At 65.1% G+C, this 115,343-nt stretch carries 95 protein-coding genes and 2 pseudogenes (2 of these 97 running past the window's edge); 40 read left to right on the top strand and 57 right to left on the bottom strand.

Going from position 1 to position 115,343, the window contains the following annotated elements:
* Both FXN65_RS02255 and rarD read left to right on the top strand, forming a co-directional pair.
* A protein-coding gene (locus FXN65_RS02255; RefSeq protein WP_151131468.1) for a serine/threonine protein kinase crosses the window boundary here: on the top strand, window positions 1–855 show its 3' portion. It extends 120 nt beyond the left edge of the window; 855 of the gene's 975 nt are visible here — the last part of the coding sequence; the start codon falls outside the window, past its left edge; the stop codon is at window positions 853–855.
* A gap of 277 nt (window positions 856–1,132) precedes the next feature.
* A complete protein-coding gene (gene rarD / locus FXN65_RS02250) occupies window positions 1,133–2,020 on the top strand; it encodes an EamA family transporter RarD (protein WP_151131467.1) in 888 nt (295 codons plus the stop codon).
* 103 nt (window positions 2,021–2,123) lie between these two features.
* On the opposite strand, the gene FXN65_RS02245 is transcribed toward rarD, so the two are convergent.
* Both FXN65_RS02245 and FXN65_RS02240 read right to left on the bottom strand, forming a co-directional pair.
* Window positions 2,124–2,642 (bottom strand): glycine cleavage system protein R, encoded by a 519-nt coding sequence (locus FXN65_RS02245; protein ID WP_151131466.1) that lies wholly within the window; start codon window positions 2,640–2,642, stop codon window positions 2,124–2,126.
* Between the two features lie 37 nt (window positions 2,643–2,679).
* Entirely contained in the window at window positions 2,680–3,126 is a 447-nt protein-coding gene (locus FXN65_RS02240; RefSeq protein ID WP_151131465.1) for a GNAT family N-acetyltransferase, read from the bottom strand.
* A gap of 307 nt (window positions 3,127–3,433) precedes the next feature.
* Between FXN65_RS02240 and FXN65_RS02235 the strand changes: the two genes are divergently transcribed.
* Together FXN65_RS02235 and FXN65_RS02230 are read left to right on the top strand one after the other, a co-directional pair.
* Entirely contained in the window at window positions 3,434–5,611 is a 2,178-nt protein-coding gene (locus FXN65_RS02235) for a malate synthase G (protein ID WP_151131464.1), read from the top strand.
* Window positions 5,612–5,951: 340 nt separating this feature from the next.
* Window positions 5,952–7,472, top strand: coding sequence for an NCS1 family nucleobase:cation symporter-1 (locus tag FXN65_RS02230; protein ID WP_151131463.1), 1,521 nt, complete (start codon window positions 5,952–5,954; stop codon window positions 7,470–7,472).
* Window positions 7,473–7,619: 147 nt separating this feature from the next.
* Here the strand turns inward: FXN65_RS02230 and FXN65_RS02225 are convergent.
* A pseudogene (locus FXN65_RS02225) lies at window positions 7,620–8,051 on the bottom strand (response regulator); the annotation flags it as partial.
* Window positions 8,052–8,300: 249 nt separating this feature from the next.
* Here FXN65_RS02225 and FXN65_RS02220 point away from each other — a divergent pair.
* The 4 genes from FXN65_RS02220 to FXN65_RS02205 all read left to right on the top strand — a co-directional run bounded on the left by FXN65_RS02220 (window position 8,301) and on the right by FXN65_RS02205 (window position 12,785).
* On the top strand, window positions 8,301–10,235 hold the full coding sequence (locus FXN65_RS02220; RefSeq protein WP_151131461.1) for a putative nucleotidyltransferase substrate binding domain-containing protein: 1,935 nt from the start codon (window positions 8,301–8,303) through the stop codon (window positions 10,233–10,235).
* Window positions 10,232–10,936 carry a 3'-5' exonuclease gene (locus tag FXN65_RS02215; RefSeq protein WP_151131460.1) on the top strand — a complete coding sequence of 235 codons (705 nt, stop codon included), beginning with the start codon at window positions 10,232–10,234 and terminating at the stop codon, window positions 10,934–10,936. Before FXN65_RS02220 ends, FXN65_RS02215 begins: the two co-directional genes overlap by 4 nt.
* Before the next feature lie 97 nt (window positions 10,937–11,033).
* Window positions 11,034–11,984 carry a Vgb family protein gene (locus FXN65_RS02210; RefSeq protein WP_151131459.1) on the top strand — a complete coding sequence of 317 codons (951 nt, stop codon included), beginning with the start codon at window positions 11,034–11,036 and terminating at the stop codon, window positions 11,982–11,984.
* 177 nt (window positions 11,985–12,161) lie between these two features.
* Window positions 12,162–12,785, top strand: coding sequence for a glutathione S-transferase family protein (locus tag FXN65_RS02205; protein WP_151131458.1), 624 nt, complete (start codon window positions 12,162–12,164; stop codon window positions 12,783–12,785).
* A 98-nt stretch (window positions 12,786–12,883) separates the two neighbouring features.
* Here the strand turns inward: FXN65_RS02205 and FXN65_RS02200 are convergent, their stop codons facing one another.
* From FXN65_RS02200 to rloA2, 6 genes are all read right to left on the bottom strand, one after another.
* Window positions 12,884–13,201, bottom strand: coding sequence for a hypothetical protein (locus FXN65_RS02200; RefSeq protein ID WP_151131457.1), 318 nt, complete (start codon window positions 13,199–13,201; stop codon window positions 12,884–12,886).
* Between the two features lie 12 nt (window positions 13,202–13,213).
* Window positions 13,214–14,563 carry a cell envelope integrity protein CreD gene (gene creD, locus FXN65_RS02195; protein ID WP_151131456.1) on the bottom strand — a complete coding sequence of 450 codons (1,350 nt, stop codon included), beginning with the start codon at window positions 14,561–14,563 and terminating at the stop codon, window positions 13,214–13,216.
* A gap of 120 nt (window positions 14,564–14,683) precedes the next feature.
* Window positions 14,684–15,118, bottom strand: coding sequence for a CBS domain-containing protein (locus tag FXN65_RS02190; RefSeq protein WP_151131455.1), 435 nt, complete (start codon window positions 15,116–15,118; stop codon window positions 14,684–14,686).
* 186 nt (window positions 15,119–15,304) lie between these two features.
* Window positions 15,305–16,735 (bottom strand): two-component system sensor histidine kinase CreC, encoded by a 1,431-nt coding sequence (gene creC, locus FXN65_RS02185; protein ID WP_151131454.1) that lies wholly within the window; start codon window positions 16,733–16,735, stop codon window positions 15,305–15,307.
* Window positions 16,735–17,421 carry a two-component system response regulator CreB gene (gene creB / locus FXN65_RS02180; RefSeq protein ID WP_151131453.1) on the bottom strand — a complete coding sequence of 229 codons (687 nt, stop codon included), beginning with the start codon at window positions 17,419–17,421 and terminating at the stop codon, window positions 16,735–16,737. Before creB ends, creC begins: the two co-directional genes overlap by 1 nt.
* A gap of 58 nt (window positions 17,422–17,479) precedes the next feature.
* Window positions 17,480–17,992, bottom strand: a complete 513-nt coding sequence (gene rloA2, locus FXN65_RS02175; protein WP_151131452.1) for a retropepsin-like aspartic peptidase RloA2 — start codon at window positions 17,990–17,992, stop codon at window positions 17,480–17,482.
* A gap of 190 nt (window positions 17,993–18,182) precedes the next feature.
* Between rloA2 and FXN65_RS02170 the strand changes: the two genes are divergently transcribed.
* Window positions 18,183–19,076, top strand: coding sequence for an acyltransferase (locus FXN65_RS02170; RefSeq protein ID WP_151131451.1), 894 nt, complete (start codon window positions 18,183–18,185; stop codon window positions 19,074–19,076).
* 22 nt (window positions 19,077–19,098) lie between these two features.
* On the opposite strand, the gene FXN65_RS02165 is transcribed toward FXN65_RS02170, so the two are convergent.
* The 8 genes from FXN65_RS02165 to glyA all read right to left on the bottom strand — a co-directional run bounded on the left by FXN65_RS02165 (window position 19,099) and on the right by glyA (window position 28,954).
* Window positions 19,099–19,731 (bottom strand): DUF2780 domain-containing protein, encoded by a 633-nt coding sequence (locus tag FXN65_RS02165; RefSeq protein ID WP_151131450.1) that lies wholly within the window; start codon window positions 19,729–19,731, stop codon window positions 19,099–19,101.
* Between the two features lie 353 nt (window positions 19,732–20,084).
* Window positions 20,085–21,284, bottom strand: coding sequence for a formaldehyde dehydrogenase, glutathione-independent (fdhA, locus tag FXN65_RS02160; RefSeq protein WP_151131449.1), 1,200 nt, complete (start codon window positions 21,282–21,284; stop codon window positions 20,085–20,087).
* Window positions 21,285–21,467: 183 nt separating this feature from the next.
* Window positions 21,468–22,331, bottom strand: a complete 864-nt coding sequence (gene purU / locus FXN65_RS02155; protein WP_151131448.1) for a formyltetrahydrofolate deformylase — start codon at window positions 22,329–22,331, stop codon at window positions 21,468–21,470.
* A 129-nt stretch (window positions 22,332–22,460) separates the two neighbouring features.
* Complete coding sequence (locus FXN65_RS02150; RefSeq protein ID WP_151131447.1) at window positions 22,461–23,090, bottom strand: sarcosine oxidase subunit gamma; 630 nt, start codon at window positions 23,088–23,090, stop codon at window positions 22,461–22,463.
* Entirely contained in the window at window positions 23,083–26,100 is a 3,018-nt protein-coding gene (locus tag FXN65_RS02145; RefSeq protein WP_151131446.1) for a sarcosine oxidase subunit alpha, read from the bottom strand. The genes FXN65_RS02150 and FXN65_RS02145 overlap by 8 nt, the downstream gene beginning before the upstream one ends.
* A complete protein-coding gene (locus tag FXN65_RS02140) occupies window positions 26,097–26,423 on the bottom strand; it encodes a sarcosine oxidase subunit delta (protein ID WP_044871165.1) in 327 nt (108 codons plus the stop codon). Before FXN65_RS02140 ends, FXN65_RS02145 begins: the two co-directional genes overlap by 4 nt.
* Before the next feature lie 11 nt (window positions 26,424–26,434).
* The gene (locus FXN65_RS02135) at window positions 26,435–27,685 is read right to left on the bottom strand and encodes a sarcosine oxidase subunit beta (RefSeq protein WP_151131445.1); all 1,251 of its coding nucleotides are present in this window, start codon (window positions 27,683–27,685) and stop codon (window positions 26,435–26,437) included.
* A 15-nt stretch (window positions 27,686–27,700) separates the two neighbouring features.
* Complete coding sequence (glyA, locus tag FXN65_RS02130) at window positions 27,701–28,954, bottom strand: serine hydroxymethyltransferase (RefSeq protein WP_151131444.1); 1,254 nt, start codon at window positions 28,952–28,954, stop codon at window positions 27,701–27,703.
* 380 nt (window positions 28,955–29,334) lie between these two features.
* Between glyA and FXN65_RS02125 the strand changes: the two genes are divergently transcribed.
* Window positions 29,335–30,354: a GlxA family transcriptional regulator gene (locus tag FXN65_RS02125; RefSeq protein WP_244620705.1), complete on the top strand. Its 1,020-nt coding sequence runs from the start codon at window positions 29,335–29,337 to the stop codon at window positions 30,352–30,354.
* Window positions 30,355–30,499: 145 nt separating this feature from the next.
* On the opposite strand, the gene FXN65_RS02120 is transcribed toward FXN65_RS02125, so the two are convergent.
* The 6 genes and pseudogenes from FXN65_RS02120 to FXN65_RS02095 form a co-directional block, all read right to left on the bottom strand.
* A complete protein-coding gene (locus tag FXN65_RS02120; RefSeq protein ID WP_151131443.1) occupies window positions 30,500–31,894 on the bottom strand; it encodes a purine-cytosine permease family protein in 1,395 nt (464 codons plus the stop codon).
* Between the two features lie 87 nt (window positions 31,895–31,981).
* Complete coding sequence (locus tag FXN65_RS02115; protein WP_151131442.1) at window positions 31,982–32,764, bottom strand: creatininase; 783 nt, start codon at window positions 32,762–32,764, stop codon at window positions 31,982–31,984.
* A gap of 115 nt (window positions 32,765–32,879) precedes the next feature.
* Complete coding sequence (locus FXN65_RS02110) at window positions 32,880–34,223, bottom strand: MFS transporter (protein ID WP_151131441.1); 1,344 nt, start codon at window positions 34,221–34,223, stop codon at window positions 32,880–32,882.
* Window positions 34,224–34,497: 274 nt separating this feature from the next.
* Window positions 34,498–35,709, bottom strand: coding sequence for a M24 family metallopeptidase (locus tag FXN65_RS02105; RefSeq protein ID WP_151131440.1), 1,212 nt, complete (start codon window positions 35,707–35,709; stop codon window positions 34,498–34,500).
* Window positions 35,710–36,180: 471 nt separating this feature from the next.
* Window positions 36,181–36,948, bottom strand: a pseudogene (locus tag FXN65_RS02100) (GlxA family transcriptional regulator); the annotation flags it as partial.
* A 4-nt stretch (window positions 36,949–36,952) separates the two neighbouring features.
* Window positions 36,953–38,329 carry an L-serine ammonia-lyase gene (locus FXN65_RS02095; RefSeq protein WP_151131438.1) on the bottom strand — a complete coding sequence of 459 codons (1,377 nt, stop codon included), beginning with the start codon at window positions 38,327–38,329 and terminating at the stop codon, window positions 36,953–36,955.
* 510 nt (window positions 38,330–38,839) lie between these two features.
* Between FXN65_RS02095 and FXN65_RS02090 the strand changes: the two genes are divergently transcribed.
* Both FXN65_RS02090 and FXN65_RS02085 read left to right on the top strand, forming a co-directional pair.
* Entirely contained in the window at window positions 38,840–39,742 is a 903-nt protein-coding gene (locus tag FXN65_RS02090) for an alpha/beta fold hydrolase (protein WP_151131437.1), read from the top strand.
* Between the two features lies 1 nt (window position 39,743).
* Entirely contained in the window at window positions 39,744–40,163 is a 420-nt protein-coding gene (locus FXN65_RS02085) for an acyl-CoA thioesterase (RefSeq protein WP_151131436.1), read from the top strand.
* Between the two features lie 101 nt (window positions 40,164–40,264).
* Here FXN65_RS02085 and FXN65_RS02080 read toward each other — a convergent pair whose 3' ends face one another.
* A complete protein-coding gene (locus tag FXN65_RS02080; RefSeq protein ID WP_151131435.1) occupies window positions 40,265–40,567 on the bottom strand; it encodes a hypothetical protein in 303 nt (100 codons plus the stop codon).
* Window positions 40,568–40,760: 193 nt separating this feature from the next.
* Between FXN65_RS02080 and FXN65_RS02075 the strand changes: the two genes are divergently transcribed.
* Window positions 40,761–41,801, top strand: a complete 1,041-nt coding sequence (locus FXN65_RS02075; protein ID WP_151131434.1) for a threonine aldolase family protein — start codon at window positions 40,761–40,763, stop codon at window positions 41,799–41,801.
* A gap of 885 nt (window positions 41,802–42,686) precedes the next feature.
* Complete coding sequence (gene fusA, locus FXN65_RS02070; protein WP_151131433.1) at window positions 42,687–44,732, top strand: elongation factor G; 2,046 nt, start codon at window positions 42,687–42,689, stop codon at window positions 44,730–44,732.
* A gap of 144 nt (window positions 44,733–44,876) precedes the next feature.
* On the opposite strand, the gene gstA is transcribed toward fusA, so the two are convergent.
* Window positions 44,877–45,482: a glutathione transferase GstA gene (gstA, locus tag FXN65_RS02065; RefSeq protein WP_151131432.1), complete on the bottom strand. Its 606-nt coding sequence runs from the start codon at window positions 45,480–45,482 to the stop codon at window positions 44,877–44,879.
* 290 nt (window positions 45,483–45,772) lie between these two features.
* Window positions 45,773–46,876, bottom strand: a complete 1,104-nt coding sequence (gene gbcB, locus FXN65_RS02060) for a glycine-betaine demethylase subunit GbcB (RefSeq protein WP_151131431.1) — start codon at window positions 46,874–46,876, stop codon at window positions 45,773–45,775.
* 363 nt (window positions 46,877–47,239) lie between these two features.
* On the opposite strand from gbcB, the gene gbcA reads away from it, so the two are divergent.
* Together gbcA and FXN65_RS02045 are read left to right on the top strand one after the other, a co-directional pair.
* Window positions 47,240–48,529 carry a glycine-betaine demethylase subunit GbcA gene (gbcA, locus tag FXN65_RS02050; RefSeq protein ID WP_151131430.1) on the top strand — a complete coding sequence of 430 codons (1,290 nt, stop codon included), beginning with the start codon at window positions 47,240–47,242 and terminating at the stop codon, window positions 48,527–48,529.
* 494 nt (window positions 48,530–49,023) lie between these two features.
* Window positions 49,024–49,338 (top strand): hypothetical protein, encoded by a 315-nt coding sequence (locus tag FXN65_RS02045; protein WP_151131429.1) that lies wholly within the window; start codon window positions 49,024–49,026, stop codon window positions 49,336–49,338.
* A gap of 26 nt (window positions 49,339–49,364) precedes the next feature.
* Here FXN65_RS02045 and FXN65_RS02040 read toward each other — a convergent pair whose 3' ends face one another.
* The 5 genes from FXN65_RS02040 to FXN65_RS02020 form a co-directional block, all read right to left on the bottom strand.
* On the bottom strand, window positions 49,365–50,540 hold the full coding sequence (locus tag FXN65_RS02040; RefSeq protein ID WP_178119262.1) for a fimbrial protein: 1,176 nt from the start codon (window positions 50,538–50,540) through the stop codon (window positions 49,365–49,367).
* A 365-nt stretch (window positions 50,541–50,905) separates the two neighbouring features.
* Entirely contained in the window at window positions 50,906–53,548 is a 2,643-nt protein-coding gene (locus FXN65_RS02035) for a fimbria/pilus outer membrane usher protein (protein WP_151131427.1), read from the bottom strand.
* A gap of 84 nt (window positions 53,549–53,632) precedes the next feature.
* On the bottom strand, window positions 53,633–54,328 hold the full coding sequence (locus tag FXN65_RS02030) for a fimbrial biogenesis chaperone (protein WP_151131426.1): 696 nt from the start codon (window positions 54,326–54,328) through the stop codon (window positions 53,633–53,635).
* Window positions 54,329–54,421: 93 nt separating this feature from the next.
* The gene (locus FXN65_RS02025; RefSeq protein ID WP_151131425.1) at window positions 54,422–54,952 is read right to left on the bottom strand and encodes a fimbrial protein; all 531 of its coding nucleotides are present in this window, start codon (window positions 54,950–54,952) and stop codon (window positions 54,422–54,424) included.
* 299 nt (window positions 54,953–55,251) lie between these two features.
* Window positions 55,252–55,887: a response regulator transcription factor gene (locus tag FXN65_RS02020; RefSeq protein ID WP_151131424.1), complete on the bottom strand. Its 636-nt coding sequence runs from the start codon at window positions 55,885–55,887 to the stop codon at window positions 55,252–55,254.
* A gap of 168 nt (window positions 55,888–56,055) precedes the next feature.
* Between FXN65_RS02020 and FXN65_RS02015 the strand changes: the two genes are divergently transcribed.
* The gene (locus FXN65_RS02015) at window positions 56,056–57,252 is read left to right on the top strand and encodes an EAL domain-containing response regulator (protein ID WP_151131423.1); all 1,197 of its coding nucleotides are present in this window, start codon (window positions 56,056–56,058) and stop codon (window positions 57,250–57,252) included.
* On the opposite strand, the gene FXN65_RS02010 is transcribed toward FXN65_RS02015, so the two are convergent.
* Window positions 57,246–60,860, bottom strand: coding sequence for a transporter substrate-binding domain-containing protein (locus FXN65_RS02010; RefSeq protein WP_151131422.1), 3,615 nt, complete (start codon window positions 60,858–60,860; stop codon window positions 57,246–57,248). The two genes, FXN65_RS02015 and FXN65_RS02010, sit on opposite strands and share 7 nt — an antisense overlap.
* Before the next feature lie 509 nt (window positions 60,861–61,369).
* Here FXN65_RS02010 and FXN65_RS02005 point away from each other — a divergent pair.
* Window positions 61,370–62,002, top strand: coding sequence for a response regulator transcription factor (locus FXN65_RS02005; protein ID WP_151131421.1), 633 nt, complete (start codon window positions 61,370–61,372; stop codon window positions 62,000–62,002).
* 28 nt (window positions 62,003–62,030) lie between these two features.
* Here FXN65_RS02005 and FXN65_RS02000 read toward each other — a convergent pair whose 3' ends face one another.
* The 4 genes from FXN65_RS02000 to choX form a co-directional block, all read right to left on the bottom strand.
* Entirely contained in the window at window positions 62,031–62,510 is a 480-nt protein-coding gene (locus FXN65_RS02000) for a thioesterase family protein (RefSeq protein ID WP_178119261.1), read from the bottom strand.
* Between the two features lie 100 nt (window positions 62,511–62,610).
* Entirely contained in the window at window positions 62,611–63,576 is a 966-nt protein-coding gene (locus FXN65_RS01995) for an L-carnitine dehydrogenase (RefSeq protein WP_151131420.1), read from the bottom strand.
* A 107-nt stretch (window positions 63,577–63,683) separates the two neighbouring features.
* A complete protein-coding gene (locus FXN65_RS01990) occupies window positions 63,684–64,571 on the bottom strand; it encodes a BKACE family enzyme (RefSeq protein WP_151131419.1) in 888 nt (295 codons plus the stop codon).
* Window positions 64,572–64,644: 73 nt separating this feature from the next.
* The gene (choX, locus tag FXN65_RS01985) at window positions 64,645–65,583 is read right to left on the bottom strand and encodes a choline ABC transporter substrate-binding protein (RefSeq protein ID WP_151131418.1); all 939 of its coding nucleotides are present in this window, start codon (window positions 65,581–65,583) and stop codon (window positions 64,645–64,647) included.
* Window positions 65,584–65,820: 237 nt separating this feature from the next.
* On the opposite strand from choX, the gene FXN65_RS01980 reads away from it, so the two are divergent.
* The gene (locus FXN65_RS01980; protein ID WP_151131417.1) at window positions 65,821–66,783 is read left to right on the top strand and encodes a GlxA family transcriptional regulator; all 963 of its coding nucleotides are present in this window, start codon (window positions 65,821–65,823) and stop codon (window positions 66,781–66,783) included.
* A gap of 280 nt (window positions 66,784–67,063) precedes the next feature.
* Here the strand turns inward: FXN65_RS01980 and FXN65_RS01975 are convergent, their stop codons facing one another.
* From FXN65_RS01975 to FXN65_RS01960, 4 genes are read right to left on the bottom strand one after another with little or no spacing between them, the layout of a single operon-like run.
* Window positions 67,064–67,285: a formate dehydrogenase subunit delta gene (locus FXN65_RS01975; RefSeq protein WP_077520446.1), complete on the bottom strand. Its 222-nt coding sequence runs from the start codon at window positions 67,283–67,285 to the stop codon at window positions 67,064–67,066.
* Entirely contained in the window at window positions 67,282–70,158 is a 2,877-nt protein-coding gene (gene fdhF, locus FXN65_RS01970; protein ID WP_151131416.1) for a formate dehydrogenase subunit alpha, read from the bottom strand. Before fdhF ends, FXN65_RS01975 begins: the two co-directional genes overlap by 4 nt.
* Window positions 70,155–71,714 carry a formate dehydrogenase beta subunit gene (locus FXN65_RS01965; RefSeq protein ID WP_151131415.1) on the bottom strand — a complete coding sequence of 520 codons (1,560 nt, stop codon included), beginning with the start codon at window positions 71,712–71,714 and terminating at the stop codon, window positions 70,155–70,157. The genes fdhF and FXN65_RS01965 overlap by 4 nt, the downstream gene beginning before the upstream one ends.
* A complete protein-coding gene (locus tag FXN65_RS01960) occupies window positions 71,708–72,190 on the bottom strand; it encodes a formate dehydrogenase subunit gamma (RefSeq protein ID WP_151131414.1) in 483 nt (160 codons plus the stop codon). Before FXN65_RS01960 ends, FXN65_RS01965 begins: the two co-directional genes overlap by 7 nt.
* Window positions 72,191–72,786: 596 nt before the next feature.
* On the opposite strand from FXN65_RS01960, the gene FXN65_RS01950 reads away from it, so the two are divergent.
* The 7 genes from FXN65_RS01950 (at window position 72,787) to FXN65_RS01920 (ending at window position 81,067) form a co-directional block, all read left to right on the top strand.
* Entirely contained in the window at window positions 72,787–73,764 is a 978-nt protein-coding gene (locus FXN65_RS01950) for a dipeptidase (protein WP_151131412.1), read from the top strand.
* 160 nt (window positions 73,765–73,924) lie between these two features.
* The gene (locus FXN65_RS01945; RefSeq protein WP_151131411.1) at window positions 73,925–74,461 is read left to right on the top strand and encodes a 4-vinyl reductase; all 537 of its coding nucleotides are present in this window, start codon (window positions 73,925–73,927) and stop codon (window positions 74,459–74,461) included.
* Window positions 74,462–74,479: 18 nt separating this feature from the next.
* Window positions 74,480–76,540 (top strand): dimethylglycine demethylation protein DgcA, encoded by a 2,061-nt coding sequence (gene dgcA, locus FXN65_RS01940; protein WP_151131410.1) that lies wholly within the window; start codon window positions 74,480–74,482, stop codon window positions 76,538–76,540.
* Between the two features lie 167 nt (window positions 76,541–76,707).
* Window positions 76,708–78,666: a dimethylglycine demethylation protein DgcB gene (gene dgcB / locus FXN65_RS01935; protein WP_151131409.1), complete on the top strand. Its 1,959-nt coding sequence runs from the start codon at window positions 76,708–76,710 to the stop codon at window positions 78,664–78,666.
* A gap of 121 nt (window positions 78,667–78,787) precedes the next feature.
* Complete coding sequence (gene etfA, locus FXN65_RS01930) at window positions 78,788–80,020, top strand: electron transfer flavoprotein subunit alpha (protein WP_151131408.1); 1,233 nt, start codon at window positions 78,788–78,790, stop codon at window positions 80,018–80,020.
* The gene (etfB, locus tag FXN65_RS01925) at window positions 80,010–80,789 is read left to right on the top strand and encodes an electron transfer flavoprotein subunit beta (RefSeq protein WP_151131407.1); all 780 of its coding nucleotides are present in this window, start codon (window positions 80,010–80,012) and stop codon (window positions 80,787–80,789) included. Before etfA ends, etfB begins: the two co-directional genes overlap by 11 nt.
* A 32-nt stretch (window positions 80,790–80,821) precedes the next feature.
* Window positions 80,822–81,067 carry a hypothetical protein gene (locus tag FXN65_RS01920; protein WP_077520421.1) on the top strand — a complete coding sequence of 82 codons (246 nt, stop codon included), beginning with the start codon at window positions 80,822–80,824 and terminating at the stop codon, window positions 81,065–81,067.
* 119 nt (window positions 81,068–81,186) lie between these two features.
* On the opposite strand, the gene gbdR is transcribed toward FXN65_RS01920, so the two are convergent.
* Window positions 81,187–82,290 (bottom strand): choline metabolism transcriptional regulator GbdR, encoded by a 1,104-nt coding sequence (gene gbdR / locus FXN65_RS01915; RefSeq protein WP_151131406.1) that lies wholly within the window; start codon window positions 82,288–82,290, stop codon window positions 81,187–81,189.
* A gap of 390 nt (window positions 82,291–82,680) precedes the next feature.
* Window positions 82,681–84,057, bottom strand: coding sequence for an L-serine ammonia-lyase (locus tag FXN65_RS01910; protein ID WP_151131405.1), 1,377 nt, complete (start codon window positions 84,055–84,057; stop codon window positions 82,681–82,683).
* Window positions 84,058–84,474: 417 nt separating this feature from the next.
* Here FXN65_RS01910 and FXN65_RS01905 point away from each other — a divergent pair, with 417 nt between their 5' ends.
* From FXN65_RS01905 to betI (FXN65_RS01880), 6 genes are all read left to right on the top strand, one after another.
* Complete coding sequence (locus FXN65_RS01905) at window positions 84,475–85,431, top strand: choline ABC transporter substrate-binding protein (RefSeq protein WP_151131404.1); 957 nt, start codon at window positions 84,475–84,477, stop codon at window positions 85,429–85,431.
* A gap of 415 nt (window positions 85,432–85,846) precedes the next feature.
* Entirely contained in the window at window positions 85,847–87,043 is a 1,197-nt protein-coding gene (locus FXN65_RS01900; RefSeq protein WP_151131403.1) for a quaternary amine ABC transporter ATP-binding protein, read from the top strand.
* A gap of 2 nt (window positions 87,044–87,045) precedes the next feature.
* Window positions 87,046–87,933 carry an ABC transporter permease gene (locus tag FXN65_RS01895; RefSeq protein WP_151131402.1) on the top strand — a complete coding sequence of 296 codons (888 nt, stop codon included), beginning with the start codon at window positions 87,046–87,048 and terminating at the stop codon, window positions 87,931–87,933.
* A gap of 34 nt (window positions 87,934–87,967) precedes the next feature.
* Window positions 87,968–88,912, top strand: a complete 945-nt coding sequence (locus FXN65_RS01890; RefSeq protein ID WP_151131401.1) for a choline ABC transporter substrate-binding protein — start codon at window positions 87,968–87,970, stop codon at window positions 88,910–88,912.
* A 154-nt stretch (window positions 88,913–89,066) separates the two neighbouring features.
* Window positions 89,067–89,924: a glycine betaine ABC transporter substrate-binding protein gene (locus tag FXN65_RS01885; protein WP_151131400.1), complete on the top strand. Its 858-nt coding sequence runs from the start codon at window positions 89,067–89,069 to the stop codon at window positions 89,922–89,924.
* A gap of 164 nt (window positions 89,925–90,088) precedes the next feature.
* The gene (gene betI / locus FXN65_RS01880) at window positions 90,089–90,682 is read left to right on the top strand and encodes a transcriptional regulator BetI (protein WP_151131399.1); all 594 of its coding nucleotides are present in this window, start codon (window positions 90,089–90,091) and stop codon (window positions 90,680–90,682) included.
* A 106-nt stretch (window positions 90,683–90,788) separates the two neighbouring features.
* Here the strand turns inward: betI (FXN65_RS01880) and FXN65_RS01875 are convergent, their stop codons facing one another.
* The gene (locus FXN65_RS01875) at window positions 90,789–92,333 is read right to left on the bottom strand and encodes a BCCT family transporter (RefSeq protein WP_151131398.1); all 1,545 of its coding nucleotides are present in this window, start codon (window positions 92,331–92,333) and stop codon (window positions 90,789–90,791) included.
* Window positions 92,334–92,620: 287 nt separating this feature from the next.
* Between FXN65_RS01875 and betI (FXN65_RS01870) the strand changes: the two genes are divergently transcribed.
* The 3 genes from betI (FXN65_RS01870) (at window position 92,621) to betA (ending at window position 96,524) form a co-directional block, all read left to right on the top strand.
* On the top strand, window positions 92,621–93,214 hold the full coding sequence (betI, locus tag FXN65_RS01870; RefSeq protein ID WP_044871126.1) for a transcriptional regulator BetI: 594 nt from the start codon (window positions 92,621–92,623) through the stop codon (window positions 93,212–93,214).
* A 47-nt stretch (window positions 93,215–93,261) separates the two neighbouring features.
* A complete protein-coding gene (gene betB / locus FXN65_RS01865; RefSeq protein ID WP_151131397.1) occupies window positions 93,262–94,734 on the top strand; it encodes a betaine-aldehyde dehydrogenase in 1,473 nt (490 codons plus the stop codon).
* A 101-nt stretch (window positions 94,735–94,835) separates the two neighbouring features.
* Complete coding sequence (gene betA, locus FXN65_RS01860) at window positions 94,836–96,524, top strand: choline dehydrogenase (RefSeq protein WP_151131396.1); 1,689 nt, start codon at window positions 94,836–94,838, stop codon at window positions 96,522–96,524.
* A gap of 156 nt (window positions 96,525–96,680) precedes the next feature.
* Here betA and torT read toward each other — a convergent pair whose 3' ends face one another.
* Window positions 96,681–97,712, bottom strand: a complete 1,032-nt coding sequence (gene torT / locus FXN65_RS01855; RefSeq protein WP_151131395.1) for a TMAO reductase system periplasmic protein TorT — start codon at window positions 97,710–97,712, stop codon at window positions 96,681–96,683.
* Between the two features lie 151 nt (window positions 97,713–97,863).
* Between torT and dbpA the strand changes: the two genes are divergently transcribed.
* Entirely contained in the window at window positions 97,864–99,243 is a 1,380-nt protein-coding gene (dbpA, locus tag FXN65_RS01850; RefSeq protein WP_151131394.1) for an ATP-dependent RNA helicase DbpA, read from the top strand.
* A gap of 19 nt (window positions 99,244–99,262) precedes the next feature.
* Here dbpA and FXN65_RS01845 read toward each other — a convergent pair whose 3' ends face one another.
* Entirely contained in the window at window positions 99,263–100,009 is a 747-nt protein-coding gene (locus tag FXN65_RS01845; RefSeq protein WP_151131393.1) for a substrate-binding periplasmic protein, read from the bottom strand.
* Window positions 100,010–100,239: 230 nt separating this feature from the next.
* Between FXN65_RS01845 and yccS the strand changes: the two genes are divergently transcribed.
* Window positions 100,240–102,417, top strand: coding sequence for a YccS family putative transporter (gene yccS, locus FXN65_RS01840; RefSeq protein WP_151131392.1), 2,178 nt, complete (start codon window positions 100,240–100,242; stop codon window positions 102,415–102,417).
* A gap of 180 nt (window positions 102,418–102,597) precedes the next feature.
* A complete protein-coding gene (locus FXN65_RS01835) occupies window positions 102,598–103,047 on the top strand; it encodes an REP-associated tyrosine transposase (RefSeq protein ID WP_178119260.1) in 450 nt (149 codons plus the stop codon).
* A 127-nt stretch (window positions 103,048–103,174) separates the two neighbouring features.
* Here the strand turns inward: FXN65_RS01835 and FXN65_RS01830 are convergent, their stop codons facing one another.
* Window positions 103,175–104,590 carry an aminotransferase-like domain-containing protein gene (locus FXN65_RS01830; protein WP_151131390.1) on the bottom strand — a complete coding sequence of 472 codons (1,416 nt, stop codon included), beginning with the start codon at window positions 104,588–104,590 and terminating at the stop codon, window positions 103,175–103,177.
* A gap of 186 nt (window positions 104,591–104,776) precedes the next feature.
* Between FXN65_RS01830 and FXN65_RS01825 the strand changes: the two genes are divergently transcribed.
* Complete coding sequence (locus FXN65_RS01825; protein ID WP_151131389.1) at window positions 104,777–105,010, top strand: DUF1127 domain-containing protein; 234 nt, start codon at window positions 104,777–104,779, stop codon at window positions 105,008–105,010.
* Here FXN65_RS01825 and FXN65_RS01820 read toward each other — a convergent pair.
* The 4 genes from FXN65_RS01820 to FXN65_RS01805 form a co-directional block, all read right to left on the bottom strand.
* Window positions 105,007–105,897, bottom strand: a complete 891-nt coding sequence (locus FXN65_RS01820) for a type 2 periplasmic-binding domain-containing protein (protein WP_151131388.1) — start codon at window positions 105,895–105,897, stop codon at window positions 105,007–105,009. The genes FXN65_RS01825 and FXN65_RS01820 overlap by 4 nt on opposite strands.
* 45 nt (window positions 105,898–105,942) lie before the next feature.
* The gene (locus FXN65_RS01815) at window positions 105,943–106,800 is read right to left on the bottom strand and encodes an HDOD domain-containing protein (protein ID WP_151131387.1); all 858 of its coding nucleotides are present in this window, start codon (window positions 106,798–106,800) and stop codon (window positions 105,943–105,945) included.
* Between the two features lie 91 nt (window positions 106,801–106,891).
* A complete protein-coding gene (locus tag FXN65_RS01810; protein WP_151131386.1) occupies window positions 106,892–107,647 on the bottom strand; it encodes a substrate-binding periplasmic protein in 756 nt (251 codons plus the stop codon).
* 53 nt (window positions 107,648–107,700) lie between these two features.
* Window positions 107,701–108,195, bottom strand: coding sequence for a YgjP-like metallopeptidase domain-containing protein (locus tag FXN65_RS01805; protein WP_151131385.1), 495 nt, complete (start codon window positions 108,193–108,195; stop codon window positions 107,701–107,703).
* Between the two features lie 528 nt (window positions 108,196–108,723).
* Between FXN65_RS01805 and FXN65_RS01800 the strand changes: the two genes are divergently transcribed.
* A complete protein-coding gene (locus FXN65_RS01800) occupies window positions 108,724–109,395 on the top strand; it encodes a polysaccharide lyase family 7 protein (RefSeq protein ID WP_151131384.1) in 672 nt (223 codons plus the stop codon).
* Between the two features lie 25 nt (window positions 109,396–109,420).
* Here the strand turns inward: FXN65_RS01800 and FXN65_RS01795 are convergent, their stop codons facing one another.
* The 7 genes from FXN65_RS01795 to tkt all read right to left on the bottom strand — a co-directional run.
* On the bottom strand, window positions 109,421–109,882 hold the full coding sequence (locus FXN65_RS01795) for a hypothetical protein (RefSeq protein WP_151131383.1): 462 nt from the start codon (window positions 109,880–109,882) through the stop codon (window positions 109,421–109,423).
* A 67-nt stretch (window positions 109,883–109,949) separates the two neighbouring features.
* Window positions 109,950–111,014, bottom strand: coding sequence for a class II fructose-bisphosphate aldolase (gene fba, locus FXN65_RS01790; protein WP_151131382.1), 1,065 nt, complete (start codon window positions 111,012–111,014; stop codon window positions 109,950–109,952).
* 122 nt (window positions 111,015–111,136) lie between these two features.
* On the bottom strand, window positions 111,137–111,454 hold the full coding sequence (locus tag FXN65_RS01785; RefSeq protein WP_151131381.1) for an MliC family protein: 318 nt from the start codon (window positions 111,452–111,454) through the stop codon (window positions 111,137–111,139).
* Window positions 111,455–111,500: 46 nt separating this feature from the next.
* Window positions 111,501–111,695 carry a hypothetical protein gene (locus tag FXN65_RS01780; protein WP_151131380.1) on the bottom strand — a complete coding sequence of 65 codons (195 nt, stop codon included), beginning with the start codon at window positions 111,693–111,695 and terminating at the stop codon, window positions 111,501–111,503.
* Between the two features lie 66 nt (window positions 111,696–111,761).
* Window positions 111,762–112,922, bottom strand: coding sequence for a phosphoglycerate kinase (locus tag FXN65_RS01775; protein ID WP_151131379.1), 1,161 nt, complete (start codon window positions 112,920–112,922; stop codon window positions 111,762–111,764).
* Between the two features lie 28 nt (window positions 112,923–112,950).
* On the bottom strand, window positions 112,951–114,000 hold the full coding sequence (gene epd, locus FXN65_RS01770; protein WP_151131378.1) for an erythrose-4-phosphate dehydrogenase: 1,050 nt from the start codon (window positions 113,998–114,000) through the stop codon (window positions 112,951–112,953).
* A gap of 111 nt (window positions 114,001–114,111) precedes the next feature.
* Window positions 114,112–115,343 carry the 3' portion of a transketolase gene (gene tkt / locus FXN65_RS01765; protein WP_151131377.1) on the bottom strand. 769 nt of this gene lie beyond the right edge of the window, so the window shows 1,232 of its 2,001 coding nt (coding positions 770–2,001); its start codon lies beyond the right edge, outside the window — the gene reads right to left on this strand; its stop codon occupies window positions 114,112–114,114.

Here is a 115,343-nt window from a genome sequence, read left to right as displayed (position 1 = left end):
GTGGGCATCGAAGACGCCGAGCCGCTGATCGCCAAGTTCTATCGACCGCAGCGCTGGAGCGACGCGGCAATCCGCGAGGAGCACAGCTTCAGCGCCGAACTGGCGGAATGCGAAGTGCCGGTCGTGGCCCCGCTGCTTCGTGATGGTGAAAGCCTGTTCGAACACGCCGGATTCCGCTTCGCCCTGTTCCCCCGCCGCGGCGGCCGCGCCCCCGAGCCGGGCAACCTGGACCAGCTTTTCCGCCTCGGCCAGCTCCTCGGCCGCCTTCACGCGGTGGGTGCGACCCGTCCGTTCGAACATCGGGAAACCCTGGCGGTGGATAACTTCGGCCACCAGTCCCTGGCTACCCTGCTGGAGGGCGACTTCATTCCCCGCAGCCTGCTGCCGGCCTATGAGTCGGTCGCCCGCGACCTGCTCAAGCGCCTGGATGCCCTGTTCGCGCAAGTGCGCTACCAGCCCATCCGCCTGCACGGCGACTGCCACCCCGGCAACCTGCTGTGCCGCGACGAGGCCTTCCATGTGGTGGACCTGGACGACTGCCGCATGGGCCCGGCGGTCCAGGACCTGTGGATGATGCTCGCCGGCGAGCGCCACGAGCGCCTCGGCCAACTGGCCGAACTGGTAGACGGCTACCAGGAATTCCACGACTTCGACCCGCGCGAGTTGCCGCTGATCGAAGGCCTGCGCACCCTGCGCCTCATGCACCACAGCGCCTGGATCGCCCGCCGCTGGGACGACCCGGCCTTCCCCATGCATTTCTCCTGGTTCGGCAGCGAGCGCTACTGGGGCGACCAGATCCTCACCCTGCGCGAACAACTGGCGGCGCTGGACGAAGCGCCCTTGAAGCTGTTCTGAACGGTCGGGGCCTCTCTGCATTCCATTGTGGGGGCGAATTCATTCGCTAAGGGCTGCGCAGCCGCCCCAAACCTCGCAGGGCGAACCTGTGGTCCGCTCAGCGATTGAAATCGCCCCCACAAAAGAGCAGCGGGCGCGCCTCGCGAGCAGGCGTAAAGAACCCCTTACGCTTTCCGCTTGCCCATCCCCATGGAAAAAACCTGAGCACACAGACAAGCCCCGATGGCGCCAACTAGAATGTCGCACCACTCGTTAGCTGCCTAAGCAAGGAACCTTCATGGCCACCGCCGACCCGCGCCGCGGGTACATCCTGGGGCTCTCCGCCTACATTATCTGGGGACTCTTTCCGCTCTACTTCAAAGCCATCCAGAGCGTTCCGGCGCTGGAAATCATCGTCCACCGGGCCATCTGGTCCGCCCTGTTCGGCGCTGCGCTACTGCTGGTCTGGAAGCACCCCGGCTGGTTCCGCGAACTGCGGGAGAATCCCAAGCGCTTCGGCGTGCTGGCCGCCAGTGGCATGCTCATCGCCGCCAACTGGCTGGTGTACGTCTGGGCGGTGAACAACGGGCGGATGCTCGAAGCGAGCCTCGGCTACTACATCAACCCGCTGGTGAATGTGCTGCTGGGGATGCTGATTCTCGGCGAGCGCCTGCGTCGGCTGCAGTGGCTGGCGGTACTGTTGGCAGCGGTGGGCGTGGCCCAGCAGATCTGGCAGGTGGGCGCGCTGCCCTGGGTCTCCCTCACCCTGGCGCTGACCTTCGGCTTCTATGGGCTGATCCGCAAACAGGCGCCGGTGGCGGCGCTGCCCGGCCTGGTGGTGGAAACCTGGTTGCTCCTGCCGCTGGCGGTTGGCTGGCTACTGCTGAACCCGAGTGCAGCCTCGGCGCAGGCCAGCTTCTGGAGCAGCCCCGAAGCCCTCTGGCTCATGGCCGCCGGCCCGATCACGCTGGTGCCGCTGGTGTGCTTCAACGCCGCCGCGCGGAACCTGCCTTACACCACCCTCGGCTTCTTGCAGTACCTGGCGCCGACCCTGGTGATGCTTCAGGCGATCTTCCTCTTCGACGAGCATTTCGACCCGAGCAAGCTGCTGGCCTTCTCCTTCATCTGGGTTGGCCTGGCCATCTACAGCGTCGACGCCTGGCTCACCCTGCGGCGCCATTCCTGACCTGCTCCCGCAGGTTGGTGCGGCGGCGTTCCGTCAGGGCGCAGCGAAGCCCAACGGCGGCCCTTGTAGCGGGCACGTTGGGCTTCACAACACGGCGAAAGAGTCACTTCTCCTGATGCAGGTTCAGCTCCACCATCAGCTCGTCCGCCAGCCCCTCCAGCTTGGCCTGCAACACGTCCAGCGACAGGGTCAGCGGAACCGCCAGCACCGCTTCGGCATGGAACAGCGGCTCGCTGCTCATGGGCGCCGGCATCACTTCTGTGACCAGGCTTTCCAGATTCACCCCCAGTTCCGCCAGCAGCCGCGTGATGTCGCGAACGATGCCGGGTCGATCGTTACCCACCAGATCCAGCAGGATCGGCTTCCAGGTACAGGCCGGCTCGATCCCGCTCTGCGCCAGCATCACGCGGATGCCGTGGGCGCTGAGGCCCTGCAGTCCCTCTACCAGTTCGTCGTAGCCCTCGGCCGGAACCGCTACCCGCAGGATGCCGGCGAACTGCCCGGCCATGCGTGACATGCGGCTTTCCAGCCAGTTGCCGCCGTGGGCGGCGATGCACTGCGCGACGCGTTCCACCAGACCGGGCTGGTCCGCCGCGATGACCGTAAGTACCAGATGATCCACGCTCGACTCCTTCTCTGTAGGCAACCGGCGCCGGGCGTCAGGCCAGGCTCAGCCAGTAGGTGAAGAAAACCTCATCCCGCACATAACCCAGTCGCTCGTACAGCGCCTGGCCGGCAAGGTTGGTCTTCGCGGTTTCCAACTGGATGCCGCAAGCGCCGGTGCGTTCGGCGTGGGCGCGGGCGGCGTTCATCAGGTCTTCGCCGACGCCCTGGCGCCGGGCGGCGGGTACTACATAAAGATCGCTCAACAACCAGGCCGGTGCCAGCGCCAGCGACGAGAGAAAGGGATAAAGCTGGGTAAAACCCAGGGGTGTGCCTGCACTGTCATGGGCGATGAACAGGGTCGAGTCGCCGCGATCCAGGCGCTGCTCGAGGAAGGCGCGGATTTCCGCCAGGGGCCGGGGGACCTTATAGAACTCCAGGTAGCCGGCGAAAAGTGGGGACAGATCATCAAGATCGCTGAACGTGACGGCATGTACAGGCATGGGCAGCTCCAGGGGCGAATTCGCAGGAGTATAGGAAAAGCCCCGGAAACCCGCGCGGAGCCGCATGCGACGGCCTGTCGCAGTTTCTCTGAAAAACAAATCGTGTACATTTTTCAGATTTAACTGGAACAATACGCCAGTTTTTTGAGAACATTCTGCCCGCCGTTGTGACCGTAAACCAGCTTTTAGTCGCATAGCGACGCGACCCCACTGATTTTCACGACGGCTTCATGTAGTATGCCGCGCTTCGGACTACAAGAAGGGAAACCCCCGGTCCGAGCGGATATTGAGCAGAGTGAGGCAAGCAATGACTGAGCGCGTTCAAGTCGGTGGCCTTCAGGTCGCCAGAGTCCTGTTCGACTTCGTGAACAACGAAGCCATCCCCGGAACCGGCATTGCGGCCGAGAAGTTCTGGGCCGGTGTGGAAGCCGTCATCAATGACCTGGCTCCGAAGAACAAAGCCCTCCTCGCCAAACGCGATGAACTGCAGGCCAAGATCGACGCCTGGCACCAGGCACGTGCCGGCCAGGCCCACGACGCCGTGGCCTACAAGGCGTTCCTCCAGGAGATCGGCTACCTGCTGCCGGAACCGGCCGACTTCCAGGCTACTACCCAGAACGTCGACGAAGAAATCGCCACCATGGCCGGCCCGCAGCTGGTCGTGCCGGTGATGAACGCACGTTTCGCCCTTAACGCCGCCAACGCGCGCTGGGGTTCGCTCTACGATGCGCTCTATGGCACCGACGCCATCAGCGAAGAAGGCGGCGCCGAGAAGGGCAAGGGCTATAACAAGGTCCGTGGTGACAAGGTGATCGCCTTCGCCCGCACCTTCCTCGACGAAGCCGCGCCGCTGGAAGGCGCCTCCCACGTCGACGCCACCGCCTACGCCGTGAAGAACGGCCAACTGGCCGTGACCCTGAAGAATGGCAGCGAAGCCGGCCTGAAGAATGCCGCCCAGTTCATCGCCTTCCAGGGCGAGGCCGCCAAGCCCGCCGCCGTGCTGCTCAAGCACAACGGCCTGCACTTCGAAATCCAGATCGATCCGACCAGCCCCATCGGCCAGACCGACGCCGCTGGCGTGAAAGACGTGCTGATGGAATCCGCGCTGACCACCATCATGGACTGCGAAGACTCCGTCGCCGCCGTCGATGCCGACGACAAGGTCGTGGTCTACCGCAACTGGCTCGGCCTGATGAAGGGCGACCTGGCTGAATCCGTCAGCAAGGGCGGCCAGACCTTCACCCGCACCATGAATCCCGATCGCGTCTACAGCAAGGCCGACGGCTCCGAGCTGACCCTGCACGGCCGCTCCCTGCTGTTCGTGCGCAACGTCGGTCACCTGATGACTAACCCGGCCATCCTCGACGCCGCTGGCAACGAAGTGCCGGAAGGTATCCAGGACGGCCTGTTCACCGGCCTGATCGCCCTGCACAACCTGAAGGGCAACACCAGCCGCAAGAACACCCGCACCGGCTCCATGTACATCGTGAAGCCGAAGATGCACGGCCCGGAAGAAGTGGCCTTCGCCACCGAAATCTTCAGCCGCGTTGAGGACGTCCTCGGCATGCCGCGCAACACCATGAAGGTCGGCATCATGGACGAGGAGCGCCGCACCACCGTCAACCTCAAGGCCTGCATCAAGGCTGCCGCCGAGCGCGTGGTATTCATCAACACCGGCTTCCTCGACCGCACCGGTGACGAAATCCACACCTCGATGGAAGCCGGCGCCATGGTGCGCAAGGGCGCCATGAAGTCCGAGAAGTGGATCGGCGCCTACGAGAACAACAACGTCGACATCGGCCTGGCCACCGGCCTGCAGGGCAAGGCGCAGATCGGCAAGGGCATGTGGGCCATGCCGGACCTGATGGGCGCCATGCTCGAGCAGAAGATCGGCCACCCCCTGGCCGGCGCCAACACCGCTTGGGTACCGTCGCCGACCGCCGCCACCCTGCATGCGCTGCACTACCACAAGGTCGACGTGTTCGCCCGTCAGGCCGAACTGGCCAAGCGTACCCCGGCTTCGGTGGACGACATCCTGACCATTCCGCTGGCGCCGAACACCAACTGGAGCGCGGAAGAGATCCAGAACGAACTGGACAACAACGCCCAGGGCATCCTCGGTTATGTCGTGCGCTGGATCGACCAGGGCGTCGGTTGCTCCAAGGTGCCGGACATCAACGATGTCGGCCTGATGGAAGACCGCGCCACACTGCGTATCTCCAGCCAGCTGCTGGCCAACTGGCTGCGTCACGGCGTGGTCACCCAGGCGCAGATCGTCGAGAGCCTGGAGCGCATGGCCTCTGTGGTCGACCGCCAGAACGCCAGCGACCCGCTGTACCGTCCGATGGCGCCGAACTTTGCCGACAACGTGGCCTTCCAGGCCGCGCTGGAACTGGTAGTGGAAGGCACCAAGCAGCCCAACGGCTACACCGAGCCGGTCCTGCACCGTCGTCGCCGCGAGTACAAGGCGAAGAACGGTCTCTAAGACCTGCCCCTGAAAAGCCGCCCTTCGGGGCGGTTTTTTATTGCCTGCAGAAAAGCCGGGCGGGCGTCGACGTAACGCCTGCATACAAAAATTGTGTACAAAGATCCCATTCCCCACGTTCAACAGAGCGCGCGCAAAGCTGACTATTAAGTCAATGAAATACAAGGACTAATTTCCGATGACCGGATGAAGAGCGCGCCAGGACTGGGCTTGAGATGAACTCTTATGGTGCACGAAAGACCTGAAATCGGCGCCATGACTGCCGACTCCAGCGGGTGGCACGAAACTGGCTTGCATACAAAAAATACAAAAACAGTGCACACCAGATCACGGAGGCCCAATGGCGCCCACCCCACTCCCCGGCGTTACCCAGCTCGACTCCCCACCCGCGGATGCGGTCGCTCCCGCTGAAGTGCCCCTGAGCCCGCGCCTGTACAGCGCCGACCTCGCACCGACCAAGGCACAAGGCCGCAGCTGGGGGCGCTACAGCCTCTTTGCGCTGTGGACCAACGATGTGCACAACATCGCCAACTACTCCTTCGCCATCGGCCTGTTCGCACTGGGAATGAGCGGCGCGCAGATCCTCGCCGCGTTCGCCCTCGGCGCGCTGCTGATCTACGGCCTGATGAACCTGTCCGGCTACATGGGGCAGAAGACCGGCCTGCCCTACCCGGTGATGTGCCGCATCAGCTTCGGCATCCACGGCGCGCAGATCCCGGCGCTGATCCGCGCGGTGATCGCCATTGCCTGGTTCGGCATCCAGACCTACCTCGCCTCGGTGGTCCTGCGCGTGCTGCTGACGGCCGTGTTCCCCTCCCTCGCCGCCTACGACCAGGACTCCCTGCTCGGCCTGTCCACCCTCGGCTGGATCACCTTCCTCGGCATCTGGTGCGTGCAACTGGTGATCTTCGCCTACGGCATGGAGATGGTGCGTCGCTACGAATCCTTCGCCGGCCCGGTGATCCTGCTGACCTTCGCCGCACTCGCCGGCTGGATGTATCAGCGCAGCGGCTTCTCCATCACCTGGTCCACCGGCGAAGGCTACACCGGCTCGACCATGTGGCTGAAAGTGCTGGGCGCAGCGGCGCTGTGGGTCTCGCTGTACGGCACCATGATCCTCAACTTCTGCGACTTCACCCGTAACTGCCCCGACCGCCGCACCATCAGCGTGGGCAACTTCTGGGGCCTGCCGGTGAACATGCTCGGCTTCGCGCTGATCGCCGTGGTGCTGGCCGGGGCGCAATTCAGCATCGACGGAAAACTGGTGAAGAGCCCGACCGAGATCGTCGCCAGCATCCCCGACACCCTCGGCCTGGTGCTGGCCTGCCTGGCCTTCCTGATCGTCACCGTGGCGGTGAACATCATGGCCAATTTCGTCGCGCCGGCCTACGTGCTGACCAACCTCGCACCCCGTGCGCTCAACTTCCGCCGCGCCGGCCTGCTCAGCGCCACCATCGCCGTGCTGATCCTGCCCTGGCACCTCTACAACAGCCCCGGCGTGATCGTTTATTTCCTCGGCGGCCTTGGTGCGCTGCTCGGCCCGCTCTACGGGATCATGATCGTCGACTACTACCTGCTGCGCCGCGGCCGGGTGAACCTGCCGGAGCTGTACTCGGAAAGCCGCGAGGCGGCCTACCACTATCACCGTGGCGTGAACCCGCGGGCCCTGGTCGCCTTCGTGCCGGCGGCGCTGATTTCCACCCTGCTGGCACTACTGCCCGCCTTCGAATCCCTGTCGGCCTTCTCCTGGTTCTTCGGTGCGGGCCTGGCCGGGCTGATCTACTGCGCCATCGCCGACCGCCGTGCCGAATACCACGACGTGGACGGCGAAGGGATAGCCGTCGACAGCGTCCATCACTGAAACACACCCCGGGGACAGGCATAAAAAAACCGCCTGTCCCTGGCGGTTTCTTCAAGCGCTCTTCAGCGCGATGACCTTCGCTTTGGCTTTCGCTTTCGCCGGCCTGGGTCGCACCTCGGTTGGAGGAGCCTTGGGCGCGGGTGGGGTGCCCAGTTCGTTGCGCACCAGATTGGCGAGACGGCTCATGTCCACCGGTTTGAGCAGGAAGTCCACCACCTTCATGTGCATGGCCTCGATGGCGTCCTGCACGTCGGCGTCGCCGGAAACGATGATGACCGGCAGGCTCGCCCGCGCCGACTGGCGCACCTGGCGCACCAGTTCCAGGCCGCTGCCGCTTTGCATGTGGAGTTCGGTGATCATCAGGCCGATGGAAGGACGGGTGACCAGCAGCGCCAGCGCCTGTTCGCCGCTGTCAGCGGTGATGCAGGGAATGCCCTGGGCCACCAGTTGATCGGCCAGGGCGTCGCGCCCGACTTCATCGTCGTCTACCAACAGAACACTGGGTGGTGCACTGGGCACGCGCATGATCTCATCAAGCGCTTGCAGCTCGGCTTCACTCAGCAAATCACCGTAACTCATGGGGTCGTCCTCGAAGGGGCCTTCCCTAGCAGGCCCAACTCCCCTCACTACTTAGCTGTAGCACGGGGTACGCTGGTCGGATAGGCAAAATGCAAGCAAGTTCCCATGCAGATTGCAGCACCCGCCGAACGGTAGCGTCCTATCAGGATTTCCGACGACCTGCGCGCCAGCCCTTAGACTTACGTCCAATTTGTGTCCCCTGCCGCCGCGCGCAGCATGGCTCTTCTAACAAGAACGACGGGCAGTAAGATGACCAAGTCAGACGCCTTCGCCCAGGCCGGCAAGCAGGCGGTCATGCAGAACATCCAGGGCACCATGGAGTTCCTGCAGAAGTACCCGCCCTTCAACCAGATGGAAAGCGCCCACCTCGCTTTCCTCGTCGAGCATTGCCTGCTGCGTTTCTATGCCGCCGGCGAATCCATCATCAAGCCCCAGGACGGGCCGGTGGAGCACTTCTATATCGTCAAGCAGGGCCGGGTGGTAGGCGAGCGCCCACACTCGGCACGGCGTGGCACCGAAACCACCTTCGAAATCGCCAGCGGCGAGTGCTTCCCCCTGGCCGCGCTGCTGGGCGAACGGGCCACCCGTACCGAGCACCTGGCCGGCGAAGACACCTTTTGCCTGCTGCTGGGCAAGACCGCCTTCGTCAAGCTCTTCGCCCTTTCCAATCCCTTCCGCGACTTCGCCCTGCGCGGGGTCAGCAGCCTGCTCGACCAGGTCAACCAGCAGGTGCAATTACGTGCCGTGGAAACCCTGGGCGCCCAGTACTCCCTGGATACCCGCCTGGGCGAACTGGCAGTGCGCCAACCGATCTCCTGCCAGCCGGAGCTGCCGTTGCGCGACGCGGTGCGGCTGATGCACGAGCAACAGGTGGGCAGCATCGTCATCGTCGACGCCAGCCAGCGGCCGCAGGGCATTTTCACTCTGCGTGACCTGCGCCGGGTGATCGCCGACGCCAGCGCCGACCTTGTCCAGCCCATTGCCGACGTCATGACCCAGGCGCCCTTCCACCTGCCGCCGGAAGCCAGTGCCTTCGATGCCGCCCTGGCCATGACCGAACGGCACATCGCCCACGTCTGTGTGGTCGACAGCGCGCGCCTGGTGGGCGTGGTGTCCGAACGTGACCTGTTTTCCCTGCAGCGGGTGGACCTGGTGCATCTGGCGCGCACCATCCGCCATGCCGGGCGGGTCGAAACCCTGGCCGCCCTGCGCGACGAGATCCAGCGCCTGGTGGACAGCATGCTGGCCCACGGCGCCAGTTCCACCCAGATCACCCGCATCATCACCCTGCTCAACGACCACACCGTGTGCCGGGTGATCGAGTTGACCCTCGAAGAAATGGGCGATCCGGGCATCCCGTTCACCTGGCTCTGCTTCGGCAGCGAGGGACGCTGCGAGCAGACCCTGCACACCGACCAGGACAACGGCATCCTCTTCGAGGCATCCGACGCCGTGGAAGCCGCCGCCATTCGCGGACGCCTGCTGCCGCTGGCCGAACGCATCAACCAGCACCTGGCGCAATGCGGCTTCGAGCTGTGCAAGGGCGGCATCATGGCCGGCAACCCGGAGCTCTGCCTGTCGCGCAGCGAATGGAGCCGACGCTTCGCCACCTTCGTCCGCGAGGCGACGCCGGAGAACCTGCTGGGCTCCTCCATCTACTTTGACCTGCGCGCCGTCTGGGGGCCTACCGAGGGCTGCGATGCGCTGCAAAGGGAACTGCTGGTCCTGGTCGCCGACAACAGCCTGTTCCAGCGCATGCTGGCCGACAACGCCCTGCGCCAGCGCCCGCCGGTGGGGCGTTTCCGCGATTTCGTGGTAGCCCGCAAGGGTGCCGAGAAAGACACCCTCGACCTCAAGGTGCAGGGCCTGACGCCCTTCGTCGACGGCGCCCGCTTGCTCGCCCTGGCCCACGGCATCAAGGCCTGCGGCACCCTGGAACGCCTGCGCCAGCTGGTGGAACGGGACGTGGTGGATGCGCTGGATGGCGCGGCCTATGAGGAGGCCTACCACTTCATCCAGCTCACCCGCATGCAGCAGCACCAGCATCAGGCACGGCAAGGCCTGCCCTACTCCAACCGGCTCGACCCGGATACCCTCAACCACCTGGACCGGCGCATCCTGCGCGAGTCCTTCCGTCAGGCCCAGCGCCTGCAATCGAGCCTGGCGCTACGTTATCAACTATGAACGGCTTCCCCTGGTTCACCCGCCGCAAGCCCCTGGATCCGGACATCGCGGACCGTCGCGACCGCCTGCCCGATCCCCAGCCACTGGACGATCGCCCCCTGCGCCAGCAACGCTTCGTGGTGCTGGACCTGGAAACCAGCGGCCTGAACATGAGCCGCGACCTGGTGCTGTCCATCGGCGCGGTGAGCATCACCGACGGCGCCATCGACCTCGGCAACCAGTTCGAATCCACCCTGCAGCGCGAAACCGGCAAGCTCAGCGCCAGCGTGCTGATCCATGGCATCGCACCGAGCGAGTTGGCCGCGGGCGTGGAGCCGGCCGAAGCCCTGCTGGGCTTCATGGAGTTCCTCGGCGACAGCCCGCTGCTGGCCTTCCACGCCACCTTCGACCAGCGCATGCTGAGCCGCGCCCTCAAGCAGGACCTCGACCACCGCCTGCGCCACTCTTTCCTCGACATCGCTGAACTGGCGCCCATGCTCTGCCCCGAAGCGGGTATCCGCAACGGCGGCCTGGACGAGTGGGTCGAGTACTTCGGACTGCAGGTGCTGCAGCGCCACAACGCCAGTGCCGACGCGCTGGTGACCGCCGAAATCGCCCTGATCCTGTTCAGCCGTGCCCGCCGCCAGGGCCTGGAAAGTCCTGCCGCGCTGGCCTCCGCCCTGAGTCGCTGGCAGCGCCGGCAACACGCCCCTGCCCTCTGATTCGGCAGGAACCAGCCTGCCGTTCGGGAATTTCTGCGAACCCCCGCCCTCCTTCCGGCGTCGATTGATAGACGACCCAGGACACGGAGGCCTTCCCATGATCCGCCCCCTCGCCCTCGCCCTGTGCGCAACCCTGCTTTGCGGGACGGCCACTGCGGCGGATGTCACCTACTACCCGGTCCCCGTCGGCACCGGCCCGCGCGACGTGGCGCCGGCCACCGACGGGCGCGTCTGGTTCACCGCGCAACGCCAGGGGGCGGTCGGGCTGCTCGACCCGCTCACCGGCCAGAGCCAGCTGGTGCCCCTGGGCATCGGCTCCTCGCCCCGCGCCCTGGTGGTGGACCAGGAAGGCGCCGCCTGGATTACCGACCCCGGCCTGGATGCGCTGGTGCGGGTCGACCCTGTGGATCTGGCGGTCAGTACCTTCCCCGTCAAGGGCTCGGCGGCCGACATCGAACTCGAAGGCCTGGCCCAGGATCGCAATGGCGACCTGTGGTTTACCGGCAAGCGCGGGTTCTATGGCCGCTTCAAACCCGCCGACCGCAGCATGGATGTCTGGCCGGCGCCGGGAGGCCCCGGTCCCGGCGGCATCACGGTGACACCCAACGGCGAGGTCTGGTACTCCAACGAGCCGGCCCGCCACATCGGCCGCATCGATCCCGACACCGGCCAGGCCAAGCTGGTGGATCTGCCAGAGGACAGTGCCGGCCCGCGCCTGATCTGGAGCGACTCGCGCGGCACCCTCTGGGTCAGCGAAGCAGCCGGCGGGCGCCTGAGCCGCTTCGATCCGCTGGGCGAAGCCTGGAACAGCTGGAGCATCCCCGGCAGCAACGCCGACGCCCATGCGCTCTATGTCGATGAGCAGGAGCGGGTCTGGCTGAGCGATTTCAGCGCCAATGCCATCCTCCGCTTCAACCCGTTCAGCCGCCTGTTCGCCAGCTTCCCCAGTGATCGCCCCGGCGCCCGGGTGACCCAACTGGCCGGTCGTACCGGGGAAGTCTGGGGCGCGGAATCGGCACAGGACCGATTGGTGATGATCAAGTACTGATCCTGGGGGAGCGAATTCATTCGCGAAAGTCTGGCGCAGCGCCTCCATCGACCAACGCAGGACAGCCCTGCGGGGCGCTTCGCGATTGAAATCGCTCCTGCAAGAGCCACATGCCCGGCGGCAATCCAATGCGGTATAAATGCGCAATTGACCCGCTGTAGACGCCGAGGATCCCGCATGAGCGCCAGCCTGACCCTGTTCTTCTCCCCCACGTCCCCCTACGTCCGCAAGGTCATGGTGCTGCTCCACGAAACCGGCCAGCTCGGCATGGTCAACCTGCACGGCGTGACCCTCACCCCGGTGAACCCCAACGCCGATGTGAACGAGCACAACCCCGCCGGCAAGATCCCGGCGCTGCAGCTGGCCGACAGCAGCGTGCTGCACGACAGCCGGGTGATCCTCGACTACTTCGACCACCAGCACGGCGGCGAACCGCTGATCCCCCGCGACGGCCCGGAACGCTGGCGGCGACTGACCCTGGCCTCGCTTGCGGACGCGGTAACCGATGCCGCCATCCTGGTGCGCTACGAAACCTTCCTGCGTCCCGAGGACAAGCGCTGGGACGACTGGGTCCTGGGCCAATGCAGCAAGATCGACCGCGCGCTGGCGGCCTTCGAAGACGCCGCCGGCGAACTGGATGAGCGTTTCGACGTCGCCGCCATCAGCGCCGCCTGCGCCCTGGGCTACCTGGACTTCCGCATGCCCGACCTCAACTGGCGCCGCGACTGCCCGAAGCTGGCCGCCTGGTATTCAACTGTCAGCCAGCGCCCGTCGCTGGTGGCCACGGCGCCTGTCCACTGAAATCTCCCGCGGTCGGGGCAGGCAGGCGCTGAACAGCCTGTCCAGCTCCGCCGCCAGCTTCACCGCCCTTTCCTGATCCTCGCGCAGCCCCAGCAACCTCATTCCACACCTCCCGCGTGCCGGTACCAGAGGCGGAAGAATCCCGCCGCCAGCACCAGCGCGCCCTGGCCCAGGGCCGCGCAGAGTTCGAGGAAGGAACGCACCGCCGGGTTGTGCGCGGCGTCCACTACACCGGTCAGGCCCTGCCAGAACCCGGCCGGTAGCAGCCACAGGGCCAGGCCCGCCAACGGCTTGCCGGTGAACAGCCAGAGGTCGATGAAACCGAAGGCGCCGGCGAACATCATCGTCCCCAGCACCAGCGCCGAAATCACCAGGCCAAGCAGGAAGCAGCCGCCGAATCGCATCAGTACGCGCATGGCCGGCCCGCCTCAGTTGCCGCTGGCCGGCTGGGTGCGGCCGACGCCGTACCAGTCCAGCTTGCGAGTCAGCACCATCACGCAGGCGAGCAGGCCGAACACCAGCAGCGAGCCCATCAGCAGGGCGTAATCCTCGGCGCTGAGCAGGCCGTAGAGCATGCCGTAGAGCGCCGCCAGCCCCAGGGTGAACCCACCGCCGCGCAGCCAGCTGTGCAACACATGGCTGACGTAGAACCCCACCAGCGCCACGCACGCCGACGCCGAGATGAGATAGGCCAGGGCGAACTCCAGATGCTCGGACAGCGACAGCAGCAGCAGGTAGAAGAACGCCAGGGCGAGCCCCACCAGGCCGTACTGCACCGGGTGCACGGCCAGGCGCTTGAGCACTTCCACGAGGAAGAAGCCGGCGAAGGTCAGGGCCACGAACAGCAGGGCGTATTTGATCGCGCGGTCGGTCTTCAGGTACTGGTCCACCGGGTCGGAAAAGCTCACGCCGAAGTCCCGTGAATTGAACGGATCGCACTGGGCCTCGCCCACGCATTCGGCCAGGGCCTCCTGCAGGTTGGTGGCGAAGAAACTGGTCTGCCAGGTAGCGGAGAAACCCTGGGCGCTGATGCTGCGCTCGCTGGGGAGGAATTCGCCGATGAAGCTCGGGTGCGGCCAGGACGAACTCAACTCCACTCGCGAATCGCGCCCCACCGGGGTCACGCTGAGGGACGAGGTGCCCTGCAGCTTGAGGTCGAAGCCGAAGTCCAGGCTCTGCACGATCCCGGCCTGCATCGACGCCAGCGGTACGTGCACGCCACCCGGCAGCATGCGGTCGCCACTGCCGGGCTGGAAGTCCAGGGTCTGGCCGTTCAGGCGCAGCTTGAGCGCGTTGCCGATGCCGCGGATGTCGCTGATGCCCACCGTCAGGAAAGGCGCCTCGAAGCGATAGTCAGCCAGGTTCTCGTCGATACCGTAGTTGGCCGGCACCAGGATCTGCCCGCTGACCTGGCTGTCGCTCTTGTACAGCCGCGCCTTGTAGATACCCCGCGCTCGCACTTCGGTGTCCACGTTGCCGGCGAGGTCGAAGCGCTCCGGCAGGAAGTAGAGCCGGCCACTCACTTCGCGCTCTTCCATATGGCGCTGGCCGGTCTGCTCGTAGGTCTTCCACTCGCGCACCGTGCGCTTGTAAGGCACCACCAGGATCGGTCCGGTGATGCGCTGGCTGTAGCTGGAACTTTGGGCGATGTTGATCAGCACGCTGTTGCGCGCGGCCTGGCGTTCGCTGATCAGGCCGTCGATCAGCGTCAGCGGGATCATCAACAGCAGTATCAGCAGGGCGATGGTGCCCAGCTTGAATCCGAGGGTACGGGTCATGGCAACTCTCCTTGTGTCGGGATAGGGAGAGTCTGGCGAGCGCGCGAGGCGGGCTTATGGGGACTGTGTGGAGAGTGTGTGGGGAAAGCGAGGAGGACGCTTTTCCTGTCACCCGCAGCGTTACGCCCCGCGAATGTACTGCTCCAGATGCTGGATCAGGCTTTCCTGTTCGGCGGTGATGTCGCGTACCAGGTCACGGATGGAGAGCAGCCCCACCAGCTTGCCGTCATCGAGCACCGGCAGGTGGCGCAGGTTCTTCTCGGTCATCAGTTGCATGCAGTACTGGTTACTGTCGCGCGGGGTCACCACGAAGAGGTTGGAGGTCATCACCTCTTCGATGGTGGTGGCATAGGCCGAACGCTCCAGGGCGGCCACGCGGCGCACGAAATCGCGTTCGGTGACGATGCCGACCAGCTCGCCACCCTGCAGCACCACCAGCGCGCCGATGTCCTTCTCGGCCATCAGCAGGGCGGCTTCCAGCACGGTGGTCGTCGGTTCGACACTGAACAACCGGGTATGGGACTTGGCTCTGAGAATCTCGGCGACGCTTTTCATCCGGCAGCTCCTGAAGGGCCTGTGGTTCTTGTAGTCCAAGCACGGCGCAGTGCAAGACGGCCGCATCAAGAATCAAGCCAAAACCTGGTTACAGGGAGGCGACGCCCGTCGAAAGTCGGGCCGCCGTTCTGTTCAATTTATAGTCGAAGGCCGATGCCGCCAGCGTCAGCAGGCGGCGAGCGCATATCAATCCGCGACAGCAGGAAGTCGCAGACAGGCTTCCACGCCGCCGGCGCGGTTGGCGACACGCAGTTCGCCGCCGTGCAGCCCGGCGACTTCCTGCACGAAATTGAGGCCGAGACCCGTACTCTTGCGCCCCGTTGCAGGGCGCGGCAGGGAATAGAAGCGCTCGGTCAGGCGCGGCAGGGCGAACTCGGGGATCGCGTCGCCCTGGTTGAATACCCTCAGCTCCAGCCAGTCGCCAAGGCGCTCTGCGTCCAGCCGCAGCAGGCCGCCGGGCGGGGTGAAGTCCAGGGCGTTGTCCAGCAGGTTGGACAGGGCCTGGCTGAGCAGGAAGCGCTCACCGAGCGCGCACAATCCTGGTGCGATCCGGTTCTCCACCTCGAGGCCGGCCGACTCGATGCGCGCCGCCTGGGCCTGCAGCAGCTCCCCGGCCAGTTCATGCACGGGCACCGGAACCCGCTCTTCCAGCCCCTGGCGCTGCTCCACCCGGGCCAGGTTGAGCAGACGCTCGATCAACTGCTGCAAGCGCGCACCTTCGTTGCCGATGTTGGCCACGAAGCGCTGCCGCTGCTCGGCCGGCATCTCTCCTTCCAACAGCTCGGCGGCGCCCCGGATGGCCGCCAGCGGGCTCTTCAGCTCGTGGGTCAGGGTGTGCACGTAGCGTTCGACGTAGGCCTTGCCTTCCAGCTGGGTGCGCATGCGCTCCACCGCCGCCGCCAGTTGGCGCAGCTCTCCGCCGCTCATCCCCGGCAGCTCCGCACGCCGCCCCTCGCTCACCGCCTGGGCGTAATCGCGCAGGCGCCGCAGCGAGTGGCTGAGCCACCAGGAGAGCAAACCGCCCACCAGCAGGCCAAGCCCGATCAGGCCGGCGCCGAGCCAGGCCAGGCGCGCCTGCGAGCGTTCGATATAGGGCTGCAATGAGGCGTTGGGCTTGGCGACCGACACGACACCGATGATCCGCTCGCCATCGCGAATGGGCGCGGCGACATACATCACCGAGGAATCCGGATCTTCCGGCGTCTCGCGGGTGGAGCGGGCGCCGTACTGACCGAGCAGGGTCAGGTAGACATCGTTCCAGCGGGAATAGTCCTGGCCAACCGCCGCGCCGCTGGAGTCCAGCAGCACCATGCCGTTGGCATCGGTGACGTAGATGCGGTGGTTCACCTGGGTCTTGCGCACACCCCAGATATCCGCACCGGGCCGGCGCTGGCCGTAGGCGCGCAGCACCTCGGGCAGGCGCCCCTGGTCGAGGGTGCCGGCACGCACGTCGTCACGCAGGAGTTCGGCCAGCAGGTTGGCGGTGTCCACCAGGGTTTCCTCGGTGGACTGGCGTACGCCGGGACGGATCTCATCCATCACCGTGCTCAGCACGAACCAGCCGGAAAGCCCGACGAAGAGGAAATAGACCAGGAAAAGGCGAACGCCCAGTGGCATCAGGCGTGGTCCGGCGAGTAGCTGTAACCCAGGCCGCGATGGGTCTGGATGGGTTCGGCGGAGGGCGCCACCTGGCGCAGCTTGGCGCGCAGGCTCTTGATGTGGCTGTCGATGTTGCGCTCGTAGCCGGCGTCGGCGGCCACCCCCAGGGCATCCAGCAACTGCTCGCGGCTGAATACCCGCTCGGGCTGCGCCAGCAGGGTCTGGAGCAGGCGGAATTCGTGGCGGGTCAGCCCCAGGGGCTGGCCCTGGTAATGGATGCGCACGCGCTCGGCATCCACCTGGAACGGCCCATCGGTGGCGGGCACCGGAGCCGCAGAGCGAGGCGCCGTGCGCTTGAGGATGGCGCGTACCCGTGCGGCGACTTCGCGCGGGCTGAAGGGTTTCACCACATAGTCGTCGGCGCCAATCTCCAGCCCCACCACGCGGTCGATCTCGGCATTGCGCGCGGTGAGGAAGAGCACCGGCACCTCGGAAAAGCGCCGCAGTGCCTTGCACAGTTCGAAACCGCTGGTATCCGGCAGGCCGACGTCGAGGATCACCAGATCCACCGGCTGCTGGCGCAACAGCTCCAGCGCCGGACCACCGAGGCTCAGCCAGGTGGTGGCGTTGCCATCGGCCTCGAGGGCGTAGATCAGCGTGTCGGCGATGGACGATTCATCTTCGACGATGAGGATGTGCGGCATGGGCGTCCCGGCTCATGGAGTTGACCGCGAACTTGCCGCAAGACGCCCATAGCGTCAATCAACACTGCGGCTTGCCGGCGGTGAACTTGCGCCCCGGATAGACCGCCGCCTTGAACTCACGCAGGGCCTTGGCGCCGATCAGCAGCGGGTAGTTGAAGCTGGATCGGTCGGTGAGGTTGACCTCCACCGTGCGCTTCTCGCCGCCCAGGCACATCTCCATGTCCACTACCGGACGCTTGGAAATCTCCGCCGTGGGTGCTTCGTCCTCTTCACCGAGTTCGTCCGCGCGGTTCTTGATCTTGCTGATGCGCGACACGCGATGTTCGAACACCGTGTCATCGGCATCCTTGGTCGCCAGGCGGAAGCGCACCCATTCCTCGCCGTCGCGCTCGAAGCGCTCGATGTCCTTGGCGGACAGGGAGGCGGTCAGGGCGCCGGTATCCATCTTGGCCTTCATGGTCTGGCCGATCTCCGGCAGGCGGATGTACTCGTAACGGCCGTAAAGCGTGGGTTCCTTGGCGGCGAAAGCAGGCAGCGCCACCAGGGCCAGCAGGGCAATCAGGGGTTTCAACGCAGCATCTCCTGGTTGAGGGGTACGGTTGTGGGACTGGCGCGACGGCCAATGGTTCGTCGCGGCTGATCCAGCGAGTGCCCGCAGCATACTCGCCCCCCTGCCGGTAGCAAGGCTCCCGACCGCTCGTCGCGCCGGCAGTGACTGCGTATCATGGCCCGCACTCACGTGGACAAGGAGCCAAGGACCCATGCAGGCATTGCTGACCGGAATCGCCACCACGCTGCTGCTCTTGCTCAACACCCTGATCCTGATCGGCCCGATGCTGGCCATCGCCCTGCTCAAGCTCATCCTGCCGGGCCAGCGCCTGCGCGACGCCTGCTCCCGTGGCGTGATGTGGATCGCCGAAGCCTGGGCGGAGAACTGCAAGCGCGTTTTCGCCGTGTTCACCCCAACCCGCTGGGACATCCGCGGTGGCGACGGGCTACGCAACGACACGTCCTACCTGGTCATCAGCAACCACCAGTCCTGGGTGGACATTCCCGCCCTGGTCCAGGCCTTCAACCGCAAGGCGCCCTACTTCAAGTTCTTCCTCAAGAAGGAGCTGATCTGGGTGCCCTTCCTCGGCCTGGCGTTCTGGGCCCTGGATTACCCCTTCATGAAGCGCTACAGCAAGGCCTTCCTGGACAAGCACCCGGAAATGAAGGGCAAGGACCTGGAGATCACCAGGGCCGCCTGCGAGAAGTTCAAGCGCATGCCGGTGACCGTGGTGAACTACCTCGAAGGCACCCGCTTCACCCCGGTCAAGCACGCCAACCAGGGCTCGCCCTATCGTCACCTGCTGAAACCCAAGGCCGGCGGCGTCGCCTTCGTCCTTGCGGCCCTCGGCCAGCAACTGGACGCCATCCTCGACGTCACCCTGGTCTATCCGGGCCAGGGCGTGCCCGGCTTCTGGGCGCTGCTGTCCGGCCAGGTACCGCAGGTGATCGTGGATATCCAGACGCGCCCGCTGGACCCGGCCCTGTGGCAGGGCGACTACGAAAACGACGGGGAATTCCGCCAGTACGTGCAGGCCTGGGTGAGCGACCTCTGGCAGGAAAAGGACGCACGCATCAGCGAGCTGCGTGCGCAATCGCAGGGGTAGGCGCGCGGCCTACCCTCGCGGCTCAGGTCGACAGACCGTTCACCGGTACTGCCTGCCCGGCCGGAACGGCCGGCGTGGCGGGCACTTGCGGTGTCGTCCACTTCCACAGGTTGCCGAGGTTCTGCAGCAGGGATTCAGCCAGCCCCTGCTGGCCGAGGAAGGACAGGATCAGCGGGGCGAACTGGCCGATCAGGCCGCTATCCATCCCCAGCGAACCAAAGGCCTGGCTCACGTCCGTCATATTGTTCATCTGCTGCCCGGCGAGCACGCCAGGCTGACCGCCCAGCGCGTTGCCCGGCTGCTGGCCGAGCAGGCCGCCGATACTGCTGAGCAGACCCTGGGTATTGGGATCGGTGAGCATGCCCACGCCCGGCACCGCCTGGTCCAGTTGGGCGAACTGATCGGCCGGCAGGTTGTTGCGCGCCAGGCCGAACAACGCGGTGAGGCCGCCCAGGGCCTGTTCCGGCGTGACGTCCAACTGGTTACCCAACTGCCCCAGCAAGGCCGCCGATTCCGCAGGTGCGATACCCGGCGCCTGTTCCTGATGGCCGCTCGTGGCAGCGGCGGCGACGACATCGCCCAGGGAAACGGCGAATACCGGGCTGGCGGCCAGGCTGAGCAAGGCGGCCAGGGTCAGGCTTCGGGGAATATGCATAGGTCGACCTCGACGAAGAATCCGCGCCGGAACACTGCGTACCGGCTGGTGAGCGCAAACTCGACCATCTGACTGCGGCGAAGGCGGCGGTGTTCCCGGCATTTTGTCGGCTGGTTGGCAAATCCTGTGGGACAGAAATCCGCACGTGCGATCCGCCCCCTCACCGCCGGCCCCCGCTCAGCGCCGCGGCCGGATTGCTCCGCAATCTGGCGTTCAGGGGAACAGGGGGCGGTGCCAACAAAGCGTTCCCCTTCACCCCAGCGGGAGAGGGGAGAAAAAAAGGGACCCCGAAGGGTCCCTTGAGGGACAGACGCCACGGCTGTCACATCACGGCGTCGGGGTCTTGCAGTCGATCAGGCCGCGCTGAAGGTCTTGTGCGGGTCGATGACGAATTTCTTCGGTACGCCGGCATCGAACTCGCCATAGCCACGCGGTGCGTCGTCCAGGCTGATGACCTGCACGCCCACCACTTCGGCGATGTTGATGCGGTCCCACATGATCGCCTGCATGAGTGCGCGGTTGTACTTCATCACCGGGGTCTGGCCGGTGTGGAAGCTGTGGGATTTCGCCCAGCCGAGGCCGAAGCGGATGCTCAGGCTGCCGATCTTGGCGGCGGCATCCACCGCGCCCGGATCTTCGGTGACGTAGAGGCCGGGGATACCGATCTTGCCGGCCACGCGGGTGACCTGCATCAGCGAGTTGAGCACGGTGGCCGGAGCTTCGTGCTTGGCGCCTTCATGGCCGTGGCCGCGCGCTTCGAAGCCCACTGCGTCGACGGCGCAGTCCACTTCCGGCTCGCCCAGCAGCGCGGCGATCTGCTCGTGCAGCGGGGTGTCCAGCGACAGGTCGGCAATCTCGAAGCCCTGCGCCTTGGCGTGGGCCAGGCGGGCGGGGTTGAGGTCGCCGACGATGACCACGGCAGCACCCAGCAGGCGGGCGGAGGCGGCGGCGGCGAGGCCGACGGGACCTGCGCCGGCAACGTACACGGTGCTGCCCGGGCCCACACCAGCGGTGACCGCGCCGTGGTAGCCGGTGGGCAGGATGTCGGAGAGGCAGGTCAGGTCACGGATCTTCTCCATGGCCTTGTCGCGCTCCGGCAGCTTGAGCAGGTTGAAGTCAGCGTAAGGAACGAGCACGTACTCGGCCTGGCCGCCGGTCCAGTCGCCCATGTCGACATAGCCGTAGGCGCCGCCGGCACGGGCCGGGTTGACGGTCAGGCACACGCCGGTGTGCATTTCCTTGCAGGAACGGCAGCGGCCGCAGGCCACGTTGAACGGTACGGATACCAGGTCGCCGATCTGCAGGTTTTCCACGTCACGGCCTTTCTCGATCACCTCACCGGTGATCTCGTGGCCGAGCACCAGGCCGACCTGCGCGGTGGTACGGCCACGCACCATGTGCTGGTCCGAGCCGCAGATGTTGGTGGAGACCACCTTCAGGATCACCCCGTGTTCGATCTTCTTGCCGCGAGGGTCCTGCATCTTCGGGTAGTCGATCTTCTGCACTTCGACTTTGCCCGCACCGAGATAAACGACACCACGATTACCAGACATGCGTAATTCTCCGTTGTTGTTGTGAACACAAAGGCGCGGCTACTGGCCACGCGGCCTTGCACTGGAGCTTGCATCTGTTGCCGGGAGCCGCTGGTGGAACCTGGCAGTGCGGCTTCCGTGAAAATTGGGTGCGCCGTGCGCACCAATGGGTCCGGAAGGTGCGCACGGCGCACCCTCGGGGGTTCAGGCGTTGAGCACCACCGTGCGGTTGGCGTTGAGGAAAACGCGCCGCTCGATGTGATAGCCGACGGCCTTGGCCAGGGTCAGGCACTCGATGTCGCGGCCCTTGGCGACCAGGTCTTCGGGATAGTGGGCGTGGTCCACCGGCTCGACGCCCTGGGTGATGATCGGACCTTCGTCGAGGTCGTTATTGATGTAATGCGCCGTCGCCCCCACCAGCTTCACGCCCTTCTGGTAGGCCTGGTGGTAGGGCTTGGCCCCCTTGAAGCCGGGCAGCAGCGAGTGGTGGATGTTGATCGCCCAGCCATCGAGCTTCTTGCACAGCTCGGGCGAGAGCACCTGCATGTAGCGGGCGAGGACCACCAGTTCGGCACCGGTCTGCTCGATCACCTGCATCACGCGGCGTTCCTGGGCCGGCTTGTCGTTGGGATCGAGGGGGAAGTGGTGGTAGGGAATCCCGTGCCAGCGGGCAAGGGGCTCAAGGTCCGGATGGTTGGAAACCACGGCCACCACGTCCATTTCCAGTTGGCCGATGCGCTGGCGGTAGAGCAGGTCGTTCAGGCAGTGGTCGGCCTTGGACACCATAATCACCACCTTGGCGCGGTAGCCCGGCGGGGTCAGCTCCACCTGCATGTCGAAGGGCGCCAGGCGCTCGTCCAGGCCAGCCCGGAAGGCCTGTTCGTCGAAGCCATCCGGCTGGCGGAATTCGACACGGATGAAGAAGCGCGAAGACAGCCGGTCATCGAACGAATGGTGCTCGGTGACGTAGCAGCGCTGCTCGAAGAGAAAGCGCGTCACCGCATCCACGGTACCGAGCACGCTCGGGCATTGGGTGGTGAGAATCCAGGTATCGGGGGTGCGGCTCATCTCGATCTCCAACGGCGCGACAACGTAGGTTGGTGCTGAGCTTGCGAAACCCAACAAGGAGCGCGCAGCGCTCCCTGAAGTCCATCCGGGGCTCCGCTCGGCACCAACCCAAGAAGAGCCCCGTGCGGGTCAGGCTTTGACCGCCAGCCCGTACTCCGCGCTGGCGTCCTGCAGCCACAGCCAGATGTAGTCGGAGAAGCTGCGGCGGATCAGCAGTTCCCAGGTGTCTTCGCCGGTGTGGCGGATCACCGCGCCGGCCTTGCCGAAGGTGGTACCGACGGCCTTGCCCACCGGGAAGTTGCTGGGGTGCACGTCGTACGGCGTGGACTTCATCAGCACGTCGCGGACGTGGGGTCCGGAGAGCTCGACCAGGGTCTGGCCGCCGCTGACGTTGACCACGGAGATGTGCTGGCCATCCAGCGCCTTGCGCAGGCGCTGTTCGGTCTCGAACTCCTGGCCGCTCGGCACGATCAGCAGCCACTCATCCGGGCCCAGCCACTGCAGCGAGGTATCGCCGTTGGCCACCAGGGTCAGGGCCACCGGCAGCTCCAGGCCGAGGGCGCTGTGCACGCCGCCGGAGAAGGCCGGGTCCTTGGCGTCACCACGGATCACCAGGTGGCCGAGGAGCTTCTTCTCGCGCAGGACCACGCCTGCGCTGCTCTTGCCCTTGCGCGCCAGCTCGTCGAGGCCGGCGTGGTACAGCGGCGACTCGGCATGGGCGGCATCAGGGCGCTGTTTGTAGACGTTCACGTTAGACATTCTGGCGATCCCCTTTCGGGTCATAGAACACGGAGCTGCAGATTTCGGCTTCGATCACGCTGCCATCGGCCAGCGGTGCGAACACACGCTCACCCATGCGCTTCAAGCCGCCCTTGACCACCGCCATGGCGAAGGAATACCCCATGGTCGCGCTCATGTAGCTGGAGGTGACGTGGCCGACCATCTTCATCGGGATGGACTGCTTCGGATCGAACACCAGCTGGGCGCCTTCCGGCAGCACCTTGTTCGGGTCGATGGGTTTCAGGCCCACCAGTTGCTTGCGGTCTTCACGCAGGCAGTCTTCGCGGTTCATGCCGCGCCAGCCGATCCAGGAGAAGGCCTTGTTGCGGCCGACGCACCAGCCCATGTTCAGGTCGTCCGGGGTCACCGAGCCGTCGGTGTCCTGACCGACGATGATGAAGCCCTTCTCGGCCCGCAGTACGTGCATGGTTTCGGTGCCGTACGGGGTCAGGTTGTACTTCTTGCCGGCCTCGACGACCTTCTCCCACACGCCCAGGGCGTAGTCGGCCTGCACGTTCACTTCGTAGGAAAGCTCACCGGTGAAGGAGATCCGGAACACGCGAGCCGGTACGCCACCCACCAGGCCTTCCTTCCAGGTCATGAAGGGGAAGGCGTCCTTGTCCAGGTCGATGTCGGTGACCTCGGCCAGCAGCTTGCGGCTGTTGGGGCCGGACAGGGTCATGGTGGCCCAGTGGTCGGTGACCGAGGTGAAGTACACCTTCAGCTCCGGCCATTCGGTCTGGTGGTAGATCTCCAGCCATTCCATCACCCGGGCGGCACCGCCGGTGGTGGTGGTCATGATGAAGTGGTTCTCGCCGACGCAGGCGGTCACGCCGTCGTCGAAGACCATGCCGTCTTCCTTGCACATCAGGCCGTAGCGGGCCTTGCCCACGTCCAGCTTGGTCCAGGCGTTGGAGTAGACGCGGTTGAGGAACTCGCGCGCATCCGGGCCCTGGATGTCGATCTTGCCGAGGGTCGAGGCGTCGAGGATGCCCACGCTGTCACGCACGGCCTTGCATTCGCGGGCCACGGCGGCATGCATGTCTTCGCCGCGCTTGGGGAAGTACCACGGGCGCTTCCACTGGCCGACGTCCTCGAATTCCGCGCCCTGCTCCAGGTGCCAGCGGTGCATGGCGGTGTAGCGCTTGGGCTCGAACAGGTGGCCGCAGTGACGGCCCGCCACGGCGCCGAAGGTCACCGGGGTGTAGTTCGGGCGGAACATGGTGGTGCCCATCTCGGAGATGCTGATACCCATCGAACGGGCGGCGATGGCCAGGCCGTTGATGTTGCCCAGCTTGCCCTGGTCGGTACCGAAGCCCAGCGCGGTGTAGCGCTTGACGTGCTCGACCGACTCGAAGCCCTCGCGGGTGGCCAGCTCGATACCGGCGGAAGTGACGTCGTTCTGCAGGTCGACGAACTGCTTCGGCGCACGGGAAGTGGACTTGTCGTGGGGCACCTGGAACAGCGCCACCGAGGCTTCTTCCTTGCGCTTCTCGGTCTTCGGCAGGGTGCCTTCGACCTTCTTGAAGCCGGCTTCTGCAGCGGCCTTGGCGCCCGCCTCGAAACCGTCGGCCAGGGCGTCGCCCAGACCGAACACGCCATTCACGGCACCGGCGCAGATGCGCTTCTGGAAGCCTTCGCCGGGCACGAAGGCAAGGATGTCTTCACGCCAGATCGGCTTGCCGCCCAGGTGGGACGCCAGGTGCACCACCGGGCTGTAGCCGCCGGAGCTGACGATCAGGTCGCAATCCACCACTTCGCCGGGGCTGGTGACCTTGTGGCTCTTCAGGTCGATGGCGCAGATGCGGGCGCCAGTGACGCGCTTGCTGCCACGGGCCTCGACCACGGCGCTGCCGGTGAGGATGCGCACGCCACGGGCGCGGGCCTCTTCCACCCAGGCACCACGCGGGTTGCTGCGGGCATCGGCCACAGCCACTACTTTCTGGCCGGCGTCCAGCCAGTCCAGCACCACGCGGTAGGCGTAATCGTTGTTGGTGGACAGCACCAGCTGGCGACCCGGCGCCACGCCGTAGCGGTTCACGTAGGTGGAGACGGCGCCGGCGAGCATGTTGCCCGGCACGTCGTTGTTCGAATACACCAGCGGACGCTCGTGGGCGCCGGCGGCCAGCACCACGCGCTTGGCGCGGACGCGATGGACGCGGTGACGGGCCTGGCCATGGGGCGCAACTTCGCCCAGGTGGTCGGTCAGGCGCTGGTGGATGGTGAGGAAATTGTGGTCGTGATAGCCGTTCACGGTGGAGCGCGGCAGCAGGGTCACTTCCGGCAGTTTCTCCAGCTCGGCGATGGCCTTGGCCACCCACTCGGCAGCAGGCTTGCCGTCCAGGGTCTCGCGGGTATCCAGCAGGCTGCCACCGAACTCTTCCTGCTCGTCGGCGAGGATCACACGGGCGCCGCTACGGCCGGCGGCCAGGGCAGCGGCGATACCGGCAGGGCCGGCGCCGACCACCAGTACGTCGCAGTACTGGTTCATGTGGTCGTAGATGTCCGGGTCGACTTCCAGGGGGGCACGACCGAGGCCGGCGGCCTTGCGGATGTACTTCTCGTAGGTCAGCCACAGGTTCTGCGGATACATGAAGGTCTTGTAGTAGAACCCGGGCGGCATCATGCCGCCGCCGACCTTGCCGAGGATGCCCATGACATCGTTTTTCACGTTCGGCCAGCCGTTGGTGCTGTTGGCCACCAGGCCCGCGTACAGCGCCTGCTGGGTGGCACGCACGTTGGGCACCTGGGAGGCTTCGGTGGAACCGATCTGCAGCACGGCGTTGGGCTCTTCCGCACCAGCGGCGACGATGCCGCGCGGACGGGAGTACTTGAAGCTGCGGCCAACGATGTCGACGCCGTTGGCCAGCAGGGCCGCGGCCAGGGTGTCGCCGGCATAGCCCTGATAGTTCTCGCCGTTGAAGGTGAAGGTCAGCGATTGGCTGCGATCGACGCGGCCACCCTTGGGAAGACGGTTGACCTGGCTCATGCCGTTACTCCTGCGGTCGCGGCTTTCTTCTCGCCGACGTTGGCCTCGGTGACAGTGGGTTTCTCACCGATCTTGTAGGTTTCAAGGATTTCGTAGCTCACGGTGTGGCGCGTGGCGTTGAAATACTTGCGGCAGCCGGCGGAGTGCACCCACAGCTCGTGGTGGATGCCGCGCGGGTTGTCGCGGAAGAAGATGTAGTCGCCCCACTCCTCGTCGGTGCAGGCGTTCGGATCCAGGGGGCGCGGGATGTGCGCCTGGCCCTTGGCGTGGAATTCCTCTTCGGAGCGCAGCTCGCCACAGTAGGGGCAGAAAATGTGCAGCATGGCGATTCTCCTTAGTGAGCCACGGCAGCGGCGCCGTGCTCGTCGATCAGTGCGCCGGTATGGAAACGGTCGATGGAGAAGGGCTTGGCCAGCGGGTGCATCTCGCCACGCGCCAGGCTCGCCGCGAAGACGTGGCCCGAGCCCGGAGTGGCCTTGAAGCCGCCAGTGCCCCAGCCGCAGTTGAAGAACAGGTTCTTCACCGGGGTCTTGGAGATGATCGGGCAGGCGTCCGGGGTGGTATCCACGATGCCGCCCCACTGACGGTTCATGCGCACGCGGGAGAGGATCGGGAACATCTCCACGATGGCTTGCAGGGTGTGCTCGATGGTCCCGTAGGAGCCGCGCTGGCCGTAGCCGTTGTAGCCGTCGATACCGGCACCGATGACCAGGTCGCCCTTGTCGGACTGGCTGATGTAGCCGTGCACGGCGTTGGACATGATCACGCTGTGGATGATCGGCTTGATCGGTTCGGACACCAGGGCCTGCAGCGGGTGGGATTCCAGCGGCAGACGGAAACCGGCCTGCTTGGCCATGTGGCCGGAGTTACCGGCGGTGACCACGCCAACGCGCTTGGCGCCGATGAAGCCGCGATTGGTTTCGACACCGATCACCGCGCCATCCTGCTTGCGGAAACCGATTACTTCGGTGTTCTGCAGCAGGTCGACGCCCAGGGCGTCGGCGGCACGGGCGTAGCCCCAGGCTACGGCGTCGTGGCGGGCCACGCCCCCACGGCGCTGAACGGTGGAACCCATGATCGGGTAACGGGTGCTCTTGCTGCAGTCGAGGAAGGGAATCTCCTCGGCTACCTGGCGCGCATCCAGCAGTTCGCCATCCACGCCGTTCAGGCGGTTGGCGTTGACCCGGCGAGCCGAGTCACGCATGTCCTGCAGGGTGTGGCAGAGGTTGTAGACGCCACGCTGGGAGAACATCACGTTGTAGTTCAGGTCCTGGGACAGGCCTTCCCACAGTTTCATGGCGTGCTCGTACAGCTGCGCCGCCTCGTCCCACAGGTAGTTGGAGCGGACGATGGTGGTGTTGCGCGCGGTGTTGCCGCCGCCCAGCCAGCCCTTCTCCACCACCGCGACGTTCTTCACGCCGAATTCCTTGGCCAGGTAGTAGGCGGTGGCCAGGCCGTGGCCGCCACCACCGACGATGATCACGTCATAGACCGGCTTCGGCGTCGGGTTGCGCCACATGCGTTGCCAGTTCTCGTGGTGGCTCAGGGAGTGCTTGAACAGACCGAAGCCGGAATAACGTTGCATGTTCGGACTCCTGGATTAGCGGTAGACGGGGAAGTCGGCGCAGAGGCCGGCGACCTGCTTGGCCACCTGGGCTTCCACGTCGGCATCGCCGAGATGGTCGAGGATGTCGCAGATCCAGCCGGCCAGCTCGGTGCTCTGGGCTTCCTTGAAGCCACGGCTGGTGATGGCCGGGGTGCCGATGCGCACGCCCGAGGTCACGAAGGGCGACTGCGGGTCGTTCGGCACGGCGTTCTTGTTCACGGTGATGCCGGCGCGGCCGAGGGCGGCGTCGGCTTCCTTGCCGGTCTTGCCCTGCTTGATCAGGCTGACCAGGAACAGGTGGTTGTCGGTGCCGCCGGAGACCACGTCGTAGCCGCGCTTGATGAATACGCCGGCCATGGCCTGGGCGTTCTTGATCACCTGGGCCTGGTACTCCTTGAAGCCGGGCTCCAGCGCTTCCTTGAAGCACACGGCCTTGGCGGCGATCACGTGCATCAGCGGGCCGCCCTGGGCGCCGGGGAAGACGGCGGCGTTCAGCTTCTTCTCGATTTCTTCGTTCTTGCGCGCCAGGATCAGGCCGCCACGGGGACCGCGCAGGGTCTTGTGGGTGGTGGTGGTGACCACGTCGGCGTAGGGCAGCGGGTTCGGGTACAGGCCAGCGGCGACCAGGCCGGCGACGTGGGCCATGTCGACGAACAGCAGCGCCCCCACCTTGTCGGCGATGGCACGGAAGCGCGGGAAGTCGAGGGTCTTGGAGTAGGCGGAGAAGCCGGCGACGATCATCTTCGGCTTGTGCTCGACGGCCAGGCGCTCGACTTCGTCGTAGTCGATCAGGCCGGTGGCGGTGTCCAGGCCGTACTGCACGGCGTTATAGAGCTTGCCGGAGGACGACACCTTGGCGCCGTGGGTCAGGTGGCCGCCGTGGGCCAGGCTCATGCCGAGGATGGTGTCACCGGCATTCAGCAGGGCCAGGTAGACGGCGCTGTTGGCCTGGGAGCCGGAGTGCGGCTGGACGTTGGCGTAGTCGGCGCCGAACAGCTGCTTGGCGCGGTCGATGGCCAGCTGCTCGACCTTGTCGACGAACTCGCAGCCACCGTAGTAGCGCTTGCCCGGGTAGCCTTCGGCGTACTTGTTGGTCAGGCCGCTGCCCTGGGCTTCCATCACGCGCTTGCTGGTGTAGTTTTCCGAGGCGATCAGCTCGATGTGGTCTTCCTGACGGTGCTCTTCTTCCTGCATCGCGCTGAACAGTTCGTCGTCGTAACCCTGGATCTGGTCTTGCTTGCTGAACATCGGTGATCTCCTGCGACAACCCGCTGTCGTCTCTGTTGTTTTGGGGGCTTGGCGCCTGCCGCTGCAATACGGTCGGTGCCAGCCTGTTGCGGCCGATTGTGCGAGTTAGTCCGACACCCCGTTTGCCTGTTTGCGACGTGTAAATGCCCAAACTTGCCCAGGCAGCGACGGAAAAGTGTTCGATTACCGAAGACCTCTCCGCCAGCCCCCGGATATCGCGCAGGTACGCCGCTGATGCAGGCCTGGAATGGGTGTAAGCTGGACCCCGGCGCAGGGCCGCTCCCGCGCTGCAGAACAATAAAAAGACAGAACTGCATTTCGACTCCTGCCTCACCCGCCAATACCCAAAAACGACAGTCGATGCAGTGGAGGAAGAACCCATGGCTGTTGCGAACCTTGCGGCGCCGCCCGTCGACGAAATCCAGGTCCAGTCCCGGACGAATGCAGTGAAGACCTTCGGTTTCCTGCTGATTCCCAACTTCACCACCATCGGCTTCGCCTCGGCGATCGAGACCCTGCGCATGGCCAACCTGGCCGCCAAGCGCACGCTGTTCCGCACCCTGCTGATCGCCGCCGACCGCGAACCGGTGCAAGCCAGCAATGGCATGCGGGTGGTCCCCGACCACAGCCTCGACGACGCGCCCGCACTGGACGCGCTGTTCGTCGTCGGTTCCAACCCCATGCCGGCCCGCTATGACCGCCGCCTGCTCAACTGGGTGCGCAAGCTGTCCCAGCACGACGTGGCGCTGGGCGGCATCTGCACCGGCAGCCACCTGCTGGCCAGTGCCGAGCTGCTCAAGGGCTACCGCTGCACGGTGCACTGGGAAGACATAGAGCAGGTCAAGGACAAGTTCCCCGGCATCGTCATTTCCAACCAGCTGTTCGAGCTGGATCGCGACCGCTACACCTGCTCCGGCGGCACCGCATCCATGGACATGACCCTGCAACTGATCGCCCGCGAGCCCGACGGCGTGGAGATCGCCACCCGCGCCGCCGAACTGCTGCTCTGCGACCGCATGCGCGGCGCCCGCGAGCAGCAGCGCGTTCCGCTGCGACAGAAGCTCGGCCACGCCCAGCCGAAGCTGAGCCAGATCGTCGCGATCATGGAAGCCAACCTGGAGGAACCGCTGGAGCTGGAAGAACTGGCGCAGCTCAACGAAGTGTCGGTGCGCCAGCTGGAACGGCTGTTCCACAAGTACCTGGACCGCACCCCCAGCCAGTACTACCTGGAACTGCGCCTGAACCGCGCCCGCGACCTGCTGCTGCGCAGCGAGTCCCAGGTCCGCGATATCGCCCTGGCCTGCGGCTTCGCCTCGCCGGCGCATTTCTCCAAGTGCTACAGCCGCTTCTTCGGCCATTCGCCGCGCGGGGAGCGCAAGCAGAGTCCGTTGCACGCCTGAGTTCTGACATGGCGCCGCTCTTCTATGGGCCTGCTTCTGTGGGGGCGAATTCATTCGCCCCCACAAGAAAGCGGAACCCGCTCGCCGGAAACAAAAACGCCGCCCTCCTCTCGGGGGCGGCGTTTTCTATTCACGACCTTCTGAATCAGGCGTCCCGCTCGACACCTCCGCTCAGCACCACCACCGGCTTCTTCGCCAACAACCAGTAAACGACGCCGGACACCAGGATCGACGGGAAGCTCGCGGTGATCTGCTCGGCGACATCCTTGAACACATGGGCCAGTACGAAGTAGACGGCGAAGCCCACCACCAGCGAGGCGATCCCGGCCATGTTCCAGCCATTGCTGCCGTAGTAGGCGCCACCGGCTTCGGAGAACAGGTCACGGTCGGACAGGCGTTTGCCGCGCACGCAGAAGTAGTCCACCAGGATGATGGTCCAGAGCGGAATGAAGATGCCGCCGATCACCCCGAGGAAGGCTTCGAAGTAGTGCAGGAAGGAATCGAAGGCCATGGGCACGAAGCACAGCACCAGTTGCAGCACGACGATGATCGCCAGCGCCTTCTTCGGCGTGAGGCCCTTGAAGGCGCCGAGCAGGCCCATGCCCGAGCCGTAGAGCACGGTCACGTTGGTACTCACGGTGGCGAAGATCAGCACCAGGAACGACACCATGCCCAGGCCGAGGGTCGCCAGGGTGGAGCTGGGGTCGGAGTTGTTCGGGTCGACGAAGCCGCTCTGCAAGGCCACACCGATGGCCCCGATGGCACCGATCACCATGAACCAGCCCTGGCCGACATTGAGCCCCAGCCAGCTGCCCACGCTGGCCGCCGTGCCGGTCCTGGAGAAGCGCGAGAAGTCCGCCACCTGGGCCCAGGTCCAGGAGAAGCCGAAGGCCAGGTCGATGAAGAAGGCCACGCTGTGGCTCGGCGCCGCCACCTTGAACTCCATGATCTGCTTCAGCTCCCACTGCGACAGCACCACGTGGGTCACCCAGGCGCCCAGCACCAGCAACAAGATGCCGGCCACACGCTCCAGATAGCGGATCGCCTCATGCCCGAGGAAGGTGATCACGCCCTGGGCAATGGCGGTCAGCAGGATGCCGAAAACCATCGGCCAGGTGGAACCGGGTTGGCCGAACACCGGCCAGCCAAAGGCGGCTCCAAACACATGGCTGAGGGAAATGGCGGCGATGAAGCTGTTCACGCTGGGCCAGCCGATCAGCACCAGGAACTGCGCGACACCGGTCAGGCGCGAGCCCTTTGTGCCCAGCGCCGGGCGCGAAACCACGGCCGTGCTGGCGCCGTAGCGGTAGCCGATATAGGCCACCACCGCCCAGGGGATCATCATCAGCGGCAGCCAGAGCAGGCTGTATTGCAGGACGAAGACCATGCCCAGCGCGGCGGCCATGCCGCCAAAGAACCAGGAACCGGTGTTGATGCCGGAGCCGAACCAGGTCCAGACCGTGTCGACGAAGCCGTAGCTGCGCTCCTCGGGCTTGACCTGGCTGAGCCCGTACTCTTTGTGTGCGTCTGAATTGGACATAGCTGAAACTTCCTCGCGGACCGCCGCAGCGGTCCTTTGTTGTAGTTGTGAAGTCGCTTGTTCTGTTCGGGGTGACGCAATGTCGGGTCAGGCGCGCGGAAACTCCTGGCCGATGGCGTCGGCGATGCCCTGGACGCAGACCTCGAGGATCAGCTCGCCCTTCTCCCGGCTGGCGGTCTTCGCCGAGGACAGGGTGCCCGGCGCCGGGGTGCGCGCCGGGTCCACCGGGAACACGTCGTAGGGCGGGAAGGTCGCGGGCGGGTGATCGACGACGCGCTCCAGGTCCACCAGATCCGGATACAGGGCGAGCATCAGCGAGGTCTCGAAGACACCACCGTGCTCGATGTCCCAGCCGAGGAAGCCCTCGGGGTAGAGCCGCTGGATCACCGCCGGGTCCTTCACGAAATCCCAGTAGGAGAGCACCACCACCTTGAAGTCGTGGATGCCGGCGTAGCGCAGTTCACGCAGGGCGAGGTCGATGCCTTCGACGATGAACATCGAGTTCTCATAGTGGCCGTTCATCAGCACCAGACGGCGCACGCCGTGACGCGCCAGCTCGCGGATGATGTCCTGCACCGTGCCAGTGAGGGTGGCGCCGTCCAGGCTGGTGGTACCGGGGAAGTGGTTGCCTCCGCCGGACTTCTGCTGGGACTTGTAGCCGTATTGCAGGCCCGGCAGCACCAGCGCACCGATGCGCTCGGCGACCCGCTGGCACACCGCCGTGGGCAGCAGTACATCTACGTTCATGCACATGTGATGGCCATGCTGTTCCAGGGCACCGACCGGCAGCATCAGCACGCAGTCACCTGCCGCGACACGTGCCTCGTACTCTTTCCAGGTCAGCTCACCTACGAAAACACTCTTGCTCATCGAAATACTCCAGGAATCTTCGGCGCCAGGCGGACTTCCGCTCATGACATTGCATCAGAAGTGAATGGCTGGTTTTTGTACGAATCCGACCCGAAGTTGGCAGGATCGCCAGTGGTCACTCATCCGCCAGGGCGCGGTGCGCCGTCTCGCTGATGCAGAGCATCGCCAGCAGGGCCACGACCGCCGCCGCCACCAGCATCCAGGCAGGGGCGAGCTTGTCGCCGGTCTGGCTGATCAGCCAGGTGGCGATGAAGGGCGCGGTGCCGCCGAACAGGGCGTTGGCGGTGTTGAAGCTGAAGGCGAAGCCGCTGTAGCGCACCCGCGTCGGGAAGACCTCGGCCAGGAAGCACGGCAGCGTGCCGTCGTTCATCGCCAGCATCAGGCCGAAGGCGATCTGGATCAGCAGGATGAAGACGAAGCCCTGCCCTTCCAGCAGGCCGAACAGCGGCACCGTGAGCCCGAGGAACAGCAGCGACGCGGCGATCAGCATGGTCTTGCGACCGAAACGATCAGACAGCTTGCCCATCAGGAAGATGAAACCGATGTAGGTCGCCAGCGACACGGTGGACGCCAGGAACGAGTCGGTCTCGGTCATGCCCATCTCGGTGGAGAGGTAAGTCGGCATGTAGCTGAGGATCAGGTAGAAGGCCACCGCGTTGAGGCAGGTGACGCCAATGGCCACCAGCACTTTCTTGCGATGCACGCCCATCAACTCGCGGATCGGCACCTTGTGTTCGGCTTCCTTCCGCTCCATCGCCTGTTCCATCTCGCGGAACTTGGGCGTGTCCTGCAGGTGCAGGCGGATGTAGCGGCCGATCAGCCCCAGCGGCGCCGCGAGCAGGAAGGGAATGCGCCAACCCCAGCTGTGCAGTTGCTCGGTATCCAGCTGCGAATAGAGCAGCGCCGCGAACAGCGAACCGAACAACAGCCCCGCCGCCGTACTGGCCGGCACCAGGCAGGTATAGAAACCGCGCCGGTTGTCCGGGGCGTACTCGGCGAGGAAGGCCGCCGCGCCGGCGTATTCCCCCGAGGCGGAGAAGCCCTGCACCAGGCGGATCAGCAGGAGCAGCAGCGGCGCAAGCATGCCCACCTGGGCGTAGGTCGGCAGCAGCGCGATGCAGAAAGTGGCGCCGGACATGATGAGGATGGACAGGGACAGGGCGTTACGCCGGCCGTAACGGTCGCCGATATGGCCCCAGACGATGCCGCCAATGGGGCGGACGATGAAGGAAATGGCGAACACCGCGAAGGCCGCCAGCAGGCCGGTGGTCTTGTCAGTAGCGGGGAAGAACACCACCGCGATCACCGCGGCCAGGTAACCGTAGGCGGCGTAGTCGAACCACTCGACGAAATTGCCCATGAAGCTGGCGGTCGCCGCGCGGCGGAGGGTGCTGCGCTCGCTGCTGGCCATCTGGCTGCCGGCCTGGCCGTAGGCCAGGGACTGGTTGGAAAGGCTCATCGGGCACCCCCTTCACTGGGGAAATGCACCTGGATGCCTGGAGTATGGACGGGAGCGCCCCGGCCGTCGTTGCAGCACACTGAGTCGGCCGCTCCCCGAGGGAGCGGCCCTGAAACAAACCTGACCATCGCCTTTACCTCTGTTGTTGTGGTGATTTCGGCAGCGGGTAGTCAAAGGTCGGCGCGTGCACGGGGCCTGGCCCCGGAATGCCGCGCGTCGATTCTTGTTGTGGCCACGGCCCGCGCAGTGTCGGCCTGCGCGGGCGTGGGGTCGGTCATTTGCGGATGATGTTTTTCTCCGGGCCGTAGGGGAACTTGGTGATGTTCTCGGCACCGTTCTCGTTGACGATCAGGATGTCGTGCTCGCGATAGCCACCGGCGCCCGGCAGGCCTTCCGGCAGCATGATCATCGGCTCCATCGACACCACCATGCCCGGCTCCAGCACGGTGTCGATGTCCTCGCGCAGTTCCAATCCGGCCTCGCGGCCGTAGTAGTGGCTGAGCGTGCCGAAGGAGTGGCCGTAGCCGAAGGTGCGGTACTGCAGCACGTCGTGCTTGAGGAAGATCTCGTTCAGCTCGCGGGCGATATCGCTGCAACGCGCACCGGGCTTGATCAGCTTCAGGCCGGCTTCATGCACCTCGACGTTGACCTGCCACAGGCGCAAGTGGTCGTCCGAGCAGTGGTCGAGGAACAGGGTGCGCTCCAGCGCGGTGTAGTAGCCGGCGATCATCGGGAAGCAGTTGAGGCTGAGGATGTCGCCCTTGTTCACCTTGCGGGTGGTCACCGGGTTGTGCGCGCCGTCGGTGTTGATGCCGGACTGGAACCAGGTCCAGGTATCCATCAGCTCCACGTCCTCGAAGGTATCGGCAATGGCGCGAACCATGGCCTGGGTGGCATGCAGCGCCACTTCGTATTCCGGTACCTGGTCGCGCAGGGCTTCGACCACCGCCGCACCACCGATGTCGGCGATGCGCGCGCCGTGGCGGATCATCACGTGCTCTTCGGCGGATTTGATCATGCGCATACGCATGCAGGCGGCGGCCACGTCCACCAGCTCGGCGTCCGGATAGCGCGCGGCCAGCTTGTCGCGGTTCTGCAGGTTCAGGTGGTCATGTTCGATGCCGATGCGGCGGGCCTTCGGCAACGCCTGCTGGATGGCGGCGAAGTAGTTATCGCGCTGCCAGTCGGTGTAGACGATGTTGTCGGTGCCGACGGTGCGGCGCCACGGCTGACCGCCGTCGATGTTGGCGCTGATGCTGATGACGTCGTCCTGGGTCACCACCAACGCGTAGGGGCGGCCGAAGGAGCAGTAGAGGAAGTCGGAGTAGTAGTTGATGTTGTGGTACGAGGTGAAGATCGCGGCGTCGATGTTCTCCGCCGCCAGGTGGGCGCGCAGCCTGGCTTGGCGATTGGCGTATTCCTGGGCGGAGAAGGTGGAGCGAACCTTGTCGCCGTTACGGATGCGGAGCGTCTTGGGCATTTGCATGGCGGTGAACCCTTGTTGTTTTCCACTGACTCGACACACCGGGCTGGTGGGCCGTTGGAAAGCATTGCAACAGAAGCCCTCCGCCACTTTTTGTACGAATCCGACCCGAAGTTGGTCAGATCCGCAGGGGGAACATGGAAGCCCGAGAGGCGCTCAGCCACCCTCCTCCCCCCCCTCTCCCAGCGGGTTGGGATGAGGGAAGGTGGGCTGACTCAGGCTTGCCGGCAGGAGCGAACCGCTCTTCTGTGGGGGCGAATTCATTCGCCAGGGGCAGCGCAGCTGCACCACCTGAATGGCCCATTGGCGGATCTTCGACCTGCTTGGCGAATGAGTTCGCTCCTGAACGGGAAACGCCCTGTGCCATGTCGATACCCCACCCCAAAAAAAACAGGCCCGAACCGTGCTGCCAGGCACGGGCGGGCCCGAAGGTGGTGTCACTCGGTATCAGTGCATGGCGCTGCGGCAGAGCTGCGGCTTGTCGAGTCGCTCGTTGCTGGGCGGAATGCCGAAATGCTCGCGGTAGCACTTGGAGAAGTTCTGCGGGGAAAGGAAGCCGCAACCGGAAGCCACCTGCACCACCGGCATCGCCGTCTGGCGCAGCAGCTGGCGGGCGCGCAACAGGCGCAGTTTCAGGTAGTGCCGCGATGGCGAGCAGCGCAGGTACTTCTGGAACAGCCTTTCGAGCTGACGACGCGACAGTTCGACGAAGCTGGCCAGGTCGTCGAGGTCGAGAGGTTCCTCCAGGTTCGCCTCCATCAGCGCGATCACCTCCTGCAGCTTGGGCTGGGCACTGGCCAGGGCTTCGCGCAGGCTCATGCGGCTGGCCCAGGTCGGAGCGTTATCGCCGCACGGAAGCAGATCGGCTTCGACCAACAGTGTGCGGGCGGATTCCAGCGCGCCCAGCTTCACGCCGCGGGCGGCCAGGTCGCGGAGTTGCGCGAGCAATCCGGCGTGGGCGGGCGGAACGCTGTCGCCGCCGCAGAGAATCAGGGCGTCCAGCCCACTTGCCTCGGCGAGGCTGCCTTCGGGCGTCAGCTGCATGCCGTTGCCGGCGCGCACCGGGTTGCCGTTGCACGTCAGGATGCACCAGCGATAACGGCCCGCTCCGGGCTGCTGGTTGGCCAGGCGCAGCGGTTCGAGTGAGCCGGCCAGGGCGATCAGGCTGAAGCCTTCCAACAGCAGGAAACCAATGGATTCGAAGCGGTGCTCAGACGTCGGCAGGGCTTGGCAGGCGGTCATGGCATCAGCACTCCACAGCACTCACCGCCAGGCCACCGCGCGAGGTTTCCTTGTACTTGTCGTGCATGTCGGCGCCGGTGTCGCGCATGGTGCGGATCACCCGGTCCAGCGAGATGAAGTGCTCGCCGTCGCCACGCAGCGCCATCTGCGCCGCGTTGATCGCCTTCACCGCGGCAATTGCGTTGCGCTCGATGCACGGCACCTGCACCAGGCCGCCCACCGGGTCGCAGGTGAGTCCAAGGTTGTGTTCAAGGCCGATCTCGGCGGCGTTCTCCAGCTGCGCCGGGGTGGCCCCCAGCACTTCCGCCAGCCCGGCGGCGGCCATGGCGCAGGCCGAGCCGACTTCACCCTGGCAGCCGACTTCGGCACCGGAGATCGAAGCGTTCTTCTTGCACAGGATGCCGACGGCGGCGGCGCCGAGGAAGAAATGCACCACGTCGTCGTCGGTCGCCTCGGGATTGAAGCGCATGTAGTAGTGCAGCACCGCCGGGATGATCCCCGCCGCGCCATTGGTCGGGGCGGTGACCATGCGCCCGCCGGCGGCGTTCTCCTCGTTCACCGCCAGGGCGTAGAGATTCACCCACTCCATGGCGCTCATGGTCGAGCCGATCACGTTCGGCTTGCCCAGCTCCTGCAGGCTGCGGTGCAGCTTGGCCGCACGACGACGCACGTTGAGCCCGCCGGGAAGGATGCCTTCCTCGCCCAGACCGTTGCGTACGCATTCCTGCATGGCGTCCCACAGCTTCAGCAGCCCGGCACGGATCTCCGCCTCGCTGCGCCAGGCCTTCTCGTTGGCCAGCATCAGTTCGGAGATGCGCAGGTCGTGGCGCTGGCAGAGTTCCAGCAGCTCTTGGGCACTGGAGAAGTCGTAAGGCAGTTCGGTGGCGTCCTGATCCAGTTGCCCGGACTTCGCCTGGGCCTCGTCGACAACGAAGCCACCACCGATGGAGTAGTAGGTGTCGCGATGCAGTTCACCGCCTTCGCCTTCGACGATCAGGGTCATGGCGTTGGGGTGATACGGCAGGTTCTCTTCCAGCAGCAGCAGGTCGCGCTGCCAGTCGAAGGCCACCGGGTGGCTGCCGTCCAGCAGCAGTTCGCGGGATGCCTTCAGCGCCTCGATGCGCGGGGCGATCTGTTTCGGGTCGACCTGGTCCGGCCATTCACCCATCAGCCCCACCAGGGTGGCACGGTCGGTGCCGTGGCCAACGCCGGTGGCCGACAGCGAGCCGTACAGGCGTACTTCCACCCGTTTCACCTGCGCCAGCAGGCCGCGCTCGCGCAGCGCCGTGGCGAACAGCGCCGCCGCCCGCATCGGCCCCACGGTGTGCGAGCTGGAAGGGCCGATACCGATCTTGAACAGGTCGAACACGCTGATGGCCATGTCGTTTCCCCGCTTGGAGGCAATTTAGGAGCGATGTGTGGGGGCGAATTCATTCGCGAATCAGGCCGCAGGCCTGCACAACTGGATTCTCCCCATCCCGCCTCAGCGAAATCTGTCTGTATCCGACCCGAAAATGTACTGGCCCACCGCCCTCGCCCACAGAAACCGGGGATGATGCTGTGGATAAGCTGTAGAGCCACGGCTGGGGCCCGGGCGCTGCGGCGCGTGCAGGGAAATGGACATTTCTTGAGCCGTTTCAGGCGCTTGCCGAACCAACCGCCCCCAGAAACTGTGCAACGCACTGTGGATAAGGTGTGGGCGGCGATGCCGGAGGCAGGCGTAGCGGGCCTTGGGAAGTTGCGATCAAAAAACAATCAAATTAAACACGCGATTAAATTTTGTAACCCCTCGGGACCCCATGCAAAGCGGCTGGTATAACTGAATGCGTTCAATTTATGACCAATTCAGAACCCGCATTTCTCTTCCACCCCCCTGATGACCGAGACCACCATGACTCGACCCGACGCCCGGCCTCGGCGGTTACGGCTGCCCGATGGGCGCATCCTGGCCTATCAGCTCTACGGCGCCCTCGAAGGCCGCCCGCTCTATTATTTCCACGGCTTCCCCGGCAGCCGCTTGCAGGCCGCGCTGCACCACGAACAGGCGCTGGCGGCCAATGTCTGCCTGGTGGCGCCTGAGCGGCCTGGTTTCGGCTGGTCGGACTACCACCCCGGACGCAACATCCTCGACTGGGCCGAGGACGTGGCCTTCATGGCAGACACCCTCGGCCATCAGCGCTTCGGTGTGCTTGGTGTGTCCTGCGGCGGCCCGTACGCATTGGCCTGCGCCCAGCGGTTGGGCGAGCGCCTGGACTATGTCGGGCTGCTGGCCGGCATGGGGCCGATGGACATCCCAGCACTGCGCACGACGCAACTGCCGGCGCTCAAGGCGATGTTCGGCCTTGCGCGCCTCCATCCCCGGCTGGCCAGCCCGCTGTTGGCGCTGGACCGGCTGATGTTCCAGCGCAATCCGGCGCGCGCCCTGAAAGCCCTCGCCGGGCTCCTGGCCGAGCCGGATCGCCAGTTGCTGGCAGCCAATCCACAGACAGCGGAAGACTTCGCGACCTTCCTGGCCGAGGCCTATCGCCAGGGCATTCGCGGCGCCTGCACGGAAGCCGCGCTGATCGCCTCGCCCCGCCCCTTCGCCCTGGAGGGAATCCAGGTGCCGGTGCACCTGTACCAGAGCGGCCTGGACCGCCACGTGCCGGAAGCCATGGGGCGCTATCTGCAGGCGCGATTGCCCCGCGCGAACCTGCACCTTTATCCACAGGAGGGGCACCTTTCCATCGTGATCAACCAGTTTCCGCAGGTACTCGCGGACTTCACGCAATCCACCCAGCACGAGGCAGCCTGACATGAGCGACACCCTGACTTACCGCGGCGCCGTCTATCCCTGGCACTGCGACCACATGGGCCACATGAACGTGATGTGGTACGTCGGCAAGTTCGACGAGGCCACCTGGCAACTCTTCACCCTGCTGGGCCTGGCGCCCTCGCGGCTGCGCGAGGAGAACGCAGGCATGGCGGCGGTGGAACAGCAGATCGAATACCGTCGCGAGCTTCACGCCGGCGACGTGGTGTCCATCCACTCCCAGGTACTGGAGGTGAAGGACAAGTCCATTCGCTTCCGCCATGAAATGCGCAACGACGAAACCGGCGAGATCGCCGCCGTCACCACCCTGGTGGGCGTTCACCTGGATACCCAAGCGCGCAGGGCTCGCAGCTTTCCGGCGGATATCCGCGAACGGTCGGCTGCCTGGCAACCCGCCGGCTGACCTCTATCCCCACAATGCGTGGACCGTCCTGTGGACAACCTGTGGGATCGGCCACGCAGCCCGCGAAATTCCTGGGCTGCAGCCGTTCGATCAAGAAATGCTCAGCCGTTCAGTTGGCTCAGGCAGGATTGGGAAACCTTGATCAGGCGCTGGTGGGTCTGTTCCGGCAGCGGGGTTTTCTGCGCCTTCAGCGCTTCCAGCTCGGCGCCGCTGAATTCGCTGCTGACCCCGTCGGCGGCGCAGCTGCAGTAGCGCTGCAACTTGTCGACGGGAACATTGGCCTGGGCGCTGGTCTTGCACTCCTGGATGAAGTGCTCGCGCTCGCCGGTGGGCCACTCGCCGGCTGCGGCCGGCAGGCCGATCAGCATGGGGACGAAAAGGGCAATCAGGTTCGGGTAACGCATGACGTTTCCTCCTTCCGGATGAGGCGTGCTCCTGAGTTGTGAGGCAGCGCCGGCGCAATGAGTTCCCTTTGCCTGACCACGCGCCGCAGACAGAAAAGGATGTCGCCGTGAGCGAATCCTGCAGTGGCAACCTGGCGTAAAGTTAGGCCCCATGCGCCTGTGCCTGCAGGCGAACGGACTAAAGGACCAGGATATGACCGACCAGACCCAGCAATTCGCCAGCGACAACTACTCCGGCATCTGCCCGGAAGCCTGGGCCGCGATGGCCGAGGCCAATCGCGGCCATGAGCGCGCCTACGGCGAGGACCAGTGGACGGCACGCGCCTCCGACCACTTCCGCCAATTGTTCGAAACCGACTGCGAAGTCTTCTTCGCCTTCAACGGCACCGCAGCCAACTCCCTGGCCCTGGCGTCCCTGTGCCAGAGCTACCACAGCGTGATCTGCTCCGAGACCGCCCACGTCGAGACCGATGAATGCGGCGCGCCGGAGTTCTTCTCCAACGGCTCCAAGCTGCTGCTGGCCAGGACCGCCGACGGCAAGCTGACCCCCGACGCGATTCGCGAAGTCGCCCTCAAGCGCCAGGACATCCACTATCCCAAGCCCCGCGTGGTCACGCTCACCCAGGCCACCGAAGTCGGCACCGTCTACCGCCCCGACGAAGTCCGCGCCATCAGCCAGGTGTGCAAGGAACTGGGCCTGAACCTGCACATGGACGGCGCACGCTTTTCCAACGCCTGCGCATTCCTCGGCTGCTCGCCGGCCGAGCTGACCTGGAAGGCCGGGGTGGACGTGCTCTGCTTCGGCGGCACCAAGAACGGCATGGCAGTTGGCGAGGCCATCCTCTTCTTCAATCGCGACCTGGCCGAAGACTTCGACTACCGCTGCAAGCAGGCCGGACAGCTGGCCTCGAAGATGCGCTTCCTCGCCGCCCCCTGGGTCGGCCTGTTGCAGGACGACGCCTGGCTGCACTACGGCAACCATGCCAACGCCTGTGCGCAACTGCTGGCGGAGCTGGTGGCCGACGTGCCCGGCGTCAGCCTGATGTTCCCGGTGGAAGCCAACGGCGTGTTCCTGCAGATGTCCGAGCCGGCACTGGAGTTCCTGCGCGCCAGGGGCTGGCGCTTCTATACCTTCATCGGCGCTGGCGGTGCGCGCTTCATGTGCTCCTGGGATACCGAGATGGACCGCGTGCGCGAACTGGCGGCGGACATCCGTGCGGCGATGGGGGCATGACTCCATAGGGCTGGGCACCATTGTGGGAGCGATTCCAATCGCGATTGCAGGCCGCAGGCCTGCCCCACCCATCAGCTTCTCGGGCCGCTTTGCGGCCTTTTTCTCGCGAATGAATTCGCTCCCACAGTCAAAACAGCAATCCATAGGCCAAGAGCCCTCCAATATCCCCGCCTTACCCCCGTTTTCCGTGGACCAACCTGTGGACAATCTGTAGAGCCACGGTTGCAGGCCACGCCAGCCGTGGCCTCCCGCTACCTGGATATTTCCTGATCGATTTCAACAACTTGCGGATTTCCACACAAAATCTGTGTAGCGATGGGTACACAAGCTGTGGAAAACAGCCTGCAGCCCTTGTCTCATCTGCGACACAGCACGCTGTTCACTTTTTAACCATACCGCCACAGCAATTCGGTTACCCCCAATCAGCGTGGATAACCCTGTGGAAAATCTGTTGATGCCACGGTATGGCCCAAGCCGCATCATTCCTGGCTTTCCACGAATTTCATGCACAAGAGAACCCGCTCGCCAAAAACTTGCGCACAAGAACCGTGAAAATCTCTGTGGAAAAACCGTTGGCAAGTCGCCCATCGCCTGAATCCACGGCCTGTACAGCGCATCGCTCAATTATCGATCACCCACCTTTTTCGCCTCTCCAGGACCTGGTTCTTGCATCCGGCAGTGGAAAACCGGTCTTTTACTCACAAAGCCGGTGGAACCTTCTGTGGACAAGCTGTACAGACAACTTCCAAGGCCAGGAATGGCGGGGGCTGCCGAGGTCCGCTCATTTTTCGAGCGATATCAATGAGTTGTGACGAGCTGCGAGCTTCCAGGGCAGCCACCGGGCGCCTGCCTATACTGGAAAAACCCCAGCGCGCGGAGGTACTCATGGCGAACTACTCGGTGGAATCCATTCGAACGGTCGCCCTGGTCGGCCATGGCGACAGCGGCAAGACCAGCCTGACCGAAGCCCTGCTGCACCGCAGTGGCGCCATTCCCAATGCGGGAAGCCTTGAGCGCGGTGACACGGTGTGCGACTTCGATCCGCTGGAGCGCGAGTACCGGCACTCCCTCGCCTCGGCACTGGCGCATTGCACCTACGACGGCGCCGAGCTGAACCTGATCGACACCCCCGGCTACCCCGACTTCATCGGCCAATCCATCGCCGCACTGGCCGCGGTGGAAACCGCACTGGTGGTGGTCAACGCGCAGAACGGCATCGAACTCACCACCCGCCGCATGATGGCCATGGCCGCCGAGCGCGGGCTGTGCCGGATGCTGGTGGTGAACAAGATCGATGCCGAGCGCGTCGACCTCCCCGGCTTGCTCGCCAGCCTGCGCGAGGCCTTCGGCAAGGAAGTGCTGCCGTTGAATCTGCCGGCGGACAACGCCAGCCGCGTGGTGGACTGCTTCTTCGAGCCCGATGGCAAGGCCGACTTTTCCTCCGTGGCCGAAGCCCACCAGGCCCTGGTGGACCAGGTCGTGGAAGTGGACGAGGAGCTGATGGCGCGCTACCTGGAGCAAGGCGAGATCGCACCGGCGGAACTACACGAGCCCTTCGAGCGGGCACTGCGCGAAGGGCACCTGATTCCCCTGTGCTTCACCTCCGCACGCACTGGCGCCGGGGTGGCGGAACTGCTGGATATCCTCGCGCGCCTGGCGCCCAACCCCACCGAGGGTAATCCGCCGTTGTTCCTCAAGGGCGAGGGAGCGGACGCCAAGGCCTTCCGCTCCCAACCGGACCCGCAGCAGCATGTGCTGGCCCATGTGTTCAAGGTGGTGATCGACCCGTTCGTGGGCAAGCTCGGCATCTTCCGTGTGCACCAGGGCACCCTGGTGCGGGACATGCAGCTGTTCGTCGGCGATGGGCGCAAGCCGTTCAAGCTCGGCCATCTGCTTCGCTTGCAGGGCAAGCGCCATGAAGAGGTCACGCGGCTGATCCCCGGCGACTTCGGCGCCCTGACCAAGGTCGACGAGGTGGAGTTCGACTCGGTGCTGCACGACTCCCACGACGAGGACCAGATCCACCTCAAGCCGCTGGATTTCCCCGCGCCCATGCAGGGCCTGGCCATCGAGGCCAAGCGCCGGGGGGACGAGCAGCGCATAGCCGAAGTGCTGAGCCGGCTGCAGGCCGAAGATCCCTGCGTGAAGCTGGACTACCAGGCCTCCACCCAGGAGACGGTGCTGCGCGGAATGGGCGAGCTGCACCTGCGCTACCTGCTGGACCGCATCACCGGCACCTACAAGCTGGAAGTGGAAACCCGCCCGCCCAAGGTGCCTTATCGCGAAGCCATCACCCGCCCCGCCGAGGGCCACAGCCGGCACAAGAAACAGACCGGCGGCGCCGGGCAGTTCGGCGAAGTCTTCCTGCGCATCGAGCCCCTGCCACGCGGCGACGGTTTCGCCTTCACCGACGAAGTGAAGGGCGGCGTGATCCCGTCGCAGTTCATCCCCTCGGTGGAAAAGGGCGTGCGCTCGGTGCTGGCCTGCGGACCGCTGGCGGGATTGCCGGTGGCGGACGTCAAGGTCACGGTCTACGACGGCAAGCACCACCCGGTGGACTCCAAGGACATCGCCTTCCAGGCCGCCGGTCGCAAGGCCATGCTCGACGCCCTGCGTGCAGCCGGTGAAGTGGTGCTGGAGCCGGTTGTCACAGTCGAAGTAACCGCGCCGGAAACCAACCTGGGGGACATCACCACCGACCTCATCGGTCGTCGCGGCCAGGTCACCGGTACTGAATCCCTTTCCCAGGGCCTTGCACTGGTCTTTGGCCAGGTGCCCCTGGCCGAACTGGACGGCTACGCCGGCCGCCTCAAGGCCATCACCCAGGGCCACGGCGCCTTCAGCATGGTCCTCAGCCACTACAACGCCGCCCCGCAGGAGGTGCAGCAGAAGATGGCCGGGGCCTACAAGGCGGTGCAGGAGGAGGATTGAGGGCTGCCGGGCCCTCTCGGATTTCCTTCTCTGTGCTTCGCCTGTGTGGGTGCGAATTCATTCGCGAAAGCGGACCGGAGGTTCGCCCAGAACCAATTGGACAGCCCCATCGCGATTGAAATCGTCCCCACAAAAATCGTGGACTCAGGCCAACCCCTCAGCCTTCAGCGCCTCCTGCACAGCCGGACGGGAAGCGACGCGGCCCTGGAATTCCTGGAGTTCCGGGCAGTCGGAAATGTCCATCTTCAGGAACCCCGCCCAATTGGCCACGGTGAACAGGTAGGCATCCGCCGCGGTGAAGTCGTCGCCGGTGAGGTACCGGCGGCCGCGCAACTGCTCCGAGGTCCATTGCAGGCGACGGTGGGCCATCCCGGTGTAGGTCGCCTTGGCCTTGTCATCCAGGGCGGGGTTGAACAGCGCACCAAAGCTCTTGTGCACTTCGCTGTTGATGAACGCCTGCCACTCCATGACGCGGTAGCGCATCAGGGAGCCAGCGGCCGGCATCAGGTCGGTGCGGCCGGCCTGGTCGCACAGGTACTGGCAGATGACCGGCCCTTCGCTGAGGGACTGCCCGTTGTCCAGCTCCAGCAGGGGCACGTAGCCCTTGGGGTTGTTGCGATAGTAGTCGTCACCGTGCGCGGTGGTGTGGGCGCCCAGGTCGACCTTTTCCAGGCTGAAGGGCTTGCCGATCTCGCGCAGGACGATATGCACGGCAAGTGAGCAGGCTCCGGGGGTATAGAAGAGTTTCATCGCATGGGCTCCTCTGGCAGGCCACGAGTAGCCGGCGCAGGCAGCGCGCCGGCGGGGGAATCAGGACAAGCATAGTGGGGTTGCCCCCACGAACAGTGGACCAGCCTGTGGAAAAGCTGTTCGTCCCCGGTGCTCGCCCACGGCCTGCGGGACTTGCGGAGGATTGGCGATTTTTTCAACGATTTCAGCGAGTTGCGCACAGCATCTGTGCACCGCTGCATCCACAAGCTGTGGATAGATGGCGCCAGCCCGCGACGGGCGCGGGCTGGCGGGAGTTGCTCAGAAAACCATCAATAATCGATGGATACGTCGCCCTTGGGAACGCTGCAGCAGGAAAGGATGTAGCCCTCGGCGACGTCTTCGTCGGTGATGCCGCCGTTGTGCTCCATCTCCACCTCGCCAGCGGTCTTCATCACCTTGCAGGTGCCGCAGATGCCCATGCCGCAGGCCTTGGGAATATGCAGGCCGACCTTGGCGGCGGCCGAGTGCACGGTCTCGCCAGGAGCCACGCGGATGCTCTTGCCGGTTCCGGTGAACTCCACCAGGTTCATGGCGCCCGCCGGTACTTCGGCAGCGGCTTCGGCCGCCTCGGCGGCGTGCTCCTTCACTTCTTCGCGAATCTCCGGCGGGGTCGGGCCGAAGGCTTCTTCGTGATAGCGCTTCATGTCGAAGCCCGCAGCCTCGAGCAGGCGCCGGACTGCCGACATGTAGGGCGTCGGGCCGCAGCAGAAAATTTCGCGTTCCATGAAATCGCCGGCAATCAGGTCGAGCATCGCGCGGCTCAGGTAGCCGCGGTAGCCGGACCAGGTCTCGCCGATCTCGTACTTCTCGCAGATCAGGTGCAGCTTGAAGTTCTCGATGCGCGAGGCCATGTGGCGCAGTTCGCGGTGGTAAATGATGTCCTTCGGCGTCCGCGCGCTGTGCACGAAGACCATGTCCACCGCGCCGTTGGTGTCGAAGAACCAGCGGGCCATGGACATCACCGGGGTGATGCCGACGCCGCCGGAGAGGAACAGCACCTTTTCCGCCGGGAAGTCGATGGCGTTGAACAGGCCCACCGGACCGTGCACCGGGATCACGTCACCTTCTTTGAGGTTGTCGTGCAGCCAGTTGGAGACCTTGCCGCCCGGTACGCGCTTGATCGTCAGGGAGAAGCTGTAGGGCACCGAGGGCGAACTGGAGATGGTGTAGGAACGCATGATCGGCTGGCCGTCGATCTCCAGCTCCAGGGTCACGAACTGCCCCGGCTTGAAGAAGAACACCATCGGCTGGTCGGCCATGAAACAGAAGGTGCGCACATCCCAGGTTTCCTGGATCGCCTTGACGCAGCGAACCATGTGCCGGCCGTTGGTCCAGGTCTGGGTCGTGATGGGATTGAGGAAATTATTGGTCATGACGCTGCTCCGCCCATGGCCGGAAATCGGCCTATTGCGATGGATTGTGAATAACGCAAAAACGGCCCATTTACCTGTCTGCGACATTCACATGCTCATCGCGACCTGCCAGCAACCATCGGGCCTCGCGCGTCGGAAACGGATGTCCCCATGTCGCCCATGGGCAAGGTCGTGCCTGCCAGCGCCAGCACACTCATTCCCAGCCGAACCATAAGGCTTTTGAGCGAACCACCCTCGCACCCGCAGCAGGGCAGCCAGTCGGCAGGCAAGAAACGAGGGCAGGTCACGCCGCCTTGCGTGACAACCGAACCAGCCACTTATTTGCGGCGGTCGCCAGCGCGACCAGCCATTGAGGAGTTACCGATGGACGTCACTTCCACCCTGAGCCTGGGCGATCCGCTTCAACCCGCACGCAAGGCCACGGCCGAAATGCTCCGCGAACGCGACCACAGCTTCTCCCTGCCGCAGCCGTTCTACAACGACGAGCGCCTGTTCCAGATCGACATGCAGGAGATCTTCCACAAGGAATGGCTGATCGCCGGCATGACCTGCGAAATCCCCGCCAAGGGCAATTACCTGACCCTGCAGGTGGGCGACAACCCGATCATCGTCATCCGTGGTGGCGAGGGCCAGATCCACGCCTTCCACAACGTCTGCCGCCACCGTGGCTCGCGCCTGTGCGTCAGCGACAAGGGCAAGGTCGCCAAGCTGGTGTGCCCGTACCACCAGTGGACCTACGAACTGGACGGCCGCCTGCTGTTCGCCGGCACCGAGATGGGTGCCGACTTCGACATGAAGGAATACGGTCTCAAGCCCGTGCACGTGAAGAGCGCTGGCGGCTACATCTTCATCAACCTGTCGGAAAACCCGCCAGCCATCGACGATTTCCTCTCCACCCTGGCCCATTACATGGAGCCGTACGACATGGAGAACACCAAGGTGGCCGTGCAGACCACCCTCAAGGAAACCGCCAACTGGAAACTGGTGATCGAGAACAACCGCGAGTGCTACCACTGCAACGGTTCGCACCCGGAACTGCTCAATACGCTGCTTGAGTGGGACGACGTTACCGACCCGCGCGCCAGCCAGGCGTTCAAGGACCAGGTCGCCGCCTGCACCAAGGCCTGGGATGAAGAGAAGATCCCCTACGCCCACGCCAGCTTCGGCCTGCGTAACCGTATCGTGCGCATGCCGCTGCTCGAGGGCACCGTATCCATGACCATGGACGGCAAGCAGGGCTGCAAGAAACTCATGGGCCGCATCCAGAACCCGGACCTGGGCTCCATGCGCATCCTGCACCTGCCGCACTCCTGGAACCACTGCATGGGCGACCACATGATCGTCTTCACCGTGTGGCCCATCAGCGCCCAGGAAACAGTGGTCACCACCAAGTGGCTGGTGCACAAGGATGCCGTGGAAGGCGTGGACTACGACGTGGCACGCCTGCGCGAAGTCTGGGACGCCACCAACGACCAGGACCGTCGTCTGGCCGAAGAGAACCAGCGCGGTATCAACTCCACCGCCTACCAGCCGGGCCCGTACTCCAAGACCTACGAGTTCGGCGTGATCAACTTCCTCGACTGGTACAGCGAACGCATGCTCAACAACCTGGGCGATACCCCGGCCACCAAGCTGCGCCAGGTCAACGAGTAACACTTCCAGGGAGCTCCGCGAGGCGGCTGCGGTCGCCCTCGTGGGGCCGGGGGAACCGCCATGTCCGTATGCCTCGGCTTCGCCATCCTCCTGACGCTCTATGGACTGGCCTCGAGCCTGCTCAAGGCCTGGTCCGAACGCCCACACTGAGGTCCCTCAAGGACCACCCTCGCCCTCGTCGGGATGTCGGCCCTGACGGGGGCTTTTTTTTGTGCACCCTCCGTTTCGCCAGGCAGATGCCGCCGGGATTGGCGCTCTGTCGAAAAAGGCAAAACCGATCGATGATCGGCCAGGTCGCCAGCCGCGGGGGAGTAGGAAATTTCCTATTTGAAGAAGAATGCCGAATCGTGCACAGCCAGCATCGGAATTTTCCGAGGAACGTGAGGCGTCTTCTGACCAGCCCTCATTTCCTACAAAAAAAACAGAATCCCAATCTGTGGCACATAGGACAGTCCTTATTTTTACTGACCCTAGTTCCCATGGAGAGTACTGACATGAAGAAGATTCTGATCGCTGCTGCCTGCCTTCTTACTACTTTCTCAGCAACGCCCCAGGCTGCCGACGCACAGTCAGCGCGCGGCATCATTCGCTTCGTCGGTAGCGTCAACAAGGGGCCGTGCGACACGCCGGCGGACACCTGGCAGTCGCATATTGGCCGAAGCAATGGCATCAGCCCGGCCGGAGCCGACGCCATGTCGGTGTCGAATCATTGCGCCGGAGTCGAGCACACCTCCTCCGTCAGCCTCGCTTCGGTCCCTCCCCGCAAGGGAAGAAACAAGGCCGGAGTGATCACCATCACTTATCTCTAGTGCTCCGGCCAGGCGCGCTGCAATGGCTATCGGTAGGACAGGGTGAAAACGGCGTTGCCGCGTACCGAGCCCGGAGTCACCTTGGTGCCGGTGCGGACGTAGCGGGCGGTCAAGGGGATGTCCACGCGGCCGTTCACCGAGTTCGCGAGGAACTTCTGGCTCTGCGCCCCCGCCTGGGTGGACTGCGGTCCGAAGGCAATGGCCTTGCCTTCATGGAAGATCCTCAATTGGACACCCTTGGCGGTGGAGTCCGGAGTGAGGCTCAGATTGGTGCTTAGATTGCCGGGGTTGGTCACGTCAGTGAAAACGCCATGGATACGGGCACCAGCACTGCAGTCAAGGCCGATGCTAAAGGACGCATTACCCGACTCCGCGCCAATGGCGCCCAGGTCCTTGGCGGATATCGGGTCCAGGCGCGGTGTCAGGTTTTTCGAGATCACCGAGCAGGTCTGGCTCTGGATCTCGGTCCCCGCGATGACCCCGACCGAGAAGGCCAGGGGTTCGGAACAGCCATCCATGCTCAGGTTGAGGGTGGGAGGCGAAGTGATTCGGCCACCGCTCACCGGGCCCGTCACCACCAGATCGGCCTGGACCAGATCCCTACCGTCAAAAGGGGCGAACTGCGTTGTGTACTGGGTCGCTGGCATAACCGTCATGCCAGTCTCGCCTACCCAGGAGGTGTTGAAGAACTTGATGCCGATTCCAGGCACCCCCGTCTCGAAGACGCTGCTCCACCCGCTCACGGGCCTTCCGGTGACCGTTCCGCGCTTGATGTAATTGCCGAGCCCCAGGCGCAGGCCAAGCTCAAGCGTTCTGCTGGCCAGCACCGTCCCGACGGGCTTGTCCCGGGGCACGGCGAGACTGGCAGGGAAACTGAAGCTGGGAACCCCGCCATTGGCCGGCCAGGCGCAACTGGAAGGTGCCTGGATAACGATTCCGGCGGGCACTTTTATCGAGTACCTCACTGGCGCAGAACAAGCACCGCTTATGGAATGATTGAAGGTAGGTGACAGGGTGGTGGTGCCGCTTGAAACCGGGCCGGTAACCACCAGCCGCGCGTTGATCCAGTTCGGGTGGTCTCTTTTGGGTGGCGCGTAAAACGCATCACTCCTCGGTACGCTTCCGTAAGCACCGTTCAAATTCATCGTTGTCTCGAATCGCACACCGATTCCGCGCACCCCCGTCTCATAGACGTTGCTCATCCCCGGCACCAGTTGGCCAGTTACTGTGGCTTCCTTCCTGTAACCGGGCCACGGGACCGCGTTCTTATCGAGACGCAGCAGGGGGTTGACCGACGTGTAGGCCAGTTCATCACCTGGTTTCGCATCGGCGGGAACCACGATAGGGCTGGGGAATAGTGGAAAAGACACCGGGAGTCTGCCCCCATCCCCCGGGACATAGCAGAATGCCGCCCCGGCCTGGGGCCAGATCAACGCCAGCAAAATTGCCGACAAGATCAGCAACCGATTGATGTGCGTTCCTGTTCGGCCCATTCCGCATGGACTTCCGCAATGGAAAGCGGTGAATGGCATTGGGGTCATGACTCGCCTCGCATGAATTCTGTTGATCAACCGGCCAATGCCAGTTCGGAACGCCCGGCTGGAGCAATGCAGCGCACGTCGAGCTGCTGGTAATTCGGGTCGTCCGCGTCTTGCTCGGGAAGCTGGTACTGGAACCGGCATCGCTTGTCGGGGCCGTCCCCCCAGCGCACATCCAGCCAGCCGGCAGGCTCCAGCCCGCGCAGGAAGGCACGCCCGCCCTGGCCGACCATGGTCAGGCTGTTGCCCTGGCCGTCCACCACTTCCGAACCCAGGGGCGGCATCTGCCCGTCTTCGCGGAGGATGCGCAGCAGCACCGGTACGCCGGTGATGGTCGGGTAGCGCAGCATCACCACGGCACCATGGCGAGGCGTGACGGATTGCTCCGTCAATTGCAGTTCGACATTGCGGAACACGCCTTTCGGGTCAAGCACCACCTGGCTGCGTCGATAGGGCGCGAGCCCGCCGATCACCGCATAGCCGTTGCGGGCGATGCGCACACCGTTGTCGTTGCTGACATGGGCTCCCTGGGCGCCCTTTGCCTCGATCACCGCAAAGGAATCGCTCTGGGCCTGGGTGAAGTTGATGCCGCCGGGGTGGACCACCAGGCTGCCGCTGACGCCCAGGTTCTCCTGGCGATAACCGGTGCCCTTGCTGATGCCGGCACTCAGCGCCGCCGCCGAGGCACGGTGATAGATGTTGCCGCCGGCGTTTGAGGTGCGCTCGCCATGATCGCGGTTCTGCGCGCCGTAGACGCTGTAGCTGGTCTCGTACTGCTCGCCCAGGGAACCGCTCAGGCTCGCCTGGGTGTTGCTGCGGCCGCTGGCGTAGTTCACCGAGGTGCTCAGGCTGGGCGCTCGCGGGCTACTGCCCAGGGGGATGCTCAGGTTGACCATGTACTGGTTTTCGAAGCCTCCGTTGGTACGGGTGCGCCCGACGGAGAGCCCCATGGATCCCCAGCGGAAGCCATTGGAGTAGCCCGCCTGGAAGGTCATGTCGCTGCGCTGGCCGGAGTTCCAGTAGTTCTGCGCGGTGCCGGTGATGTACAGGTTGCCCCGCTCACCGCCAAGGGGCTGGTTCGCGCTCACCTGGAACCGGCTGCGCTGGCGATAGAGGGTGCTGCCAGGGCTGCCGTAGGCCTGGGCGTACTCGCTGAACCCCAGGTAACCCTCACTGGAGAAGCGATAGGCGGCGACGGTGAAGTTGGTCTGGGTTGCATCCAGCAGCTTGGAGTAGGTCACGCGATAGCTCTGGCCGCTCCTGGGCGCCTTGTCGCCCTCGACCGGCGACTCGGAAAGCCGCGAACCGGTGACGTCCAGGGCGACCGCTCCCAAGCGTGTGCTGAGGGCGACGCCGCCCTGGACGGCCATGTACTTCTCTGCCACGAGACTGCCGGTATAGGCGCTCAGTTCATTGGATAAACCGCGCTGATAGGTGCCCATGACGAACTTAGGCACGCGGTCCATGCCTTTGGAGCGGTACTCGCCGGCGGTGAAGTTGAAGCGCGTAGTTCCGGGGCGCAGCAGTTGCGCCACCGAGGCATAGGGCACCTGGAAGGAGCGCTCGCGCCCGTCGGCTTCGGTCACCGTGACCTCCAGATCGCCGGAGTAGCCGGAGTCGTAGAGGTCGTCGATGGCAAAGGGCCCCGGCGCTACCGTGGTCTCGTACAACACCGCCGATCCCTGGCGCACGGTGACCTTGGCGTTGGTCTCCGCCGTGCCATGGATCACCGGGGCGAAGCCGCGCAGCGATTCCGGCAGCATGCGGTCGTCGGAGCCGACCTGCACCCCACGGAAAGGCACGCTGTCGAACAGGTCCCCGGGGGTGTAGTAGTCACCGACGGTCAGCTGCGATCGCAGGCCGGTGAGGTCGCGCTGGGCATAGGTGCTGGCGTTGCTGTAGTGACTGCGGCTGGGCGCACCGTCCTGCCGCGAACGGTTGTAGTAGCCATTGGAGCGCAGCCGCCACTCGCCGAGGTTGACGCCGTTGTTGAGGCCGATGCTGAGCTGTTCGGAGTCCCGGCCGTCTGTCCTGTTTCGATAGAGGCTGGTGTTGTAGCCAATGAAGGCAGCGGTCACCCCCGAATCCCAGTCACGAGGGTCCACCTGCCCACGCGCCTCGCGTCCGAGGTAGGCCTGGGGGATGCTGACGTGGGCAGTCAGTTCCGAGAGCTGCACCTCGACCCGAGACTCGGACACCAGCTGAGACAGCTCGATGCATTCGGAAGACTCGATCAGCCGCCGCGCAGCATCCGGATCGGAAAGCTTGTCAAGGTCGATGCCAAGAGCGCCCAGCTGGTCCGCGCGAAAGCAATAGCGAACCCCTTGTGGCGCTTTCTCGTCCTCCAGCAGGCGCAGGGGCTGCCGTCCCGTCCAGCGCTGGTTCACGTAGATGTCCAGCCGGTAGGTACCAGAGGGCAGGTGGTTGCCTCGCTCGAAGCGAGTGAGGTCGACGGTTTCGCGGGCACCGTTGCCGAGGAAATCCGGGTTGAAGGCTGCGTATCGCGGCGCTTCCTGCAGCGGGGCGGCCACCGACGCACGCCAGGTGCTGCCCAGGGCCTCGATCGCTATGACGAGCGCCAGCAGCTTGAGCTCGAAGCCCGAGCGGCACCCCTGGTCGGATGCCTGAGCACGCGTGCGGTGACCGGCATGTCTGTCAAAAGGCAAAGTCATAGGTATACCTCGCACCGCTGAAAGCGATGCCCTGGGGCAGATCGTGTTGGCGGAGCCGAGGAACCCGCGCCTGCGACCCTTGGTCTAGAGCTGCAGGCGCGCTTCCTCGCGGATAGGTGCCCCGTAGTCATTGATCCAGTGCAGGATCACGGTTCCAGAAGCAGGCGGCGCCACTGCCCCGGAGAAGGGAAAGTCCTGGCTGCCGAAGGGCCGTACCATCCCTCCCTCGGTCTTGTACTCGCGCCCTCCGGACTTCACGCCCAGCTCGCTGAAGGAGATGTGGAAGGGGCTGGGGTTGGTTGCACGAAGGACGTGCCCACGCTCGGTCTTCGCCAGTTGCCAGCGCATGCCGGTGGCGGCCTGATCGGCCCTACCGGAAAGGCCCTCAGGACGGTAAAAGAGCTTCAACCGGGTACGGATCGCGAACTGCATGACGTTTCCGGCATCGGCGGGAACCGGTGGTATGTCCAGCAGGTTGAGCCAGAACAACGACTCGCGATCACCAGGCAAGGACTCGCCGGTGAAGGCCAGGCGCACGCTCTGCCCCTGGTTCGGGTCGACGCGGAATATCGGGGGTGTAAGCAGGAATGGCGCTTCGGCGTCTTCCGGGCGGGTATCGGGATCACCGCGATCCACCCAGACCTGCACCAGCGAGGGCAGTGTGCCGTCATTGCTTATGCGCACACCGATTTCCTGCTGCTTGGCGGGATAGATGAAGCGGGTGCCATTGACCACTATGCCCGCTTGTGCGCCCACGGACACCAGGGCGGCGGCAAGCATGAGGAACCGGCTCAGGATTGAAGTACGTAAGGACATTGGCGGGTACCGGCAACGCGCGGCCGCCCGGCATTTCTGCCGGGCGACAACGTTCGATCACTCGTAGGACATGGTGTACTGGACGGAGGTGCTGACCGCACCCGGAGTGGCCGCTGCGCTGTCCGGCGCCTTGTACGCCGCCAGGAACTCGAGGGTTCCGGTTGCTTTGCCGGACTCGCCGGTGGCAATGACTTCCTGGTTGTTGGTGCCGTTGACCAGGTGGATCGGCTTCTGGTCCTTGGTCAATATCTGCACTTCGACGTTGGAGCCACCGGCGGCCTGGTTCACCAGGTTGCCGGTCTCGTGGTTGACCGTCGGGCCGGGCTCGAAATGGGCCACGATCTTGGTGCCTGCGGTGCAGCTATCAACCGAAATCGAGAACGGCTTGAAGCCGGAGGTGGCACCGGCGCCAAGTGAGGACTGGGACACCGGCACCAGCGTCACGGTCTGGTCGCCGCTGCCGCCGGAAATTTTGCAGGTCTTGCCGGAAACTTCACCGGTGATGGAAATGGTGCCGTCGATTGCGGATGCCATTCCGCCCACGCCGAGCCCCAGCACAGCGATACAAGTGGAAGCGATCTTCTTCATTTTCTCTCCGTTGGCAGCGCCTGGTTCTCCGCGCCTATTGCATTGGACTGGTAAGAGCCAGAACCAGAATCCAGGGGGTCATTAGCCAGCCAAAGAGGAGGACACCCCCGCTTCGTGATGGCGCCGCCATGATAGCGACGCACCCTTTCCATGGATGGAGGCTGCGCCCAACGTGCCTTGTAGGAGATTTCTTATTGATGGTAGGCAAATTCGAGGGACGGCCTCGATAGAGAAAAAACACATACTGTGTTCATGGCTTGCGCACGGCAAGCTGGCCGCACCCCGGGCGGGTGCGTCGGTCAGCCCTGCTGGCGGGCGCTGAGATCGTTGCGCCGGGCGAACTCGATCAGCTCCAGCAATGACCCGAGATTGAGCTTCTGCTGGATGCGGGTCTTGTAGGTGCTGATGGTCTTGTTGCTGAGCAGCATCAGTTCGCCGATTTCCTTGTTGGTACGACCGGAGGCAAGGTACTGCAGGACCATCAACTCCTGGTTTGACAGGCGTGACACCAGCTCCGCCTCGCTGAAGGCGGTACGCCCATTGGCGGCGAAGGTCTCGGCGGGGAAGAAGGTGAAGCCGGTGGCGATGGAGTTGATCGCGGTGACCAGGTTCTGCAGGTCCTCATCCTTGCTGACGTAGCCCTTGGCGCCAGCCTGGAAGCAACGCTGGGCGAAGCCTTCCGCCGGCTGCGAGGTCAGAACCAGCACATGGCTGTCGAGACCGAGCGCACGGATGCGGGAAATCACATTGAGGCCGTCCAGCCGCGGGATGCCGATGTCCAGCACGACGATGTCCGGCTCGTGCTGGCGGATCAGCTGCAAGGCATCGACGCCGTTGTCCGCCTCACCGACCACGTCCATGCCATTGCGCTCCAGCAGCATGCGGACGGCCATGCGGATGACCGGGTGATCGTCGACGATCAGGGCACTTCTCATTGCAACCTCGATATCAAAAGGGGAGCGGATGTCCGTGACGCTGTGTCCGTTGGTGACCCGTTCAGGTCATCGGTGAATTTTCCTACAACCCCATAGGAAGCGCCGCCTAGATGCAACCACTTCTTCGCCAGTAACTTGGCCGGTATCCCAACCCCTGTCGAGCCCCGCATGAAGAACTTACGCATTCTGGTTCTGGAAGACGAACCGTTCCAGCGCCTGATCGCAGTCACCGCCCTGCGCCAGTTGGGGCTCGAACGCATCCATGAAGCGGCGGACGGCGCCGAGGCACTGGCCCGCCTGGAAGCCTGTGGCGGCGTGGACATCGTGTTGTGCGACCTGCGCATGACCGGCATGGATGGCGCAGCCTTCCTGCGTCATGCGAGCGAGGCGGGCGTCGTCCGCTCGGTAATCCTCAGCAGCGAGGTGGATGCCGAAGTACGCCAGGCCATCAGCGCCTTGACCCGCAGCCTGGGCCTGCAATTTCTCGGCGACCTGGGCAAGCCGTTCGACCTGGACCGCGCCGCAGCACTGATCGCGCGCCACACGGCGGAATCGGCCGCAGCAGCCATGCCTCGGCAGACGCCGGACTCACCCACGCTGGAGGACATTCTCCGTGGCCTGGACCAGGGCGAGTTCGAAGCCTGGTTCCAACCCAAATTCCACCTTGGCAATGAGACCTTGCATGGAGCCGAGGTCCTGGCGCGTTGGCGTCATCCGCAGCGCGGCGTGCTGGCCCCGTCGCAGTTCCTGCCGACCATGGAAGCCCACGACCTGATCGACCGGCTGTTCTGGCAGCTCTTCGCCCAGGGGCTCGCGCTGCAACGGGACGTCGCCCGCACCGGACGACGCGTGAACCTGGCATTCAACCTCCAGCCCCGGCAACTGAGCGACCAGGGCCTGGTCGAGCGTATTGGCAAGGCTCTGACGGAAGCAGGCCTTCCCGGGGAAGGCCTGACCTTCGAGCTGACCGAAACAGGTTTGCTGGAAGCCCCCGCGGCGAGCCTGGAATGCCTGGTGCGGTTGCGCCTGCTGGGCTGCGGACTGGCCATGGATGACTTCGGAGCCGGCTACTCGTCGCTGGACCGCCTCTGCGAATTGCCGTTCAGCCAGGTCAAATTGGACACCAGCTTCGTTCGCAAGCTGATGAACCAGCCGCGCAGCGGCGCCATCATCAGCAGCGCCGTTGCCCTGGCCGAATCGATGGACATGACGCTGGTGGTGGAAGGCGTGGAAACCCCCGAACAACGCGACCAGTTGCTGACCCTCGGCTGCCAGGTGGCCCAGGGTTTCCTCTTCGCCCGCCCACAGGACCGCGGCAGTTTCCTTGCCCTGCTGACCCGCAAGCTCAGGCCCGAGTCTCACTGATCGTCGGAGGCCATCCGCGCCATCAGTGCCTGCTCCAGTTCCAGCAGCGCCAGACGTAGCTCGCCCGCGGTAGCGCGCAGGTCCGATGGTTCCGGCACAGGCGCTTTGCACGCCTGTTCAAGGTCCGCGCAGGCGGCGATCAAGGGTTCGGCCCGGATGACCCGTGCGGCGCCCTTGAGCCGGTGGGCGAGCTCGGACAGGCCATGTGCATCGCCCTGCTCGGCGAGTTCAGCCAGGGGCTGCAGATCGCGGCGATTGGTCTCCAGAAGTTCTTTCAGCAGGTTGTGGATCAGGCCGGGATCGCCCCCCGTCAACGGCGCCAGCGGCGCGAGGTCGAACAACCCTGACACCCCTGCAGCGAACGGCGCCGGCGGACTTGCGGCTACCTCGGCTGCCGGCACTCCCCCTTTTGCAGCACGCAGCTTTTCCTCCAGCAGATCGAGCCCGATGGGCTTGATCAGGCAATCGTCCATTCCCGCGCGGATGCTGCGTTCGACTTCCTCCTGCTGGGCATCGGCGGTCAGGCCGAGAATCAGCGTCGGCGTCCCCTGAGCATCGCGCTCGCCGTCACGAATGGCCCGCGCGAGGTCGGCGCCGCTCATGCGTGGCATGTGGCAATCGGTGGCGACGACGTCGAAGTGCCCAGCGCGCCAGAACGCCAGGGCATCGACGCCGTTCTCCGCCTCGACCACCTCGTGGCCGAGGAAACCGAGCTGCTGGGCGAGGATCTGCCGGTTCACCGGATGATCGTCCACCACCAGCACCCGCAGCCTGCGCCGTTCCACCGCGACCGCCGCCGCGCCGGCGACAGGTTCCGCTACAGGGTCGAGGCGATGCAGCCGCAGCTCCACGTCCACCCGCGTACCCCGGCCCGGCGCACTGGTCAGCGTCATACGGCCTCCCATCATTTCGCAGAGAGAACGGCAGATGACCAACCCCAGCCCCGCCCCTTCCGTCTGGTGATAACCCCGCTCGACCTGGGCAAAGGGGCGGAACAAGCGGCGCTGGTCCTCCTCGGAGATGCCGATGCCGGTGTCCTCGACGCAGAAGCTCACCCGCAGCAGTCCGGGCTCGGACGCTTCGCCCTCGATCTGCAGGCGAACGCTGCCCTCGCGGGTGAACTTGATGGCATTGCTGACCAGGTTCGAAAGGATCTGCTTGAAGCGCATGCTGTCCACCAGCACGTCACCCTGGATGCTGGAGTCGATATCCAGCACCAGGTTCAGGCCCTTCTGCCGCGCCAGGCCGTCGAACACCCTCGCGACCGACTCCACCAGGTCCCGCAGGTTGGCCCTCTGGGGGGCCAGGCTGAGCCGCCCCGATTCGATCCGGGCGATATCGAGGATGTCGCCGATCAGTACCAGCAGGCTGCGCGCCGAACCGTAGGCGACTTCGATGCTGGAGCGGTCGACGGGCTGGTCCCCGGCGCGCTTGAGCGCCAGTTCGAGAATGCCGATCACCGCGTTCATCGGCGTACGGATCTCGTGGCTCATGGTCGCGAGGAAGGTGGTCTTGGCACGGCTCGCCTCATCGGCCAGGTTCTTCGCGGCCTCCAGCTCCTGCACCAGCTGGCGGTGTCCGGTGACGTCGAGCCAGCCGCAGATCACGCCCTTCACGGCGCCGGTGGAATCCTGGAAGGGATGGACCCAATGGTCGATCCACCGGGTCTGCCCACCTGTCTGCACGGTTCTTACGCCCTGCAGCATCTGCCCTTCCGTCATGGCCTGACTATAGAGCTGCTGGAACTCCGGCGCCGACTCGAAGAATTCCGGAGGCAGCTCCGTAACCGTGCGCCCACGCACGTTCTCCAGCGGCAGGCCGATGGCGGACAGGTAGCTGCGATTGCAGGACAGCAGGCGGCCCCCGGCGTCTCGGACATAGAGCGGTGGCGGCATGCTGTCGATCAGGGTCTCGATGAAACGCAGTTCGTCGTTCAACTGGCGTTCCGTGGCCCGGCGGCGGCGCACCTCGCGGCGCTGGTGGAAGACCCAGGCCAGCACCAGCAGCAGCAACAACCCGGCACCGATGACGATGCGCTGGATCAGGGTGCCGTAGTCACGCCAGGTCTGCGGGCTCATCCCCGGACTGCCCCGCCAGCTGTTGGAGATGGCGTTGAGCTGGTCCGGCCCGAGGCTGGCCAGGGTCTTTTCGAGGATCGCGTGGAGTTCGGTATCGGCACGGCGAACGGCGAAGTTGGCGGTGACCGGCTCGAGCCCGACCAGCCCCCTGATCGCCAGGCGCCCCTGGAACAGCCGCGTGATGTAGTAGCGCGCCGTGGTGACCGGCACCAGCGCGCTGTCGGCGCGACCGTCCGCAACCAGGTTCATTGCGTCCAGGTAGGAGCCGGTATCGGCCAATTCGAGCGCCGGGTAGGCCGCCTTGATCTCGGCGCGGGCCACGTTGCCCTTGCCCAACGCCAGGCTCTGTCCCGCCCCGTTCCCCACAAGTGCCACGTCCTCGCCGTCCTGGCCGGCGCGGACCACCAGCGCGAAGGGCACCGTGGAGATCGGGCGGGTGAAGCGCAGCTGTGCCTCTCGCTCCTTGCTCGCCGAAAGGATGGCGAGGTCCGCCTCGCCCTCCAGGAGGCTGTCGATCTGCCTGGCGAAACCACCGGCCCGGCTGACCGCCTCGAAGCGCAGCCCGGTCCGCAGGGACGCAGTTTCCAGCAGGTCGGCGACGATGCCGCGGAACTGCCCGTCATCGTCGAAGAACGCGAATGGCGCCATGTCGTCGTCGACGACCAGGCGCACCAGCGGATGGCGTTCCACCCAACGCTGTTCCTCTGCCGACAGTGGTAGCCGCTCGCTGACCGGTGTCATTCCACTGCCCACCCAGCGTCGCGCGACCTCATCCAGTTGCGAGGGTCCGATGGCGCGCAAGGCGGCATCGATCCCTCGCAGCAGGCGCTGATCGCCCTCGCGCATGAGGAAGGCGATGCCGACATCGGGCTGGTCGATGAAACGATCGAATTTGAGCATTCCGTAGAAGCTGCGATTCAGCTGGAAGTAGACCGGCAGCAGCTCACCGAGCAGCAGGTCGGCCTGGCCGAAGGCGACCTTGGCCATGGCGTCGTCCACGGACGAGGCCACCACCTGCTGCGCGCCGGGGTAGCGCTGGCCGAGCGCCTGGTCATGCCTGGGTACCCGGGCGACACGCAGCCCGTCGAGGTCCTGCGGCAGGACGCGATGGTCGTCGTAGCGGCGGAACAGAGCGAGGCGGTCGGTAGCAAACGCCTGGCTGCGCGTCACCGGGGCACCCCTGCCGTCCTGCCCATCGCCGACGAAGAGATCGATCTCCCCGGTGGCCAGGGCACGCAGCAACGCAGGGCGGTCGGGGTACTGCCGCAGCCTGATCTGCATGCCGAGCCACTGACTCATCAGGGCAAGCGTGTCGGCCGCGATGCCCTCGTAGCTGCCATCGCGCTGGATGATCTCCATGGGGACCGTGCCATCGGCGGCGACGCCCAGCACCAGCTCGCGCTTCTGCCGCAGCCAGTACCAGTCGTCCTCGCTGATGGCGAGGTCCTGCTGGTCGACCACCAGTTGGCTGGAAAGGACCAGGCGATGAATATCCTCGGCAGCATGGGCGCCCGTGCCAATCAAGGCCATCCAGCACAGGAGCCAGAGCCGCCGTACAGACGATCTGAGGAAAGAAGGAATGCGCAACTGGCCGGCCTGCCTGGGTGAATTCAACGATCAGAACCTTAGTCGAAGGGGAAGTCTTTTGTGGCGTCTGCGTTGCGAGCGAGAGGCCCGCCTACATGGTCTGTAGGAAAGTTCCTAAACGACCGCTCAGAAGGAAAACCAACAATATACTTCCGGCCCTGCGGACCTACTGATTGTTTCGATTCTTACCGATTGACGGAGCATCGGCTTTCAAACTTGTTGAAAGTTGGTACGCAGAATTTGGAGTAGTCCGAAGGACAATTGGCTTAATTCTGAAGAAGTTTTCAGAGCGGGCCAACTTGACTTCCTTCACATCCAAACGCGTTGGACAACCTGCCCCATCGGGCAGGCGCACCCAGCGAACTTCGATCAACCCGAGCTCCCAACGGCATCTTTCAGAAGGCCGCGCGCCGTCCGAATTCATTGGGAAGCCTGACGAGGAGAACCGACGGATGAACAAGGTATTGCTGATTGACAACCAGCCCATGCTCCGCTTTGCCACTCGCGTACTGCTGGAACGCGAGGACTACGAGGTCGTCGGCGAAACGGAAAGCGGCGTCGAAGGCCTCAGCATGGCCCGGTCGCTGCGGCCCGATCTGGTCATCCTGGACATCGCCATTCCCAAACTCGACGGCCTCGAAGTCCTGGGGCGACTCAGCGCCATGGACGCCAACGTGAAGTTGCTGGTGCTCACCTCGCTGCCGGCCTCGCTCTACGCCAACCGCTGCCTGCAGGCCGGCGCCACGGGCTACCTGTCCAAGCAGGAGCAGGCGTTCAGCCTGATCTCCGCCGTGCGTTCGGTGCTCTCCGGCTACAGCCTGTTCCCCAGCACGGTGCACCTGCCGGACGCCTCGCAGCCAGGACAATGCAGCGACAACCACCTGCTGGACAGCCTCTCCGACCGGGAACTGGCAGTCCTGCAGAACCTGGCCAATGGCAAGAACAACCAGGAAATCGCCAAGCAACTGTTCATCAGTCACAAGACTGTCAGCACTTACAAGTCCCGCCTGATGGACAAGCTCAAGACCCGCAACCAGGTCGACCTGATCGACTTCGCCCGCCGCTACGTGGTGCCCACTCCCTGAGCATCATGCCCTTCCGGAAGCCGCAGCCTCAGCGAGGCGGCGGCAAACCGATCACACACCCTACGTGACGTGGCCGCGGCAGCTCGCGATGAGCTGCCGCAATCGCCTCGACCTTCTCACCCACCGACAAGGCAAAGGCCGCCGAACGCGACGTCTCGGCATCCACGTTCATCAACATCTGCTCGCTGGCCGCCAGCAATTCCTCCCCGCCCGCCAGGTAAAGCCCATGGTGGATATGCAGCCGCTTGGCGTCGTGGGCGAGCAGTTGGGTGCGCACTTCCACTTCAGCGCCCAGCTTCACTTCCGCCAGGTACTTGAGGTGGCATTCCAGGGTGAACAGCGTGTGGCCGGTTTCGGCACGACCGCCCTCATCGAGGCCGATCTCGTCCATCAGGGCATCGGTGGCGTAGCTGAAGATCAGCAGGTAGAACGCGTCCCGCAGATGGCCGTTGTAGTCCACCCAGTCGGGAAGGACGGCAGTGCGGTAGGTGGTCAACGCAATGGGCATGAAGGGCTCCGATAAGAAATGTTGGGCTTCGCTGGTTCAGCGCCAACCTACAGGGCATCAGGCAGGCTGGCAGCGGTCGAAGCGAGGCCCAACGACAAGGTCATTCGGCGAAGGCGAAGCCGTGGCTGGCCTTGGTTTCCTTGATGGCGCCGAGTACCGCCAGCAGGCAGTCGTCACGGTAGCGTTCCAGCTCGGCAATGCTACGTGAACCCTGCTGCTCGGAGGTGCCTTCCACTACCCGGTCGATCAGGGTATCGGTCAATTCCGGTGCCGGCAGGTAGGTCCAGGGCAATTGCAGCGCCGGGCCGAACTGGGCCATGAAGTGGCGCATGCCGGCATTGCCGCCCGCCAGGGTGTAGGTCAGGAAGGTGCCCATGAAGGACCAGCGCAGACCGGCACCGAAACGGATGGCGTCATCGATCTCGCCGGTACTGGCCACCCCGTCGTTGACCAGGTGCAGCGCCTCGCGCCAGAGCGCCTCGAGCAGGCGGTCGGCAATGAAGCCTGGCACTTCCTTGCGCACATGCAGCGGACGCATGCCCAGCGCGGTGTAGATCTCGATGGCGGCCTGCACAGCCTCAGGCGCGGTCTTCTCGCCGCCCACCACTTCCACCAGTGGCAGCAGGTAGACCGGGTTGAAGGGGTGGCCGACCACGCAGCGTTCAGGGTGCACGGCGTCGGCGTAGAACTCGCTGGGCAAGAGGCCCGAAGTGCTGGAGCCGATGATCACATCCGGGCGCGCCGCCGCACTGATCTTCGCGTGCAGGTCGAGCTTGAGGTCGAGGCGTTCCGGCGCGCTTTCCTGGATGAAGTCGGCATCCCGCACGCACTCTTCGATGGTCGCGACGAAGCGCAGGCGGTCCTGGGACGCGCCGGGGGCCAGGCCCTGCTTCTGCAGCGCCGGCCAGGCATTGGCGATACGCGCACGCAAGGCGGCTTCGGCGCCGGGTGCCGGGTCCCAGGCGATGACATCGAGGCCGTGGGCCAGGGCGCGGGCGATCCAGCCGCTGCCGATGACGCCGCTACCGAGGGCGGCGAAGGTCTTGATCTGGGTAACGAAGGACATGGTGGCTCCTGATGGGCGAATGAAGGGCGAGTCAGGGAGGCCCGGGTGAATTCCGGCTTCCCTCACCCCCGACCCCTCTCCCAGGGGGAGAGGAGAGAAAAACGGGCTCAGCCTCTGGGCTTGAGGTTCATCTTCTTGCGGCCCTCTGCCGGGCTCAGGGCGCGACCGCCGAGGCGTTCGATGATCTCGATGGCTCGCTCCACCAGTTGACCGTTGCTGGCGTGCACACCACGGTCGAGCCAGATGTTGTCTTCCAGCCCCACCCGCACGTTGCCGCCCAGCAGCATGGCCTGAGCCACCATCGGCATCTGCGAGCGGCCGATACCGAAGCCTGCCCAGGTGATGCCCGGCGGCAGGTTGTCGGCCATGGCCTTCATGGTGGTGGTATCGGCCGGCGCGCCCCACGGGATGCCCAGGCAGATCTGGATCAGCGGGTCTTCCAGCAGGCCTTCCTTGAGCATCTGCTTGGCGAACCACAGATGGCCGGTGTCGAAGATTTCCAGCTCGGCCTTAACGCCGAGCTCGGTGATGCGCTTGGCGCCGGCGCGCAGTTGCGCCGGGGTGGAGACGTAGATGAAGTCGCCATCGCCGAAGTTCAGGGTGCCGCAGTCCAGTGTGCAGATTTCCGGCAGCAGTTCTTCCACATGAGCCAGGCGCTCCAGCGGCCCCACCAGGTCGGTGCCGGTGCCGAATTCCAGGGGCTGCTCACCCTTGCCGATTTCCAGGTCACCCCCCATGCCAGCGGTGAGGTTGATGATGATGTCGGTATCGCTTTCGCGGATGCGCTCCACCACTTCACGGTACAGGGCCACATCACGGCTCGGCTTGCCGGTTTTCGGATCGCGCACATGGCAGTGGGCGACGGTGGCGCCGGCCTTGGCGGCTTCGATGGCAGCGGCGGCGATTTCCTTCGGAGTGACGGGAATGGCCGGGTGCTTGCCGACGGTATCGCCGGCGCCGGTGACGGCACAGGTGACGATGACTTCGTAGTTCACGGTTGTTTCATCCTTCTGCGAGGCGATCGGAAACCGTGCGCGGGGCAATCCGCGCACTGGGCGTTGCGTTGATTTACTTCAGCGAGGCGAAGGCGCTTTCGACGCCGTTCTTGCCGTCGAAGGTGGTGACCCCGGCGAGCCAGCCCTTGACCACTTCCGGATTGGCCTTGAGCCACTGGCGGGCGACCTTGGCCGGGTCCTCGCGGTCCATGATCGGCTGCATCAGCTGGGCTTCCTGGTCGCTGGTAAAGCGCAGGTTGGCCAGCAGGCGATCAGCGTTGGGGCAGCGCTGGGCGAAGTCCGGCGCGGTGACGGTGGAGACGGTGGCGGCGCCATCGTTGGGGCCGAACACATCCTCACTGCCGGTGAGGTAGGTGATAGGCATCTGGATGTTCATCGGGTGCGGTTTCCAGCCGAAGAACACCACCGGCTTGTTGTTCTTCACCGCACGCTTGACCGCGGTGAGCATGGCCGCCTCGCTGGACTCGATCAGCTTGAAGCCACCCAGGCCGAACTGGTTGGTGTCGATCATCTTCTGGATCGCGGTATTGGCACCGGAGCCGGATTCGATGCCGTAGATCTTGCCGTCCAGCTGGTCCTTGAACTTCGCGATGTCGGCGAAAGTGCGCAGGCCCTGTTCGGCGGTGTAGGTGGGCACAGCGAGCACGGCGATGGCGTCGTTCAGCGAGGGCTCGGCGGCGACTTTCACCGACTTGGAAGCCAGGAACGGCTTGATGTTGTCGTCCATGATCGGCTTCCAGTAGCCGAGGAAGACATCGATCTGCTTCTTCTGGATGCCGGCGAAAATGATCTGCTGCGAAGCCTGGGTCTGGGTGGTCTGGTACCCCAGGCTACCGAGCAGTTCGTTGGCGACGGCGGTGGTGGCGACTACATCGGTCCAGCCGACCACGCCTACGCGGATTTTCTGGCAACTGGCGTCTTCGGCGGCGAATGCGGCGGTGGTGGAGAGGGCGAACAGACAGCAACCAGCGAATGCGGTGAGACGTTTCATTGATGCTCCCCTTGCGGCCATACGGTTTGTATTTGTTGTGCAGGAGCCGGGGGTCCGGAATGACCGGCGACTCCATCCGTTTTCGGGCGCCACTACAACCCGATGGAGACAAATTACTCAGCGCCCAATCCCGCAAATCGAACTAAAACGACTACCTGTTGAACAGGAACGACTACCTTTCTTGCACCCGGCTGCGTAGTGTTTTTTAGTGCCTTATCCCCTTCGCGGAAAGCGGCCATGCCCCAGACCTTCAGCTTCCTCCTGCTGCCGGGTTTTTCCATGATCGGCCTGATGTCGGCGGTCGAGCCCCTGCGGGTGGCCAATCGCTTTCGTGGTGAGCTCTACCGCTGGCGACTGCTGAGCCTGGACGGCGGCCCGGTGCCGGGGAGCAATGCCATGTCGTTGAACGTGGACGGCGGGCTGGACTCAGCGCCCGAAGGCGACTGCCTGTTCGTGGTGGCCGGTTTCGAGCCGCTCGCCAGCTTCGGCCCGCGCCTGGCCCACTGGCTCAATCGTGCCGAACGCGACGGCCTGCTGCTGGGGGGGATCGACACTGGCAGCTTCGTCCTGGCCGAGGCCGAACTGTTCAGCCGTCAACGCCTGACCCTGCACTGGGAAGCCCTGGAAGCCTTCCACGAACGCTACCCGGCGCTGAACGCCACCCAGGAACTGTTCGAGATCGACGGCAAGCGGATTACCAGCGCCGGGGGAACCGCCAGCCTCGACCTGATGCTCACCCTGATCGCCCGCAGCCACGGCGAGGCCCTGGCACTCCAGGTGTCAGAGCAGTTCGTGCTGGGCCGCATCCGCACCCAGCAAGACCATCAGCGCATGCAGATCGCCAGCCGCTTCCACGTGCATAACAAGAAGGTGGTGCAGGTGATCGGCGAAATGGAGCGACACAGCGAATCGCCCCTGAGCTCCCGAGAGCTGGCCGAGAAGGTAAGCGTCACCCCGCGCCAGCTGGAGCGCCTGTTCCGTCTTCACCTGAAGGAGACGCCGTCGAACTTCTACCTCGGCCTGCGCCTGGACAAGGCCCGCCAGCTGTTGCGCCAGACCGGAATGAGCATTCTGGAAGTCGCCCTGGCCTGCGGTTTCGAATCGTCGTCTTATTTCTCCCGTGCCTACCGCGCACGCTTCGCCACCTGCCCGAGCCAGGACCGGCATGAGCATCCGGATCAGGAACTGCTCGCCAGATAGGGTGAACCAAGAACCTGTGGGAGCGAATTCATTCGCGAAAAGCCGCTTAGCGGCCCAAGGTACGCGCCTGAGGCAGGCCTTCGGCCTGCAATCGCGATTGAAATCGCTACCACAAAGCTCAGCCGAGCGCTTGTGCACTTGTACGGGCAATGGCTTGTTGTAGGGGCGAATTCATTCGCCGAGCAGGCCGCAGGTCTGCCCTGAAGCCTTGTAAGGGGCAGCTGTGCTGCCCTTGGCGAATGAAATCGCCCCCACAAGAGAGAAAAGCCCCCACGGTGGGCTACACAGCCCTCCCCTGCTCCGCCAGGGCCTGCTGCACCAGGGGGTGCAGACATTCGCCATGGTGCTCCACCTGCCAGGCCATCAGTTCGATGCGCATGGCCGGTGTCCAGAAGCTCTGCAGGTGCGTACGCACCCCTTTCACCGCTTGCTCCTTGTCCGGTTCGGAGGCGAAGAACTGGGCGATCTGGTTGGCCATCTTGATCAGGTTGTCGGTGCTCATCGGCGTACCTCGACTTTTTCGGTCCTGCGGCGATCCTTGAGCAGGCGCCGCTGTTCGTCACTGAACTCTTGATAGCGTTTCTGCCATTCGGAGGGCTGGTAGACCCGCGTCACCTCCACCGCCGTCACCTTGTATTCCGGGCAGTTGGTGGCCCAGTCGGAGTTGTCGGTGGTGATCACGTTGGCCCCCGATTCGGGGAAGTGGAAGGTGGTGTACACCACCCCCGGCGCCACCCGTTCGCTGACCTTGGCACGCAGCACCGTCTGGCCGGCGCGACTGCCCACGCCGACCCAGTCACCTTCACGGATGCCACGGCTTTCGGCGTCGGTGGGGTGAATCTCCAGGCGGTCCTCTTCATGCCAGGCGACGTTGTCGGTGCGCCGGGTCTGGGCGCCGACGTTGTACTGGCTGAGGATGCGGCCGGTGGTCAGCAACAGCGGATAGCGGCTATTGACCTTCTCGTCGGTGGGCACGTAGCCGGTGAGCATGAAGCGCCCCTTGCCGCGCACGAATTCCTCGATGTGCATGGTCGGGGTGCCATCCGGCGCGGCGTCGTTGCAGGGCCATTGCAGGCTGCCGTGACGATCCAGCTCGGCATAGCTGACGCGGGTGAAGGTGGGAGTCAGGCTGGCGATCTCGTCCATGATCTGGGACGGGTGCTTGTAGTCCATCTTGTAGCCGAGGGCGTTGGCCAGCAGCTGGGTCGCTTCCCAGTCGGCCTTGCCGCCCAGCGGGTCCATCACCTTGCGCACGCGGGAGATGCGCCGCTCGGCGTTGGTGAAGGTGCCGTCCTTCTCCAGGAAGGAACTGCCCGGCAGGAAGACGTGGGCGAACTTGGCGGTCTCGTTGAGGAAGATGTCCTGCACCACCACGCACTCCATGGCCGACAGGGCGGCGGTGACGTGCTGGGTGTTGGGGTCGCTCTGGGCGATGTCCTCGCCCTGGCAGTAGAGCGCCTTGAAGGTGCCGCCGAGCGCCGCCTCGAACATATTGGGAATGCGCAGGCCGGGATCGGGCTGCAGGGTCACGCCCCAGGCCTGTTCGAACTGGTGGCGCACCGCGTCGTTGGACACGTGGCGATAACCGGGCAGCTCGTGGGGGAAGGAGCCCATGTCGCAGGAGCCTTGCACGTTGTTCTGCCCGCGCAGCGGATTCACTCCGACGCCCTCGCGGCCGATGTTGCCGGTCGCCATGGCGAGGTTGGCGATCCCCATGACCGAGGTGCTGCCCTGGCTGTGTTCAGTCACGCCCAGTCCGTAGTAGATGGCCGCGTTGCCGCCGGTGGCATAGAGCCGTGCGGCGGCACGGATGTCGTCGGGCGACACGCCGCAGATCGGCCCCATGGCTTCGGGGGAGTTTTCCGGTTTGCTGACGAAATCGCGCCAGCGGGCGAAGTCAGTCGCTTCGCAGCGGGCGTCGACGAACGGCTGGTTGACCAGACCTTCAGTGACGATCACATGGGCCAGGGCGTTGAGCATGGCCACGTTGGTGCCCGGACGCAGCGCCAGGTGCAGTTCGGCGCGGGCGTGGGGCGAGTCCACCAGGTCGATACGGCGCGGGTCGATGACGATCAACCGCGCGCCCTCGCGCAGGCGGCGCTTGAGCTGGGAGCCGAACACCGGGTGGGCGTCGGTGGGGTTGGCGCCGATCACCAGCACCACATCGGCCTGCATCACCGAGTCGAAGCTCTGGGTGCCGGCGGACTCGCCCAGGGTCTGCTTGAGGCCGTAACCGGTCGGCGAATGGCAGACCCGCGCGCAGGTATCGACGTTGTTGTTGCCGAAGCCGGCGCGTACCAGCTTCTGCACCAGGTAGGTCTCTTCGTTGGTGCAGCGGCTGGAGGTGATACCGCCGATGGAATCACGCCCGTACTTGAGCTGGATGCGACGGAATTCCCCGGCCGCGTAGTTCACCGCTTCTTCCCAGCTGACTTCCTGCCAGGGATCGTTGATGTGCTTGCGGATCATCGGCTTGGTGATGCGGTCCGGGTGGGTGGCGTAGCCCCAGGCGAAGCGGCCCTTGACGCAGGAGTGGCCGTGGTTGGCCTGGCCGTTCTTGTCCGGGACCATGCGCACCAGCTGGTCGCCCTTCATCTCGGCACGGAAGGAGCAGCCCACGCCGCAATAAGCGCAGGTGGTGATGACGCTGCGCTCCGGCTGGCCCATCTCCACGACGCTCTTTTCCATCAGGGTGGCGGTCGGGCAGGCCTGCACGCAGGCGCCGCAGGATACGCATTCGGAGTCGAGGAAGTTCTCGCCACCGGCCGCCGCTACGCGGGATTCGAAGCCGCGTCCGCTGATGGTCAGGGCGAAGGTGCCCTGGGTTTCCTCACAGGCGCGTACGCAGCGGTTGCAGACGATGCACTTGCTCGGGTCGTATTCGAAGTAGGGGTTGGAGACGTCTTTCTGCTCATCCAGGTGGTTGGCTCCGTCGTAGCCGTAGCGCACCTCGCGCAGGCCCACCTGGCCGGCGACGGTCTGCAGCTCGCAATTGCCGTTGGCCGAGCAGGTCAGGCAGTCCAGCGGGTGGTCGGAGATGTACAGCTCCATGACGTTGCGCCGCAGGGTGGCAAGCTTGGGCGTCTGGGTGTGAACCACCATGCCTTCGGTCACCGGCGTGGTGCAGGAGGCCGGATAGCCGCGCATGCCGTCGATTTCCACCAGGCACATGCGGCAGGAACCGAAGGCTTCCAGGCTGTCGGTGGCGCAGAGTTTGGGAATGGTGGTGCCGAGCAGCGCCGCGGCGCGCATCACCGAGGTGCCGGCGGGCACGCTGATCTCGCGGCCGTCGATGGTCAGGCTGACCTGCACGTCGCTTTCGCGGGCCGGTGTGCCGAGATCGATGTCGCTGGCGGGGTCGAAGATAGTGATCATTGGTCGGCCTCCGAGGTCTCCAGACCGAAGTCGGCGGGGAAATGCTTGAGGGCGCTGGTCACCGGGAAGGCAGTCATGCCACCCAGGGCGCAGAGCGAGCCATACGTCATGGTGTCGCAGAGGTCCTTGAGCAGCAGCGCCTGCTCCTCGCGGGCGGTGATATCGGTAGCGGCGATGAGGCGATCCACCACTTCCACGCCACGGGTCGAGCCGATGCGGCAGGGTGTGCACTTGCCGCAGGATTCCTCTGCGCAGAACTGCAGGGCGAAGCGGGCCATGTGGGCCATGTCCAGGGTGTCATCGGCGACCACCACGCCGCCGTGGCCGAGCATCGCGCCCATGGCGGCGAAGGCCTCGTAATCCAGCGGCGTATCGAATTGCGATGGCGGCACCCAGGCTCCCAGCGGACCACCCACCTGGGCGGCCTTCAGCGGCCGGCCACTGGCGGTGCCACCACCGTAGCCTTCCACCAGCTCGCGCAGGGTCAAGCCGAAGGCACGTTCCACCAGTCCGCCATGGCGGATATTGCCGGCGAGCTGGAAGGGCATGGTGCCCAGCGAGCGGCCCATGCCGAAATCGCGGTAGAACTGCGCGCCACGGGCCAGGATGACCGGCACCGAGGCCAGGGTGAGTACGTTGTGCACCAGCGTCGGCAGGCCGAACAGGCCTTGCAGCGCCGGCAGCGGCGGCTTGGCCCGGACCACGCCGCGCTTGCCTTCCAGCGAATCCAGCAGGGCGGTTTCCTCGCCGCAGATATAGGCTCCGGCGCCGACACGTACGTCGAGGTCGAAAGCCCGGCCACTGCCACCGACGTTGGCGCCGAGGTAACCGGCCTCACGGGCGATTCCGATGGCCGCGCGCAGGTTGTCCACCGACTGGGGGTACTCCGAGCGCACGTAGATGTAGCCCAGGGTGGCGCCGACGGCGAGGCCGGCGATGGCCATGCCCTCGATCAGCAGGAAGGGGTCGCCTTCCATCAGCATGCGGTCGGCGAAGGTGCCGGAGTCGCCTTCATCGGCGTTGCACACCACGTACTTCTGCGCGGCGGCGGCGCCGCGCACGGTGCGCCACTTGATGCCTGCCGGGAAGGCCGCGCCGCCCCGGCCACGCAGGCCGGAATCCAGCACGGCGGTGACGATGTCATCGCCGCTCAAACCAATCGCGCGGGCCAGCCCTTCGAAGCCGCCGTGGGCACGATAGTCGTCCAGGGACAGCGGCCGGGTGATGCCGGCGCGGGCGAAGAGCAGGCGTTGCTGGCTCTTCAGGTAGGGCAGCTCCTCCACCGGCCCCAGGGCCAGCGGATGGCTGCTGGCATCGCCTTGCAGGGCGTCCAGCAGGGAGGGCACGTCCTCCGGCGCAACCGGGCCGAAACCCAGGCGACCTTCGGCGCTTTCCAGCTCCAGCAACGGTTCCAGCCAGTAGAGGCCACGGGAACTGGTGCGTTTGATTTCCAGCGGCAGCTTGCGTTGCCCCGCTTCGCGGGCGAGGGCCGTGGCCAGGTCGTCGGCGCCGACGGCGCGGGCGACGGAATCACAGGGGATGCACAGCGTCAGCATGAACCGTCCTCCAGGCAGCCCTTAACCAGCGCGCTCAGGCGCTCAGGGGTCAGTCGCGCATGCAGGCGGCCATCCAGCTCCAGGGCCGGCGAGCAGGCGCAGGCGCCCAGGCAATAAACAGGCCGCAGGCTGATCTGCCCATCGGCGCTGGTGCCGTGGTCGTCCAGGTCCAGCTCTTCGCGCAGTTGCGCGGCCAGTTGTTCGGCGCCCCTGCTCTGGCAGGACTCGGCGCGGCAGAGGCGCAGGGTATGGCGTGCCGGCGGGGTGGTGCGGAAGTCGTGGTAGAAGCTGATCACGCCGCGCACCTCGGCCAGGCTGAGGTTCAGGGCGTGGGCGATTTCGGGAATGGCGACGTCGGGGATGTACCCGGCGCCTTCCTGGATGGCGTGGAGGATCGGCAGCAGGGCACCGGGGGTGTCCTTCTCGCGCTCCAGCACGCTATGGATCAGAGGCAGGTGAAGCGTCTCATCAGGCATACAGCGTTCCTCTGCTTCGCGGACGACAGGGCAGTGCCGTTCATCGTCCGGAGGTCTCGGCTGCGGCTCACTCACCACGTCACGGAGCGTGGCCTGTGGTGGCCGTCCCAGCGCCCCGAGGCACATCTACGCGCGCTCGTCCGGGACATTCGGGGAGCTTGCCATCCCCGTCATTCGGAAATTTCACCCCAGCGACCCTGCGCATTCTGAAACCGACGCCGGCCGGCGGAGCGCTCCCTACCTTCCTTTATAGGTGGTTGGCGAAGCCCCTGGTGACAGGCGGACCTGTGGTTTGCCGAGACAACAAAGAGCCATTGATTGTGGGAGCGATTTCAATCGCGATTGCAGGACGCAGTCCTGCCTGCGCCCAGACACAGGCCGCTGTGCGTCCCATTCGCGAATGAGTTCGCTCCCGCAGGCCCGTGCAAGACCCGCCAGATGGGCAGTTCCGAACCCCGCTTGCCCATTCGCGACCGGCTTGACGCTTTCGGCAATACCCCGGTCGCTTTTGCGCGATAGCGCCGGATTCCCCGGGGATATGCTCCCCCCAAAGCGCCGGCAGAAGATTCGGCGCATGCATAACAGGGGACAGCCTGATGAGCCCAGCCGAACTGCACGCCGACAGCATCGTCATCGACGGTCTGATCATCGCCAAGTGGAACCGTGAACTCTTCGAAGACATGCGCAAGGGTGGCCTGACCGCCGCCAACTGCACCGTGTCGGTGTGGGAGGGTTTCCAGGCGACGGTGAACAACATCACCGCGAGCAACAAGCTGATCCGCGAGAACAGTGACCTGGTGATCCCGGTGCGCACCACCGCCGACATCCGCAAGGCCAAGGAGCAGGGCAAGACCGGCATCCTCTACGGCTTCCAGAACGCCCATGCGTTCGAGGACCAGATCGGCTATGTCGAGGTCTTCAAGCAGTTGGGCGTGGGCATCGTGCAGATGTGCTACAACACCCAGAACCTGGTCGGCACCGGCTGCTACGAGCGTGACGGCGGCCTTTCCGGCTTCGGTCGCGAGATCGTCGCCGAGATGAACCGCGTCGGCATCATGTGCGACCTGTCCCACGTGGGTTCCAAGACTTCCGAAGAAGTCATCCTCGAATCCAGGAAGCCGGTCTGCTACTCCCACTGCCTGCCGTCCGGCCTGAAAGAACACCCGCGCAACAAGTCCGATGAAGAGCTGAAGTTCATCGCCGACCACGGCGGCTTCGTCGGCGTGACCATGTTCGCCCCCTTCCTGGCCAAGGGCATCGATTCGACGATCGACGACTACGCCGAAGCCATCGAGTACGTGATGAACATCGTCGGCGAAGACGCCATCGGCATCGGTACCGACTTCACCCAGGGCCATGGCAAGGAGTTCTTCGAGTGGCTGACCCACGACAAGGGTTACGCCCGCCGCCTGACCAACTTCGGGAAGATCGTCAACCCGCTGGGCATCCGCACCGTGGGCGAGTTCCCCAACCTCACCGAAACCCTGCTCAAGCGCGGCATGCCCGAGCGCGTGGTGCGCAAGGTGATGGGCGAGAACTGGGTACGCGTACTGAAGGACGTCTGGGGCGAGTGATCGCTCTTCTCCCCTCTCCCTCTGGGAGAGGGGCCGGGGGGTGAGGGATGTCGAATCCCGCTCGCCCCCCTCAAACCCTCACCCCAACCCTCTCCCAGAGGGAGAGGGGGTTAATGAAGCCCGCAGCCGGGCCCAAATCGAATTCCGGAGCTAAAACAACATGGCCAAACACGCCCCTGAAATGCCCATCGAAGTCGACAGCGAAACCGGTGTCTGGACCACCGACGCCCTGCCGATGCTGTACGTGCCCCGTCACTTCTTCGTGAACAACCACATGGGCATCGAAGCCGAGCTGGGCCCGGAGCGCTACGCCGAAATCCTCTACAAGGCCGGCTACAAATCCGCCTGGCACTGGTGCGAGAAGGAAGCCGAATGCCACGGACTGGAAGGCGTCGCGGTGTTCGAGCACTACATGAAGCGCCTGTCCCAGCGCGGTTGGGGCCTGTTCCAGATCGAGTCCATCGACCTCGACAAGGGCACCGCCCAGGTCCGCCTGAAGCACTCCGCATTCGTGTACGTGTACGGCAAGGTGGGTCGCAAGGTCGATTACATGTTCACCGGCTGGTTCGCCGGCGCCATGGACCAGATTCTCCAGGCCCGCGGCAGCAGCGTCCGCACTGTCGCCGAGCAGGTGTACAGCGGCTCGGAAGAAGGCCACGACGACGGCCTGTTCATCGTCAAACCCATCAACGAATAAGAGATCGGAGATAGGGCAATGGCATTCGAAGCTATGTTCCAGCCGATCCAGATCGGCAAACTCACCATCCGCAACCGTGTGCTCTCCACCGCTCACGCCGAGGTCTACGCCACCGACGGCGGCATGACCACCGAGCGCTACGTGAAGTACTACGAGGAGAAGGCCAAGGGCGGTATCGGCCTGGCCATCTGCGGCGGCTCGTCCGTGGTAGCCATCGACAGCCCGCAGCAGTGGTGGAGCTCGGTGAACCTCTCCACCGACCGCATCATCCCGCACTTCCAGAATCTGGCCGACGCCATGCACAAGCACGGCGCCAAGATCATGATCCAGATTACCCACATGGGCCGCCGCTCCCGCTGGGACGGCTACAACTGGCCGACGCTGATGTCGCCGTCGGGCATCCGCGAGCCCGTGCACCGCGCCACCTGCAAGACCATCGAGGTGGAAGAGATCTGGCGCGTGATCGGCAACTACGCCCAGGCCGCGCGCCGGGCGAAGGAAGGCGGCCTGGACGGCGTCGAGCTGTCCGCCGTGCACCAGCACATGATCGACCAGTTCTGGAGCCCGCGCGTCAACAAGCGTACCGACGAATGGGGTGGCACCTTCGAGGGCCGCATGAAGTTCGGCCTCGAAGTGCTGAAAGCCGTGCGCGCCGAAGTGGGCGACGACTTCTGCGTCGGCATGCGTATCTGCGGCGACGAATTCCACCCGGACGGCCTGTCCCACGAGGACATGAAGCAGATCGCCAAGTACTACAGCGACACCGGCATGATCGACTTCATCGGCGTGGTCGGCTCGGGTTGCGACACCCACAACACCCTGGCCAACGTGATCCCCAACATGAGCTTCCCGCCGGAGCCCTTCCTGCACCTGGCGGCCGGCATCAAGGAAGTGGTCAACGTTCCGGTACTGCACGCGCAGAACATCAAGGACCCGAACCAGGCCACCCGTATCCTGGAAGGCGGCTACGTGGACATGGTGGGCATGACCCGCGCCCACATCGCCGACCCGCACCTGATCGCCAAGATCAAGATGGGCCAGGTGGACCAGATCAAGCAGTGCGTCGGCGCCAACTACTGCATCGACCGCCAGTACCAGGGCCTGGACGTACTCTGCATCCAGAACGCCGCCACCTCCCGTGAATACATGGGCGTGCCGCACATCATCGAGAAAACCACCGGGCCCAAGCGCAAGGTGGTGATCGTCGGCGGTGGCCCCGCCGGTATGGAGGCGGCCCGCGTGGCGGCCGAACGCGGCCACGACGTGACCCTGTTCGAGAAAAAGGACCAGCTCGGCGGCCAGATCACCATCGCCGCCAAGGCGCCGCAGCGTGACCAGATCGCCGGCATCACCCGCTGGTACCAGCTGGAAATCGCCCGCCTCGGTGTGGACCTGCGCCTGGGCACCGCGGCCAACCCGGAAGCCATCCTCGACCTCAAGCCGGACATCGTCGTCCTGGCCAACGGCGGCCATCCGTTCCTGGAGCAGAACGAGCACTGGGGCGCGGCCGAAGGCCTGGTGGTGAGCAGCTGGGACGTACTGGACGGCACCGTGGCGCCGGGCAAGAACGTGCTGGTGTACGACACCATCTGCGAATTCGGCGGCATGTCGGCGGCGGACTTCCTCGCCGACAAGGGCGCCCAGGTTGAAATCGTCACCGACGACATCAAGCCGGGCATCGCCATGGGCGGCACCACCTTCCCGACCTACTACCGCAGCATGTACCCGAAGGAAGTGATCATGACCGGCGACCTGATGCTGGAAAAGGTCTACCGCGAGGGTGACAAGGTCGTGGCGGTGCTGGAGAACGAATACACCGGCGCCCGCGAGGAGCGCGTGGTGGACCAGATCGTCATCGAGAACGGCGTGCGCCCGGACGAGGGCCTGTACTACGCGCTCAAGGACGGTTCGCGCAACAAGGGCCAGATCGATGTCGAGGCGCTGTTCGCCATCAAGCCGCAGCCCTGCCTGAGCCAGCCCGGCGACGGCTACCTGCTGTTCCGCATCGGCGACTGCGTGGCCCAGCGCAACACCCACGCGGCGATCTACGACGCCCTGCGTCTGTGCAAGGACTTCTAAGCGCACACACGGACGGCCCCCTCTCCCGCTCGCGGGAGAGGGCGGGGGGAGAGGGCAAGCCGGCGACCCCTGCGTTTTCGGCACTCCCCTCTCCCTAACCCTCTCCCTCAGGGAGAGGGGACTGGTTCGGAGCACCCCTTTCGGTCCCTGCAAGGAGACCAACTAGAATGCTGAACACCCTTCTTCCCATCCTGCTCTTCGCCGCCCTCGGCCTTGCCGTGCTGGGCGCCGCGAAGCGCTTCTTCATGTGGCGCCGGGGCCGACCCTCCAAGGTCGACTGGATCGGCGGCCTGATGAAGATGCCGCGCCGCTACCTGGTGGACCTGCACCATGTGGTCGAGCGCGACAAGTACATGTCCAAGACCCACGTGGCCACCGCCGGTGGCTTCGTGCTGTCGGCCGTGCTGGCGATCGCGGTGCACGGCTTCGGCCTGCACAGCCGGATCCTCGGCTTCGCCCTGCTGGCCGCCACCGTGCTGATGTTCGTTGGCGCCCTCTTCGTCGCCAAGCGCCGTCTCGATCCGCCGTCCCGCCTGTCCAAGGGCCCGTGGATGCGCCTGCCGAAGAGCCTGCTGATGTTCGCGGCGAGCTTCTTCATCGCCACCCTGCCGGCGGCCGGCATCCTGCCGGAAGGCTTCGGCGGCTGGTTCCTCGCCGGCATCCTCGCCATTGGCGTGGCCTGGGGCGTGTCCGAGCTGTTCCTCGGCATGACCTGGGGCGGCCCGATGAAGCACGCCTTCGCCGGCGCCCTGCACCTGGCCTGGCACCGCCGCGCCGAGCGCTTCGGCGGTGGCCGCTCCACCGGCCTCAAGGCACTGGACCTGGAAGATCCCAACGCCCCGCTGGGCGTGGAGAAACCCACTGATTTCACCTGGAACCAGCTGCTCGGCTTCGACGCCTGCGTGCAGTGCGGCAAGTGCGAGGCCGTGTGCCCGGCGTTCGCCGCCGGCCAGCCGCTGAATCCGAAGAAGCTGATCCAGGACATGGTCATCGGCCTGGCCGGTGGCGACGACGCCAAGTTCGCCGGCAGCCCCTATCCGGGCATCCCGCTGGGCGAGCACGCCGGCGGCCCGCACCAGCCGATCGTGGTCCAGGGCGGCAAGGGCCTGGTGGAAGCGGACACCCTGTGGTCCTGCACCACCTGCCGTGCCTGCGTCGAGGAATGCCCGATGATGATCGAGCACGTCGACGCCATCGTCGACATGCGTCGCCACCTGACCCTGGAGAAGGGCTCCACCCCGAACAAGGGGGCCGAGGTGCTGGAAAACCTGATCGCCACCGACAACCCCGGCGGTTTCGCACCCGGCGGGCGCCTGAACTGGGCGGCGGACCTGAACCTGCCGCTGATGAGCGAGAAAAAGCAGGCCGAAGTGCTGTTCTGGGTCGGCGATGGTGCCTTCGACATGCGCAACCAGCGCACCCTGCGCGCCTTCGTCAAAGTCCTGAAAGCCGCCAACGTCGACTTCGCCGTACTCGGCCTGGAAGAACGCGACAGTGGCGACGTGGCCCGCCGCCTGGGTGACGAAGCCACCTTCCAGACCCTGGCCAAGCGCAACATCGCCACCCTCAACCAGTACAAGTTCAAGCGCATCGTCAGCTGCGACCCGCACAGCTTCCACGTGCTGAAGAACGAGTACGGCGCCCTGGGCGGCCATTACGAAGTCCTGCACCATAGCACCTACATCAACGAACTGATGCAGCGCGGCAGCCTGAATCTGGGCCAGCACAAGGGCGGCAGCGTGACCTACCACGACCCGTGCTACCTGGGCCGCTACAACGGCGAGTACGAAGCCCCGCGCGCCGTGCTCAAGGCCATCGGCATCGAAGTGAAGGAAATGCAGCGTTCGGGCTTCCGCTCCCGTTGCTGTGGCGGCGGCGGCGGCGCGCCGATCACCGACATCCCCGGCAAGCAGCGGATTCCCGACATGCGCATGGTGGACATCAAGGAAACCGGCGCGGAGCTCGTGGCCGTGGGCTGCCCGCAGTGCACCGCAATGCTCGAAGGCGTGGTCGCCCCGCGCCCGGAGATCAAGGACATCGCCGAACTGGTGGCGGATGTGCTGATCGAGGTGCCGGTGGAAGCAAAAAAGCCGTCGGCGGCTAAAGCTGCCGTGGAGGTGGCGTGATGGTACGCACAGCACTGGCTGCAGGTGTCGGAGCGAGCTTGCTCGCCAACCGGCACTGCGCCGACGTCATCTCCTTCGCAAGCAAGTTCGCTCCTACCAAAAGCATGCTGGAGGCCCGCCCATGAGCGACATCATCCGCCGCGACCCGCGCGCCGAGTGGATCGCCCGCAACCGCCTGCACCCGCTGCATGCCGCCATGCAGACCCAGGGGCAGACGAGCTGGATGGGCCCCAACGGCCTGATCCGCAAGAATCCCCACGCCGCGGCAGCGGGCTTCGTCGGCCCCAACGGCATCAAGCGTATCGACCGCAGCGGTGCCCAGCAGGGCACCGCTGGCAAGCGCAGCGCGGCCAGCGAAGTGGTGCAGCTGCCCCTGCACGTGATCGAACAACCGGCCTTCCACATCTGCGTGGTGCCGGACATGGTCGGCGGCCGTCTCTCCAGCCACGACAAGGACCTCCTGGGCCTGGCCAACAAGCTGGCCGGCAGTGAAGGCGCGGTGGTCGCCGTGCTCTTCGGCGAAGACAAGGAATCCGCCTTCGATACCGCGGGCGTGGACCGCATCCTGCGCATCGCAGGGGACGAGTTCGAAGGCTACTCGCCAGAAGCTCGCGTGCTGGCCCTGAGCGCGGTGGAAAGCCAGCTGGCACCGCGCCACTGGCTGCTGCCCGACAGCCGCACCGGTGGTGGCGAACTGGGCCGCCGCCTGGCCGCGAAGCTGGGCGAACGCCCGGCCACACGCGTCTGGCAGGTCGCCAATGAACAGGCCACAGGTCGTGCCGGTGCAGGCCGCGAGGACCTGGTACGCCAGGTGCCGCGCCTGATCCTGGCCGCCGCCGAATGCGCCGAGCCGGTCAGCGAGACCCGTCACGAAGCCCGTGCCCTGGAGCTGGCAGCCGGCATCGCCCACAGCCTGCCGCGCATCGAGGACCTCGGTCCGGTGGCCGTGGACCCGGCGCAAATCCCCATGGCCGAAGCGGAGTTCATCCTCTCTGGCGGCAACGGGGTGAAGGACTGGGCACTGTTCCACGAAGCGGCCGGCGCCCTCGGCGCCACCGAAGGTGCTTCCCGCGTGGCGGTGGACGACGGCTTCATGCCGCGCAACCGCCAGGTGGGCGCGACGGGTACCTGGGTCACTGCGCGCGTCTACCTCGCGGTGGGCATCTCCGGCGCGATCCAGCACCTGCAAGGCATCGGCGCTTGCGACAAGGTAGTGGCGGTGAACATGGACCCGGGCTGCGACATGATCAAGCGCGCCGATCTCTCGGTGATCGGCGACTCCGGCGCCATTCTCGCGGCGTTGATCCAGCTGGCCACCGAATACCGTCAGGGAGGGGCACGCGATGCCGCATGACGCACTGAAGATCGTCAGCCTGGTTTCCATCGGCGCGCACCCCACCTCGGGCCGCGCGCGCCGCGCCGACCAGGATGCCCGCGCCGTCGAACTCGGCCTGCGCCTGGCCGGCCCGCGCCTGCGCGTGGTGCATGCCGGCAATCCCCGGGAAGAAGCCCTGCGCGCCTACCTGGGCATGGGCCTGGATGAACTGATCGTCCTTGAACAGGGCCCGCAGGACGACGCCCTGCCCCCGCTGGGCGACTTCCTCCGCGAAAGCGGCGCCCAGCTGGTGCTCACCGGCAGCCAGGCGGAAACCGGCGAAGGTTCGGGCATGCTGCCCTACCTGCTGGCCGAACGCCTGGGCTGGCCACTGGTGGTGGGCCTGGCCGAGGTGGAAAAGGTGGACAACGGCGTGGCCCAGGTCCTGCAGGCCCTGCCACGCGGCCAGCGCCGCCGGTTGAAGGTGCGCCTGCCCTTCGTCGCCTGCGTCGACAACGCCGCGCCCACGGCCCGCCAGAGCGCCTTCGGCCCTGCCCGACGCGGGCGCATCGAAGCCGAAGACGTGGAGCTGGTGGAGGATGTATTGTTCGCCGAGGCCCAGTTGCAACCGGCTCGCCCACGGCCCAAGCGGCTCAAGGTGATCAAGGCCAAGACCGGCGCCGAACGGATGAAGGCGGCGACCGCCAAGGCATCCGGCGGTGGCGGCCAGGTACTCAAGGACGTCTCGCCGCAGGCGGGCGCCGAAGCTATCTTCAAACTGTTGCTGGAAGAAGGTGTGCTGCGCTGACCGCGCAGCACCCGATGCGGAGGAATAGCGCGATGATGCATGCCGATCTGATCGACCAGGAAGACTTTCGTGAGCGCCTGGTGGCGCTGGGTATCAGCATCCCGCCGGGGGTCAGCGCCGAGCAGGCCTGCGAACAGGCCGTGAGCGGCCTCAGCCCGGAGCGCGCACTGGCCCTGCGGCGTCTGGTGGAAGAGCTGCTGGGCGGCAGCGCCACCCTGCTGCCGAACGTGCGCGAAGCCATTTCACGCACCCTGCTGCCAGCGCTGGTACCGCGCTGACAGCTGAAACCCATGAACGAAAAGGGCGCCATTGGCGCCCTTTTTCTGTCTCTTGGGGTGTGCCTCTTTGTGGGAGCGAATTCATTCGCGATTGAAATCGCTCCCACAGGCCCGCAACTTCACACCACCCGCACGCTGGCGAAGGTGGACTCGCCCTGGGCGCGGGTCAGGGCTACGCCGGCGGTGGACGGCGCGTTGCGCACCAGCTCGTCCGGCACCGGCATCAAGGCCACCACGTTGGCGTTCTGGCCGGCACGCTCGTCACGCGGCGGAATGCCGAAATACTCGCGGTAGCACTTGGAGAAGTGCGGGGTGGAAACGAAGCCGCACACCGACGCCACCTCGATGATGGACATGGCGGTCTGCTTCAGCAGCTGGCGTGCGCGGATCAGGCGCAGCTTCAGGTAGTAACGCGACGGCGAGCAGTGCAGGTATTTCTGGAACAGGCGCTCCAGCTGGCGGCGCGAAACGTCGACATAGCAGGCCAGTTCGTCGAGGTCGATGGGCTCCTCCAGGTTGGCTTCCATCAGCGCCACGATTTCCTGCAGCTTCGGCTGGTTGGTGCCGAGCATGTGCTTGAGCGGCACGCGCTGGTGGTCCTGCTCGTTGCGGATGCGCTCGTAGATGAACATCTCGGAGATGGCGGCGGCCAGTTCGCGACCGTGCTCACGGGCGATCAGGTGCAGCATCATGTCCATCGGCGCGGTGCCGCCGGAGGAGGTGTTGCGATTGCGGTCGATGGAGAACAGGCGGGTGCTGATGCCGGCGCGCGGGAAGGCCTCCTGCATGGCCGCCAGGCACTCCCAGTGCACGCTGCATTCGAAACCGTCGAGCAGGCCGGCCTTGGCCAGCGCCCAGCTGCCGGTGCACACGGCGCCCAACTGACGGCCCTGGCGGGACTGGGACTGCAGCCATTGCACGTGTTCACGGCTGACGCTGTGCTGGATGTCGACGCCGCCGCAGACGATCACGGCGTCCAGCGCCGGCGCGTTGTCCAGGCCGCTGTCGGGGGTGATTTGCAGGCCGTCGCTGGCGCTGACCGGGCGAGCGTCCTGGCTGAGCGTGTACCAGCGATAGAGTTCGCGGCCGGAGAGATGGTTGGCCATGCGCAGCGGCTCGACCGCGGATGCCAGGGAAATCAGGGTGAAGTTATCCAGCAGCAGGAAACCGATGGACTGGGGAACACGGTTCTGGGGTTGAGCCCCTTGGTTGAACTGTGACATCAGCGAAACCCTCAGCTAGGCACGGAGCGGAGCCTCGTTCAGAGGCTTTTTTGTTATGGCCTGGTCGTCAGAACCAGGGAATACCAAATCTAGGCAAAGGTCGTGCCTAGTTTTATTGATCGTTCAATTAAAAACAGCAGATTCCTCCAAGGCCCATGCCATCCGGCCTAGGCGTCAGCGACAGAATCATTCTGTTTACGACCGCAAGAGGCCGCATCCGGCGGGCCCTGGGGACTTAGGTAGCACTGGCGGTGTCAGCGAATGTCACCCCGTGCCATAGGACAACACCTTCAGTAACAGACGGAATATTCATAACCTGACTGCCAGGTCATAACCGCCCCGCCGCATCGTGCACCAGCATTGGGCGGCGGCGGCCGCCCATGGTCGAGATCAGCACTCGATGGCGCTGACCGCCAGGCCACCGCGCGAGGTTTCCTTGTACTTGTCGTGCATGTCGGCGCCGGTGTCGCGCATGGTGCGGATCACCCGGTCCAGCGAGATGAAGTGTTCGCCGTCGCCACGCAGCGCCATCTGCGCCGCGTTGATCGCCTTCACCGCGGCAATTGCGTTGCGCTCGATGCACGGCACCTGCACCAGGCCGCCCACCGGGTCGCAGGTGAGTCCAAGGTTGTGTTCAAGGCCGATCTCGGCGGCGTTCTCCAGCTGCGCCGGGGTGGCCCCCAGCACTTCCGCCAGCCCGGCGGCGGCCATGGCGCAGGCCGAGCCGACTTCACCCTGGCAGCCGACTTCGGCACCGGAGATCGAAGCGTTCTTCTTGCACAGGATGCCGACGGCGGCGGCGCCGAGGAAGAAATGCACCACGTCGTCGTCGGTCGCCTCGGGATTGAAGCGCATGTAGTAGTGCAGCACCGCCGGGATGATCCCCGCCGCGCCATTGGTCGGGGCGGTGACCATGCGCCCGCCGGCGGCGTTCTCCTCGTTCACCGCCAGGGCGTAGAGATTCACCCACTCCATGGCGCTCATGGTCGAGCCGATCACGTTCGGCTTGCCCAGCTCCTGCAGGCTGCGGTGCAGCTTGGCCGCACGACGACGCACGTTGAGCCCGCCGGGAAGGATGCCTTCCTCGCCCAGACCGTTGCGTACGCATTCCTGCATGGCGTCCCACAGCTTCAGCAGCCCGGCACGGATCTCCGCCTCGCTGCGCCAGGCCTTCTCGTTGGCCAGCATCAGTTCGGAGATGCGCAGGTCGTGGCGCTGGCAGAGTTCCAGCAGCTCTTGGGCACTGGAGAAGTCGTAAGGCAGTTCGGTGGCGTCCTGATCCAGTTGCCCGGACTTCGCCTGGGCCTCGTCGACAACGAAGCCACCACCGATGGAGTAGTAGGTGTCGCGATGCAGTTCACCGCCTTCGCCTTCGACCATCAGGGTCATGGCGTTGGGGTGATACGGCAGGTTCTCTTCCAGCAGCAGCAGGTCGCGCTGCCAGTCGAAGGCCACCGGGTGGCTGCCGTCCAGCAGCAGTTCGCGGGATGCCTTCAGCGCCTCGATGCGCGGGGCGATCTGTTTCGGGTCGACCTGGTCCGGCCATTCACCCATCAGCCCCACCAGGGTGGCGCGGTCGGTGCCGTGGCCAACGCCGGTGGCCGACAGCGAGCCATACAGGCGTACTTCCACCCGTTTCACCTGCGCCAGCAGGCCGCGCTCGCGCAGCGCCGTGGCGAACAGCGCCGCCGCCCGCATCGGCCCCACGGTGTGCGAGCTGGAAGGGCCGATACCGATCTTGAACAGGTCGAACACGCTGATAGCCACGGGGCAACTCCGGTAGGGATCACACTTGCCGGACATGATCGGCATTTCGCCGGCTCGAGGACTTCCCACACCGACTTGCTCGTATCCAAATACGTCGTGCTCGTTGCACGGAATGGCCTGGACCTTGTGGGAGCGAATTCATTCGCGAAAGGTGTACGCAGCGGTCCTATGGGGTGGTGAGGGGCAGGCCTGCGGCCTGCAATCGCGATTGAAATCGCTCCCACAACTGATCCTGTGCTCCCACCTGTTGCCTTGCATCAGCCGCGACAGATACGTTCTGGGTGCGACCGGGTCGGTAGTCAGGCGACGCGTCTGGCCCGCATCATTCCGCCGCCCGGGGGCGGGGGCCTGCAGCAGTCCGACAGCCACGCGAGTCCGGAGAACGACAATAAAACCTGCTGTGGACGGACCCCTTCCATGACTCGACCCACTATTCCCCTGCTGGCAACGACGCTGCTGGCCGTATCTCTTTTCAGCACCCAGGCGACCCTCGCCGCCACCGACCCAGAGCGCTGTTCCACCGTGCATTTTGCCGACGTCGGCTGGAGCGACATTACTGTCACCACCGCCGTCACCCGTCATGTGCTAGCCGAGCTCGGCTACGTCACCAAGGTCAAGCGCCTGTCGGTGCCGGACACCTACAAGGCCCTCGGCGAAGGAAAGATCGATGTGTTCCTCGGCAACTGGATGCCGAGCATGGAAAACGACATCCGCCCCTATCGGGAGAACGGCACGGTAGAAACCCTGGGGGCCAACCTCGTCGGCGCCAAGTACACCCTGGCGGTCAACCAGGCGGCCTGGGACGGCGGCCTGAAGAGCTTCGCCGACCTGGCCAAGTTCAAGGAACAGCTGGGCGGCAAGATCTACGGCATCGAGCCCGGCAACGACGGCAACAAACTGATCGGCAAGATGATCAAGGAGAACGCCTTCAACCTCGGCGACTTCAAACTGGTGGAGTCCAGCGAAAGCGGCATGCTGTCCCAGGTCAAGCGTGCCGAGCACCTCAACCAGTGGGCGGTCTTCCTCGGTTGGGAACCGCACCCGATGAACAATCAGCTGAACATGCATTACCTGGCCGGCGGCGATGACTGGTTCGGCCCGGATTACGGCGGCGCCACCGTCTATACCAATGTGCGCAAGGGCCTGACCCAGGAGTGCCCCAACCTCGGACGACTGCTGAAGAACCTCAAATTCAGCCTGGCCATGGAGAACCACCTGATGGAGGCCATACTTAACCAGAGCACCAACCGCAGGCGCGAAGCGAAGGCCTGGCTGAAAGCCAATCCCGACACGCTGACCGCCTGGCTGCAGGGCGTCACCGCGCGTGACGGCGGTCCCCTGCCGACAGCACTTACGCAGTTGGAAGCGCCGTGACACGGCGCATCCAGCGATATCATCGGCCATGTCGCCGCTCAATATATGAACGTCGCAAACCGACAATTGCGAAGGCCTCAAGGCTTTATCGTTGAGTCACCCGATTTCGTCGCTGTCGGCTCCCGTGGACCGGCAGACCGTGAGCACTCCGCTCCGGACCGAAGAACACAAGCGGCGACCTCCCCCCGAATAGAGGTCGGCCTAATAAAAAATTTCGGAAGTACGCGCACCTCTGGCCGAGGTGCTGAACCCGCCCAGGGAATGGGTTTCGTAACACTGCCAGAGGGCTGTCAGGTTCTCGAAACATTGTTATCCACACAGGCAAGACAGTCGGCATCACCAGGCTGGGCGTCGTCGAGCGCCCGTTCTGGCTCCGTGTAGCTGACCTGGATGTCTACTGAAGGGGAAATATCCCATGCAGTCTGGAAAGATCGTGGTTCAAAACCTCTACAAGGTTTTCGGGCAACAACCACAAGAAGCAATCGATCTACTCAAGCAAGGCTGGAGCAAGGAAAAGATCCTGGCCGAACGTGGCGCCGTGATCGGCGTCAGCGATGTGTCCTTCAGCGTCAACGAGGGTGAGATCTTCGTGCTGATGGGCCTGTCGGGTTCGGGCAAGTCGACCCTGATCCGTCTGATCAACCGTCTCATCGAACCCACCGCTGGCGATGTGTTCATCGACGGCCAGAACGTCGCCAAGCTGCCCAAGTCGCAATTGATCGACCTGCGCCGCCGCGACATGAGCATGGTGTTCCAGTCCTTCGCCCTGATGCCGTCGCGCTGCGTGCTGGACAACGCAGCCTTCGGCCTGGAAGTGGCCGGCAAGGGCAAGAAGGAACGCGAGAAGCGCGCCATGGAAGTGCTGGAGCAGGTGGGTCTGGCCAGCTTCGCCCACAAGTATCCCCATGAGCTCTCGGGTGGCATGCAGCAGCGCGTCGGCCTGGCCCGCGCCCTGGCCGTGGACCCGTCGATGATCATCATGGACGAGGCCTTCTCCGCGCTCGACCCGCTCAAGCGCCGCGAAATGCAGGACGTGCTGCTGGACCTGCAGAAGAAGCACAGCCGCACCATCATCTTCGTGTCCCACGACATCGAAGAGGCCATGCGTATCGGTTCGCGCATCGGCATCATGGAAGGCGGCAAGCTGATCCAGGTGGGCACGCCCCAGGAGATCATCGAGAACCCCGCCAACGAATACGTGCGCAACTTCTTCAACACGGTCGACACCAGCCGCTACCTCACCGCCGGCCAGCTCAAATCCGACAGCGTTCCGCTGTTCGTGCACAACGGCAAGGCGCCGGATGCCCAGACGGTCTGCCAGAAGCTGCAGGCCATGGACAAGCACTACGCCTTCATCGTCGACGAGAAGAACAACTTCCGTGGCTCCATCAGCCTGGAAAAGATCGCCCTGCTGGTAGAGGGCGGCCGGACCCTGGATCTGGAGCAGAGCCTGCTCAAGCACATCGATCCGGTACCGGAAGACCTGCCACTCGACAGCGTCATCCAGCGCCTGGTGATAAACGAAGGGCCGATCCCGGTGGTCGACCAGAGTGGCCGCTATAGCGGCGCGATCAGCAAAGGCCGCCTGCTGAGCCGCCTGCGGGGAGAATGACGATGAGCGAGAAACTGGATCTTGGCAGCTGGGTGAATGACGTCGTCCAGCACCTGCTCGAAAACTACAGTGGCGCCTTCGAAAGCGTCGGCAATGTGGTCAGCGGCTTCTCCGAGCTGATCGAGCGCTTCCTGCTCTGGCCGCCGGCCTGGGTAATCATCGCCGTGTTCGTGGGCCTCGGCTTCTGGCGCATCGGCGCCAAGTTCGCGGTCTTCACCGCGGTTTCGCTGATCCTGATCGTGATGACCGGGTTCTGGGAACAGACCGTGGTCACCCTCGGCCTGACCTTCTCCTCGACCCTGATCAGCCTGCTGCTCGGCATTCCGCTGGGCATCTGGGCCGCCAAGAGCGAGCGCGTGGCCTATGTGATCCGTCCGGTGCTGGACTTCATGCAGACCATGCCTGCGTTCGTTTACCTGATCCCGGCGGCGATGCTCTTCGGCCTGGGCCGTGTGCCCGGCATCATCGCCACCGTGATCTTCGCCATGCCTCCGGCGGTGCGCCTGACCGCGCTGGGTATCCGCCAGGTGAACAAGGAAATCGTCGAAGCCGGCCAATCCTTCGGCTGCACCAGTTGGCAGCTGCTATACAAAGTGCAGCTGCCGAACGCCATGCCGTCGATCATGGCCGGCGTGAACCAGACCATCATGATGGCGTTGTCCATGGTGATCATCGCGTCGATGGTCGGCGCCGGTGGCCTGGGTAACGACGTGCTCGCCAGTATCCAGCGCCTGGACATCGGCCTGGGCTTCGAAAGCGGCATGGCAGTGGTACTGCTGGCAATCATTCTCGACCGTATCACCGAAAGCTTCGGCACCCGCCAGACCGCGACTCGTGGTCGCGTTTTCGGTCGACTCGGCGCCAGATTGCAGCGGCAGCAAGCGCACTAAGAACGCTTCACCTTTCAATGTCAGGGAGTCGCTAATGAAAAAAATGAAAAAAGTCGCTGCACTGGGCCTTCTGGCCTGCGCGCTGGCCCAGGGTGCCTGGGCCCAGGAGCCGCAGAGCTGCAAGCAGGTCCGTTTCGCCGAAATCGGCTGGGCCGACATCGCCGCCACCACCGGCGTGGCCATGGTGCTGACCGAGGGATTGGGCTACACCCCGCGCAAGATCATGGCGTCCGTGCCCATCGCCTTCACCGGTGTGAAGAACAAGCAGATCGACGTCTTCCTCGGCTACTGGGCGCCCTCCATGGACGCGGTGATCGAGCCCTTCACCAAGGACAATGGCGTGAAGGTGCTGGCGACCCCGAACCTGGAAGGCGCCAAGTACACCCTGGCGGTTCCCACCTACGCGGCTGAGGCCGGCCTGAAGAGCTTCCAGGACATCGCCAAGTTCAAGGACCAGCTCGGCGGCAAGATCTACGGCATCGAACCGGGCAACGACGGCAACCTGCTGATCGACAAGATGATCAAGGGCGACCAGTTCGGCCTGGGCCAGTTCCGCATGGTCGAGTCTTCCGAAGCCGGCATGCTGGTACAGGTCCAGCGCGCCGTGAAGAAGAAGGAACCGGTGGTGTTCCTCGGCTGGGCACCGCACCCGATGAACACCCAGTTCGACATCACCTACCTGGCCGGTGGCGACGACGTGTTCGGTCCCGACTACGGCGCCGCCAAGGTCTACACCGTGGTGCCGCCGGACTATGAACAGCGTTGCGCCAACGTCGGCAAGCTGCTGAACAATCTGCAGTTCAATGTGCAGATGGAAAGCCAGCTGATGGAGAAGATCCTGGAGAAGGAAGACCCGGTGAAAGTCGCCACCACCTGGCTCAAGGCCAACCCGGCCGTGCTGGACAAGTGGCTCGCCGGCGTCACCACCTTCGATGGCCAGGACGGCGCCGCCGCCGTGAAGAAACACATCGGCCTGTAATACCCCGGGGCTCCTCCCACAGGAGCCCGTTTCCTTGCAATTCGCCAATCGTGGCCCGGCAACGGGCCGCGAAGGGCACTGTCGCGAACCCCGCCTCAGAACGGGTCACCGACCACGTAGTTGGCTGCCAATCCCACCTGATGGAGCAATACGTATGCGCAAGATGAAATCCCTGTACCTCAAGACCCTCGGCGTCGCCGCCCTTGCCCTTGGCATGGGCATGGCCAACGCCGCTGACAAACCGACCCTGAAGATCGGCTTCGTGAACGGCTGGGACGACAGCGTCGCCGCCACCTACGTCGCCGGCGAAATCCTCAAGGAGAAACTCGGTTACGGCGTCGAGCTGAAACCCGTCGAGCCGGCCATCATGTGGCAAGGCGTGGCCCGTGGCGACCTGGACGCCACCCTCTCCGCCTGGCTGCCGGCCACCCACGGCGAGTACTACGCCAAGCTCAAGGACAAGGTGGTGGTGCTGGGCTCGAACTACACCGGCGCCAAGATCGGCCTGATCGTTCCGGATTATGTGAAGGCCAAGTCCATCGATGACCTGAACACCTACAAGGCCGACTTCGACGGCAAGATCACCGGCATCGACGCCGGCGCCGGCGTGATGCGCCGCACCGAAGACGCGATCAAGCAGTACAACCTCGACATCAAGCTGATGCCCAGCTCCGGCCCGGCCATGGCCACCGCCCTGACCCGTGCCGAGAAGGCCCAGAAACCGATCGTGGTGACCGGCTGGATTCCGCACTGGATGTTCGCCAAGTGGAAACTGCGCTTCCTGGAAGACCCGAAAAAGGTCTATGGCGATGACGAGCACGTCGACACCGTGGTCAACCCTGGCCTGGAAGCCAAGGCCGCCGACGCCACCGCATTCCTGAAGAAGTTCTCCTGGAACGGCGAGGAAGTGGGTGCGGTGATGCTGGCCATCCGCGAAGGCGCCAAGCCGGAAGCCGCTGCCAAGGACTGGATCGCCAAGAATCCGCAACGCGTGGCTGAGTGGTTGAAGTAAGCAGCCACCTCGCCCCGGACGCCCCCGCCGGCCACCGCCCGCGGGGGCGTTCTGCTTTTTGTGGGAGCCTCGCCGCCCCGATAAACCCCATCGATTGATCGATCAATCAATTTCCCCCTAGACTGCGCGCTCCCGATTCCCGCACAAAATGGTGGAAATACCCGATGCCCAAGGTCGGAATGCAGCCGATCCGCCGCTCGCAGTTGATCCAGGCCACCCTCGAAGCCGTCGACCAGGTGGGCCTCAGCGATGCCAGCATCGCCTACATCGCCCGTGTTGCCGGGGTCTCCAACGGCATCATCAGCCATTACTTCCAGGACAAGAACGGCCTGCTGGAAGCCACCATGCGCCACTTGATGGCCGCGCTCAGCAGCGCTGTGCGCCAGCGTCGCTCCGCCTTGCACGACGACACCCCGCGCGAGCACCTGCGGGCCATCGTCGCCGGCAACTTCGACGACAGCCAGGTCAGCGGACCGGCAATGAAGACCTGGCTGGCCTTCTGGGCCGCCAGCATGCACCAGCCCTCCCTGCGCCGCCTGCAGCGGATCAACGACCACCGCCTGTATTCCAACCTGTGCTGCGAACTGCGCCGCGCCCTGCCCCAGGACCAGGCCCGCTCCGCTGCCCGTGGCCTGGCCGCGCTGATCGATGGCCTGTGGCTGCGCGGCGCCCTGTCGGGTGATGCCTTCAACGTCGAGCAGGCGCTGCACATCGCCTACGAGTACCTGGATCAGCAGTTGGCCAAGGTGGAGAAGTGATGCCGTCCTGTGGGAGCGAATTCATTCGCGAATGAATTCGCTCCCACAGACCCATAAAAAAGCCCGGTCCAGAGACCGGGCTTTTTCAGTTCAGGCGGTTGGCCGATCAGGCCGCTTCGCCATGCAACTGGACGACTTTCGGGTGCTTCGGCGCATGCTCCATCGCTGCCACATCCTCCTTCATCTGCTTGAGCAGGGCGAACATGTACAGCAGCAGCACCACCGAGAACGGCAGGCCGGCCAGCACCACCACCGTCTGCATCGCGGTGAAGTTACCCGCGAACAGCAGGCCGATGGTCGCCAGGGTCACCACCACGGACCAGAAGATACGCAGCCAGTTGGGCGCGTCTTCGTCCAGGTCGCCTTCCTCGCGGGACAGGTTGGCCAGCATCACCGAGCCGGAGTCGGCCGGGGTGAGGAAGAGCACGAAGCCGACGCAGATCGACAGGCCGATCACCGCCTTCGCCCAGGGGTAATGCTCCAGAAGCAGGTAGATGGACATGGCCGGCTGTTCCAGCGCCGCCTTGCCGAGGTCCGCCGCGTTCTGGTTCATCACCAGGTCGATGGCGCTGTTGCCGAACACCGACAGCCAGGCCAGGGTGAAGCCCAGCGGGATCAGCAGCACGCCGCTGACCAGTTCGCGCACGGTGCGGCCACGGGAGATACGGGCCACGAACATGCCGACGAAGGGCGCCCAGGAAATCCACCAGGCCCAGTAGAACAGGGTCCACAGGCCCATCCACTCTTCGCTCTTGCCGGACTGGCCGGTGTAGACGTAGAGGTCGAAAGTCTTCAGCACCAGGCCGTTGAGGTAGTCGCCCAGGTTCTGCACGAAACCGTTGAGCAGGTGCAGGGTCTGGCCCGCCAGCAGCACGAACACCAGCAGGCCGCTGAACAGGATGATGTTCAGGTTGGACAGGCGGCGGATGCCCTTCTCGATGCCCGACACCGCGGCCAGCGTGGCCACCGCGCTCATCACCAGGATCACCGCCAGCAATGCGCCCTGGCTGTGGGGCAGGCCGAACAGGTATTCCAGGCCGGAAGACACCTGCAGCGAACCGATGCCAAGGTTGGTCACCAGGCCCAGCAGGGTCACGAAGATGCCGAAGCAGTCCACCGCGTTACCCACCGAACCTTTCATCCGGCGTTCGCCGAACAGCGGGTAGAGCGCCGAACGCAGCGCCAGCGGCTTGTTGTGGCGATAGGCGAAGTAGCCCACCGCCAGGCCCACCAATGCGTAGATGGCCCAGCCATGCACACCCCAGTGAAGGAAGGTCAGCTGCAATGCCTGGCGCGCGGCGGACTGGCTGCCCGGCTCGCCTTCCGGCGGGTTGTAGAGGTGGTCGATGGGCTCGGACGCGGCGAAGTACAGCAGCGAAATACCGATACCCGAGGAGAACAGCATCCCGGCCCAGGCGCCGTAGCTGAAGTCCGGACGGCTGTCGTCGGCGCCCAGGCGCAGATTGCCGTAACGGGAAAAGGCGACATAGAGGACGAAGAACAGGTACGCGCCGATCGCCAGCATGTAGTACCAGCCGAAGCTTCGCGACAGCCAGGCCTGGGCCTTGCCGAGCACACTACCGGCGTCTTCCGGGAACGCAATCAAGGCAACCGTGAGAAGCATGATGAGCGCGGTGGATCCGTAGAACACGACCGGATTCAGGCGCACCTTCCCGTGGTTTGTTGTTGTTGGAGCTTTACTCATTTGGAAATTCCAGGGCAGTGAAAGCAGGCGCCTCATGGACGCAACGACAGACCCGCGCCAGCGGCCGGCGACGGGTGGTTTTCGCCGGCAGAAGGCCTGAAATCGGGTGCGGCGAACTGACGCATCCCGTTCCATGGTGCGCATCGTATTCTTTGTTGTTTGAACGATCAATCAAAATAAAGTAGGCTGGATTTCAACCCGTCCGGAATGGTTCCGGAAGAGGAGGAAACCCCATGCCAAAAGTCGGAATGCAGCCCCTGCGGCGCACCCAGCTGATCCACGCCACGCTCGAGGCGGTGGACCAGGTCGGCATGGGCGATGCCAGCATTTCCTACATTGCGCGGCTCGCCGGGGTCTCCAACGGCATCATCAGCCACTACTTCCAGGACAAGAACGGCCTGCTGGAAGCCACCATGCGCTTCCTCATGAACGATCTGCAGGACGCGGTGCGCAAGCGCCGCGAGACCATGCGCGACGACAGCGCGCGTGGCTACATCCGCTCCATCATCGACGGCAACTTCGACGAGACCCAGGTCAACGGCCCGGCCATGAAGACCTGGCTGGCGTTCTGGGCCAGCAGCATGCACCAGCCGTCCCTGCGCCGTTTGCAGCGCATCAACGACCTGCGCCTCTACTCGAACCTCTGCTGGCAGTTCCGCCGCGAGCTCGACGCAAGAAGCGCCCGTGCCGCCGCTCGCGGCCTGGCCGCCCTGATCGACGGCCTCTGGCTGCGCGGCGCGCTGTCCGGCGAAGCCTTCGATACCGAGCAGGCCCGCCGGCTTGCCTACGAATTCCTTGATCAACAACTGGCCAAGCAGGCGGCTTGAACCGCCCGGCAGCCTTGCGAACACAAGACCTAGAGAGGACAACCACCATGGCCCGATTCGAAGAACAGAAGCTCTACATTGGCGGTCGCTACGTCGACGCTACCAGCGGCGCCACCTTCGAGACCGTCAACCCGGCCACTGGTGAAGTCCTGGCCAACGTCCAGCGCGCCAGCAAGGACGACGTCGAGCGTGCCGTCGCCGCTGCCGTCGAAGGCCAGAAGGTCTGGGCCGCGATGACCGCCATGCAGCGCTCGCGCATCCTGCGTCGCGCCGTGGACATCCTCCGTGAGCGCAACGACGAGCTGGCCGCGCTGGAAACCCTGGACACCGGCAAGCCGCTGGCCGAAACCCGCGCCGTGGACATCGTCACCGGTGCTGACGTGATCGAGTACTACGCCGGCCTGATCCCCGCCATCGAAGGCGAGCAGATCCCCCTGCGCGAAACCAGCTTCGTCTACACCCGCCGCGAGCCCCTGGGCGTGGTTGCCGGTATCGGCGCCTGGAACTACCCGGTGCAGATCGCCATGTGGAAATCCGCCCCGGCCCTGGCCGCCGGCAACGCGATGATCTTCAAGCCCAGCGAAGTCACCCCGCTCACCGCCCTGAAACTGGCCGAGATCTACACCGAAGCCGGCGTACCTGACGGCGTGTTCAACGTCCTCACCGGCAGCGGCCGTGAAGTCGGCCAGTGGCTGACCGAACACCCGCTGATCGAGAAGATTTCCTTCACCGGCGGCACCTCCACCGGCAAGAAAGTGATGGCCAGCGCCTCCAGCTCCTCGCTGAAGGAAGTGACCATGGAACTGGGCGGCAAGTCGCCGCTGATCATCTTCGAAGACGCCGATCTCGACCGCGCCGCCGACATTGCCGTGATGGCCAACTTCTTCAGCTCCGGCCAGGTCTGCACCAACGGCACCCGCGTGTTCGTGCCGCGCGCCCTGCAGGCCCGCTTCGAAGACAAGGTGATCGAGCGCGTCAAGCGCATCCGCCTGGGCAACCCGGAAGACGCCAACACCAACTTCGGCCCGCTGACCAGCTTCGCCCACATGGAAAGCGTGCTCGGCTACATCGAAACCGGCCGCAAGGAAGGCGCGCGCCTGCTGATCGGCGGCGAGCGCGTCACCGACGGTGAATACGCCAAAGGCGCCTACGTGGCCGCGACCGTATTCAGCGACTGCACCGACGACATGACCATCGTCCGCGAGGAAATCTTCGGCCCGGTGATGAGCATCCTGGTCTACGACACCGAAGAAGAAGTCATCCGCCGCGCCAACGATACCGAGTACGGCCTGGCCGCCGGCGTCGTCACCCGCGACCTGGCCCGCGCCCACCGCGTGATCCACAAGCTGGAAGCCGGTATCTGCTGGATCAACACCTGGGGCGAGTCCCCCGCTGAAATGCCAGTGGGCGGCTACAAGCAGTCCGGCGTCGGCCGCGAGAACGGCCTGACCACCCTGGCCCACTACACCCGCATCAAATCCGTACAGGTCGAGATGGGCGATTACTACTCGGTGTTCTGACCCGAGCCAGCGCCCAGGCGGCCCGGAGCATACCGGGCCGCACCCGAGAACAAGATGCCGTGCCCCGGGGGCGACCCCGGGTTATCTAGCAGGTAAGTCACATGTCCCAAGAATTCGATTACATCATCGTCGGAGCCGGTTCCGCCGGTAACGTGCTGGCCACCCGCCTGACCGAAGACTCCGATGTCAGCGTCCTGCTGCTGGAAGCCGGCGGCCCGGACTACCGCATGGATTTCCGTACCCAGATGCCCGCCGCCCTCGCCTATCCGCTGCAGGGCCGCCGCTACAACTGGGCCTACGAGACCGATCCCGAGCCGTTCATGAACAACCGCCGCATGGAGTGCGGCCGTGGCAAGGGCCTGGGAGGCTCCTCGCTGATCAACGGCATGTGCTACATCCGCGGCAACGCGCTGGACTTCGACGGCTGGGCCAAGACGCCGGGCCTGGAAGACTGGACCTACCTGGACTGCCTGCCTTACTTCCGCAAGGCGGAAACCCGCGACATCGGTCCGAACGACTTCCACGGCGGCGACGGCCCGGTGAGCGTGACCACGCCCAAGGCCGGCAACAACCCGCTGTTCCACGCCATGGTCGAGGCCGGTGTGCAGGCTGGCTTCCCCCGCACCGAAGACCTCAACGGCTACCAGCAGGAAGGCTTCGGCCCCATGGACCGCACCGTGACCCCGGAAGGCCGCCGTGCCGCCACCGGTCGCGGCTACCTGGACCAGGCACGCAGCCGCCCCAACCTGACCATCGTCACCCACGCCCTGACCGACCGAATCCTGTTCAGCGGCAAGCGGGCCACGGGTGTTGCCTACCTGCAGGGCAACAACGACAACCCCATCACCGTCCGTGCCCGTCGCGAAGTCCTGGTGTGCAGCGGCGCCATCGCCTCGCCGCAACTGCTGCAGCGCTCCGGCGTAGGCCCGGCGGCCCTGCTGCGCGACCTCGACGTGCCGGTCGTGCACGACCTGCCGGGCGTAGGCGCCAACCTGCAGGACCACCTGGAGCTGTACCTGCAGTACGCCTGCAAGGAGCCGGTGTCGCTGTTCCCCGCCCTGCAATGGTGGAACCAGCCGGCCATCGGTGCCGAGTGGCTGTTCCTCGGCACCGGGCTCGGCGCCAGCAACCAGTTCGAGGCCGGCGGCTTCATCCGCACCCGCGAGCAGTTCGAGTGGCCGAACATCCAGTTCCACTTCCTGCCGGTGGCGATCAACTACAACGGCAGCAACGCGGTGAAGGAACACGGCTTCCAGGCCCACATGGGCTCCATGCGTTCGCCGAGCCGTGGCCGTATCCACCTGAAGTCCAAGGACCCGCGCAAGCATCCGAGCATCCTGTTCAACTACATGTCCCACGAACAGGACTGGCAGGAATTCCGCGACGGCATCCGCATCACCCGCGAAATCATGGGCCAGCCGGCGCTGGACCCATACCGCGGCCGCGAGCTGAGCCCAGGCGCGAACCTCAAGTCCGACGCCGAACTGGACGAGTTCATCCGCACCCACGCGGAAACCGCCTTCCACCCGTCCTGCTCCTGCAAGATGGGCACCGACGACATGGCGGTGGTGGACGGCCAGGGCCGCGTGCACGGCATGGAAGGCCTGCGGGTGGTGGACGCGTCGATCATGCCGGAGATCATCACCGGCAACCTCAACGCGACCACCATCATGATCGCCGAGAAAATCGCCGATAAGATCCGCAACCGCAAACCGCTGCCGCGCAGCACCGCCAGCTACTACGTGGCCGGCGACAAGCCGGTGCGTGGCGAGCCGCTGCGCAAGCTGTAAGGCTTCCGGCTATAAGGAAAGGCCCCTGGTGCATTGCACCAGGGGCCTTTTCATTTTCGTGCCACTGCCACCCGTTGTGGGAGCGAATTCATTCGCGAAACTGCCTGCGGTTGGGCATCGAGCCAGCCGATTCCGTGTGCACCAGCGTTGACATCCCTACTCCGGCAGTTCCTGCCGGATCATCCAGTGCCCGCTGGGCGGCATCAGGTGGCTGATGTCGAAGCGTTTGAGGTTGCCCTTGTCGATCACTTCGATTCGCGGGCTGACCCGCTGCGGCGAAGGTTTGCCTTCCAGCGCGCGTATCGCCAGGTCCACGGCCACCCGCGCCTGGATCACCGGCGCATCCGTTGGCGAGGCGAGGACGGTGCCATCGGCGATGGCTTCCAGCACCCGCTCGGTGGCATAGAGCGAAACCACCTGGGCCTTGTAGCGGCTGCCACGGGCACGCACCAACTGGCCAGCGAAGGCCGCCGCTTCGGCATTGCCGAGGATGTAATCCAGCTCCGGTTCGCGGGCCAGCAACTGGCGCACCAGCACCGCCTGGGTGGAACGGTCCACCGGGCCGTAGCCGCCGTTGAGCACCGCCACCTTGCTGCTCGTATCCATCTCGGCCATGCCACGCTCGGCGTCGGCCACCCAGCCGGCGTCCTTGGGTCCCGGCAGCCAGCCCACGCGCACCGTTCGCCCCTTGCTGTGTTCGATGATGTAGGCCATGGCGGCCTTGGCCATGTCGGCGAAGTCCACCTGGCTGCGGGCGGTGATTCCGGGGCAGTCGATGCGGTTGATCAGGTCGACCACCGGCACCTTGTCGCGGTGCAGCAGGGCGATCTCGTCGCACAGCCCCTTGGCGCTGATGGCGGCGATCACATAGGCATCGGCGGCCAACTGGCCGCAACGGGTGAGTTGCGCACGCTGCATATCGGGATACTGGTAACCGCCGGCTTCGTAGACGCCCAGCTGCACGCCCTGGCGCTGTGCCTCCTCGTCCAGTCCCCAGGCCACGCCCCACCAGTAGCGGTCCATGCCGTGGGGCAGCAGGGCGCAGATGCGCCAGGGCTTGCTCGCCCCGGTCAGCGGTTGGTAGCTGGCCCCGCGGCCATCCACCTCGACCTGCAACGGAAACCACTCCGCCGCGACGCAGGAGGTCGCGCTCAGCCAGCTCAACAGCAGGGCACAGAGGGTCCGCATGGGGACATTCCTTCCATGGCAGGAACAGTGGGACATGGATAGTGGCAAGCCTAGCAGCCGGGCGCCAGCACTCCTTGGTCCAGACGAGTGACGGGGGTGGCGCGCCGCGGCCTGCTAAACTGCGCGCCATTTCGACTTGCAGGCTCCTCCCGTGACCACCACCGCCTTTACTTCCCTGCCCCTCTCCGCAGCCACCCTGGCCAACCTGGAGACCCTGGGCTACCGCGACATGACGCCGATCCAGGCCCAGGCCCTGCCGCTGATCCTCAAGGGCCGGGACCTGATCGCCCAGGCCAAGACCGGCAGCGGCAAGACCGCAGCCTTCGGTATCGGCCTGCTGGAACCGCTCAATCCGCGCTACTTCGGCTGCCAGGCACTGGTGCTCTGCCCCACCCGTGAACTGGCCGATCAGGTGGCCAAGGAAATCCGCCGCCTGGCCCGTGGCCACGGCAACATCAAGGTGCTGACCCTCTGCGGCGGCGTGCCCTTTGGCCCGCAAGTGGGCTCGCTGGAACACGGCGCCCACGTCATCGTCGGCACCCCCGGACGGGTGCAGGAGCACCTGCGCAAGGCCACCCTGGTCCTCGACGGCCTCAATACCCTGGTGCTGGACGAAGCCGACCGCATGCTCGACATGGGCTTCTACGACAGCATCGCCGACATCATCGGCCAGCTCCCGGCACGCCGGCAGACCCTGCTGTTCTCCGCCACCTACCCGGCCGGTATCGCGCAACTGGCCAGGACTTTCATGCGCGAGCCGCAGCAGGTGAAGGTGGAAGCGCTGCACGACGACAGCCAGATCGAGCAGCGCTTCTACGAGATCGACCCGCGCCAGCGCATGGACGCCGTGCTGCGCCTGCTGCAGAGCACGCGCCCGCAGTCCTGCGTCGCTTTCTGCCACACCCGCCAGCAGTGCCAGGAACTGGAAGCCCACCTGCGCGACAACGGCATCTCTGCGCAGTCGCTGCATGGGGACCTGGAACAACGTGAGCGCGACCAGGTGCTGACCCTGTTCGCCAACCAGAGCTGCAGTGTGCTGGTGGCCACCGACGTCGCCGCCCGCGGCCTGGACATCGCCGGCCTGGAGGCGGTGATCAACGTCGAACTGTCCCGTGACCCCGAGGTGCATATCCACCGCGTCGGCCGCAGTGGTCGGGCTGGCGAGAAGGGCATGGCCCTGAGCCTGGTGGCGCCGGCCGAGGCCAACCGCGCGCAAGCCATCGAGGACCTGCAGCAGGCGCCGTTGAACTGGCAGCGGATCGACGAGCTGGTGGTGAAAAACCGCGAGCCGCTGCTGCCGCCCATGGCCACCCTGTGCATCAACGGCGGTCGCAAGGAGAAGCTGCGCCCCGGTGACATCGTCGGCGCCCTCACCGGCGAAGCCGGGATTCCGGGCAGCCAGGTGGGCAAGATCGCCATCTTCGACTTCCAGGCCTTCGTCGCCGTGGAACGCGGCATCGCCAAGCAGGCGCTCAAGCGCCTCAGCGAAGGGAAGATCAAGGGGCGTAGCTACAAGGTCCGCATCCTCTGATGGGGTTTGGACCCAGGACCTATCGAAGGCTGGGTAGGCCGTGGCGGGCGAAGATGGCCTGATAGGTGCCGTCCTCGCGCATGGCCTGCATGGCCTGGTTGAACTCATCCACCAGTTGCTGATGGCGAGGGTGGCTGCGGCGCACCAGGATGTGCAGGCCGTTCTCACTGAGGGGCCGCGGCAGGAACTCCAGCTGGTCTCGAACCCCCGCCAGCTCGCGGCCAAGGTAGTAGCGCGCCACCAGATCGTCTTCCAGGGCCAGCTGAACGCGCCCGGCGGCCAGCATCCGCGCGGCCATCTGGAAGCCTTTGACCGGTACCTTGTTCAGGCTGGCGTCGGCATCGAAACCCGGCAAGTAGCTGTATCCGCGCACCACGGCGATGCTGTAGCGCTTGAGGTCGACCGGCGCCCGGAAGTCGACGTCACTGCCCTTGCGCTTGAGGAAAAGGATGCGATTGGCCAGGTAGGGCTGGGAGAACTGGCCGAAGCGCGCGCGTTCATCGCTGTACCAGGCATTGACGATCAGGTCGTACTCGCCCACCTGGACCCCGCGCAAGGCACGGGCCCAGGGCACTTCGACATATTCCGGGCGATGTCCGGCGCGCTTGAGCGCGGTGCTGACCAGCTCGGCGGCCAGGCCATTACCCGGCAGGCTGGCATCGGTGAAAGGCGGCCAGAGGTCGGCGGCCATGCGCAAGGTTTCGGCACAGGCGCTTGCGGTAGTGAGCAGCAGGGCGAACAGGGCAAAACCACAGCGTCGTCTCATGCGAGGGCATCCGAGAACAGGTTTGGCCGACGGGTGTCCAAGACTGCACCAATTTACGGATGGCCACCAGCGCGTCCAGGTACTCGCGTACCGGATTTTTTCATTCCCCTCCATGTGACTCCCGTCGTCGCCCGGCATCGAATGCGACAGGGTGGCTGACAGCGCCTCCCGCTCACCTTAGGCTGTCGCCAGCAGCACAGCCGCAACGGACATTCGCCCACAAGGCCCCTATGCCCTCGACCCGATTCACTCAAACGCTGCGCCGCCTCTGGGCGCTGGACAAGTTCAGCTACAGCCTGCGCGTCTTCGTCGCCCTCACCGGGAGCATGGCGCTGTGCTGGCAGCAGGACCGCATGGACCTGCTCATCCCCCTCTTCCTCGGCATCATCGCCAGCGCCCTGGCGGAGACCGACGACAGCTGGCAGGGGCGCCTCACCGCCCTGCTGGTGATCCTCGGCTGCTTCAGCGTCGCCTCGCTCTCGGTGGAACTGCTGTTCCCCTACCCCTGGATCTTCGCCGCCGCCCTGGCCCTGGCCAGTTTCGGCCTGACCATGCTCGGCGCCCTTGGCGAGCGCTACGCCACCATCGCCTCGGCAACGCTGATCCTCTCCATCTACACCATGATCGGCGTGGACCAGCGCGACGGCGCACCCACCAACCTCTGGCAGGAGCCCGCGCTGCTGGTGGCCGGTGCCGCCTGGTACGGCCTGCTGTCGGTGCTCTGGCAGGCGCTCTTCACCCACCAGCCGGTGCAGCAGAGCCTGGCCAGGCTGTTCCGTGAACTGGGGCAGTACCTCAAGCTGAAATCAGCCCTGCTGGAGCCGGTGCGCCAGCTCGACGTGGAAGCACGACGCCTGGAGCTGGCACGGCAGAACGGCAAGGTGGTGGCGGCGCTCAATGCGGCCAAGGAGATCATCCTGCACCGGGTCGGCAATGGCCGGCCGGGCCCCAAGGTGAGCCGCTACCTCAAGCTCTATTTCCTCGCCCAGGACATCCACGAGCGCGCCAGTTCCTCCCACTACGCCTACAACGAACTGGCCGAGGCCTTCTTCCACAGCGATGTGCTGTTCCGCTGCCAGCGCCTGCTGCGCCAGCAGGGTGGCGCCTGCCAGGCCCTGGGGCGGGCCATCCGGATGCGCCAGCCGTTCGACTACCTGGACGGCGCCCAGGCCCTGGAAGACCTGAACAAATCCCTGGAGCACCTGCGCATCCAGAGCAATCCGGCCTGGCGTGGACTGCTGCGCTCGCTCAACGCCCTGGCGCGCAACCTTGCCACCCTCGACCGCCTGCTGCTCGACGCCAGTAATCCCGACGCCCTTGCCGAAGCCCAGGATGCCAGCCTGCTAGACCGCTCGCCCAAGGGCCCGAAGGATGTCTGGGAACGCCTCAAGCAGAACCTCACGCCCACCTCCCTGGTGTTCCGCCATGCCCTGCGCATGGCCGTGGCGCTGACCGCGGGCTATGGCGTGCTGCACCTGATCCACCCCGAGCAGGGTTACTGGATCCTGCTGACCACGGTATTCGTCTGCCAACCCAACTTCGGCGCCACCCGGCGCAAGCTGGTGCAGCGGATCGTCGGCACCCTGCTCGGCCTGGCGCTGGGCTGGGCGCTGTTCGACCTGTTCCCCAGCGCCCTGGTGCAGTCCGCCTTCGCCGTGATCGCCGGGGTGATCTTCTTCGCCAACCGCGCGACCCACTACACCCTGGCCACGGCCGCCATCACCCTGATGGTGCTGTTCTGCTTCAACCAGGTCGGCAACAGCTACGGCCTGTTCCTGCCGCGCTTCGTGGATACCCTGATCGGCGCCCTGATCGCCGGCCTCGCGGTAATCTTCATCCTGCCCGACTGGCAGGGCCGCCGGCTCAACCAGGTGGTGGCCAACGCCCTCGCCTGCAACAGCCGCTACCTGCGGCAGATCATGCTGCAGTACGCCAACGGCAAGCGCGACGACCTGGCCTACCGCCTGGCCCGGCGCAACGCCCACAACGCGGATGCGGCGCTGTCCACCACGCTGTCCAACATGCTCATGGAGCCGGGCCACTTCCGGAAGGAGGCCGATGTCGGTTTCCGTTTCCTGGTCCTCTCCCACACCCTGCTCAGCTACCTCTCCGCACTCGGCGCCCACCGCAGCGAGACCCCCGGCGAAGCCCTGACGCCGACCATCAACGACGCCGCCGAACAGATTGCCGAGAGCCTGGACTGCATCGCCCAGGGCCTGACCGACCGCCGCCCGATCAGCATCCATCGCGACGAGGAAGATGCGCTCGCCAAGGCGTTGGAGCAGCTTCCCGAAGACATGGACGACCGCCCGCGCCTGGTGCAGACCGAGCTTGGGCTGATCTGCCGGCAGCTGGGGGCGTTGAGGACGCTGGCGGCGCATTTGTTGAATGAGGGGAAGGCGGCGTAGGGGAGCAATCCCAGGCTCGCAGCGCAATTCTTGTGGGAGCGAATTCATTCGCGAATGCTTTCCCACACGGAGTATGGGCTCCGCCGCTCACGACCTTCAGTGAATTCCCTGCCCGGGCAAGCACCAGCTTCCACAGCAGGCTTTTAAAGTCTTTGCCTTCGTAACCAGGAGGCAATGGAAATGCCAAGCAAGAAACTCAGGGTGGGCAGGCGATCTTTACCCGGACAGATCTACCACATCACAACCAGCACGGAAGGCCGCCGGCCACTGTTCAGGGACTTCACTCACGCTCGTATCGCTGTCGCCGAGCTACGTCGCCTGCATGAGCAGAACGTGATCGACTCACTGGCCTGGGTACTGATGCCGGACCATTTGCATTGGTTGTTTCAACTCAGGGGGCCAATCCCCCTTTCCACCGTCGTGAAAGTGTTCAAGGGCCGATCTGCGAGACAGCTCGGAATGCAGACGAGCATCGACGGTGTGGTCTGGCAAGCAGGGTTCCATGACCACGGTTTGCGGCGGGATGAAGATCTCTTGAAAGTCGCCCGCTATATCGTGTCCAACCCTTTGCGGGCAGGGCTGGTGGAGCAGATTGGCGACTATCCGTTCTGGGACGCGCACTGGCTCTGATTGATCTCGATCCTGTAGGAGCGAATTCCTTCGCGAAAGCCGCACAGCGGCTCCTGACCCGCAGGCCTGCGGCCTGAATCGCGAATGAATTCGCTCCCACAAGTTGGGGGTCTGAACGCCTCCTCCTTTACTCCCCCATCAACTCCCTGATCGTCTCCCCCACCATCCGCACGGCGGCTTCGATGCTTGGGGTTGGCTTGGAGGAGTAGTTCATCCGCAGGCAGTTCCGGTACTTGCCGGAGGCGGAGAAGATGCTGCCGGCGGCGATCTGTACGCCTTTTGGCAACAGGGCGCGATTGAGCAGCAGGGTGTCGAAATCCTCGGGCAGTTCCACCCACAGCATGAAGCTGCCCTGGGGCCGGCTGGCGCGGGTGCCTTCGGGGAAGTAGCGCATCACCCAGTCGATCATCTGGTCACGGCTGTACTGGTACTGGCTGCGCATTCGCCGCAAGTGCGGTTCGTAGTGGCCGTTGGCGATGAAGTCGGCCAGCGCCAGTTGCGGCTGGGTCGCGGTGGCGCCGGTGGAGATGTACTTCATGTGCAGCACCCGGTCGAGGTAACGGCCGGGGGCGATCCAGCCGACGCGGATACCCGGCGCCACTGTCTTGGAAAACGAGCTGCAGAGCAGCACGCGGCCGTCGGCGTCGAAGGACTTGATGGTGCGCGGGCGCGGGTACTGGTAGGCGAGGTCGCCGTACACGTCGTCCTCGAGGATCGGCACGTCGTAGCGCTGGGCCAGGGTGACCAGGGCGCGCTTGCGGGCCTCCGGCATGATGTAGCCGAGCGGGTTGTTGCAGTTCGGGGTGAGCTGGATCAGCTTGATCGGCCACTGCTCCAGGGCCATTTCCAGCGCCTCCAGGCTGATGCCATTGAGCGGGTCGGTGGGCAGTTCCAGGGCCTTCATGCCGAAGCCCTTCAAGGTCTGCATCGCGCCGTGGAAGCTCGGCGAATCCACCGCGACTATGTCCCCAGGCTCGCAGGTGGAACGGATCGCCACCGACAGCGCCTCATGGCAGCCGGTGGTGATGACGATGTCGCTGGCGGGGACCTGGCAGCCGGAATCCAGCGCCAGTCGCGCCACCTGTTCGCGCAGGGCCTGGGTGCCGTAGATGCTGTCGTAGTAGAGGCCGCTGCCGTCCTGGCGCCGGCTGATCTGGCCGAGACTGCGCAGCAACGGCTTCAAGGTCGGGCTGGTGATGTCCGGCATGCCGCGGCCGAGCTGGAGCACATTGTCCTTGGCGCTGCGCTTGATCAGGTCGAGCACGTCATTCCACTGCGAGACATCCACCGGCCGCTGCGGTGCCCGGCTCACCGCCGGCAGCGCCGGCGTCTGGCGGCGCGGCGGCACGAAGTAGCCGGACTTCGGCCGCGGCTCGGCCAGGCCGCTGTCTTCGAGAATCCGGTAGGCCTGCTGCACCGTACTCAGGCTCACGCCGTGCTCCAGGCTCAGCGCACGTACCGAGGGCAGACGGTCGCCGGGGCGGTAATACCCGTGCTCAATACGTTCGCCCAGGGTTTCGGCCAGCTTGATGTAGAGCTTCATGACAGTCTCCCGAATCGGTACTTATCCGCAGCAGAACCATTACAGATGATTCTGAAACGGAGGATTCAGATAGGAAATCACGCAATCTGTATGAAAAAAATATACAGATCGTGAATCTGTATTGTGAATTCGCCAACGGACATCATGGTTCCACCCCGATCCACCAAGGGCATGAGGAACGCAATGATGAACGGCCTGAGCGATGTACGCCTCACTCTCCAAGCGCGGGAACTGGAACAGGAGCAGCGCGCCACTGTTTTCCTGGCATCGGCACGGCTGGGCCATCGCTGGAACCGCTTCTGGATGCGCCTGCACACCCGCCGCCAGCTCCTGGAGCTGGACGATCACGCCCTGAAGGACGTTGGCCTGAGCCGTGCGCAGGCGCTGGAAGAAGCCCTCAAGCCGTTCTGGAAGCGCTAGGGCCAGGGTTTCCAGTCGCTGGACAACCGGTTCAGCGGTGCCTGCAGCTTCGGGAAGCCCGGCTGTTTCTGGAGCTTGCCCAGGGCTTCCATGAGGCGCCGGTCCACCAGGGCGCCGCGAGGGTTGTCCGGCACCAGCCAGCGCACCGGATAGAGACCGAAATCCTGGGCCCGCAACTGTTGTCGCAGGCCCAGACGGTCGATCTCGTGCTCGGTCTGGTTCACCGCGAACACGTAGCCGTCGAGGCGTCCGCGCACCAGTTTCTGCAGGCTGCCCTCGATACTGTTGCCGGAGAGCGCCGGGAACCCCAGCCAGGGCGCGTGGGCGCGATCGGTCTCGATCCGATAGGGATAGGCCAAGGTCCGCAAGGCCGGTGGCACCCTGGGCGCGGCGAGCTGTTCCTGCAATTCGTCCAGCCGCCAACTCCGCCCCAGCAGGGGCTTGAGCTGTTCCCGCTGGCCGGCGTCCATACCACTGGCGGCCAGACGTTCGGCACTGAGCACATGGGCCGGGTCGAGCAGCTGGGCGACGCTGAGGGCATTGCCACGTTGGGTGAACAGGCCGAAGCGCACCTGCCAGAGACGGCCCGAGCCGTAGCGCAAACCGGCCGGCAGGCGCGGCAGATTACCTAGAAAGGGCACCTGGAATTCGCACTGGCCGTTCTGCAGCAGGTGGAAGGTGCGGGCGAAGGGGGTGATCTGCAGTTCGAAGTCGATGTCCGGCAATTGCGCGTCCAGCGCGCGGAGCAGATCCGGCAGGGGGCCGGTGCCGTTGGCCTCGGCCAGCCCCGGGACCTCGGCCACCGCTACCCGCCACTGCTCGGCAGCCATGACCGCGTGGGCCCAGGCCAGGCACAGGCTGAGGCAGAGCAGCGGAAGTCGGCGCATGGATCACCCGGGAGCGAGCGGTACGCCTGAGTATAGGTGCGCCCTTCAGCGCAGCAGGCTGGCCGTGCGCTGGATGGCGTCCTGGTGGAAGGAAACCAGCGCGAGCCCTCCGCCGGCATCCATCTCATCCTGGGGCGGCACCAGCTTGCGGAACGCGGCGAGCTGGTCGAGAGGCGGCAACTGGGCGAACCGGCCATCGTCGCGCAGGGCATGGTAGAGGCCCAGGTTGACCAGATCGATCAGGCCGAGCCGCCCCCCCGTGTCTGCCTCCCAGCGCCGTGCACCGCGCACGACCTCGATGTAGCTCTGATCCACGGCCCATTTCTGCAGCACGATCACGCTCAGGGACTGGCCGTACTCGCGACAGAGCCGCGCGTAGACCTCCGGGCCCGGCACCTGGCTGGCATCCTTGAAGGCGGAGAGCACCGCCAGTTCACCGACATCGCAGAGCAGGCAGGCCAGCAGTGCGTGGTCCGGCGAGGTGAACCCCAGGGGACGAGCCAGCACGGCGCTGATGGCGGCCTGTCGCGTCAGCCGCCCCCAGACGCCGACGAACAACTGCTTGTGGGCGACGCTGTGGAGGGTGAAGAGGCTCTTCAGGCTGTGCACCAGGGTGATGCGGTCCACCTCCTGCAGGCCGAGCATGCGGATGACGTCTTCCAGGGTCCTGGGCGGCTGGGTGGAGCGGAACGCGATGCTGGAAGCGTGTTTCATCAGCAGCGCGCTGAGGGCCGGGTCCCTGCTGATGACCTGCTTCAGGCGGGCAACGGAGACATTCGGATCAGCCAGGGCCCGGCGGATGTCCAGGGTGATCATCGGCAGGCTGGGCAACTGCTCCTCGCCGTTCATCAGTTGCGTGACCACCTTGCGGTAGATCGAATAATCCGACTCGACTGCGTTCAATCCGACTCTCCCGCCTTTTCTTCTTGTGGCGGCAGTGTAGCCACGCCCCGCCCCAACGCCCACGGGCGTCCGGGGCAATCGGACGACTTGCTCAGGGAAGGGGCACGCCATAAGGCTTTGCGAGTTTCGCCAACCGACCATCGGCACGCATCTGTCGCAGGGTCCGGCCGATGTCGTCGCGGAGCTGGCGGTGGGATTCACCTCTTGGCAGGGCGAAATAGCCCACCTGGGTATCGATGTCCGGCTTGAGGCGATGCACCTTGTCGGCAATACCCAGCTCTTCGATGCGCGGCCGGGAATCCCTTTCGTTGGTGGCGGCCAGGTCGGCGCGCCCGGCCATCAGCAGCTTGAAGGCATGCTCCACCGAGGGCGTGATGTGCTGGTCGAGCTGGCCGCGCATGGCCTCGAAGCGTTCGCCGTAGCTCCAGCCGTGGATGATGGCGATGCGCTTCCCCATCAGGCTGGCCAGGGTGCCGTCCCAACTGCTGGCCGAGTCCGTGCGGGCATAGAAGACGACGCTGTCGCGGTAGAAACCGGGCTCGGCAAACTGGAAACGAAGCTCCCGCGCGGCGGTCCGGTAGGGACCGATCAGCACATCGGCGCGGCCCTCTTCCACCAGTTTCTGCGCGCGGGCCCAGGGATAGTTCTCGAAGCGCACCTGATGGCCCAGCTCGCCGGCGATCACGCGCAGGGCATCGACGCCGAGCCCTCGCGGCTTACCGCTGCGGTCGAGGACGTAGATACCGGGGAATTCGGTGCCGACCGCGAGCAATTCCCGGCCATCGGCGAAGGGAACCAGGCCCAGCACCCAGAGAACGAAACAGAGGGTGCGGAAAGTCGGACGCATGTCCGCGAACCTCGGTCGGCTGCTAACTCAGAGCCTAGCAGCCGGTGCTGGGCTCAGCCCGCCAGTTCCCGCCAGGTGAGGTAGATGCGCAGGTCGAATTCCAGCTGGTGGTAGCCGGGCAGCATGTGCTCGCACAGCTGGTAAAAGGCCTTGGTGTGATCGCGTTCTTTCAGGTGCGCCAGCTCGTGGACCAGGATCATCTGCAGGAACTCCGGCGCGGCCTCCCTGAACAGCGAAGCGACGCGAATCTCCTTCTTCGCCTTGAGCTTGCCGCCCTGTACCCGCGAGATGGCCGTGTTGAGACCGAGAGCCTTGTGCACCACATCGAGTTTGTTGTCGTAGAGCACCTTGTCCGGCGCCGGGGCGTTGCGCAGGTGCTCCTGCTTCAGGCTCATGGCGTAGCTGTACAGCGCCTTGTCGCTCTGCACTTCGTGACGGCCCGGATAGCGGCGCTCCAGGTACTCGCCGAGGCGGCCGGCGGCCATCATCTGCGCCACCTGTTCCTGGAGGTGGGCCGGGTAGCCGCGGAGGTACTTGAGACTGGTCATGGCAAGGCAGGTGGAAATGGGGGCGCGACAGTCTACCCGAGCACAGCGTTTCGCGAGCGCCTACCGGACCAGTCGACCGGACCTCGAATAGTTCCCTGGGGCTTTGCGACGCAGTTCAATTTTTGAGCAGATTCCCCCTCGAGTGCGCGGCGGGCATCGCTGATAGCACCGAGCCAGAGCCTTTCAAAAAACCGGCGCGCCCCTGGGGAAAATTTCCTTATCCATCAAGGACGGTCATATCCGGCCGAATCCGCCTCGCTCGCCGGAGGCAATATCGCAATGCTGGCCAACTGGAGATAAGGCATTTCTTTGACGTCAACATGCCGACAATCGGTAACTGACAAGCCACTCGGCGAGTCCGTATAAAGCGCTCGCGAGACGGCCGCAATGCCTTCGGACGACACGGCAGGCAACTGCCACCAGCAACCTCACTTTTGGTTCGAGCGCGATTGGCCGGAACGCCGCCCCAGTATCTGGGTGACGAGGATAAGCAGCGCCCGACTGGAAGTTCCTTTCGAGAACTCAGTCATGATCGACCTCTCTACCTGGAACCTGACCCTGCCCGTAGGCGTGCCCGCCGTCACCATCGAAACCCCGCTGCTGGTAGGTGGCTACCAGGACCACTATTTCCAGAGCACCTCCACGGGCGTGACCTTCTGGGTCCCGGTGAACGGCACCACCACCACCAATGCCGTGTACCCGCGCAGTGAACTGCGCGAGACATACGCCGACGGCGAGCTGCGCAACTGGACCTACCCCAGCGCCGACAACCTGCTCAGCGCCAACCTCGCCGTCAGCCAGGTGCCCTCCACCGGCAAGCTGGTGATCGGCCAGATCCACGCCTTTGGCAGCTCCAGCCCGCTGCTCAAGCTGGAGTACCAGTTCAAGACCGCAAGCCAGACAGCCAACATCGTCGCCAAGGTGCGCAACTCGCCCACCGACACGACCAGCACCGTGATCCCGCTGCTCAGCGGCATCCCGTTGAACCAGCGCTTCAGCTATGTGATCGACCTGTCGCCGAAGGGCCTGCTCAGCGTGATGGTCAATGGCAGCCTGTGGAGCCAGCAGCTGTCGACGGCATGGGCGCCGAAGCCGCTGTACTTCAAGGCCGGGGTGTATGCGCAGGACAACACGGGATACGAGACCGAGGCGGGGAAGGCGACCTTCTACAGCCTGAAGATCGAGCATCGGCTGCCTTGAGTACCCGCCTCCCGGCCCCTCTCCATCAGGGAGAGGGGCCGGGGGAGAGGGGTACGGGCTCCAGGCACCTTGCCAGAGCCTTCGCTTCCGTCAGCAGGCACGGATCACCCGCCAGATAGCTGCGATACACCCGAAGCAGATCACCTTCGCTGATCCGGCAGTCACCGGCCGGGCACTGGCTGGCGAACTCGAAGCGCCCGGTTGGCGGGGCGGCCAGGCGGATCTTCAGCGATGGCCAGCCGGACGGCTTGGCCGCGCTCGGGGTGAACAGCCAGGTGCCCTTGCGTTGCACCAGGGCGCCGCCGGCTTCGGCGTAGTCGAAGACGAACATCAGGGTGCGCGAGGTCTTGGTCGTGCAGTCGGTGCGATCCAGGCACTGCTGCGGATCGCTGGATGCCGCCTCGGGCGGCGGCGCAGGGGCCACTGGCGGCTGGCCGGCACAGCCCGCGAGCAGCAGGGCGAAACCCATCATCAGGGGCAGGCGCATCGGAAACTCCTGTTGCCGGATACGAAAGAGCCCCGCACTGCGGGGCTCCTCGTGAAGCACTACGGGATCAGTTGACCTTGGCGGCCAGCTCGCCCTTGGCGTAGCGCTGGAACATGCCTTCCAGGGAGATCGGCTTGATCCTGGAGGCGTTGCCGGCGGTGCCGAAGGCTTCGTAGCGGGCGATGCAGATGTCGCGCATGGCTTCGACGGTCTTGGCGAAGTACTTGCGCGGATCGAACTCGGCCGGGTTCTTGGCCAGGAAGCTGCGGATGGCACCGGTGGAAGCCAGGCGCAGGTCGGTGTCGATGTTCACCTTGCGTACGCCGTACTTGATGCCTTCGACGATTTCCTCGACCGGCACGCCGTAGGTTTCCTTAATGTCGCCGCCGAACTCGTTGATGATCGCCAGCCAGTCCTGCGGAACGGAGGAAGAACCGTGCATCACCAGGTGGGTGTTGGGGATGCGCTTGTGGATTTCCTTGATGCGGTCGATGGCGAGGATGTCACCGGTCGGCGGCTTGGTGAACTTGTAGGCGCCGTGGCTGGTGCCGATGGCGATGGCCAGGGCGTCCACCTGGGTCTTCTTGACGAAGTCGGCGGCTTCTTCCGGGTCGGTCAGCATCTGGCTGTGGTCCAGGGTGCCTTCGGCGCCAACGCCGTCCTCTTCACCGGCCTGGCCGGTTTCCAGGGAGCCCAGGCAGCCCAGCTCGCCTTCCACGGACACGCCGCAGGCGTGGGCGAAGGCAACGGTCTGCTGGGTGACGCGCACGTTGTATTCGTAATCGGACGGGGTCTTGCCGTCTTCGCGCAGGGAGCCATCCATCATCACGGAGGAGAAGCCGAGCTGGATGGAGCGCTGGCAGACGTCAGGGCTGGTGCCGTGGTCCTGGTGCATGCACACCGGGATGTGCGGGAATTCTTCGATGGCAGCCAGGATCAGGTGGCGCAGGAAGGGGGCGCCGGCGTATTTGCGGGCGCCGGCGGAGGCCTGCACGATCACCGGGGAATCGGTCTTGTCGGCCGCTTCCATGATGGCGCGCATCTGTTCCAGGTTGTTGACGTTGAAAGCCGGTACGCCGTAGCCGAATTCGGCGGCGTGGTCCAGCATCTGGCGCATGCTGATGAGTGCCATGGTGTTTCAGTCTCCCGATTGGGTGGGCTGTCAAATTGCAAAGCCTGCCGCAGGGGCAGGCCGGGTTCAAGTTCCCGGGGAGGAGCGGTCGTTGCTCCACTCCGGGGAAAATCAAAATCGAATCAGGGCGCCTTGCAGCCGCGACCAATCAGGTCGTCAGTGGCCACCCAGTACACCAGGCCTTCATCGCCCTTGGTGTGGAAGGCCAGGTTGCCGTCGCTGTAGAGCGCGCCGGAGCCCGCAGGTTCCTGCTTCAGGCGGTGGACGATATCGCCGCCCCCCAGGCGCAGGTCGACGCTCTCCCTGCTCGCGTCGGCGAAGCGCCAGAGCACTTCGGCCTGGCTGTCGCAGACCCAGCGCGTCCAATCATCGCTGGGAGCCTGCTGACCGGCACAACCGGCCAGCAGCGCCAAACCCGCGAGGGCGAACCATCCTTTCATCCACGTCTCCTTGGGGGACGGCTCCGGCCATCCACGCACCGCTCCGTCACGGGCAGTGCTGTTGTCCTTCATTGCTGGCCGCGGGGTCACCACTGGCCTGGGCCTCTACCCGCTGGTCATCCTGATTGCTCGGGACTATCACCTGGGGCGGGCTCATCACTTCACAAGTGCTGGAGGGCTTGCCACCGGCACAGCCCCAGAGTCCAGCACAGAGAATCAGCAAAATCGCAGCGTAGCGCATGGCAGGTACTCCTTTTCGCTGGCCCTGTTCAAGGGACCGCGGAACCCTGCCATGGTTTAGGCCGTTTTACTTCGCGCGCTGCTCCAGAACCTCGACGGCCGGCAGCACCTTACCCTCGACGAACTCGAGGAAAGCACCGCCACCGGTGGAGATGTAGGAGATCTGCTCGCCCACGCCGTACTTGTCGATCGCCGCCAGGGTGTCACCACCACCCGCGATGGAGAAGGCCGGGCTTTCGGCAATGGCCAGGGCCAGGGCCTTGGTGCCATTGCCGAACTGGTCGAATTCGAACACACCTACCGGACCGTTCCAGAGGATGGTCCTGGAGGACTTCAGCAGCTCGGCGAACTGGGCAGCGGTTTGCGGGCCGATGTCCAGGATCATGTCGTCGTCGGCCACGTCGGCGATTGCCTTGACGGTAGCAGCGGCGCTTTCAGCGAATTCCTTGGCGACCACCACGTCCACCGGCAGCGGCACGCTGACCTTGGCGGCAATGGCCTTGGCAGTGTCCACCAGGTCGGCTTCGTAAAGGGACTTGCCCACCTTGTAGCCGGCAGCGGCGAGGAAGGTGTTGGCAATGCCGCCGCCGACGATCAGCTGGTCGCAGATCTGCGACAGCGAGTTCAGCACGTCCAGCTTGGTGGAAACCTTGGAGCCGGCAACGATGGCAGCCATCGGGCGGGCCGGGTTGCCCAGGGCCTTGCCCAGGGCGTCCAGTTCGGCGGCCAGCAGGGGACCTGCAGCGGCAACCTTGGCGAACTTGGCCACACCGTGGGTGGAACCCTCGGCGCGGTGGGCGGTACCGAAGGCGTCCATCACGAAGACGTCGCACAGGGCGGCGTACTGCCGGGCCAGCTCATCGGCGTTCTTTTTCTCGCCCTTGTTGAAGCGCACGTTCTCGAACAGCACGACCTGGCCGGGGGCAACGTCGACGCCGCCCAGGTAGTCGGCCACCAGCGGCACTTCGCGGCCCAGGGCCTTGGACAGGTAGTCGGCCACCGGCTTGAGGCTGTTCTCTTCGGAGAACTCGCCCTCGGTGGGACGACCCAGGTGGGAGCAGACCATTACCGCCGCGCCCTTCTCCAGTGCCAGCTTGATGGTCGGCAGGGAGGCGAGAATGCGCGCATCGCTCTTCACGACGCCGTCCTTCACCGGCACGTTGAGATCCTCACGGATCAGCACGCGCTTACCCTGGAGGTCGAGGTCGGTCATTTTCAACACGGTCATGGGGTCAGTCCTTCACGGGGGCTGGTAGTTAACGAGAAGCAGCGGAAACCCGCAGATAGTGGTCTGCGGTGTCGAGCATACGGTTGGCGAAACCCCATTCGTTGTCGAACCAGGCCAGCAGGTTGACCAGGCGCGGGCCGGACACGCGGGTCTGGCTGCCGTCGACGATGGCGGAATGGGGATCGTGGTTGAAATCGCAACTGGCGTGGGGCAGCTCGGTATAGGCCAGCAGGCCCTTCAGCGGGCCGCTTTCGGCGGCTTCGCGGAGTACGCGGTTGATCTCGGCGGCGGAGGTGTCGCGGGCGGTCTGCAGGGTGATGTCCAGGCAGGACACGTTCACCGTCGGCACACGGATGGCCTTGGCCTGGATGCGTCCGGTCAGCTCCGGCAGCAGGCGCTCGATACCACGGGCGAGGCCGGTGGATACCGGGATCACCGACTGGAAGGCAGAGCGGGTGCGGCGCAGGTCTTCGTGGTGGTACGCGTCGATCACGGGCTGGTCGTTCATCGCCGAGTGGATGGTGGTAATGGAGACGTATTCCAGACCCACGGACTCGTTGAGAAGTTTCAGCAGCGGTACACCGCAGTTGGTGGTACAGGACGCGTTGGACACCAGTTTCTCGGCACCGCTCAGGCTGTCCTGATTGACGCCATAGACGATGGTGGCGTCGATATCCGACTCGGTGGACATGGGCTGGGACAGCAGCACGCGGGGTGCGCCGGCGGCCAGGAAGCGCTCGGCCTGCTGGCGGTGGGTGTACTGGCCGGAGCATTCCAGCACCAGGTCCACGCCCAGGGCAGCCCAGTCGATGCCTTCCGGTTCGGCACTGCGCAGTACCTTCACGCAGTCGCCGTTGATATGCAGGCAATCGCCATCCACCCGCACTTCGCCGGGGAAGCGGCCGTGGGTGGAGTCGAAACGAGTCAGGTACTCGATGCTGGCCTGGTCGGCCAGGTCGTTCAGCGCGACGATCTCGAAGCTCGCCCCGCCACTGCGCTCGTGGAGCGCGCGCAGCACGCAACGGCCGATACGGCCGTAGCCGTTGAGGGCGACTTTGAAGGGGCGATGGCTTGGCATGGTGCGCTCGCAGGACCGGGAGGTGTGGAAAACCCTGCAGGAGCGAGCGTTGCTCGCGAACCCTGCGCGAAGCAGGGCGCTTCGCGAGCAGAGCTCGCTCCTACGAACGGGTCAGACGTCCAGCAGTTCTTCGGCGGTGGCGACGATGTTGTCGACGGTGAAGCCGAAGTGCTCGAACAGCGCGGCGGCCGGGGCGGACTCACCGAAGCTGGTCATGCCGATCACGCGGCCTTCCAGGCCGACGTACTTGTACCAGAAGTCGGTGTGGGCGGCCTCGATGGCGATGCGCGCGCCAACCTGCACCGGCAGCACGGCCTGCTTGTAGGCGGCGTCCTGCTGATCGAACAGGCTGGTGGACGGCATCGACACCACGCGAACCTTGCGGCCGGCGGCAGTCAGCACGTCAAAGGCCTGGACGGCCAGGCCCACTTCGGAGCCGGTGGCGATCAGGATCAGTTCCGGCTCGCCATCGCTGTCCTTGAGCACGTAGCCGCCACGGGCGATGTTCGCCACCTGGGCAGCGTCGCGAGCCTGGTGAGGCAGGTTCTGGCGGGAGAAGATCAGCGCGCTCGGGCCGTCGTTGCGCTCGATGGAGGATTTCCAGGCCACGGCGGATTCCACCGCGTCGGCCGGACGCCAGGTGTTCAGGTTCGGAGTGCAGCGCAGGCTGGCCAGTTGCTCCACCGGCTGGTGGGTCGGGCCGTCTTCGCCCAGACCGATGGAGTCGTGGGTGTAGACGAAGAGCACGCGCTTTTTCATCAGGGCGGCCATGCGCACGGCGTTGCAGGCGTACTCCATGAACACCAGGAAGGTGGCGCCATAGGGAATGAAGCCGCCATGCAGGGCGATGCCGTTCATGATGGCGCTCATGCCGAACTCGCGAACGCCGTAGTAGAGGTAGTTGCCGGAAGCGTCTTCGGCGGACACTCCCTTGCAGCCTTTCCACAGGGTCAGGTTGGAGCCGGCCAGGTCAGCCGAGCCACCGAGGAATTCCGGCAGCAGCGGGCCGAAAGCGTTCAGGGCGTTCTGGCTGGCCTTGCGGCTGGCGATGGTTTCGCCCTTGGCGGCGACTTCCGCGATGTAGGCATCGGCCTTGGCGGAGAAATCGGCCGGCAGCTGGCCCTTGATACGGCGCTGGAATTCAGCGGCCAGTTCCGGATGGGCGGCGGCGTAGGCGGCAAAGCGCTCGTTCCACTCGGCCTCGCGGGCAGCACCGGCGGCCTTGGCATCCCATTCGGCGTAGATATCGGCCGGGACTTCGAAGGGCGCGTGGTTCCAGCCCAGGGCAGCGCGGGTCAGGGCGATCTCGTCATTGCCCAGCGGCGCGCCGTGGCACTCTTCCT

This window comes from Pseudomonas lalkuanensis, assembly GCF_008807375.1.
GTDB classification, from domain to species: Bacteria; Pseudomonadota; Gammaproteobacteria; order Pseudomonadales; family Pseudomonadaceae; genus Metapseudomonas; species Metapseudomonas lalkuanensis.
This window is presented reverse-complemented; position numbering and strand designations above follow the sequence as displayed.

Bases quoted from the DNA above. Each gene is read 5' to 3' on its own strand.
- FXN65_RS02150 (WP_151131447.1), bottom strand. From the start codon at position 23,090: ATGTCTAACGTGAACGTCTACAAACAGCGCCCTGATGCCGCCCATGCC.
- FXN65_RS02235 (WP_151131464.1), top strand. From the start codon at position 3,434: ATGACTGAGCGCGTTCAAGTCGGTGGCCTTCAGGTCGCCAGAGTCCTG.
- FXN65_RS02200 (WP_151131457.1), bottom strand. From the start codon at position 13,201: ATGCGCGTACTGATGCGATTCGGCGGCTGCTTCCTGCTTGGCCTGGTG.
- gbcB (WP_151131431.1), bottom strand. From the start codon at position 46,876: ATGACCAATAATTTCCTCAATCCCATCACGACCCAGACCTGGACCAAC.
- FXN65_RS02000 (WP_178119261.1), bottom strand. From the start codon at position 62,510: ATGCCCATTGCGTTGACCACCTACCGCACTGCCGTCCTTCCCGACTGG.
- FXN65_RS02115 (WP_151131442.1), bottom strand. From the start codon at position 32,764: ATGAGCAAGAGTGTTTTCGTAGGTGAGCTGACCTGGAAAGAGTACGAG.
- FXN65_RS02075 (WP_151131434.1), top strand. From the start codon at position 40,761: ATGACCGACCAGACCCAGCAATTCGCCAGCGACAACTACTCCGGCATC.
- FXN65_RS01785 (WP_151131381.1), bottom strand. From the start codon at position 111,454: ATGAAAGGATGGTTCGCCCTCGCGGGTTTGGCGCTGCTGGCCGGTTGT.
- FXN65_RS01795 (WP_151131383.1), bottom strand. From the start codon at position 109,882: ATGCGCCTGCCCCTGATGATGGGTTTCGCCCTGCTGCTCGCGGGCTGT.
- FXN65_RS01835 (WP_178119260.1), top strand. From the start codon at position 102,598: ATGCCAAGCAAGAAACTCAGGGTGGGCAGGCGATCTTTACCCGGACAG.
- betB (WP_151131397.1), top strand. From the start codon at position 93,262: ATGGCCCGATTCGAAGAACAGAAGCTCTACATTGGCGGTCGCTACGTC.
- epd (WP_151131378.1), bottom strand. From the start codon at position 114,000: ATGCCAAGCCATCGCCCCTTCAAAGTCGCCCTCAACGGCTACGGCCGT.
- rarD (WP_151131467.1), top strand. From the start codon at position 1,133: ATGGCCACCGCCGACCCGCGCCGCGGGTACATCCTGGGGCTCTCCGCC.
- FXN65_RS02170 (WP_151131451.1), top strand. From the start codon at position 18,183: ATGCAGGCATTGCTGACCGGAATCGCCACCACGCTGCTGCTCTTGCTC.
- betA (WP_151131396.1), top strand. From the start codon at position 94,836: ATGTCCCAAGAATTCGATTACATCATCGTCGGAGCCGGTTCCGCCGGT.
- FXN65_RS02015 (WP_151131423.1), top strand. From the start codon at position 56,056: ATGAAGAACTTACGCATTCTGGTTCTGGAAGACGAACCGTTCCAGCGC.
- fusA (WP_151131433.1), top strand. From the start codon at position 42,687: ATGGCGAACTACTCGGTGGAATCCATTCGAACGGTCGCCCTGGTCGGC.
- etfB (WP_151131407.1), top strand. From the start codon at position 80,010: ATGCCGCATGACGCACTGAAGATCGTCAGCCTGGTTTCCATCGGCGCG.
- glyA (WP_151131444.1), bottom strand. From the start codon at position 28,954: ATGTTCAGCAAGCAAGACCAGATCCAGGGTTACGACGACGAACTGTTC.
- FXN65_RS01920 (WP_077520421.1), top strand. From the start codon at position 80,822: ATGATGCATGCCGATCTGATCGACCAGGAAGACTTTCGTGAGCGCCTG.
- fdhA (WP_151131449.1), bottom strand. From the start codon at position 21,284: ATGTCTGGTAATCGTGGTGTCGTTTATCTCGGTGCGGGCAAAGTCGAA.
- FXN65_RS01945 (WP_151131411.1), top strand. From the start codon at position 73,925: ATGGCCAAACACGCCCCTGAAATGCCCATCGAAGTCGACAGCGAAACC.
- FXN65_RS01965 (WP_151131415.1), bottom strand. From the start codon at position 71,714: ATGCTGACGCTGTGCATCCCCTGTGATTCCGTCGCCCGCGCCGTCGGC.
- choX (WP_151131418.1), bottom strand. From the start codon at position 65,583: ATGAAACGTCTCACCGCATTCGCTGGTTGCTGTCTGTTCGCCCTCTCC.
- FXN65_RS01800 (WP_151131384.1), top strand. From the start codon at position 108,724: ATGATCGACCTCTCTACCTGGAACCTGACCCTGCCCGTAGGCGTGCCC.
- FXN65_RS02125 (WP_244620705.1), top strand. From the start codon at position 29,335: ATGGCTGTTGCGAACCTTGCGGCGCCGCCCGTCGACGAAATCCAGGTC.
- gbdR (WP_151131406.1), bottom strand. From the start codon at position 82,290: ATGTCACAGTTCAACCAAGGGGCTCAACCCCAGAACCGTGTTCCCCAG.
- FXN65_RS02140 (WP_044871165.1), bottom strand. From the start codon at position 26,423: ATGCTGCACATTTTCTGCCCCTACTGTGGCGAGCTGCGCTCCGAAGAG.
- gstA (WP_151131432.1), bottom strand. From the start codon at position 45,482: ATGAAACTCTTCTATACCCCCGGAGCCTGCTCACTTGCCGTGCATATC.
- FXN65_RS01900 (WP_151131403.1), top strand. From the start codon at position 85,847: ATGCAGTCTGGAAAGATCGTGGTTCAAAACCTCTACAAGGTTTTCGGG.
- FXN65_RS02035 (WP_151131427.1), bottom strand. From the start codon at position 53,548: ATGACTTTGCCTTTTGACAGACATGCCGGTCACCGCACGCGTGCTCAG.
- FXN65_RS02145 (WP_151131446.1), bottom strand. From the start codon at position 26,100: ATGAGCCAGGTCAACCGTCTTCCCAAGGGTGGCCGCGTCGATCGCAGC.
- FXN65_RS01830 (WP_151131390.1), bottom strand. From the start codon at position 104,590: ATGAAGCTCTACATCAAGCTGGCCGAAACCCTGGGCGAACGTATTGAG.
- creB (WP_151131453.1), bottom strand. From the start codon at position 17,421: ATGCCGCACATCCTCATCGTCGAAGATGAATCGTCCATCGCCGACACG.
- FXN65_RS01885 (WP_151131400.1), top strand. From the start codon at position 89,067: ATGCGCAAGATGAAATCCCTGTACCTCAAGACCCTCGGCGTCGCCGCC.
- FXN65_RS01845 (WP_151131393.1), bottom strand. From the start codon at position 100,009: ATGAGACGACGCTGTGGTTTTGCCCTGTTCGCCCTGCTGCTCACTACC.
- FXN65_RS02135 (WP_151131445.1), bottom strand. From the start codon at position 27,685: ATGCAACGTTATTCCGGCTTCGGTCTGTTCAAGCACTCCCTGAGCCAC.
- FXN65_RS02030 (WP_151131426.1), bottom strand. From the start codon at position 54,328: ATGCTTGCCGCCGCCCTGGTGTCCGTGGGCGCACAAGCGGGCATAGTG.
- FXN65_RS01810 (WP_151131386.1), bottom strand. From the start codon at position 107,647: ATGCGTCCGACTTTCCGCACCCTCTGTTTCGTTCTCTGGGTGCTGGGC.
- FXN65_RS02205 (WP_151131458.1), top strand. From the start codon at position 12,162: ATGAGCGCCAGCCTGACCCTGTTCTTCTCCCCCACGTCCCCCTACGTC.
- fdhF (WP_151131416.1), bottom strand. From the start codon at position 70,158: ATGATCACTATCTTCGACCCCGCCAGCGACATCGATCTCGGCACACCG.
- FXN65_RS02025 (WP_151131425.1), bottom strand. From the start codon at position 54,952: ATGAAGAAGATCGCTTCCACTTGTATCGCTGTGCTGGGGCTCGGCGTG.
- FXN65_RS01890 (WP_151131401.1), top strand. From the start codon at position 87,968: ATGAAAAAAATGAAAAAAGTCGCTGCACTGGGCCTTCTGGCCTGCGCG.
- FXN65_RS02240 (WP_151131465.1), bottom strand. From the start codon at position 3,126: ATGCCTGTACATGCCGTCACGTTCAGCGATCTTGATGATCTGTCCCCA.
- FXN65_RS01805 (WP_151131385.1), bottom strand. From the start codon at position 108,195: ATGACCAGTCTCAAGTACCTCCGCGGCTACCCGGCCCACCTCCAGGAA.
- FXN65_RS02080 (WP_151131435.1), bottom strand. From the start codon at position 40,567: ATGCGTTACCCGAACCTGATTGCCCTTTTCGTCCCCATGCTGATCGGC.
- yccS (WP_151131392.1), top strand. From the start codon at position 100,240: ATGCCCTCGACCCGATTCACTCAAACGCTGCGCCGCCTCTGGGCGCTG.
- FXN65_RS01960 (WP_151131414.1), bottom strand. From the start codon at position 72,190: ATGCCTGATGAGACGCTTCACCTGCCTCTGATCCATAGCGTGCTGGAG.
- FXN65_RS02220 (WP_151131461.1), top strand. From the start codon at position 8,301: ATGACCAAGTCAGACGCCTTCGCCCAGGCCGGCAAGCAGGCGGTCATG.
- FXN65_RS02105 (WP_151131440.1), bottom strand. From the start codon at position 35,709: ATGCAAATGCCCAAGACGCTCCGCATCCGTAACGGCGACAAGGTTCGC.
- FXN65_RS02190 (WP_151131455.1), bottom strand. From the start codon at position 15,118: ATGAAAAGCGTCGCCGAGATTCTCAGAGCCAAGTCCCATACCCGGTTG.
- FXN65_RS01980 (WP_151131417.1), top strand. From the start codon at position 65,821: ATGCCCCAGACCTTCAGCTTCCTCCTGCTGCCGGGTTTTTCCATGATC.
- fba (WP_151131382.1), bottom strand. From the start codon at position 111,014: ATGGCACTCATCAGCATGCGCCAGATGCTGGACCACGCCGCCGAATTC.
- FXN65_RS02120 (WP_151131443.1), bottom strand. From the start codon at position 31,894: ATGTCCAATTCAGACGCACACAAAGAGTACGGGCTCAGCCAGGTCAAG.
- FXN65_RS02210 (WP_151131459.1), top strand. From the start codon at position 11,034: ATGATCCGCCCCCTCGCCCTCGCCCTGTGCGCAACCCTGCTTTGCGGG.
- betI (WP_151131399.1), top strand. From the start codon at position 90,089: ATGCCCAAGGTCGGAATGCAGCCGATCCGCCGCTCGCAGTTGATCCAG.
- FXN65_RS02165 (WP_151131450.1), bottom strand. From the start codon at position 19,731: ATGCATATTCCCCGAAGCCTGACCCTGGCCGCCTTGCTCAGCCTGGCC.
- dgcA (WP_151131410.1), top strand. From the start codon at position 74,480: ATGGCATTCGAAGCTATGTTCCAGCCGATCCAGATCGGCAAACTCACC.
- FXN65_RS02085 (WP_151131436.1), top strand. From the start codon at position 39,744: ATGAGCGACACCCTGACTTACCGCGGCGCCGTCTATCCCTGGCACTGC.
- FXN65_RS02040 (WP_178119262.1), bottom strand. From the start codon at position 50,540: ATGAGCAACGTCTATGAGACGGGGGTGCGCGGAATCGGTGTGCGATTC.
- FXN65_RS01825 (WP_151131389.1), top strand. From the start codon at position 104,777: ATGAACGGCCTGAGCGATGTACGCCTCACTCTCCAAGCGCGGGAACTG.
- FXN65_RS02090 (WP_151131437.1), top strand. From the start codon at position 38,840: ATGACTCGACCCGACGCCCGGCCTCGGCGGTTACGGCTGCCCGATGGG.
- FXN65_RS01975 (WP_077520446.1), bottom strand. From the start codon at position 67,285: ATGAGCACCGACAACCTGATCAAGATGGCCAACCAGATCGCCCAGTTC.
- FXN65_RS02005 (WP_151131421.1), top strand. From the start codon at position 61,370: ATGAACAAGGTATTGCTGATTGACAACCAGCCCATGCTCCGCTTTGCC.
- torT (WP_151131395.1), bottom strand. From the start codon at position 97,712: ATGCGGACCCTCTGTGCCCTGCTGTTGAGCTGGCTGAGCGCGACCTCC.
- betI (WP_044871126.1), top strand. From the start codon at position 92,621: ATGCCAAAAGTCGGAATGCAGCCCCTGCGGCGCACCCAGCTGATCCAC.
- FXN65_RS01780 (WP_151131380.1), bottom strand. From the start codon at position 111,695: ATGCGCTACGCTGCGATTTTGCTGATTCTCTGTGCTGGACTCTGGGGC.
- FXN65_RS02110 (WP_151131441.1), bottom strand. From the start codon at position 34,223: ATGAGCCTTTCCAACCAGTCCCTGGCCTACGGCCAGGCCGGCAGCCAG.
- FXN65_RS02095 (WP_151131438.1), bottom strand. From the start codon at position 38,329: ATGGCCATCAGCGTGTTCGACCTGTTCAAGATCGGTATCGGCCCTTCC.
- dgcB (WP_151131409.1), top strand. From the start codon at position 76,708: ATGCTGAACACCCTTCTTCCCATCCTGCTCTTCGCCGCCCTCGGCCTT.
- FXN65_RS02215 (WP_151131460.1), top strand. From the start codon at position 10,232: ATGAACGGCTTCCCCTGGTTCACCCGCCGCAAGCCCCTGGATCCGGAC.
- etfA (WP_151131408.1), top strand. From the start codon at position 78,788: ATGAGCGACATCATCCGCCGCGACCCGCGCGCCGAGTGGATCGCCCGC.
- creC (WP_151131454.1), bottom strand. From the start codon at position 16,735: ATGCCACTGGGCGTTCGCCTTTTCCTGGTCTATTTCCTCTTCGTCGGG.
- FXN65_RS02230 (WP_151131463.1), top strand. From the start codon at position 5,952: ATGGCGCCCACCCCACTCCCCGGCGTTACCCAGCTCGACTCCCCACCC.
- gbcA (WP_151131430.1), top strand. From the start codon at position 47,240: ATGGACGTCACTTCCACCCTGAGCCTGGGCGATCCGCTTCAACCCGCA.
- FXN65_RS01905 (WP_151131404.1), top strand. From the start codon at position 84,475: ATGACTCGACCCACTATTCCCCTGCTGGCAACGACGCTGCTGGCCGTA.
- creD (WP_151131456.1), bottom strand. From the start codon at position 14,563: ATGACCCGTACCCTCGGATTCAAGCTGGGCACCATCGCCCTGCTGATA.
- FXN65_RS02045 (WP_151131429.1), top strand. From the start codon at position 49,024: ATGAAGAAGATTCTGATCGCTGCTGCCTGCCTTCTTACTACTTTCTCA.
- FXN65_RS01895 (WP_151131402.1), top strand. From the start codon at position 87,046: ATGAGCGAGAAACTGGATCTTGGCAGCTGGGTGAATGACGTCGTCCAG.
- purU (WP_151131448.1), bottom strand. From the start codon at position 22,331: ATGAGCCGCACCCCCGATACCTGGATTCTCACCACCCAATGCCCGAGC.
- FXN65_RS02010 (WP_151131422.1), bottom strand. From the start codon at position 60,860: ATGGCCTTGATTGGCACGGGCGCCCATGCTGCCGAGGATATTCATCGC.
- FXN65_RS02020 (WP_151131424.1), bottom strand. From the start codon at position 55,887: ATGAGAAGTGCCCTGATCGTCGACGATCACCCGGTCATCCGCATGGCC.
- FXN65_RS01820 (WP_151131388.1), bottom strand. From the start codon at position 105,897: ATGCGCCGACTTCCGCTGCTCTGCCTCAGCCTGTGCCTGGCCTGGGCC.
- FXN65_RS01995 (WP_151131420.1), bottom strand. From the start codon at position 63,576: ATGTCCTTCGTTACCCAGATCAAGACCTTCGCCGCCCTCGGTAGCGGC.
- FXN65_RS01950 (WP_151131412.1), top strand. From the start codon at position 72,787: ATGAGCCCAGCCGAACTGCACGCCGACAGCATCGTCATCGACGGTCTG.
- FXN65_RS01775 (WP_151131379.1), bottom strand. From the start codon at position 112,922: ATGACCGTGTTGAAAATGACCGACCTCGACCTCCAGGGTAAGCGCGTG.